At 65.9% G+C, this 115,343-nt stretch carries 66 protein-coding genes, 19 pseudogenes and 3 riboswitches (2 of these 88 running past the window's edge); of the genes and pseudogenes, 54 read left to right on the forward strand and 31 right to left on the reverse strand.

The annotated features are described in order from the left end of the window. The 8 genes and pseudogenes from eccA5 to SHTP_RS11410 form a co-directional block, all read left to right on the forward strand. Window positions 1-1,619, forward strand: partial view of a type VII secretion system ESX-5 AAA family ATPase EccA5 gene (gene eccA5, locus SHTP_RS11365; RefSeq protein ID WP_012394394.1) — the 3' portion only. It extends 214 nt beyond the left edge of the window; 1,619 of the gene's 1,833 nt are visible here — the last part of the coding sequence; the start codon falls outside the window, past its left edge; the stop codon is at window positions 1,617-1,619. 899 nt (window positions 1,620-2,518) lie between these two features. Then, entirely contained in the window at window positions 2,519-3,871 is a 1,353-nt protein-coding gene (locus tag SHTP_RS30010) for a PPE family protein (protein ID WP_477497729.1), read from the forward strand. A 10-nt stretch (window positions 3,872-3,881) separates the two neighbouring features. Next, a pseudogene (locus tag SHTP_RS11375) lies at window positions 3,882-5,110 on the forward strand (PPE family protein). A 184-nt stretch (window positions 5,111-5,294) separates the two neighbouring features. Beyond that, window positions 5,295-5,470: riboswitch (M-box (ykoK) riboswitch) on the forward strand. 480 nt (window positions 5,471-5,950) lie between these two features. Then, window positions 5,951-7,111 (forward strand): PPE family protein, encoded by a 1,161-nt coding sequence (locus tag SHTP_RS11385; protein WP_157756313.1) that lies wholly within the window; start codon window positions 5,951-5,953, stop codon window positions 7,109-7,111. Window positions 7,112-8,196: 1,085 nt separating this feature from the next. Further along, window positions 8,197-9,477 (forward strand): PPE family protein, encoded by a 1,281-nt coding sequence (locus SHTP_RS11395; protein WP_096370646.1) that lies wholly within the window; start codon window positions 8,197-8,199, stop codon window positions 9,475-9,477. An 86-nt stretch (window positions 9,478-9,563) separates the two neighbouring features. Next, window positions 9,564-10,970: a PPE family protein gene (locus tag SHTP_RS11400; protein WP_012394399.1), complete on the forward strand. Its 1,407-nt coding sequence runs from the start codon at window positions 9,564-9,566 to the stop codon at window positions 10,968-10,970. Window positions 10,971-11,270: 300 nt separating this feature from the next. Further along, window positions 11,271-11,591: a DUF732 domain-containing protein gene (locus SHTP_RS11405; protein WP_012394400.1), complete on the forward strand. Its 321-nt coding sequence runs from the start codon at window positions 11,271-11,273 to the stop codon at window positions 11,589-11,591. A 207-nt stretch (window positions 11,592-11,798) separates the two neighbouring features. Further along, entirely contained in the window at window positions 11,799-12,527 is a 729-nt protein-coding gene (locus SHTP_RS11410) for an MgtC/SapB family protein (RefSeq protein ID WP_096370647.1), read from the forward strand. A 1-nt stretch (window position 12,528) separates the two neighbouring features. Here SHTP_RS11410 and SHTP_RS11415 read toward each other — a convergent pair whose 3' ends face one another. After that, window positions 12,529-13,728, reverse strand: a complete 1,200-nt coding sequence (locus SHTP_RS11415) for an NAD(P)/FAD-dependent oxidoreductase (protein ID WP_096370648.1) — start codon at window positions 13,726-13,728, stop codon at window positions 12,529-12,531. Continuing rightward, window positions 13,725-14,255: an alpha/beta hydrolase gene (locus SHTP_RS11420; protein WP_231991396.1), complete on the reverse strand. Its 531-nt coding sequence runs from the start codon at window positions 14,253-14,255 to the stop codon at window positions 13,725-13,727. Before SHTP_RS11420 ends, SHTP_RS11415 begins: the two co-directional genes overlap by 4 nt. A 263-nt stretch (window positions 14,256-14,518) precedes the next feature. On the opposite strand from SHTP_RS11420, the pseudogene SHTP_RS11425 reads away from it, so the two are divergent. From SHTP_RS11425 to SHTP_RS11435, 4 genes and pseudogenes are all read left to right on the forward strand, one after another. Continuing rightward, a pseudogene (locus SHTP_RS11425) lies at window positions 14,519-15,469 on the forward strand (sterol desaturase family protein). 120 nt (window positions 15,470-15,589) lie between these two features. Continuing rightward, a complete protein-coding gene (locus tag SHTP_RS11430; protein WP_096370650.1) occupies window positions 15,590-16,258 on the forward strand; it encodes an Rv1815 family serine proteinase in 669 nt (222 codons plus the stop codon). A gap of 191 nt (window positions 16,259-16,449) precedes the next feature. Then, window positions 16,450-16,839: pseudogene (locus tag SHTP_RS28850) on the forward strand (VOC family protein); the annotation flags it as partial. Between the two features lie 105 nt (window positions 16,840-16,944). After that, on the forward strand, window positions 16,945-18,348 hold the full coding sequence (locus SHTP_RS11435; RefSeq protein WP_231991602.1) for an FAD-binding protein: 1,404 nt from the start codon (window positions 16,945-16,947) through the stop codon (window positions 18,346-18,348). Window positions 18,349-18,471: 123 nt separating this feature from the next. On the opposite strand, the pseudogene SHTP_RS11440 reads toward SHTP_RS11435, so the two are convergent. From SHTP_RS11440 to SHTP_RS11460, 4 genes and pseudogenes are all read right to left on the reverse strand, one after another. Beyond that, a pseudogene (locus SHTP_RS11440) lies at window positions 18,472-19,607 on the reverse strand (PE family protein). A 496-nt stretch (window positions 19,608-20,103) separates the two neighbouring features. After that, window positions 20,104-21,306, reverse strand: coding sequence for an ISAs1-like element IS2404/ISMul1 family transposase (locus tag SHTP_RS11445; protein ID WP_420872994.1), 1,203 nt, complete (start codon window positions 21,304-21,306; stop codon window positions 20,104-20,106). Between the two features lie 243 nt (window positions 21,307-21,549). Next, a complete protein-coding gene (locus SHTP_RS11455; RefSeq protein ID WP_096370654.1) occupies window positions 21,550-23,469 on the reverse strand; it encodes a vitamin B12 ABC transporter pemease/ATP-binding protein BacA in 1,920 nt (639 codons plus the stop codon). Between the two features lie 88 nt (window positions 23,470-23,557). Further along, a complete protein-coding gene (locus tag SHTP_RS11460; RefSeq protein ID WP_420872995.1) occupies window positions 23,558-24,760 on the reverse strand; it encodes an ISAs1-like element IS2404/ISMul1 family transposase in 1,203 nt (400 codons plus the stop codon). A 188-nt stretch (window positions 24,761-24,948) separates the two neighbouring features. Here SHTP_RS11460 and SHTP_RS11465 point away from each other — a divergent pair, with 188 nt between their 5' ends. The 12 genes from SHTP_RS11465 to gcvP all read left to right on the forward strand — a co-directional run bounded on the left by SHTP_RS11465 (window position 24,949) and on the right by gcvP (window position 38,707). Continuing rightward, window positions 24,949-26,601 (forward strand): acetolactate synthase, encoded by a 1,653-nt coding sequence (locus SHTP_RS11465; RefSeq protein ID WP_096370656.1) that lies wholly within the window; start codon window positions 24,949-24,951, stop codon window positions 26,599-26,601. A gap of 114 nt (window positions 26,602-26,715) precedes the next feature. Further along, window positions 26,716-29,052, forward strand: coding sequence for an accessory Sec system translocase SecA2 (gene secA2 / locus SHTP_RS11470; RefSeq protein WP_096370657.1), 2,337 nt, complete (start codon window positions 26,716-26,718; stop codon window positions 29,050-29,052). A gap of 121 nt (window positions 29,053-29,173) precedes the next feature. Then, entirely contained in the window at window positions 29,174-29,803 is a 630-nt protein-coding gene (locus SHTP_RS11475; RefSeq protein ID WP_015355490.1) for a CDP-alcohol phosphatidyltransferase family protein, read from the forward strand. Continuing rightward, entirely contained in the window at window positions 29,796-30,716 is a 921-nt protein-coding gene (locus tag SHTP_RS11480; protein ID WP_096372431.1) for a DUF881 domain-containing protein, read from the forward strand. The genes SHTP_RS11475 and SHTP_RS11480 overlap by 8 nt, the downstream gene beginning before the upstream one ends. Before the next feature lie 61 nt (window positions 30,717-30,777). Continuing rightward, the gene (locus SHTP_RS11485) at window positions 30,778-31,110 is read left to right on the forward strand and encodes a small basic family protein (protein WP_012394415.1); all 333 of its coding nucleotides are present in this window, start codon (window positions 30,778-30,780) and stop codon (window positions 31,108-31,110) included. A gap of 24 nt (window positions 31,111-31,134) precedes the next feature. Further along, window positions 31,135-32,025 (forward strand): DUF881 domain-containing protein, encoded by an 891-nt coding sequence (locus SHTP_RS11490; RefSeq protein WP_020725256.1) that lies wholly within the window; start codon window positions 31,135-31,137, stop codon window positions 32,023-32,025. A gap of 34 nt (window positions 32,026-32,059) precedes the next feature. Further along, window positions 32,060-32,464: a glycine cleavage system protein GcvH gene (gcvH, locus tag SHTP_RS11495; RefSeq protein WP_011740907.1), complete on the forward strand. Its 405-nt coding sequence runs from the start codon at window positions 32,060-32,062 to the stop codon at window positions 32,462-32,464. A gap of 266 nt (window positions 32,465-32,730) precedes the next feature. Further along, entirely contained in the window at window positions 32,731-33,210 is a 480-nt protein-coding gene (gene garA, locus SHTP_RS11500) for a glycogen accumulation regulator GarA (protein WP_373122703.1), read from the forward strand. After that, window positions 33,207-33,962, forward strand: a complete 756-nt coding sequence (gene ftsR, locus SHTP_RS11505) for a transcriptional regulator FtsR (protein ID WP_012394419.1) — start codon at window positions 33,207-33,209, stop codon at window positions 33,960-33,962. The genes garA and ftsR overlap by 4 nt, the downstream gene beginning before the upstream one ends. Window positions 33,963-34,102: 140 nt before the next feature. Then, on the forward strand, window positions 34,103-34,597 hold the full coding sequence (locus SHTP_RS11510) for a bifunctional nuclease family protein (RefSeq protein WP_011740910.1): 495 nt from the start codon (window positions 34,103-34,105) through the stop codon (window positions 34,595-34,597). Window positions 34,598-34,874: 277 nt separating this feature from the next. Continuing rightward, window positions 34,875-35,507, forward strand: a complete 633-nt coding sequence (locus SHTP_RS11515; protein WP_172900540.1) for a MerR family transcriptional regulator — start codon at window positions 34,875-34,877, stop codon at window positions 35,505-35,507. A 72-nt stretch (window positions 35,508-35,579) separates the two neighbouring features. After that, window positions 35,580-35,677: riboswitch (glycine riboswitch) on the forward strand. Next, window positions 35,678-35,803, forward strand: a riboswitch (glycine riboswitch). A 66-nt stretch (window positions 35,804-35,869) separates the two neighbouring features. Next, on the forward strand, window positions 35,870-38,707 hold the full coding sequence (gene gcvP / locus SHTP_RS11520; RefSeq protein WP_096370659.1) for an aminomethyl-transferring glycine dehydrogenase: 2,838 nt from the start codon (window positions 35,870-35,872) through the stop codon (window positions 38,705-38,707). Window positions 38,708-38,736: 29 nt separating this feature from the next. On the opposite strand, the gene SHTP_RS11525 is transcribed toward gcvP, so the two are convergent. Next, the gene (locus tag SHTP_RS11525; RefSeq protein ID WP_096372432.1) at window positions 38,737-40,089 is read right to left on the reverse strand and encodes a PE family protein; all 1,353 of its coding nucleotides are present in this window, start codon (window positions 40,087-40,089) and stop codon (window positions 38,737-38,739) included. Window positions 40,090-40,183: 94 nt separating this feature from the next. Between SHTP_RS11525 and SHTP_RS11530 the strand changes: the two are divergent. From SHTP_RS11530 to SHTP_RS11555, 6 genes and pseudogenes are all read left to right on the forward strand, one after another. Beyond that, window positions 40,184-40,735: pseudogene (locus SHTP_RS11530) on the forward strand (ISAs1-like element IS2404/ISMul1 family transposase); the annotation flags it as partial. 143 nt (window positions 40,736-40,878) lie between these two features. Further along, window positions 40,879-42,081 (forward strand): ISAs1-like element IS2404/ISMul1 family transposase, encoded by a 1,203-nt coding sequence (locus SHTP_RS11535; protein WP_420872996.1) that lies wholly within the window; start codon window positions 40,879-40,881, stop codon window positions 42,079-42,081. Between the two features lie 15 nt (window positions 42,082-42,096). Then, a pseudogene (locus tag SHTP_RS11540) lies at window positions 42,097-42,762 on the forward strand (ISAs1-like element IS2404/ISMul1 family transposase); the annotation flags it as partial. 269 nt (window positions 42,763-43,031) lie between these two features. Then, window positions 43,032-44,477, forward strand: coding sequence for a DUF3375 domain-containing protein (locus SHTP_RS11545; protein WP_096370661.1), 1,446 nt, complete (start codon window positions 43,032-43,034; stop codon window positions 44,475-44,477). After that, a pseudogene (locus SHTP_RS11550) lies at window positions 44,474-45,167 on the forward strand (DUF4194 domain-containing protein). The gene SHTP_RS11545 and the pseudogene SHTP_RS11550 overlap by 4 nt, the downstream one beginning before the upstream one ends. After that, on the forward strand, window positions 45,160-48,522 hold the full coding sequence (locus tag SHTP_RS11555; protein WP_096370662.1) for an ATP-binding protein: 3,363 nt from the start codon (window positions 45,160-45,162) through the stop codon (window positions 48,520-48,522). Before SHTP_RS11550 ends, SHTP_RS11555 begins: the two are co-directional and overlap by 8 nt. 768 nt (window positions 48,523-49,290) lie before the next feature. Here SHTP_RS11555 and SHTP_RS30390 read toward each other — a convergent pair. From SHTP_RS30390 to SHTP_RS28855, 4 genes and pseudogenes are all read right to left on the reverse strand, one after another. Then, a pseudogene (locus SHTP_RS30390) lies at window positions 49,291-49,395 on the reverse strand (hypothetical protein); the annotation flags it as partial. A gap of 176 nt (window positions 49,396-49,571) precedes the next feature. Next, window positions 49,572-51,707 carry a DUF5631 domain-containing protein gene (locus SHTP_RS28015; protein ID WP_231991603.1) on the reverse strand — a complete coding sequence of 712 codons (2,136 nt, stop codon included), beginning with the start codon at window positions 51,705-51,707 and terminating at the stop codon, window positions 49,572-49,574. Window positions 51,708-51,735: 28 nt separating this feature from the next. After that, complete coding sequence (locus SHTP_RS30115; protein ID WP_338101606.1) at window positions 51,736-52,026, reverse strand: hypothetical protein; 291 nt, start codon at window positions 52,024-52,026, stop codon at window positions 51,736-51,738. A gap of 536 nt (window positions 52,027-52,562) precedes the next feature. Then, window positions 52,563-52,842, reverse strand: a pseudogene (locus SHTP_RS28855) (integrase core domain-containing protein); the annotation flags it as partial. A gap of 569 nt (window positions 52,843-53,411) precedes the next feature. On the opposite strand from SHTP_RS28855, the pseudogene SHTP_RS11590 reads away from it, so the two are divergent. The 3 genes and pseudogenes from SHTP_RS11590 (at window position 53,412) to SHTP_RS11600 (ending at window position 58,410) form a co-directional block, all read left to right on the forward strand. After that, window positions 53,412-55,754 (forward strand): annotated as a pseudogene (locus tag SHTP_RS11590) (putative alpha/beta hydrolase). After that, on the forward strand, window positions 55,754-56,596 hold the full coding sequence (locus SHTP_RS11595; RefSeq protein ID WP_231991400.1) for a hypothetical protein: 843 nt from the start codon (window positions 55,754-55,756) through the stop codon (window positions 56,594-56,596). Before SHTP_RS11590 ends, SHTP_RS11595 begins: the two are co-directional and overlap by 1 nt. 350 nt (window positions 56,597-56,946) lie before the next feature. After that, window positions 56,947-58,410 (forward strand): annotated as a pseudogene (locus SHTP_RS11600) (phosphoinositide-specific phospholipase C-related protein). A 23-nt stretch (window positions 58,411-58,433) separates the two neighbouring features. Here the strand turns inward: SHTP_RS11600 and SHTP_RS28870 are convergent. From SHTP_RS28870 to SHTP_RS11610, 3 genes and pseudogenes are all read right to left on the reverse strand, one after another. Beyond that, window positions 58,434-58,592 (reverse strand): hypothetical protein, encoded by a 159-nt coding sequence (locus SHTP_RS28870; RefSeq protein WP_231991632.1) that lies wholly within the window; start codon window positions 58,590-58,592, stop codon window positions 58,434-58,436. Beyond that, window positions 58,580-58,759 (reverse strand): annotated as a pseudogene (locus SHTP_RS30120) (PPE domain-containing protein); the annotation flags it as partial. The gene SHTP_RS28870 and the pseudogene SHTP_RS30120, both read right to left, overlap by 13 nt. A gap of 189 nt (window positions 58,760-58,948) precedes the next feature. Further along, window positions 58,949-59,359, reverse strand: coding sequence for a F420-dependent biliverdin reductase (locus SHTP_RS11610; RefSeq protein ID WP_096370667.1), 411 nt, complete (start codon window positions 59,357-59,359; stop codon window positions 58,949-58,951). Between the two features lie 35 nt (window positions 59,360-59,394). Here SHTP_RS11610 and SHTP_RS11615 point away from each other — a divergent pair. The 4 genes and pseudogenes from SHTP_RS11615 (at window position 59,395) to SHTP_RS11630 (ending at window position 62,783) form a co-directional block, all read left to right on the forward strand. After that, window positions 59,395-60,143, forward strand: a pseudogene (locus tag SHTP_RS11615) (SDR family NAD(P)-dependent oxidoreductase). After that, window positions 60,140-61,312 (forward strand): precorrin-6y C5,15-methyltransferase (decarboxylating) subunit CbiE, encoded by a 1,173-nt coding sequence (gene cbiE / locus SHTP_RS11620; RefSeq protein ID WP_096372434.1) that lies wholly within the window; start codon window positions 60,140-60,142, stop codon window positions 61,310-61,312. The pseudogene SHTP_RS11615 and the gene cbiE overlap by 4 nt, the downstream one beginning before the upstream one ends. Beyond that, on the forward strand, window positions 61,309-62,058 hold the full coding sequence (cobM, locus tag SHTP_RS11625; protein WP_096372433.1) for a precorrin-4 C(11)-methyltransferase: 750 nt from the start codon (window positions 61,309-61,311) through the stop codon (window positions 62,056-62,058). The genes cbiE and cobM overlap by 4 nt, the downstream gene beginning before the upstream one ends. Continuing rightward, entirely contained in the window at window positions 62,055-62,783 is a 729-nt protein-coding gene (locus SHTP_RS11630) for a cobalt-precorrin-6A reductase (protein ID WP_036426527.1), read from the forward strand. Before cobM ends, SHTP_RS11630 begins: the two co-directional genes overlap by 4 nt. Before the next feature lie 5 nt (window positions 62,784-62,788). Here SHTP_RS11630 and sigC read toward each other — a convergent pair whose 3' ends face one another. Continuing rightward, the gene (gene sigC, locus SHTP_RS11635; protein ID WP_012394740.1) at window positions 62,789-63,343 is read right to left on the reverse strand and encodes an RNA polymerase sigma factor SigC; all 555 of its coding nucleotides are present in this window, start codon (window positions 63,341-63,343) and stop codon (window positions 62,789-62,791) included. A 135-nt stretch (window positions 63,344-63,478) separates the two neighbouring features. Here sigC and bla point away from each other — a divergent pair, with 135 nt between their 5' ends. From bla to SHTP_RS11655, 4 genes and pseudogenes are all read left to right on the forward strand, one after another. Beyond that, window positions 63,479-64,414, forward strand: a complete 936-nt coding sequence (gene bla / locus SHTP_RS11640) for a class A beta-lactamase (RefSeq protein WP_011740287.1) — start codon at window positions 63,479-63,481, stop codon at window positions 64,412-64,414. Window positions 64,415-64,765: 351 nt separating this feature from the next. After that, the gene (locus SHTP_RS11645; protein WP_096370668.1) at window positions 64,766-65,197 is read left to right on the forward strand and encodes an MmpS family transport accessory protein; all 432 of its coding nucleotides are present in this window, start codon (window positions 64,766-64,768) and stop codon (window positions 65,195-65,197) included. After that, window positions 65,194-68,188, forward strand: a pseudogene (locus tag SHTP_RS11650) (MMPL/RND family transporter). Before SHTP_RS11645 ends, SHTP_RS11650 begins: the two are co-directional and overlap by 4 nt. Before the next feature lie 32 nt (window positions 68,189-68,220). Beyond that, window positions 68,221-69,448, forward strand: a pseudogene (locus SHTP_RS11655) (class I SAM-dependent methyltransferase). Here the strand turns inward: SHTP_RS11655 and SHTP_RS11660 are convergent. From SHTP_RS11660 to SHTP_RS11675, 5 genes are all read right to left on the reverse strand, one after another. Next, window positions 69,445-70,914: a precorrin-2 C(20)-methyltransferase gene (locus SHTP_RS11660; protein ID WP_096370669.1), complete on the reverse strand. Its 1,470-nt coding sequence runs from the start codon at window positions 70,912-70,914 to the stop codon at window positions 69,445-69,447. The pseudogene SHTP_RS11655 and the gene SHTP_RS11660 sit on opposite strands and share 4 nt — an antisense overlap. Continuing rightward, window positions 70,911-71,537, reverse strand: a complete 627-nt coding sequence (locus SHTP_RS11665; RefSeq protein ID WP_012394735.1) for a precorrin-8X methylmutase — start codon at window positions 71,535-71,537, stop codon at window positions 70,911-70,913. Before SHTP_RS11665 ends, SHTP_RS11660 begins: the two co-directional genes overlap by 4 nt. 17 nt (window positions 71,538-71,554) lie before the next feature. Next, a complete protein-coding gene (cobG, locus tag SHTP_RS11670; RefSeq protein ID WP_011740282.1) occupies window positions 71,555-72,664 on the reverse strand; it encodes a precorrin-3B synthase in 1,110 nt (369 codons plus the stop codon). 4 nt (window positions 72,665-72,668) lie between these two features. Beyond that, window positions 72,669-73,262 (reverse strand): hypothetical protein, encoded by a 594-nt coding sequence (locus tag SHTP_RS28880; protein WP_231991404.1) that lies wholly within the window; start codon window positions 73,260-73,262, stop codon window positions 72,669-72,671. A 72-nt stretch (window positions 73,263-73,334) separates the two neighbouring features. Continuing rightward, the gene (locus SHTP_RS11675; RefSeq protein WP_231991407.1) at window positions 73,335-75,959 is read right to left on the reverse strand and encodes an AAA family ATPase; all 2,625 of its coding nucleotides are present in this window, start codon (window positions 75,957-75,959) and stop codon (window positions 73,335-73,337) included. 126 nt (window positions 75,960-76,085) lie between these two features. On the opposite strand from SHTP_RS11675, the gene SHTP_RS11680 reads away from it, so the two are divergent. Then, window positions 76,086-76,832, forward strand: coding sequence for an adenylate/guanylate cyclase domain-containing protein (locus tag SHTP_RS11680; protein WP_096370670.1), 747 nt, complete (start codon window positions 76,086-76,088; stop codon window positions 76,830-76,832). A gap of 85 nt (window positions 76,833-76,917) precedes the next feature. On the opposite strand, the gene SHTP_RS11685 is transcribed toward SHTP_RS11680, so the two are convergent. Next, on the reverse strand, window positions 76,918-77,814 hold the full coding sequence (locus SHTP_RS11685; RefSeq protein ID WP_096370671.1) for an oxygenase MpaB family protein: 897 nt from the start codon (window positions 77,812-77,814) through the stop codon (window positions 76,918-76,920). After that, a pseudogene (locus SHTP_RS11690) lies at window positions 77,811-78,637 on the reverse strand (SDR family oxidoreductase). Before SHTP_RS11690 ends, SHTP_RS11685 begins: the two are co-directional and overlap by 4 nt. 162 nt (window positions 78,638-78,799) lie before the next feature. Between SHTP_RS11690 and SHTP_RS11695 the strand changes: the two are divergent. Beyond that, a complete protein-coding gene (locus SHTP_RS11695; RefSeq protein ID WP_096370672.1) occupies window positions 78,800-80,341 on the forward strand; it encodes a molybdopterin-dependent oxidoreductase in 1,542 nt (513 codons plus the stop codon). A 24-nt stretch (window positions 80,342-80,365) separates the two neighbouring features. Here the strand turns inward: SHTP_RS11695 and SHTP_RS11700 are convergent, their stop codons facing one another. Continuing rightward, entirely contained in the window at window positions 80,366-80,545 is a 180-nt protein-coding gene (locus tag SHTP_RS11700; RefSeq protein ID WP_096370673.1) for a hypothetical protein, read from the reverse strand. Between the two features lie 56 nt (window positions 80,546-80,601). On the opposite strand from SHTP_RS11700, the gene cobN reads away from it, so the two are divergent. From cobN to SHTP_RS11720, 4 genes are all read left to right on the forward strand, one after another. Further along, on the forward strand, window positions 80,602-84,174 hold the full coding sequence (gene cobN / locus SHTP_RS11705; RefSeq protein ID WP_096370674.1) for a cobaltochelatase subunit CobN: 3,573 nt from the start codon (window positions 80,602-80,604) through the stop codon (window positions 84,172-84,174). A gap of 106 nt (window positions 84,175-84,280) precedes the next feature. Then, a complete protein-coding gene (locus SHTP_RS11710) occupies window positions 84,281-84,670 on the forward strand; it encodes a PPOX class F420-dependent oxidoreductase (protein ID WP_096370675.1) in 390 nt (129 codons plus the stop codon). Window positions 84,671-84,680: 10 nt separating this feature from the next. Beyond that, a complete protein-coding gene (locus SHTP_RS11715; protein WP_096370676.1) occupies window positions 84,681-85,559 on the forward strand; it encodes a type 1 glutamine amidotransferase domain-containing protein in 879 nt (292 codons plus the stop codon). Between the two features lie 40 nt (window positions 85,560-85,599). Continuing rightward, a complete protein-coding gene (locus SHTP_RS11720) occupies window positions 85,600-87,291 on the forward strand; it encodes a threonine/serine exporter family protein (RefSeq protein ID WP_096370677.1) in 1,692 nt (563 codons plus the stop codon). Window positions 87,292-87,313: 22 nt separating this feature from the next. Here SHTP_RS11720 and SHTP_RS28885 read toward each other — a convergent pair whose 3' ends face one another. The 4 genes and pseudogenes from SHTP_RS28885 to SHTP_RS11730 all read right to left on the reverse strand — a co-directional run bounded on the left by SHTP_RS28885 (window position 87,314) and on the right by SHTP_RS11730 (window position 89,876). Then, window positions 87,314-88,297 (reverse strand): hypothetical protein, encoded by a 984-nt coding sequence (locus tag SHTP_RS28885; protein WP_231991633.1) that lies wholly within the window; start codon window positions 88,295-88,297, stop codon window positions 87,314-87,316. Between the two features lie 97 nt (window positions 88,298-88,394). Continuing rightward, window positions 88,395-88,715, reverse strand: a pseudogene (locus tag SHTP_RS28890) (DUF389 domain-containing protein); the annotation flags it as partial. Beyond that, window positions 88,658-88,948: a hypothetical protein gene (locus SHTP_RS28895; RefSeq protein WP_231991409.1), complete on the reverse strand. Its 291-nt coding sequence runs from the start codon at window positions 88,946-88,948 to the stop codon at window positions 88,658-88,660. The gene SHTP_RS28895 and the pseudogene SHTP_RS28890, both read right to left, overlap by 58 nt. A gap of 217 nt (window positions 88,949-89,165) precedes the next feature. Then, window positions 89,166-89,876, reverse strand: coding sequence for a dienelactone hydrolase family protein (locus SHTP_RS11730; RefSeq protein ID WP_096370678.1), 711 nt, complete (start codon window positions 89,874-89,876; stop codon window positions 89,166-89,168). Window positions 89,877-89,948: 72 nt separating this feature from the next. Between SHTP_RS11730 and SHTP_RS11735 the strand changes: the two are divergent. The 3 genes and pseudogenes from SHTP_RS11735 to lnt all read left to right on the forward strand — a co-directional run. Next, window positions 89,949-90,437, forward strand: a pseudogene (locus SHTP_RS11735) (FxsA family protein); the annotation flags it as partial. Window positions 90,438-90,611: 174 nt separating this feature from the next. Continuing rightward, window positions 90,612-92,216, forward strand: coding sequence for an amidohydrolase (locus SHTP_RS11740; protein ID WP_096370680.1), 1,605 nt, complete (start codon window positions 90,612-90,614; stop codon window positions 92,214-92,216). Window positions 92,217-92,505: 289 nt separating this feature from the next. Beyond that, a pseudogene (lnt, locus tag SHTP_RS11745) lies at window positions 92,506-95,193 on the forward strand (apolipoprotein N-acyltransferase); the annotation flags it as partial. On the opposite strand, the gene rbpA reads toward lnt, so the two are convergent. Then, a complete protein-coding gene (gene rbpA / locus SHTP_RS11755) occupies window positions 95,176-95,511 on the reverse strand; it encodes an RNA polymerase-binding protein RbpA (RefSeq protein ID WP_011740265.1) in 336 nt (111 codons plus the stop codon). The pseudogene lnt and the gene rbpA overlap by 18 nt on opposite strands. Before the next feature lie 156 nt (window positions 95,512-95,667). Between rbpA and SHTP_RS11760 the strand changes: the two genes are divergently transcribed. The 3 genes from SHTP_RS11760 (at window position 95,668) to SHTP_RS11770 (ending at window position 111,654) form a co-directional block, all read left to right on the forward strand. After that, window positions 95,668-96,027, forward strand: coding sequence for a hypothetical protein (locus tag SHTP_RS11760; RefSeq protein ID WP_096370682.1), 360 nt, complete (start codon window positions 95,668-95,670; stop codon window positions 96,025-96,027). Window positions 96,028-96,357: 330 nt separating this feature from the next. Further along, a complete protein-coding gene (locus SHTP_RS11765) occupies window positions 96,358-108,921 on the forward strand; it encodes a type I polyketide synthase (RefSeq protein WP_096370683.1) in 12,564 nt (4,187 codons plus the stop codon). A gap of 72 nt (window positions 108,922-108,993) precedes the next feature. After that, a complete protein-coding gene (locus tag SHTP_RS11770; protein ID WP_096370684.1) occupies window positions 108,994-111,654 on the forward strand; it encodes a sugar epimerase family protein in 2,661 nt (886 codons plus the stop codon). A 138-nt stretch (window positions 111,655-111,792) separates the two neighbouring features. Here SHTP_RS11770 and SHTP_RS11775 read toward each other — a convergent pair whose 3' ends face one another. The 3 genes from SHTP_RS11775 to SHTP_RS11785 form a co-directional block, all read right to left on the reverse strand. Continuing rightward, the gene (locus tag SHTP_RS11775) at window positions 111,793-112,656 is read right to left on the reverse strand and encodes a bestrophin family protein (RefSeq protein ID WP_096370685.1); all 864 of its coding nucleotides are present in this window, start codon (window positions 112,654-112,656) and stop codon (window positions 111,793-111,795) included. Between the two features lie 3 nt (window positions 112,657-112,659). Then, entirely contained in the window at window positions 112,660-112,947 is a 288-nt protein-coding gene (locus SHTP_RS11780; RefSeq protein ID WP_231991766.1) for a peptidase, read from the reverse strand. Between the two features lie 359 nt (window positions 112,948-113,306). Next, entirely contained in the window at window positions 113,307-113,987 is a 681-nt protein-coding gene (locus SHTP_RS11785) for a hypothetical protein (RefSeq protein WP_172900541.1), read from the reverse strand. A gap of 78 nt (window positions 113,988-114,065) precedes the next feature. Between SHTP_RS11785 and SHTP_RS11795 the strand changes: the two genes are divergently transcribed. Further along, window positions 114,066-115,343: the 5' portion of a carboxylesterase/lipase family protein gene (locus SHTP_RS11795; protein WP_096370689.1), read on the forward strand. The gene runs 228 nt beyond the window's last position; the window shows 1,278 of its 1,506 coding nt (coding positions 1-1,278); it begins with the start codon at window positions 114,066-114,068; the stop codon falls past the right edge of the window.

The raw sequence follows: 115,343 nt of genomic DNA on the forward strand, positions 1-115,343 counted from the left end.
GCGCATGGGCGGCGGTAAGAACCTTCGGTTGGGAAACCCGCCGTCTCGGCGTTACCGACTTGCAGTTCCGCCCCGAGGTGTCCGACGGGCTGTTCCTGCGGCTGGCTGTTACCAGTGTCGATTCGTTGGCCTGCGCCTACGCTGCCGTTCTGGCCGAGAACAAGCGTTACCAGGAGGCCTCGGACCTGCTCGACACCACCGACCCCAAGCATCCCTTCGATGCCGAGTTGGTGAGCTATGTGCGAGGTGTCTTGTACTTTCGCACCAAGCGCTGGCCCGACGTGCTGGCCCAGTTCCCCGAGGCAACGCCCTGGCGGCACCCGGAGCTGAAGGCGGCCGGTGCGGCGATGGCGACAACGGCCTTGGCATCACTGGGGGTCTTCGAGGAGGCCTTCCGGCGTGCGCAGGAGGCCATCGAAGGGGACCGGGTTCCCGGCGCGGCCAATATCGCCCTCTACACCCAGGGCATGTGCCTGCGCCACGTGGGGCGCGAGGAGGAAGCCGTCGAGCTGTTGCGTCGCGTGTATTCGCGCGACGCAAAGTTCAGCCCAGCCCGCGAAGCCTTGGATAACCCCAACTACCGACTGGTATTGACCGACCCCGAAACGATTGAGGCGCGCAAGGATCCATGGGATCCGGACAGTGCGCCTACCCGTGCCCAAACCGAAGCCGCCCGGCATGCGGAGATGGCTGCCAAGTATCTCGCCGAGGGGGACGCCGAGCTCAATGCGATGCTCGGCATGGAGCAGGCCAAGAAAGAAATCAAGCTCATCAAGTCGACCACCAAGGTGAATCTGGCGCGCGCCAAGATGGGGCTTCCCGTTCCGGTGACCTCACGCCACACCCTGTTACTCGGTCCTCCTGGTACTGGAAAGACCTCGGTGGCAAGGGCATTCACCAAACAGCTGTGCGGGTTGACGGTGCTGCGCAAGCCGCTGGTGGTAGAGACCAGCCGCACCAAGCTGTTGGGTCGCTACATGGCCGACGCGGAGAAGAACACCGAGGAGATGCTCGAGGGTTCACTGGGCGGCGCAGTCTTCTTCGACGAGATGCATACCCTTCATGAGAAGGGCTACTCCCAGGGCGACCCCTACGGCAACGCGATCATCAACACCCTGCTGCTGTACATGGAGAACCACCGCGACGAGTTGGTCGTATTCGGTGCGGGCTATGCCAAGGCCATGGAAAAGATGCTCGAGGTGAACCAGGGTCTGCGACGGCGCTTTTCGACCGTGATCGAGTTTTTCAGCTACACGCCCGAAGAGCTGATTGCGCTCACCAAACTGATGGGCCAGGAGAACGAAGACGTCATCACTGAGGAAGAAGCTCAGGTGTTGTTGCCGTCGTACACCAGGTTCTACAACGACCAGAACTACTCCGAGGACGGCGACCTGATTCGCGGCATCGACATGCTCGGCAACGCCGGCTTCGTGCGCAATGTCGTGGAGAAGGCCCGTGACCACCGCAGTTTCCGCCTCGACGATGAAGATCTCGATGCGGTGCTCAACAGTGATCTGACGGAATTCAGCGAGCTGCAGATGCGTAGGTTCAGAGAGCTGACCAAAGAAGACCTGGCCGAAGGTCTCAGTGCCGCGGTGGCAGAGAAGAAGACGAACTAGGCCTCGGCGCGGCAAGCACCAAGCCCAGCTAACCCGCAGTCGCCCGGGAGGACGAACCTACACGGGCCCAGACGCGGGGCGCCGTATTCGCCCGGCGCAACCACCGCGAGTCGCGTTGACGCTGGGTTGACCCCGGTGACACCATGACGCTGGTTCTGCCTCACCAGCCGAAGTCTTTGCACGAAAACGGGGCCTCGAAATCGGAATTGGCATCAGTGGTCGGGGGATGCTCCGGGGCGCGCTGGTTCGCCCCGTGGATGGATTGAGATCAACTCGGCTCATCGCGCACCGTTGGGCGGATACGCTATGTCATGCCAAAGCTTGCGCAACACCGGCCGCCCGGTCCAGCAAACACTGTTGGCGGCTTGAACCCGAGTTGCGCAACCACCGCGCACTCCCGTGGGCGCCGGATTGCGACGGGAGGTGGGCGGGACTGAACCAGTTGACAGTGGTTGTGCGAAGTTGGTGACCGTTTCCATCCGATCCGGTCCGGGCAGAAATTCCGCCGTCTGAATCGACTGGCGCCGAGTGCCCGAAGGCACGCGCGAACTGATTGTGCACGTGCCATCGGCAACATCCCGACACCACCACAGCGGCCGAGCCAATAGCCGGGTCGGGCTATCCCAAAGAGGAGAAAGTCCGATGTCTCTTGTCATGACGAGACCGCCAGCCCCGGCACTGCCGGCCGGCAGGCTAGCCAACCAAGGCCCTGCCCCTGTCCGGGGCGAATTGTTTTGGCTGCAATAGAAGTAGCTCTTCCCGCCCCGGGTTTTGGAAGCGCGCGGCGGCAGCCTGAACCTGATCATCGACGGCGTACCGACACCCTCTCGGCGCGCGGGCTTGGATCGCTTGCGCCCATGATGGCCGCGTCGAGTGCGGCCGGGTAGGGGGCGTTGGAGATGGATTTCGCAGCACTGCCACCAGAGATCAATTCGATACGCATGTATTCGGGGCCGGGCTCAGCTCCGATGCTCGCTGCGGTAACAGCCTGGGATGGGCTCGCTGCCGAGTTGCGCTCGACGGCCGCCGCATACGAGACGGTGATCGCCGTGCTAACCGGTGACGGCTGGCTGGGGCCGGCCTCGGAATCGATGGAAGCCGCCGTGTTTCCGTACCTGGCGTGGATGAACATCACCGGAATGCAGGCTGAGCAAACCGCCCGCCAAGCGGCAGCGGCGGCGGGCGCGTTTGAGGCCGCGTTCGCGATGACGGTGCCCCCGGCGCAGGTGGCCGCCAACCGCACTCAGTTGCAGACGCTGGTTGCCACCAATCTTCTGGGGCAGAACACGCCCGCCATCGCCGCTACCGAAGCCGCGTACGGCGAGATGTGGGCTCAGGACGCGGCGGCGATGTATGGCTACGCGGTCGGCTCTGCAGCCGCATCGACGCTGACACAGTTCACCCAGCCGGCGCAGACCACCGATCCAAGCGGGCTGGCCAGTCAGTCGGCGGCGGTCACTCAGGCAGTAGGCAGCACAGTCGGCAACCTCACTCAGACGGAGCTGCCACAACTGATGTCCGCGGTGCCGGCGAGCCTGCAGGGGCTGGCCTCACCAGCGGCCGCATCGCCGATAGACGCCATTCCCGGATCCGGGCTGCTTGCCGCACTGCTGAGTTTCCTGGATGGCAACGACGGGAACCCGTACGGGGTCTTTTTGAACTCGTCATTGGTGAACGGGTTCGTCTCAGCCGGATACGTCAGCCCTGCCGTCGTCGGACCCGCAATCTGGGCCGCAATGGCCGATATCAATGCAGTGGCACTGGGTGCCCAGGAATCGGCCGCGGTACCGCCCATGGGGTCCGGCGAAGGAAATCCGTCGTGGATACCCGCGGCATCACCGGCAAGCCCGGAAAGTTTGCCGGTTCTGGGTGAGGAGACGGCAGCCACGCTGGGGACTGGAGGAATCTCGGCGGGTATGAACCAGGCTGAGCTGGTCGGGCGAATGTCTGTTCCCCAAAGCTGGGCGTGGCAACAGCGGTGGCCAATCACGCCGGTGCGGCAGCCCCGGGCGGCGGCTGGACCAGTACGGCCGTTGTCCCCGAAGCGGCAGTCAGGATGCCCGGCATTCCAGGTATGCCCGCGGGCATTTACGGGCACAGCCTCGGCAATGCCCCCCGGTACGGATTCCGCCCAACGATCATGGGGCGCCCGCCAGCTGCTGGATGACGAGACGGAAGTCACCGTGACATCGACGATCGGTTCCGGGACTGCCGCGGCTACCGAATCTGCCAGCATGACTCCCTCGCGTTGAGGCTCGGGTAATGGTCTTGCCGGCAATGGATTTCGGGGCCCTGCCACCGGAAGTCAACTCCCTGCGCATGTATTCGGGCCGAGGGTCAGCGCCCATGCTCGCCGCTATGGCGACGTGGGATGACGTTTCCGCGGAAATGCTTTTGACGGCAGCGGCATACGAGTCGGTGCTCTCGGCTTTGCTCAGCGACGGCTGGCTGGGGCCAGCTTCGGCGGCTATGGCGGCAGCGGGGGCCCGTATGTGACGTGGCTGAGCGCCACCGGGCTACAGGCCGCGCAGACGGCCGGTCAGGCGGCGGCGGCCGCGGCGGCGTTCGAGGCCGCGTTCGCCATGACGGTGCCGCCGAGTGTGGTTGCGGCGAACCGGGTGCAGTTGCTGACGCTGGTGGCTACCAATTTTCCGGGCATCAACACACCGGCGATCGCGGCTACGGAGGCCGAATACGCCGAGATGTGGGCGCAGGATGCGACAGCCATGTACGGGTATGCGGCCGGTTCCGCGGTGGCATCCACGTTGGAACCATTTTCGGAACCAGCACACACCGCCAGCCGCTCCGGGCTGGCGGGTCAGACCGCGGCGGTTGCCCAGGCGGCGAGTACCGCTATGGGCGGCCTCACGCAGACCGAACTGCCCCAACTCATGTCCGCGGTACCGGCAAGTCTGCAAGGACTCGCCGCACCGGCGGCGGCACCGCTGGACACCATTGCAGGGTCGGGTCTGCTTGCTGACATCCTGAACTTTCTGGACGGCAACGATGGAAACGCCTTCGGGACCTTCTTGAACTCCTCATTGGCAAATGGAGTCATCTCGGCCGGATACACGGCTCCGGGGATCGTCGTGCCCGCCGTGACATCGGCAATGGCCGACGTCAATGCGTTGGCCCTAGACGGCTTACCAGGGATTGCGTTGCCAATTACGGGATCCGATTCCGGCGATGCCGTTTGGACAAGAATGACAGTTCCGCAATCGGGCCTGGGGGGAGTCGCCGCGGGAACCAACCAGGCGACCATGGTGGGTCGACTGTCGGTCCCGCCGAGCTGGGCGGGGACCACCGAAGTGACAGATCATGTCGCCACCGCGCTCCCGGGCGCTGGCACCGCTACCGCCCCGGAGGCGAGTGCGGCGATGCCTGGCGTACCCGGGGTACCTGCTCCGGGCGCCTACGCGCGCAGCTACGGCACCGGACCCCGGTACGGATTCCGGCTGACGATAATGCCGCGCCCGCTCTCGGGCGGCTGAACAACGCGCTTGCACCGAAGCCGGCGGAGTTGCGCCGCTCCGCGTGTGTGACCTGAAGACAGCGAAAAGCGCTGCGATGAAACAAAACCCGGCACACGATGGCGCATCGCCTTACCGGCATGATCGGGCAGCCACGGGCGCGTTGGGTTGACGGTCATCGCTTCGAGTGAAACTATGACCTTTGCAAGCACTTCGCTAGGTGAGGCGTCTGCACGGATACAGGCCACTGACCTCGAACGTCGAAAGACGCCCCGGGTCAGGACAGCTCTTCCCGGCTTAAGGGTTGAGCCCAAGTGGCTTCCGGCTTGAAAGCGTCGGATACGCCGTGTGGTGCCAAAGCTCTGACGAGAGGGGTGCCGCGCTCAGTCGTCGTGCTGGACACTCGCCTCTATGTGCTGTGTGACTGGCACCCCCGCGTGCCCCGGCCCCGAGGAGGTGAGTGCGAAGTGAGTCCCGGTGATAGACCGTATTCTAGACCAACGGCCATTTCGTTTCGATCCGATCCCGGCGCCCTTTTCGTTATCTGACACGGTTTCATCCACGTTTGTTTGATCGGCACGCCTTAGCCTGTGCTGCGGACGTGTAGCTGAAGCGCGCGAAGTTGCGGTATCGGCGCTGTGTCGTCGTGCGTCAGGAGAAGCCCGATGCCATGTGGCCCCTGGACCGATATAAAGCTGGGCCACAACATAATTCGGTGGATAGCGCCCATGTATAGGGCACCGAGCGTGCACCGGAGCGCAATCGGGCGCTAGGGCTACGCAACCCGATGCCCGCCCCGCGTCCCACTCGGCCGTAACGGCCGCCAATGCCATCACAGCCAGGTAGAGAAAGAAGCCAGCGATGACCGCCAGTCTGGATTTCGCCACACTGCCACCCGAAATCAATTCCGCACGTATGTATTCGGGGCCAGGCTCCGCCCCGATGCTTGCCGCAGCCTCAGCCTGGAAGGGCCTGGCTGCGGAGCTTCGCGTCACCGTGTTGTCCTACGACTCAGTGCTCAGGGCGTTGACCGGCGAGGAATGGTACGGCCCGGCGTCGGCCTCGATGGCGGCTGCGGCAGCGCCGTACGTGGCATGGATGAGCACCACCGCCGCGCAGGCTGAGGAGAGTGCGGTACAGGCGGCAGCCGCTGCGGCAGCCTACGAAGCTGCCTTCTCGGCCACCGTGGCGCCCACGGTGATTACAGCTAATCGGGCTCAATTGATGGTGCTGGTCGCGACCAATGTGCTGGGGCAGAATACTCCGGCAATCGCAGCCGTAGAGGCCCAATACTGCGAGATGTGGGCCCAGGACGCCATGGCCATGTACGGCTATGCCGGCTCGTCGGCCGCCGCCACGCGGCTAAGCGAGTTCCTCGAGCCGCAGCACAACACCAATCCGGCTGGGCTGCTGGCACAGCAGTCAACGCTGGCCCAGCTGATGTCGGCAGTTCCCAACGTGTTGCAGGGACTGGCGTCTTCCAACACTTCGGCATCCGCGCCGTCCGGGCTGCTGAGCACGTTGCTGTCCGGCAATGGCCAGTCCTGGCTAGCCACGCTGTGGTCGGAGTTCGGGCCCAACGCCAATATCTGGAACACCATCGCCTCGACCGGCTTTCTGCTGCCGAGCAATATGGTCACCCCCTTTCTCGGCATGCTGGGCACCGCAGCGGTGGCGGATGCGGCCGAGGACGCGCTCGGAACTACGGGTTCTGGCGCGCTCGGCGGTGCGCTTTCCGCGCCGCTCGGGTCCGTCGGTGGCCAGGCCGGGCTGGCGGCCGCGGGCAACGCCGCCATCGTTGGCAAGTTGTCGGTGCCGCCGAGTTGGACGGGGGCAGCTCCACTGGCCAGCCCGCTGGGTTCAGCCCTGGGCGGCACACCGATGGTCGCGCCTCCGCCGACGGCGGCGGCCGGCATGCCCGGCATGCCGGCCGGGAATATGACTGGGCAGCCGTTTGGGCGGGCTTTGCCCCAATACGGCTTCCGCCCCACCTTTGTCGCCCGCCCTCCCGCGGCGGGATAGCTGCGGGGAAATCTGCGGCCGAGGCGAAGTCGGATCACGCAAAGGACATCGTCGACCACGTCCGGTAGTCATGTTGCTCCGTGGGCTGCGGTATTTGCAGCGCACAAGCTTCACGCCCGGCCGCGGGACCGTCCTGGCACGCCGGGCGATGGCCTGCCAGCAAACCTGCAGCAACCAGCCAGTCGAGTAACAGCCGATTGTGAACCTGGTTGCCCGTGAGGTGCGTAACCTTCCTCCGACGCAAGGAGAACGCCCCATGACGAGCAGCCGTCAGTTCGGTGAAGTCGATGCTTACCCGGTCGTCTGGAGCCCCGGCTCCGGCTGATCCGGTACTGCGCCGGTAACTGCCTGCGCCACGGGAGTGGACATCGTTCCCCCTGGCCGTTGGCGCCGTTCGCACCCACGTGTTCAGCAATCAAACTCCTCGCCATCACGCATCAAATCCGGGAGGCCATGCGGCAGCCTTATCCGTTGGTAGCGTCGCACCGTCGGTCATTACGGTGGGTAGCGTGAAATTACTACATGAATTCATATTAGTGAAACTGTAATGCTGGTCTTAGTGGGACATTTCCGCTCGTTCGAGAATGGCGCCGTGCGATTTCTCCTGCAAAATGCAAATATGGACTTGTGTGTCAATAATCGCCCATCGATCGTGTTTGTCCTCTGCGTTGATGGTGAACGCGGCTCCGCCTGGGCGGTGGTTTTCCTTGAGTTGGATTATAACTGTGTCTAGGTGCATAGATAGTGGCGGCAATGCATCGCTGAGCGGAAGCTTCACACGCGCCGCTGGGGTGGTGAGATCGATTTTTAACATCGAGATCACGCGGCGGGAACGCGGTGCAAATATGCCTCATCCAAGATCAACGTCGTATGCGGCCATGGGAGCGCGAATAGTGGCTAGCAAAAGCACGATTTGGGATTTTTTTTCCGCGGGGATATGAGATAGTTTTTGTTGTGGCTCGGTGGATCAATCATTGGAGAGTTCAGGAAGTGGTTAATGAGTTCGATAAGAGCCGAGGCCAGCATCGTGCGGGACTACAGCTTCGTGATTACCCTGGCGTTCAGCTAAGAACCGGAGGTAGCAGATGATTGACTTTGGGGCGCTTCCGCCGGAGGTCAACTCGGGGCGGATGTATGTGGGGCCAGGCGCGGCGCCGCTGATAGCTGCGGCCGCGGCGTGGGACGAGCTGGCCGCCGAGCTGCAATCCATGGCAGCTTCGTATGGCTCAACGGTCCAAGGCTTGACCGTGGCACCGTGGACCGGTGCGTCGTCGATCACGATGGCGGCAGCGGCCGCACCCTACGTGACCTGGATCAATACCACGGGCGTTCAAGCCGAGCAGGCCGCCACCCAGGCGAAGCTGGCCGCCGGCGCGTATGAGACGGCATTTGCGGCCACGGTGCCACCGCCGGTGATCGCGGCCAATCGCGCGTTACTGATGGCGCTGATCGCGACCAACATCTTCGGACAAAACACTCCCGCTATCGCGGCCGCCGAAGCCCAATACCTGGAGATGTGGGCCCAAGACGCGGCGGCAATGTACGCCTATGCCGGCACTGCGGCCGCGGCCTCGGCGCTGACGCCATTTACCGAGCCGCCGCAAACCACGAATCCGGTGGCGGGGGCCGCTCAATCCGCCGCCGTGGCCCAGGCCAGCAGTACCGCCGCCAGCTCAGACGTAGTGTCCCAGCTGGCCGGACTGATCACCTCGGTACCGAATGCGCTGCAAACCCTCGCGACAACGAGCGCCGCACCGACCGCGGCGTCCATCCTGCCCGAGGTGTCCCTGCCTCCATGGCTCGCCACCAAGCTGGCGAACTGGAATACCATCATGGCAACCTTGACCGGGCCATTCTCACTGCAGGGGATCAGTTCGATACCGGGTGGCCCGTTCCTGTCTTTCGGGCAGGTCTACGCCTACGTGCAAAACGCTCAGGGGCTCAACGCCTTCTACAGTCCGAAAGCGATCACCGGGACGCTGGCGCCGCTGGTTCCGGAGATCAGTCCCGGCGGCGTCGGATTGACTTCGGCGTCGGTATCGAACTCGGTATCGGGGACGATGGGGCGCGCCGCCCTGGTGGGCAGCATGTCGGTGCCGCAAGGCTGGACTCAGGCCGCACCCGCGATGCGACTGGTCTCATCGGTGCTATCCACCAACCTGGCGGCCGCGCCGACCGCTGGGCTACCGGGCGAGGCGGGGGTCTTCGGCCAGATGGCGCTGTCCAGCCTCGCCGGACGTGCCATGGGGGCCAGCACGTTTGGTTCGTCCAGTGGGGGTGCCGTGGCGAACTCGCTCGGCGGGGTTGTTGCCGAGGCCGACCCAGCCGCCGCCACCATCATCGTGATCCCGGCGCTCGACGAATAGGACGCCGACTGCCATGAATCACGAGAACTCCTACAGCAGCCCGGCCCGGGCGATCCAGGCACAGAAGTCCAGGTAAGGGGTACCGCATGTTCTATGCAGCGTTTCCGCCGGAGATCAACTCGGGCCGGATGTACACCGGTCCTGGATCGGGGCCGTTGCTGGCCGCCGCGGCAGCCTGGGACGCGGTTGCCGCGGAATTGCAGTCCACGGCCGCCGCGTTTTCCTCGGTGATCGCAAGCCTGACCAGCGGGCCATGGATAGGTCCGTCCTCGCTGGCGATGGCGGCCGCGGTCGCACCCTACGTGACGTGGATGGGCGCCACCGCCGCACAAGCCGCGCAGGCGGCGACACAGGCCACCGCCGCGGCGACCGCCTATGAGACCGCGTTTGCCGCACACGTGCCACCGGTCGAGATCGCGGCCAATCGCGCGCAATTGGCAATGCTGGTGGCCACCAACCTATTCGGCCAGAACACTGCGGCCATCGCCGCGGCCGAGTCGCAATACGCTGAAATGTGGGCACAAGACGCCACCGCGATGGACGGCTACGCCAGCTCGTCGGCGGCCGCCAGCGAAGTCACGCCATTTGCCGAACCACCGCAAGTCGTCAATGCTGCCGGGTTGGCCAGTCAAGCCGCAGTGGTGGGCCAAGCTGCCGCTGCCTCCCCGGCCGCCACCGTGCAGGACCTGCTGGCAACTGGCCCCATCTCCTGGTTACTGCAGTTGGGTGCCGACCTCAGCACCGGCTATACCGCAGCGGTCACCGCGCTGCTGAACGGCCTTTTCGGGCCATCCGGCGCGACGACCTATTTAACGCTGTACAACGCCATCAAGACTCCGCTGAACTTCACCACCGGGTTTAACGACATCGGCCTGCTGATCAACTTCCCCGCCTCGCAGTTCCTCAAGTTCGCCCCGCACCCCGGGCTCGGCCCGCTTCCCAAGGACGCGTTGGGAGGCGGCCTCGGGCTGGCTCCGCACTGGAACCAGGGCACGCTGTTTAGCGCGATACAGCCGGAGGCGATGACGCCGCACTGGGGGCGCGGCACCCTGGTCGGAAAATTGACGGTTCCACCGAGCTGGGCCGCGGCCACGCCGACCATCAGGACCGTAGCCGCCGCGCTGTCGGCCGCCGGACCCGAGGCCGTCCCGGCAGCGGCACTCGGCGAGGGAGGGCTGCTCAGCTCCATGGCAGTGGCGGGCATGCTCGGAAGTGCCTTTGGTGCCGGGGCCCCGGACGCGTACAAACGCGCCGGCGTCCGCAGTCGCCTCACTCCGCTCAAAGACCTCAAAGACGCCACTTCACCGGAAAAGTTGAAACGTCTGGTCGCGCAAATATCGGAGAAGCCCGAAAGTGTCCAGCACCATACTGTCGATCAGGAAGGTCTTGACAGTCTCTTGGAGCAGCTGGCGAAGAAACCCGGTATCCATGCTGTGCACCTGTCCAAAGGCGACAAAGCCAAAGTCGTGCCCACCGATGCGCAGCCAGGCTAGTGGGGAAGTGCAGTTCGACGTTGGAGCTGCCCAATGATGGGCCCCGATGCCGGGATCTCGAAGCGTCTTACCCGCGCTGCGCTGCCACAATCGCGTCACTAGAGCGCCAAATAGCCGGCGCGCCAAGAAGATTGGAACAGCATTCGGGGAATTTCGACCCGCAACGGTGGGCATCATCGATGCCAGTGCCGCATTCCGCTGCGGCAGTGGCTAGACCACACACATTTAACAGCTATGCCCCAGCTCGAGCTGGAATAATTGGCAATAGGCAACTGCTGTGGGATCGGAGAATGGCTAACAATGAAAACGCTATTTGCTCTCCTTGGGCTGTCTGCCATGATTTGGCTGGCCGCGCCCGCGCACGCACACCCTGACGAAGGCGGGGGGGACGACGTCGGCTTTCTTGCCGCACTGCAAAATGCCGGTATCACTTATTCCAACCCGGACCAAGCCATCGGATCGGCCAAGGCGGTGTGCTGGTGTCTGGACGGCGGCGAATCCGGCCTGGAACTGGTTCATGATGTGAAGACCCACAATCCCGGATTCAATATGGAGGCGGCATCGCAGTTCGCTGTGCTGGCGGCGACCTACTACTGTCCGCATCACCTCAGCCACGCCTGATCTAGCAGGTCGCGGCTTTCGGCTCAACCATGCGGCCGAAAACGAAATTGCCCAAATCGCACCGAATGGATCGCCCCTGAGCCGCCGGTAGGTCGTCGCTGAGTACCACTACGATGCGGCCGGTTCGCCTTGACTCCACCTGCCGTTAACCCAGGCGTGCTTAGCTGCCGTCGCCATCGTGCCGGTCAGGAAGGGAGTGCGACGCCAGTGCAGGACCTGAGCGTTGCTGAGTTCACACTTCGACTGGCGGTCGGACTCGGCTGTGGCGCCCTCATCGGCATCGAGCGGCAATGGCGCGCGCGCATGGCCGGGTTGCGCACCAATGCCCTGGTGGCCACCGGAGCCACGCTATTCGTCTTGTACGCCGTCGCGACCGAGGACAGCAGCCCCACCAGGGTCGCGTCCTACGTCGTGTCCGGTATCGGGTTTCTCGGCGGTGGAGTAATCCTGCGGGAGGGATTCAACGTCCGCGGCCTCAACACCGCCGCCACCCTGTGGTGCTCGGCAGCGGTGGGCGTGCTGGCGGCCTCCGGACACTTGATCTTTGCGCTGATCGCTACCGGCACCATCGTCAGCGTTCACTTGCTGGGACGCCCACTGGGCCGACTGATCGACCACGACAACGGGGTCGAAGAGGATGAAGGCCTGCAGCCCTATCGCCTACAGGTTCTCTGCCGCCCCAAGACGGCGAAGTACGCGCGCGCCCAGATCGTCCAACACATCGCCAGAAACGACATCATTCTCCGTGGCATTCACACTGGCCAGGCCAACGACGACAACATCGCGTTGACCGCCCACATCCTTTTGGACGGTCACACGCCCGCCAAGCTAGAGCGGCTGGTGGCCGAGCTGTCCCTACAACCAGGCATCTACGCAGTGCATTGGTACGCAGGTGAGCAGTCCAATCCCGTGCTGCCCGGCACCGAGCCGGACTGACCTACGGCCGGTCCTGTAGGTCCGGAGCGGTGGCTGCCAACAGGTCCGCGCGATCTCGGGTCAGCGGCGGGTGGATCCGCTCAGTGTTGATGGTCTGCTTGGTGGCCTTGGCCTTCGCGCCACGCGACACCACCATCCGGTCCCACCCCTCGGTGTAGACCGCGCCGGCCGGTCCCAGATCGAGAACCGTTACATACCAGGGAATCCGCAGGTTCAGCAGTGGCTCGCCGAACAGGTCGCTGATCACGTTGTAGCCCGCATACCGTCCCATCGGCCGCCCGTGCTGACACGACATCACCGACACGTGGTCGTCGTCCATCTGGGCGGCGGCCACATCGCCCGCGGCGAATATCTCGGGAACCCCAACCACCCGCAGGTAGTCGTCCACCTCGACACGCCCCAGCCGATCACGGTGTACCAGCAGTTGTTCGGCCAGCGAATTTGCGCGCATGCCGGCGCACCACACCACGGTGGCCGCCTCGAGCAGCTCACCCGATGACAGCGCCACGCCAGCCTCGGTGACCGCGGTAACACCGACCGCGGTCCTGGTCTCAACACCGACCTCGGACAACGCTTCCTCGATCACCGGCCGCGCTGACGCACCCATATCCGAGCCGACCACGGGGTTGTGGTCCACCAGTACCACTCGGGGGACGACGGCACTGTGGGCGAACAACTTTGCGAGCCGAGCGGGCAGCTCGCAAGCGGTTTCGATCCCGGTCAACCCGGCTCCCACCACCACGACCGTGGCCGCGGCGGCCGCTGGCGGCCGATCGGCCAGTTGTTGCAGGTGACATTGCAGCCGGACGGCACCCTCATAGGTGTCCACATCGAATCCGAACTCCTGCAGGCCAGGAAGGTCGGGCTTGGCCACCTGACTACCCGAGGCGAGCACCAAGCGGTCGTATTCGTACGTTTGGCCGTCGGCGGTGCGCACTCGGCGTGCCGCGGCGTCGATCCCAACCACCACCGCGGGAATATGTGAGACCCCGGCTGGATCGAGGAGGTCGGCGAGCGGGATCCGACAGGTACTCAGATCGGTTTCGTAGTTGCGAACCCGGATATCGTGAAACGGTTTGGCGCTCAACACCGTAATGTCGACGGACCCGGGCGGTACGGCGAGCTCCTCGACTCGCCGCGCGGCGCCCAGGGCCGCCCACAGTCCCGCGAAACCAGAACCAATCACCAGTACCCGGCTCAACCGCTCAGCCCCTCGCTCATCCGGGCCAGCGCCGCGGCCGCATCGTGGCCCGGCATCAGCATCCACACGTGTAAACCTCTGTCGCGTTCATACCATCCGATGTCGAGCCCCTCGTCAGCGGCGCGCTCCCGCAACGCGCGCGCATCGGGATTGAGCACGTCATGAGTCCCAGTGAATATCGTCAGCCGGGGCAAGCAGATCAGCGGGCCGACGCTCGGGCTCAGCAGGGGAGTGCCCAGCGGATCTCCGCCCGCGTACCGCAGTCCCGCGTACCGCAGTCCCGCGTCGCGCAGCGCATGGCACAGCGCGAACGCCATCCCGCCCCCGGCCGGATCACCTCTGAACGCAACCGAATTCGGGTCACTGGTCTGCAAAATCCGGTGATAGAGCCGCAAGAGGAACGGGAACACCTTGCGGTAGGTGAGTTCGGGGGCGATGGGGTAGATCGGCACCGTCATGGTGCGGCGCAGGGTGTTGGCGAATCTTGCAATCGCGGGCCAGTGGAAATGAGGCAACAGATCCGGCACGTACCCGCCGCCGTGCAGACATAGCAGGTGAGGTTCGATCCCGCTTCCCCGGACAGTCGCGGGCTGACCTCATAGACCGTGGGTGGGCGGCCCAGCGGTCCAGCCCGGCAACGGGAAACAGTCGGCAGCGCCGACCGGAGGCGCGTAACAGAGCCGGTAGGGCATGCTGGGCTTGCGCGGCGGGCCGTCCATGGCGCTACCTCCACGATTGCCGGGCCTTTTGGCCCTGGGACGGCAAACCGGATATCAGTAGTCTGTCTAACGTGAGTGCTCTACCAGGCTTCCTCGCCGTCTTGCCCGGCGAAATGCGCGATCCGGTGTTGTTCGCCATCCCATTTTTTCTGTTCCTGTTGACGGTCGAATGGGCGGCCGCTCGCAAGCTGGAAAAACTCGAGGCAGGCGCCACCGAAACACCGCGGCCGGTATCGGGCTCCTACCACACCCGCGATTCCGTCGCGAGCATCTCGATGGGCCTGGTATCACTGGTCACCATCGCTTTCTGGAAGACGCTGGCCTTGCTGGGTTACGCGGCCATCTACACCTATGTCGCCCCGTGGCATCTTTCGCCGGGGCGCTGGTACACCTGGGTCATTGCGATCGTGGGCGTCGACCTGCTGTATTACACCTATCACCGCATCGCTCACCGAGTCCGGTTGATCTGGGCCACTCACCAGGCACATCACTCCAGCGAATATTTCAACATTGCCACCGCGTTGCGGCAGAAATGGAACAACAGCGGCGAGGTGCTCATGTGGGTTCCGTTGCCGCTGTTGGGGTTACCGCCCTGGATGGTGTTCTTCGGGTTTTCGGTGAGCTTGATCTAGCAGTTCTGGGTGCACACCGAGCGAATCAACAAGCTGCCACGCTGGTTCGAGTTCATTTTCAACACTCCGTCGCATCACCGGGTGCACCATGGGATGGACCAGATGTACCTGGACAAGAACTACGGGGGCATCCTGATCATCTGGGACCGGCTGTTCCGCAGCTTCCAGGCGGAGACCGCTCGGCCGCACTACGGACTGACCAAACCGGTCGACACGTTCAACATCTGGAAGCTGCAGACGCGTGAGTATGTGGCGATTGCTCGCGATTGGCGATCGGCGACAAGGCTGCGTGACCGGCTAGGCTACGCGTTTGGGCCGCCGGGGTGGCAACCGTCGACGACGGCAACACCTCGGGCCGAGGATGCAGCCACTGTGACCACGTCTGGCTAGCGTCCGACTTAGCCGATGTAACGGCCGGGGGGCCGTTTACGAAAAGTTATTCGTCAAGTCGAGATACGCCGTAACGTCTAACTGTGGTCGGCATTGCGCCGGCCCCGAAGGGTAGATTCCATGGCTCGCCGCCTGGCATTGCGTGCTTTCGCCGTATCAGCCACGACCGCGGCCCTCGCGTTCGCGTGGGCGCCGGCCGCACGTGCCGAACCGCCGCTGGTGTTCCCCGGCATGGAGATCCACCAGGACAACCACGTCTGCACCCTGGCCTGGGTCGATCCCGCGATGCACATGGCCTTTACCGCGGGGCACTGCCGAGGCGACGGACCAGTCACCGACCGGGGCAACGCCATCATCGGGCAGCTGCGGGCCTTCCGCGACAACACACCCAGCGGTACCACGGTGGCCACCGATCAGACGATCGAAGACTACGAAGCGATCATGCTGGTTGATGGGGTGCGGATCAGCAACATCATGCCGGGGGGACGCCCCTTGACCTCAAACCCGGGTCTCGCGCTGCAACCTGGCCAAGCGGTCTGCCATTTCGGCATCACCACCGGGGAAACGTGCGGGACCGTCGAGAGCGTCAACAATGGGTGGTTCACCATGACCGGTGGCGTCGAAAGTCAGCGGGGTGACTCCGGCGGACCCGTCTACCTTGCCGGCGCAGGGCCAGGGCAGCTGGTGGGGATCTTTAACAGCATCTGGGGCGATTTTCCCGCCGCGGTCTCCTGGCAGCGCACCTCTGACGAGATGCGCCAGGATCTCGGAGTGCCGTTTGCCGGCTAAAACGCCCGCGGTCGCGCTTCGGCCGGAATCCCGGAGTCGCTGACACCGCTGCGTCCGACCGACCACCTACCCGCGCCGCTCGCCGAATTAGAACGTGTTCACCTGGGCCCGGCGTTACCGCCACTAGTGACGATGGCAAAGTTACTCTGCGCTCTTTCTGGGCTCAGCGGGCTGAGCTATCCTGCGAGACGATGAACCTTTCTGTCCGGTCGCCGACACAGATTGCGTGGGTCACCCCGGATCTGGATGCTACAGAAGCAGCGCTCACAGGCTTATTGGGCGCTCGCAAGTGGGTGCGGATACCCGATGTGCACTTTGCTCCGGACAGCTGCAGCTATCGCGGCAAGCCCGCCGACTTTGTCGCGAGTATCTCCCTGAGCTATCTCGGCGACATGCAGCTGGAGCTGATCTCTCCGGTCCGCGGAGAGAATATCTATAGTGACTTTCTGCGCGATTGCGGGCCGGGCCTGCATCACATCTGTCTGGAGGTCGAGGGCCCCGAGCAGCTTGAGATCGCACTGGCCGAGGCCGCTGACCACGGCGCCAGCGTGGTCCAGCGCGGCTCGATGCCGGGGGGAATTCAGTTCGCCTACGTCGCGGCACCACAGGCGGGGGTGCCGTTTGTGGAAATTGCGTACTTCTCGCCGGAAATCAAGGCGTTTTATGACTACATCAAAAGAGCAGCGTTGAACACCGAGATACCAGCGACGGTTAGCTCAGACACGGTGACCTCATGGACGGATGACGTCGATGTGGTGGTAATCGGCTTCGGTATCGCCGGGGGATGCGCAGCAGTCGCGGCGGCCGCCGCCGGCGCCCGGGTGCTGGTGCTCGAACGTGCCGCCGCGGCGGGCGGAACCACATCGCTGGCCGGAGGGCATTTCTATCTGGGCGGCGGAACGGCGGTCCAGCAGGCGACCGGTCACTCGGACACACCCGATGAGATGTACAAGTACTTGGCTGCGGTGTCGCGCCAGCCCGATCACGCCAAGATTCGCGCTTACTGCGACGGTAGCGTCGAGCACTTCAACTGGCTCGAAGACCTCGGCTTTCAGTTCGAGCGTAGTTACTTTCCCGGGAAGGCGGTGATCCAGCCCAACACCGAGGGATTGATGTTCACCGGCAATGAGAAGGTTTGGCCCTTCTTCGAAAAGGCGGTGCCGGCGCCACGCGGCCACAAGGTGCCGGTTCCGGGTGACACCGGCGGCGCGTCGATGGTGATCGACCTGCTGCTCAAACGAGCCGCGAGCCTGGGGGTGCAGATCCGCTACGAGACGGGCGCCACCGAACTCATCGTGGCCGGCTCGGGAACGGCGGCCCGGGTAGCCGGAGTGATGTGGAAGCGGTTCACCGAAACCGGCGCGATCAAGGCGAAGTCGGTGATTATTGCTGCCGGGGGATTTGTGATGAACCCTGAGATGGTCGCCAAGTACACCCCGAAACTGGCCGAGAAGCCGTTCGTGCTCGGCAACACCTACGACGACGGGCTGGGCATTCGGATGGGGGTGTCGGCTTGCGGCGCCACCGAACACATGGATCAGATCTTCGTTACCGCTCCGCCGTACCCGCCATCGATCCTGCTGACCGGCGTCATCGTCAACAAGCTCGGACGGCGTTTCGTCGCCGAGGACTCATATCATTCCCGCACGGCGGGGTTCATCATGGATCAACCCGACAGCGCGGCCTATCTGATCGTCGACGAGGCACACCTGCAGCATCCCAAGATGCCGCTGGTTCCGTTGATCGACGGGTGGGAGAGCGTCGCCGAAATGGAAGCCGCACTTGGCATTCCGGACTGCAATTTGGTTGCGGCGCTGGATCGCTACAACACCTATGCCGCGCGCGGCGAGGATCCCGACTTTCACAAACAGCCGGAATTCCTTGCCCCCCAGGACAAGGGGCCATGGGGAGCATTCGACATGTCGCTGGGCAAGGCGATGTATGCCGGCTTCACCCTCGGTGGACTGGCCACATCGGTCGACGGCGAGGTGCCGCGAAGCGACGGGTCGGTGGTGGCGGGCCTATATGCGGCCGGCGCGTGCGCCTCCAACATCGCCCAGGATGGCAAGGGCTACGCGAGCGGTACGTAGCTGGGGGAGGGATCATTCTTCGGGCGCCGTGCCGGAGCCCATGCCGCGGCGCACGCGGGCGCCCGCGTGGCCCCCTAAGTCATCACGGCACATCGTGTCGAGCGCCGCAGCCGTCCGGCACCGCTAGCTAGCCGCCGCCGGGAAATCCCCGCCGAGCAACACGATGTGCGTATTCGGAGGGGCGGCTTCGCCGTTGATGCCGTCTTCGCCGAGCAGCAATCCACGGCTGCCCCCGTCGCCGCCGATACCCGCGAGCACTCCGGAAGCGCCGTTGCCGCCATTGCCGCCGGTGCCGATCAACACGGCGTCGCCGCCCTGGCAGCCGTCTCCGCCGCTGCCGCCGGCCGCAAGAAGGTCGCCTTGCCCGCCGGCGCCGCCCGCGCCGCCATCACCGACTATTTGTCCGCCGGAGCCACCGGTTCCGCCGGCGCCACCATCGCCGTTGGAACCGCCGCCGGCGCCACCGGACCCGCCCGACCCGAGCCACCCGGCATTCCCACCGGTGCCGCCGGTTCCGCCGCCGGTGCCGCCGAACCCGCCGACCCCGGCGTCGGAGAACAGCAAACCGGCATTGCCGCCGCGTCCGCCGGCACCGCCCGCGCCTCCGTCGACGTTGAATCCCAGTTTCGCAATCCCGTCGCCGCCGCTGCCGCCCGATCCGCCCGGGCCGCCCAGCAGGCCGGCATTCCCGCCGGCCCCGCCGACTCCGCCGGCACCATCAATGCCGCCGGTGAATCCACCGGCCCCGCCGTCACCCCAATCAGCCCGGCCGCCCCGCCGTCGCCGCCGGCCTGGCCGGCCGCACCCGAGCCGCCCGCACCACCGTTGCCGAGTAACCAGCCGCCGGCCGCCCCGTTTGCGCCGGTCCCGGGCACACCGTTGGCGCCGTTGCCAACCAACGGCCGCCCGGTCAAGTCCTGCACTGGTGTGTTGATGGCGTTGAGCGCAGTTTGCAGCGGGTCTTGCAGGAACGATGCGTTGGCCGCTTCGGCGCCGGAATAGGCTTGCGCACCGGCGGCGAAGACCCGCTCGAACTGGGCGTGAAACTCCGCGACTCGAGCGCTGATCTGTTGATACGCCTGACCGTGGCCGGAAAACAACGCCGCGATCGCCGCCGAAACCTCATCCTCAGCGGCAGCCACGATCCCCGTCGTCGACCCGGCCGCGGCCGTATTCGCGGCATCGATCACCGACCCGACACCAGCCAGATCGGCCGCAACCTCCGCCACCATGTCCGGCACCGCCAGCACAAACGCCATCACGTTCTCCTCCCAGAACCAAATACCAATGAATCTCGCTGGATCGGCCAGAAAAACCTGCCGCTAACGAGGTTGGGTCGGGACATTACGCGACGGCATGCCAAAAATGTCCTAATTGGAAACCATTTTAATTCCGGGTTCGATGAATTGTTGAGACACGAATGACTTTCAGCGATATAGCGCAATAGGCGGATCGATCGAGGCAAGTTGATGCCCGAATATTCATCACACTCGGAATATCGCCCGGGTCAGTGTCGGGGCGCCATGCGCCCGGCCGCGGGTGGTCTAGTCAGGCTGCGGGAGAGGGGGTTCCAGTAGTATCGCGGCGGCCTGCCATGGTGGGCGATGACGAGAAGATAAACAATTCATGACCGGTTGAATTAGCACCCCGAAGATGCCGATTGATTCACCGGATGGTGAGCCGTAGATTTATTGCCGGATGGTATCCGCAATTGACGCCGAGGTCGGTGGCGGGCCAGGGCTCCGGCGTTGTTGATTAGCAGGCTTGTGAGCTGGGGAATTGTGGATTGAGGAGGTCTAGGCGGCGGTTGGCGGTCAAAGCGGTGATCCGGCAGGCTTCGGCGATGTTGTCGGCGCCGTTGAGGCGGTGCAGATTGATCGCAGTGTTGCGTAGCGTTGCTAGGACCTGTGCGCCGTTTCCGGTATGTGCCCTTTGACGGTCTTCGTCGAAGGTGACGTCGCGTATCCAGTGCAGGCTGTTCTCGATTCCCCAGTGTTGACGCATCCAGGTCATGATCGCGGTAGGGTGGGCGTGCTCGAACGGCAGGCTGCAGATGGCATAGACCACCTTCACGCTGCGCTGGTCGGTGGCGGTGATCAAGCGTTCACGAGTGATCCGGATGATTTGTTTTGCGTAGGGGAAGCCGATTCCTCGTGCAGCGGTGATGATTTGCAGGGTGCGGGTCTCGACACGGCCGTGGCCGCGGGAGTCGTCGGTAGCGGCTGCGGGCACCTCGGCCCAGGGCAGCGCGGTGATACGCGCAAGTATTTTGGCTTGGTTGGACTTGACGATCATCAGGTAGTGCGACTTCAAGGTGGCGCAGATCAACTTCGCGGTGACGACCTGGGTATGCATCGCATCCACGGTGACCAGCCACCGCAAGCTACCCGGCAGCAGCGTGAGCAGGGCACGTACGCAGGGAATTTCATTGCTTTTCTCGGCGACAGCGAGTTGACCGAGCACCAATCGGGCACGGTGGGCGAACACCGACACGAGATGCGTGGCTGTCGCTTTGGCGCGTAAAGCACCACGCAGCATCTTGCCGTCCAACGCGATCGGCACCAATCCACTGGGGTCGCTGCTGGCCACGTGTGCAGTGAAGTAACTGCCCATCCTGGCGTTGAGGTCGGCGGGGTCTAGCCGAGACAAAACAGCGCGGAAGGTCTTCTCACTGGGCCGCCGGAACCGGACCCCTAATTGGGCCAACACATCATCGGGAGCGGTGGCCGCCCATGTGGCAAAACCAGCATAGCCGCGCATCCCCGCGGCAGTGGCCAGAACCGCGATCGCCAACAAAGCCATCAGCGAATACCTCCGACCGCGTGGGTCCCTCGGGTCTGGCACCGAGGCCAACACATCGAGAAACTCCGATCCGATGAGCTCGCTGCGCTCACCAGGACTCCAGCGGTCGAACACCTCTGGAACCGACGACACAGGCAATACTGAAACGGTAGGCACGGGCAACTCCAGACCAACGACGAACAGTAACCAACTCGATCGTTCTCCAGATAGCCCGTGCCTACACTCCGGCCCCAATAGCGCGGCACCAAAGATCATCAACCCAGCTCACAAGCCTGCTAATCAACAACGCCGGAGCCCTGGGTGGCGGGCCATGAATTCGCCATGCAATAGCTCTGATGAATGGGGCCGCTCGTCGGCACTGGCGAAAAGGCTGCCGCTTCCGCCGGGAGCGGGGCGTCGTTAGGCCGGTGCCGGCTCCTGGTTCACCGGACCCAGCCGCCAAGGGCCGCCGCCGAGCAGTTCGAGCTGCTGGTTATGCAGTCGCTCCAGCGCGGGTCGATGGCTGACGCTGACCACAATGCAGTCCGGTAGCTCGTTGCGCAGTAACTCGTAGAGCGCGAACTCGAGACCGGTGTCCAGCGCCGACGTGCTTTCGTCAAGGAAGACGGCTTTGGGTTTGGTCAGCAGAATCCGGGCAAACGCCGCCCGCTGTTGCTCACCGGGAGAGAGGACTTTCGCCCAGTCGCGTTCTTCGTCGAGGCGGTCGCACAGCGGAGCCAGGGCGACCTTGGTCAGCGTGTCGCGCACCGCCTCGTCCGGGATGTCGTAAGGGGAATTCGGGTAGCACACCACGACTCGCAGCGAGCCCAACGGCACATAGGGCAGCTGCGACAAGAACATCGTGTCGTTGGCACCGTCTGGACGGCTCAGAGTTCCCGAGGCGAACGGCCACAGCTCGGCCAGGCTGCGCAGCAACGTCGTTTTGCCAGAGCCCGACCGGCCGGTGATCACCAGTGAGTCGCCGCGGTCGAGCCGGACATCCAACGGGTCGATCAATCGATCTCCAGCGGGGGTGCGAACCTCAACATCGGTGAGTTCGACGGACTCGTCGCTGCTTGGCTTGGTCAATACCGCAGGCAGTGCGCGCCCCTTCTCGTTGGCATCGACCAAGCCGTGCAGACGGATGATCGCCGCCCGGAAAGAGGCAAATGCGTCATAGTTGTTACGGAAGAACGACAGCGAGTCGTGAATGTTGCCGAAGGCCGTGGCCGTCTGGCCGACGTCGCCGAAGTCGATCTGCCCCGCAAACAATCGCGGCGCCTGGATCACCCAGGGCAACGGCACGATGGTCTGGCTCACGGACAAGTTCCAGCCGTTGAACGCGATGCTGCGGCGGACATATCGGCGATAGTTGCGGATGACCGGTAGAAAGCGGCGCTCCAACTGTGCGCCTTCCACCGGCTCGCCGCGGTAGAAGCCCACGGCCTCGGCCGCATCCCGCAATCGCACCAGCGCGTAACGGAAAGCGGCATTGAGCTTTTCGTTACGGAAGCTGAGCCAGATCAGCGGCCGCCCGATGACGAACGAGATGATCGTTGCCACCAAGACGTAAATCAGCACGGTCCAGAACATCGCCCGCGGGAATGACAAGCCGAAGATATTCAGCGTGCCGGACAGGTTCCACAGAATCGCGGTAAAGGAAATCACCGAGATGATCGACTGCACGGCCCCGAACAGCAGCGTGCTGGCGGTCCCATTGGACGGCTGATTAGGTGTTCCCCCGGCGCCCGCGGTGAAGACGTCAATGTCTTGCTGAATACGCTGGTCGGGGTTGTCGATCGTTTCGTCGATGAACAGATCCCGGTAGTAAGCCCGACCTTTGAGCCAGTCCTTGGTGAGATGGTCGGTGAGCCACACCCGCCACGCGATGATGAAGCGCTGGGTCAGGTATATGTCGGCCATGACGCGGGCCACGTGTATTACTGCCATGACGCTGAAGACCCCGATGGACATCCAGAATCCTCGTACGCCTGAGCGTTTCACCGCTTCGTCACTGGCGGCGGTGCCCTGGAAGGCCTTCTGCAATGCGGTGTACATGTCATTGCCCTGGTAGCTGAACAGCACATTCAGTCGCACCGCCAGCACTACCGAAAACAACAGCACACCGAGCATCAACCACACGCGAATGCTTTTGGGGCCGATGAAGTACTCGGAGGTGATTCGCCAGAACTGCCGGCCCCACGGCGTGAAGAACTTGAAGAGGGCCAACGCGGCGATCACGCAGACGGCGCTGATCGCCCACGCTTTAGCCACCCAAAACACCGAATCTACGAATGCACTGGACCAGTCGATGGAGGGCGTAAACGGCTTCGGGCCCAAGATCGGTACTCCTCACGGTCGAGGTGTTGAGGTGATTGCTCAATACAAATCCTTCGGCGAAGGTACCCCAGGGCTCTGGCGTTGTTGATTAGCAGGCTTGTGAGCTGGGGAATTGTGGATTGAGGAGGTCTAGGCGGCGGTTGGCGGTCAAAGCGGTGATCCGGCAGGCTTCGGCGATGTTGTCGGCGCCGTTGAGGCGGTGCAGATTGATCGCGGTGTTGCGTAGCGTTGCTAGGACCTGTGCGCCGTTTCCGGTATGTGCCCTTTGACGGTCTTCGTCGAAGGTGACGTCGCGTATCCAGTGCAGGCTGTTCTCGATTCCCCAGTGTTGACGCATCCAGGTCATGATCGCGGTAGGGCGGGCGTGCTCGAACGGCAGGCTGCAGATGGCATAGACCACCTTCACGCTGCGCTGGTCGGTGGCGGTGATCAAGCGTTCACGAGTGATCCGGATGATTTGTTTTGCGTAGGGGAAGCCGATTCCTCGTGCAGCGGTGATGATTTGCAGGGTGCGGGTCTCGACACGGCCGTGGCCGCGGGAGTCGTCGGTAGCGGCTGCGGGCACCTCGGCCCAGGGCAGCGCGGTGATACGCGCAAGTATTTTGGCTTGGTTGGACTTGACGATCATCAGGTAGTGCGACTTCAAGGTGGCGCAGATCAACTTCGCGGTGACGACCTGGGTATGCATCGCATCCACGGTGACCAGCCACCGCAAGCTACCCGGCAGCAGCGTGAGCAGGGCACGTACGCAGGGAATTTCATTGCTTTTCTCGGCGACAGCGAGTTGACCGAGCACCAATCGGGCACGGTGGGCGAACACCGACACGAGATGCGTGGCTGTCGCTTTGGCGCGTAAAGCACCACGCAGCATCTTGCCGTCCAACGCGATCGGCACCAATCCACTGGGGTCGCTGCTGGCCACGTGTGCAGTGAAGTAACTGCCCATCCTGGCGTTGAGGTCGGCGGGGTCTAGCCGAGACAAAACAGCACGGAAGGTCTTCGCACTGGGCCGCCGGAACCGGACCCCTAATTGGGCCAACACATCATCGGGAGCGGTGGCCGCCCATGTGGCAAAACCAGCATAGCCGCGCATCCCCGCGGCAGTGGCCAGAACCGCGATCGCCAACAAAGCCATCAGCGAATACCTCCGACCGCGTGGGTCCCTCGGGTCTGGCACCGAGGCCAACACATCGAGAAACTCCGATCCGATGAGCTCGCTGCGCTCACCAGGACTCCAGCGGTCGAACACCTCTGGAACCGACGACACAGGCAATACTGAAACGGTAGGCACGGGCAACTCCAGACCAACGACGAACAGTAACCAACTCGATCGTTCTCCAGATAGCCCGTGCCTACACTCCGGCCCCAATAGCGCGGCACCAAAGATCATCAACCCAGCTCACAAGCCTGCTAATCAACAACGCCGGAGCCCTGGAAGGTACCCGAAGGAGGTGGCTAGGCTTCCCAAATATGACGGACATGAGCACCGACGCCGCCCCAGTCCAAACCGTTCATGCCGGCCGGCTTGTCGCCCGCAGGCTGCGCGCCAGCGGTGTCGACACCGTGTTCACCCTATCGGGCGGCCATCTGTTTTCGCTCTATGACGGCTGCCGCGACGAGGGCGTCCGGTTGGTCGATACCCGCCACGAACAGACCGCGGCGTTCGCCGCCGAAGGCTGGTCGAAGGTCACCAGGGTGCCGGGCGTGGCGGCGCTGACGGCCGGCCCCGGGGTCACCAATGGCATGAGCGCAATGGCCGCCGCCCAACAGAACCAGTCGCCACTGGTGGTCCTGGGGGGCCGGGCACCGGCAGGGCGATGGGGGATGGGCTCGCTGCAGGAAATCGACCACGTGCCGTTTGTGGCGCCGTTGACCCGCTTTGCCGCCACCGCCCAGTCCGCCGAGGATGCCGGTCTCCTGGCCGACCAAGCGCTGCGGGCCGCGGTGGGCTCCCACTCCGGGGTCGCCTTCGTCGATTTCCCGATGGACCACGTGTTTTCCATGGCACAAGATGACGGTCGGCCGGGCGTTCTGACCGAGCAACCGGCAGCCGCACAACACCCGGCCCCGAACGGCCGGGAAATCGATCGGGCCGCCGAGTTGCTCTCGCGGGCCCAGCGCCCGGTCATCATGGCCGGAACGAATGTCTGGTGGGGCCACGGGGAGCGCGCGCTGCTGCGCCTTGCCGAAGAACGGCAGATTCCGGTGCTGATGAACGGGATGGCGCGTGGCGTCGTGCCCGCCGACCATCCACTTGCCTTTTCGCGGGCCCGATCAAAGGCGCTGGGCGAGGCCGACGTCGCGCTGATTGTCGGCGTGCCGATGGACTTTCGTCTGGGCTTCGGCGGAGTCTTCGGGCCGCAGACCCAGCTCATCGTGGTGGACCGCGCCGAGCCCGAACGCCAGCATCCACGACCCATTGCCGCCGGCCTCTACGGGGACTTGAGTCAGATCCTGGCGGCGCTGACCGGACCTGATGCTAGTGACCATCAGAGCTGGATCCGCGAACTGCGCGACACCGAGACCGAGGCACGCGAACGGGAGAAGACCGAACTCGCTGAAGATCGGATCCCGCTGCACCCCATGCGGGTGTACGCGGAATTGGCGCCGCTGCTGGATCGCGATGCGATCGTGGTCATCGACGCGGGCGATTTCGGGTCCTATGCCGGGCGTGTCATCGACAGCTACCAGCCGGGCTGCTGGCTCGACAGCGGCCCGTTCGGCTGCCTGGGATCGGGGCCCGGCTACGCCCTGGCCGCCAAGCTGGCCCGGCCGGAGCGTCAGGTGGTGCTGCTGCAAGGCGACGGCGCATTCGGGTTCAGCGGAATGGAATGGGACACGTTGGTCCGCCACAACGTGCCGGTCGTGTCGGTGGTCGGCAACAACGGCATCTGGGGTCTGGAGAAGCACCCGATGGAAGCGCTCTATGGCTATTCGGTGGTGGCCGAGCTGCGCCCGGGAACCCGCTACGACGAAGTGGTACGCGCCCTGGGCGGCCACGGAGAGCTGGTGGCCGCGCCCGCTGAACTTCGTCCCGCGCTGGAACGCGCCTTCGCCAGCGGGCTTCCGGCCGTCGTCAACGTTCTCACCGACCCGAGCGTCGCCTACCCGCGCCGATCAAACCTGGCCTAGGCGGCTCGCCGCGCGACGCGGGCAGCGAGCGTGCGCAGTTGTACAGCGGCGCCCGGCGTGTCGCGCACAAACACGCACGCTCGCCGCGGTTTGGGCGTCGCGTACCGTTGGGCTGTGTCCAAGACCACGCGCGCCCAGTCGGGCCGCCTGAGCAGCCGATTCTGGCGGTTGCTCGGCGCCACAACGGAAAAGAATCAAAACCGGTCGCTCGCCCAGGTGACCGCTTCAGCTGAGTTCGACAAAGAAGCCGCCGACCTCAACGACGAAAAGCTGCGCAAGGCGGCCGGGCTGCTCAATCTGGAAGACCTCGCCGACTCCGCCGACATTCCCCAGTTCCTCGCGATCGCGCGGGAAGCGGGCGAGCGGGCGACCGGGCTGCGACCGTTCGACGTGCAGTTGCTTGGCGCCCTGCGCATGCTCGCCGGCGACGTGATTGAGATGGCTACCGGTGAGGGCAAGACTTTGGCTGGCGCGATCGCGGCCGCTGGCTACGCGTTGGGCGGTCGCCATGTCCACGTCGTGACCATCAACGACTACCTGGCCCGCCGCGACGCGGAGTGGATGGCGCCACTGCTGGAAGCGATGGACCTGACGGTCGGCTGGATCACCGCCGAATCAACCGAAGCAGACCGCAGAGCCGCATACGAATGCGACGTGACATATGCCTCGGTCAACGAGATCGGCTTCGATGTGTTGCGCGACCAGTTGGTGACCGATGTCGCCGACCTGGTCTCACCCAATCCGGATGTTGCGCTCATTGACGAGGCCGACTCGGTGCTGGTCGACGAGGCACTGGTCCCGCTGGTGCTGGCCGGGACGACTCACCGCGAGACACCGCGGCTGGAGATCATCAAGCTGGTGGCCCAACTCGTCAAAGACAAGAACGCCGACGAGTACTTCGCCACCGACGCCGACAGCCGCAACGTCCACCTGACCGAGGCCGGAGCGCGCAAGGTCGAAAAGGCGCTGGGCGGCATCGATCTGTACTCCGAAGAGCATGTCGGGACCACGCTGACCGAAGTCAATGTGGCCCTGCACGCCCATGTGCTGCTGCAGCGCGACGTGCACTACATCGTGCGAGACGACGCGGTTCACCTGATCAACGCGTCGCGCGGTCGCATCGCACAACTGCAGCGCTGGCCCGACGGGCTGCAGGCGGCGGTGGAGGCGAAGGAAGGTATCGAAACCACCGAGACCGGAGAGGTGCTCGACACCATCACGGTGCAGGCACTGATCAATCGGTACGTGACCGTGTGCGGCATGACCGGAACCGCGTTGGCGGCCGGTGAGCAGCTGCGCCAGTTCTACAAGTTGGGCGTGTCGCCGATACCGCCGAACACCCCCAACATTCGTGAGGACGAATCCGACCGGGTGTACATCACCGCTGCGGCCAAGAACGACGCGATCGTTGAACACATCGCCGAGGTACATGACACGGGACAGCCGGTCCTGGTCGGCACCCGCGACGTTGCCGAGTCCGAAGATCTGCACGAGCGGCTGTTGCGCCGCGACATTCCCGCGGTGGTGCTCAACGCCAAAAACGATGCCGAAGAGGCTGCGGTCATCGCCGAGGCCGGCACTCTGAGCAGGGTCACCGTCTCGACCCAGATGGCCGGGCGTGGCACCGATATCCGGTTGGGCGGATCCGATGAAGCCGACCACGACCAGGTCGCCGAACTGGGCGGGCTGCACGTGGTGGGCACCGGCCGCCACCACACCCAACGGCTGGACAACCAGCTGCGCGGCCGCGCCGGGCGCCAGGGCGATCCCGGATCATCGGTGTTCTTCTCGAGCTGGGAAGACGACGTTGTCGCGGCCAACCTGGACGGCAACAAGCTTCCGATGGAAACCGACGAAGACGGCCAGATCGTCAGCGCCAAAGCGGCCGGGCTGCTCGACCACGCCCAGCGAGTTGCCGAGGGCCGCATGCTCGACGTGCACGCAAACACCTGGCGCTACAACCAACTGATCGCCCAGCAGCGCGCCATCATCGTCGACCGGCGCAACACGTTGCTGCGCACCGCAACCGCACACGAGGAACTCGCGGACTTGGCGCCCAAGCGGTACAAGGAGCTATCCGAGACAGTGTCCGAGGACCGCCTCGAGAAGATCTGTCGGATGATCATGCTCTATCACCTCGACCGGGGCTGGGCAGATCACCTGGCATACCTGGCCGACATCCGGGAAAGCATTCACCTGCGGGCGCTCGGTCGGCAGAATCCGCTTGACGAGTTTCACCGGATGGCGGTGGACGCGTTTGCCTCGCTGGCCGCGGACGCGATCGAGGCGGCACAGCAGACCTTCGAAACCGCCAACGTTCTCGAAGACGAGCCCGGGCTGGATCTGTCCAAATTGGCCAGGCCCACGTCGACATGGACCTACATGGTCAACGACAACCCACTGTCCGACGACACTCTCTCTACGCTGAGCCTGCCCGGCGTTTTCCGGTGAGCCGGGGCGGCAACCGTGCAGCCGGATTCATGTTCGTGCCCTACCGTGGGGCCAGGTTCCCGTTCGGGCGTTCGGCGCCCGTGATGCGGGCTCCCTCGTCACCCAGCTAAGGTCACCGCTCATGAAGCCAGTGCTCGCACAGAATCGGGTGCTGACGGTACCGAACTTGCTGAGCGCCATCCGCCTGGCCCTGATCCCAGTGTTCGTCTACGTAATGCTGATCGCGCCCGCCCATGGCTGGGCGGTGGCGATTCTGATGTTCAGCGGGGCCTCGGATTGGGCCGACGGCAAGATCGCCCGGCTCCTCAACCAATCGTCCCGGCTGGGCGTGCTGCTGGACCCCGCCGTTGATCGGCTCTACATGATCACGGTGCCCATCGTGCTGGGGCTGAGCGGGATCGTGCCGTGGTGGTTCATCGCGGCACTGCTGGCCCGCGACGCGGCGCTGGCCCTGACTCTGCCGGCGCTGTGGGGCCGGGGGGTGTCGGCGCTGCCGGTCACCTACGTCGGCAAGGCCGCCACGTTTGCTTTGATGGCCGGGTTTCCGGTGCTGTTGCTGGGCCAGTGGGATGCGTTGTGGAGCCGAGCGCTCAAGGCATGCGGCTGGGCGTTTCTGATCTGGGGTCTGTATGCATACCTCTGGGCATTTGTGCTCTACATCGTGCAGATGACGATGGTGGTGCGCCGGATTCCCAAGATCAAGCACCGGACTTTCCAGCCGGTCGGCCGAAATGCGGGCGGGGATGGCTGAGGCGGGCCGGCTGCTCGGTGGCTATGACCCCAACGCCGGCTACAGTGCCCACGCCGCGCGGCCTAAACGGAACCCGGTGCCGTCGCTGCTTCGTGCCCTGCTGTCCGACCACCTCGATCCCGGTTACGCCGCGGCAGCCGCCAAACGCGAGAGTTCCGGCGCCCAGCGAACTGTTCGAGCCCGCGCTTTCGGCTGGCTGTGGCAGGTCCTGGCGGCCACGTTGGTCGCCGCGGTTTTCGCTGCCGCGGTCGCGCAAGCGCGCCTGGTTGCCCCCGGCGTGCACGCGGCACAGCAGCTGCTGGTGACCAGTGTGCGTTCCACTCAGGCCGCTGCCGCCGAACTGGCCCAGCGGCGCAGCGCACTCTCGGCGAAGGTCGACGACGTGCAGCGGCTGGCGTTGGCCGACGACGTCGAAGGACAACGGCTGCTGACCCAGCTCGACGCCCTCAATCTGGCGGCTGCCAGCACACCGGTCATCGGCCCTGGCTTGACGGTGACGGTGACCGACCCCGGTGTCGGGCCCAATCTTTCCGACGCATCCAAGCAGCGCGTCAGCGGCAGCCAGCAAATCATCTTGGACCGCGATCTGCAGCTCGTGCTCAACTCGCTGTGGGCAAGTGGGGCCGAGGCTGTCTCGGTCGACGGTGTCCGGATCGGACCGAATGTCACCATCCGCCAGGCCGGTGGAGCGATTCTGGTCGACAACAATCCCACCAGTAGCCCGTACACCATCCTCGCTGTCGGACCGCCTCACGCGATGCGAGACGCCTTCGACCGAAGTCCCGGCATGCGCCGTCTTAAGCTGCTGGAGATCTCCTACGGTGTCGGCGTTAGCGTCAACGTCGGCGACGGTCTGGCACTGCCCGCCGGATCCATTCGAGATGTCAAGTTCGCCAAGCAGATTGGGCCCTAGTGAGAGAAGCTCTGGTATTAGTGGTGTGCGGGGGAGAGAAGCCGACGGGAAATCAGCCAGCATGATCGGAATTGCGGCACTTGCCGTGGGCATCGTGCTGGGCCTGGTTTTCCACCCCAGCGTGCCCGAGGCCATCCAGCCGTATCTGCCGATCGCGGTGGTGGCCGCGCTCGACGCGGTGTTCGGCGGACTTCGCGCCTATCTCGAGCGAATCTTCGACCCAAAGGTCTTCGTGGTGTCGTTCGTGTTTAACGTCTTGGTAGCCGCCCTGATCGTCTATGTGGGCGACCAATTGGGCGTTGGGACGCAGTTGTCCACCGCGATCATCGTCGTGCTGGGAATTCGCATCTTCGGCAACGCGGCGGCGCTGCGGCGCCGGCTGTTCGGAGCATGACGGAGATACGGAGATGAGGTCACTGTGAGTCAGGATCGTTGCGCCGCCGGCGGCGACGAAAGCCGTGACGAAAACCGTGGCACGGCAACCCAACACGGTCACTCCAAGACGACCCCGAAAAGTCACGCAACCGCCAAGCACGGTCGTCACGAGATGCCTGCCGACCGTTCCCGGCCCGACCGTGGACCGCGCGAGACTCAAGACTCCACCGGCGCGCGCCGCGGCCGTTCCCGGTTGTTGTTTGGGGCGCTGGCGATCCTGTTGTGCCTGGTTTTGGGGGTGGCCATCGTGACCCAGGTGCGCCAGACGGAGTCCGGCGACTCGCTGGAAACGGCCCGGCCCGCGGACCTGTTGGTGTTGCTGGACTCGCTGCGGCAACGCGAGGGAACGCTCAATGCCGAAGTGACCGACCTGCAGAACACTCTCAACGCGCTGGAGGCTTCCGGCAACAACGACCAGACCGCGATCGAGAGCGCTCAGGCCAGGCTGGCCGCGTTGTCCATCCTGGTCGGTGCGGTGGGCGCCACCGGGCCCGGGGTCACGGTGCGAATCGACGATCCGGGGCCGGGGGTGGCGCCGGAAGCGATGCTCGATGTGATCAACGAATTGCGTGCCGCCGGAGCCGAGGCGATCCAAGTCAGTGACGCTCAGCAGTCGGTTCGGGTCGGTGTGGATACCTGGGTCGTTGGTGCTCCCGGTGCGTTGACAATCGACAACAAGAACCTCTCACCGCCGTATTCGATTCTGGCGATTGGTGATCCACCTACACTGGCCGCGGCGATGAACATTCCGGGTGGCGCAGAGGACAGCATCAAACGTGTCGGCGGGCGGATGTCGGTACAGCAGTCCGACCGCGTAGACGTGACCGCCTTGCGGCAACCAAAACCTCACCAATACGCTCAGCCCGTCAAATGAACTAACACCGAAAACCGACCAGAACAGGATTACCGTGAGCGATATCCCCGCCGACCTGCACTACACCGCCGAGCACGAGTGGATTCGCCGGACCGCGGAGGACACCGTGCGGGTCGGGATCACCGACTTCGCGCAGTCTGCGCTCGGTGATGTGGTCTTCGTGCAGCTGCCCGACGTGGGTGCCGAAGTGACCGCCGGGGAGACCTTCGGCGAGGTCGAATCGACCAAGTCGGTGTCTGATCTGTTTGCCCCGATCTCGGGCAAGGTGGCCGCGGTGAACGCTGATCTGGAAGCGACGCCACAGCTGGTGAACACCGATCCGTATGGCGCCGGCTGGTTGCTGGACGTCCAGGTCGAGGGTTCCGACGTCGCCGCGCTGGAATCGGCGTTGGCGGCTTTGCTTGACGTCCAGACCTACCGCGACACGGTGACCGAATGATCGGTTGCTAAGGTCCCTGCCAGCGTTGGGGGTGCGTTGGACCCGTGACTGACCTATGAGGAACCAGCCTTTCGGGCATACGATCCGCAGTAGCGGGCACGTCGCCGCCGCGGGGCGGACCCTCGCGCGGTACGGTCGATAGATCAGCGTTGGAAGCGTTTGAAGGCAGTAAAAGGTAGTTCAAGCGGTATATCCGAGGGAGAAGCCGGTGGACCGGCTCGGCGGTCAAGGCGATAGCGGCCAGTGAGGAGCAGCGGGTGACGGACATGGACGCAGCAAGAGATAGGGACCAGACTTCTGACGAAGTTACCGTGGAGACGACATCGGTCTTCCGCGCTGACTTCCTCAACGAACTGGACGCCCCCACCCAGTCGGGCACCGAAAGCTCAGTTTCAGGGGTAGAGGGACTGCCGGCCGGCTCGGCGTTGCTGGTCGTGAAGCGGGGGCCCAACGCCGGGTCGCGCTTCCTGCTCGATCAACCCATCACCTCGGCTGGTCGGCATCCCGACAGCGACATCTTCCTCGATGACGTAACGGTGAGCCGTCGTCACGCCGAATTCCGCTTGGAAGGCAACGAGTTCAGCGTCGTGGACGTCGGGAGCCTCAACGGCACCTACGTCAACCGGGAGCCGGTTGATTCGGCCGTGTTGGCAAACGGCGACGAGGTTCAAATCGGCAAGTTCCGCCTGGTCTTCCTGACCGGCCCCAAGCAAGGTGACGACGACGGGGGCACCGGAGGCCAGTGAGCGCGCCCGATAGCCCCGCGCTCGCCGGGATGTCCATCGGGGCGGTGTTGGAACTGCTCCGGCCGGACTTCCCAGATGTCACCATCTCCAAGATCCGTTTCCTGGAGGCCGAAGGGCTGGTGACGCCGCAGCGCGCGGCATCGGGGTATCGGAGGTTCACCGCGTACGACTGTGCGCGGCTGCGCTTCATACTCACCGCTCAGCGTGATCATTACCTACCGCTCAAAGTAATCAGGTCGGAGCTGGACGCCCAGCCCGACGGCCAGTTGCCGGCGATTGGATCCCCTTACGGGGTACCGAAATTGGTGTCGGTGGCGGGTAACAGTGCCGGCACCGCCGGACCTGATGGGGGATCTGACACCGGGGCGGTCGCGCCGGCGCGAGTTCGGCTCAGTCGCGAAGACCTGATCGAGCGCTCGGGCGTCGACGACGAACTGCTCAGTGCGGTGTTGAAGGCTGGCGTGATCACAACCGGGCCGGGTGGGTTTTTCGACGAACACGCCGTGGTAATCCTGCAGTGCGCCCGCGCGCTGTCGGAATACGGCGTGGAGCCACGGCACCTGCGCGCTTTCCGCTCGGCGGCCGACCGGCAGTCGGACCTGATCGCACAGATCGCCGGGCCGTTGGTCAAGGCCGACAAGGCCGGCGCGCGCGACCGTGCCGACGATTTGGCGCGTGAGGTGGCCGCACTGGCGATCACCTTGCACACCTCGTTAATCAAATCCGCTGTACGCGACGTTCTGCACCGCTGAGGATTAGACTTTCCTCGACAGCTCGGTGTTCGGCGACAAAGGCCCGACAATGGCAGACAGTGGCAATGGGATGGGTGTTCACCGCGTCGTCACGCTGAGCAATGGTCGGTCACGGCGGGATGTGTGGAGGGCAGACACAGATGGGTGAAGTTCGTGTTGTCGGCATTCGCGTCGAGCAACCGCAGAACCAGCCGGTGCTGTTGCTGCGCGAAGCCGACGGTGACCGGTACCTACCGATTTGGATCGGCCAGTCCGAGGCCGCTGCCATCGCGCTTGAGCAACAAGGCGTGGAGCCGCCCCGGCCGTTGACGCACGACTTGATCAGGGATCTCATTGCCGCGCTCGGGCATTCCCTCAAGAAAGTGCGCATCGTCGATCTGCAAGAGGGCACGTTCTATGCGGATTTGATCTTCGACCGCAACATCACGGTCTCGGCTCGCCCCTCCGACTCGGTGGCGATTGCGCTGCGCGTCGGTGTTCCGATTTATGTCGAGGAGGCGGTGCTGGCCCAGGCCGGCCTGTTGATACCCGACGAGGGTGACGAGGAGGCCGGAAGCGCCGTTCGAGAGGACGAGGTCGAGAAATTCAAAGAGTTTCTTGACAGCGTTTCGCCCGACGACTTCAAGGCCACCTGACCCAACAAAGGTGCAGGAAAAAAGCAATCGTGAGGGAGGATCAACAACGTCACCGATCCGTCTCATCGCGCAACATGCCATCTCGACACGCCTAGGGGATGGCGCTCACGGGCCCGCGCAGCGTCCATACTTTGAAGGCGACTTGATGATCAACCCGCGGACCGCAACGGTCCAACAGCGTATGCTCTTCAGCACTCGGCCCTGAGCAAACGTGGTTGCTGAGGCAGCCAGTGACGCAGCTAGTGACACAACAGCGCGATCGGCGAGAGGAAACACCGTGAGCGACCAGCCACGTCAAGAACAGCTGGATCTTGCAGCCAACCCAACCGCTGGGACCAACGGTTCTTACGATGGCTCTGCAGCAGGCGAACCCGTGCAGCAGGGACTGTTCCCCGACGATTCGGTACCCGACGAGCTGGTCGGCTACCGCGGACCAAGCGCTTGTCAGATTGCGGGTATCACCTACCGCCAACTCGACTACTGGGCACGCACCTCGTTGGTTGTGCCCTCGATCCGCGGCGCGGCAGGATCGGGCAGTCAGCGCCTGTACTCCTTCAAAGACATTCTGGTGCTCAAGATCGTCAAGCGATTGCTCGACACCGGCATCTCGCTGCACAACATCCGGGTTGCGGTCGATCACCTGCGTCAGCGCGGGATCCAGGATCTGGCCAACATCACCCTGTTCTCCGACGGGACAACCGTCTATGAGTGCACGTCGGCCGAGGAGGTCGTAGACCTGCTGCAAGGCGGCCAGGGTGTGTTCGGCATCGCGGTTTCGGGCGCGATGCGGGAGCTGACCGGAGTCATCGCCGACTTCCACGGCGAGCGGGCCGACGGCGGAGAATCCATTGCCGCCCCTGAAGACGAGTTGGCGTCGCGCCGCAAGCATCGAGACCGCAAGATCGGCTGACCGCCTTCGGCACCACGCATCGGCGTGCAGCGCGCCGTCGCTGCGGCTGGCCGAGTAAACTGGGCGACGCATCGTTCTCGTGCGGGAGAGTTCTGTGGCCGCCAGCTACGGACGCCGAAGGAGCAACACCTCTCCGTCAATCTCTCAGGCCCCCGGACCGCGCTGGATGACGATGCCTCTGGAAAGCGGTGGTGACCCGTAGCGGTCCTCGCCCGCCGATGGGGAAAGGCGCCCGCTTGGGCTGGGCGCTGAATCTCTCAGGCGCCTGGTGCACGGGTGAAGACAGAGGGAGAGGGCCCGCTAGTCCTCTGCCCGCACGTGGCCTTGGGTAAGGCCCGTCCGCTGCCCAGTCAGGAGTCACCGTGTCCGACCACTCCATGTTCGAGTCGACCTTCGCAGACCGCCACATCGGGCTGGACAACCAGGCCATCGCGACCATGCTTGCGGTGATCGGCGTCGACTCGCTCGACGACTTGGCCGCCAAGGCGGTGCCGACGCGGATTTTCGATACGCCCACCGACAGCAGCCTCGCGCCGGGCCTAGATCAGCTGCTGCCGGCCGCCAGCGAGGCCGAGGCCCTGGCCGAGCTACGTGCGCTGGCTGACACCAACACCACGGCCGTGTCGATGATCGGACAGGGCTACTACGACACGTTCACGCCGCAGGTTCTGTTACGCAACATCATGGAGAACCCGGCCTGGTACACCGCCTACACCCCGTACCAGCCCGAGATCAGCCAGGGGCGGCTCGAGGCGTTGCTCAACTTTCAGACGATGGTCACCGATCTCACCGGCCTCGAGATCGCGAATGCTTCGATGCTCGACGAGGGCACCGCGGCGGCGGAAGCCATGACGCTCATGCACCGTGCAACGCGCAGTTCCACCAAGCATCTCGCGGTGGACGCCGACCTGTTCACCCAAACCGCCGCAGTGCTGGCCACGCGCGCCAAGCCGTTGGGTATCGAGATCGTCACCACCGACCTGCGCGACGGGTTGCCTGACGGCGAATTCTTCGGGGTGATCGCCCAGCTGCCCGGGGCGAGTGGGCGCATCACCGACTGGACCGCCCTGATCCAGCAGGCCCATGACCGCGGCGCGCTGGTGTCCATCGGCGCCGATCTGTTGGCGCTGACACTTCTCACGCCGCCCGGCGAGATCGGTGCTGACATCGCGTTCGGCACCACCCAACGTTTCGGGGTTCCAATGGGATTCGGCGGCCCGCACGCCGGATATCTGTCGGTGCACGCCAAGCACGCCCGGCAGTTGCCCGGCCGGTTGGTCGGCGTATCGGTCGACAGTGACGGCAACCCGGCCTATCGTCTCGCGCTGCAGACCCGCGAGCAGCACATTCGCCGCGACAAGGCGACCAGCAATATCTGTACCGCTCAGGTGCTGCTGGCGGTGATGGCCGCAATGTATGCGAGCTATCACGGCGCCGATGGGCTGACCGGCATCGCCCGGCGGGTGCACGGGCATGCCGAGACCATCGCCGGTGCGCTGGGCGACGCGCTGGTGCACGACACGTTCTTCGACACCGTGCTGGCGCGGGTACCCGATCGTGCCGATGAGGTGGTGGCCGCGGCCAAGGCGAGCGGAGTCAACCTATGGCGCGTCGACGCTGACCACGTGTCGGTGGCCTGCGACGAAGTAACCACCGCCGCGCACGTGACCGCGGTCCTGGACGCGTTCGGGGTGTCGGCCGCCAAGGCAGCACGCGCCGAGATCGCGACGCGCACCTCAGAGTTCTTGACCCATCCCGCATTCACCAATTACCGCACCGAGACTTCGATGATGCGCTACCTGCGCGAACTCGCGGACAAAGATATTGCGCTGGACCGCAGCATGATTCCGCTCGGCTCATGCACGATGAAGCTCAATGCCGCAACCGAGATGGAGTCGATTACCTGGCCTGAGCTCGGACGTCAGCATCCGTTTGCCCCGGCCTCGGATACCCCGGGCCTGCGTCGGCTCATCACTGAGCTGCAGGGCTGGTTGGCGGCCATCACCGGCTACGACGAGGTCTCGTTGCAGCCCAACGCGGGCTCACAGGGGGAGTACTCCGGCCTATTGGCCATCCACGAATACCACGCCAGCCGGGGGGAGCCGCACCGCGATATCTGCCTGATCCCGTCCAGCGCACACGGCACCAATGCGGCTTCGGCCGCCCTGGCCGGGATGCGGGTTGTCGTGGTGGGTTGCCACGACAACGGCGATGTCGACCTCGACGATCTGCGTGCCAAGGTCGGCGAGCACGCCGACCGGTTGGCGGCGCTGATGATCACCTACCCCTCCACGCACGGCGTTTACGAGCACGACATTGCCGACATCTGTGCGGCGGTGCACGACGCCGGCGGCCAGGTGTACGTCGACGGCGCCAACCTCAACGCGCTGGTGGGCCTGGCCCGACCGGGCAAATTCGGCGGGGATGTCAGCCACCTGAACCTGCACAAGACCTTCTGCATCCCGCACGGGGGCGGTGGTCCGGGAGTGGGTCCGGTGGCGGTGCGGTCGCATCTGGCTCCGTTTCTGCCGGGCCATCCGTTCGCGCCGGGACTACCCCAAGGGGATCCGGTGTCGGCGGCGCCCTACGGGTCTGCCTCGATCCTGCCCATCACCTGGGCCTACATCCGCATGATGGGCGCCGACGGTCTGCGCGCGGCGTCGCTGACCGCGATCGCCTCGGCCAACTACATCGCGCGGCGTCTGGACGAGTATTTCCCGGTGCTCTACACCGGCGAGAACGGCATGGTCGCCCACGAGTGCATCCTGGACCTGCGCGGCATCACCAAGGCAACCGGAGTGACTGTCGACGATGTCGCAAAGCGGTTGGCAGACTATGGATTTCACGCACCTACCATGAGCTTCCCGGTGGCCGGCACGCTGATGGTGGAGCCGACCGAAAGCGAGAGCCTGGCCGAGGTCGACGCGTTCTGCGACGCGATGATCAGCATCCGCGCCGAGATCGACCGGGTCGGGTCCGGACAGTGGCCCGTTGACGACAATCCGCTACGGGGCGCGCCACACACGGCGCAGTGTTTGCTGGTGGGCGAGTGGGACCACCCGTACACCCGCGAGGAAGCGGCCTACCCGCTCGGCACCGCGTTTCGGCCGAAAGTCTGGCCGGCGGCGCGCCGTATCGACGGCGCCTATGGCGACCGCAACCTGGTCTGCTCCTGCCCGCCGGTGGAGGCTTTCGCCTAGGGCCGACCCGGTCGGCCGCGGGTTTCCGGCTAGGGCCCGTCGGTCCCGTTTGCCCCGGCCACCGTCCCGCCGTTGCCGCCGGTGCCCCCGGTTCCATTGACACCGCCGCGCCCGCCGTTGCCGCCGTTGCCGATCAACTGTGCATCGCCGCCGTTGCCGCCGTCCCCGAAGTTGCGACTGCTCCCGGACGTGCCCGCGTCACCACCAGCACCACCGTTGCCGATGAGCGCGGCCTCGCCGCCGTTTCCACCGTTGCCGCCGTTGCCGAGTCCGCCCCCGGCCGCTCCGCCGGCCCCGCCGCTGCCGATCAGGCCGACCGCATCACCGCCGTCCCCGGCGTCTGACATCGTCGCGCCGCCGCCCGCACCGCCGTTACCGATCAGCGTCCCGCCGGTGCCCCCGTCGCCGCCGTGGGCGAGACCGAGAGCGGTGCCGCCGTCGCCACCGTTGCCGACCATTCCGGCATTGCCCCCGGCACCGCCGGCCCCGCCGCCGTGCTGACCGAACGCACCGAGCCCGCCGGCCCCGCCGTCGCCCCACAGTTGTCCGCCATTACCGCCGGCACCACCGGCCCCGCCCAACCCGCCCAGGGCCGCCGTGGGCACCACAGGGCCGCCGGCGCCGCCCGCCCCGCCATCGCCGAACCACCCGACAGCGGCGCCGCCGGCGCCGCCGGCGCCGCCGTTGAGTCGTTCGGCGCCCCCGCCGGCCCCGCCGATGCCCCCGTTTCCGAACAGCCCGACGGCCGCCCCGCCGGCACCCCCGGACCCGCCGTTACCGACGGCCGCCGAGCCGATCCCACCGACGCCGCCATTGCCGCCGTTGCCGATCAGCCACCCACCGGCGCCGCCGCTGCCGCCGGCCAATCCGTTCGACCCCGCACCGCCGGCGCCGCCATTGCCGCCGTTACCGATCAGGCCGGCGGCCCCACCGACCCCACCCGCCTGGCCGGCCAGCCCGCTGCCGCCGTTGCCGCCGTTGCCGAACAACAAGCCACCGTCCGCACCGGCCTGGCCCGGTGCCCCGTCGGCTCCATTGCCGATCAGCGGGCGCCCCAACATCGCCATCGTCTCCCCGTTGGCCGCGTCAAGCAGCGATTGCAGCGGCGAGACGTTGGCGGCTTCGGCGCCCGAGTAGGCCCCCGCGGCCGAGGTCATCGCCGCAACGAACTGGTCATGAAATTGAGCCGCCTGAGCGCTCAAGGTTTGGTAGGCCTGGCCGTGCGCGGCGAACAAGGCGGCGATGACCGCGGACACCTCATCCGCACCGGCCGCTAACACCGCAGTGGTGGGCGCGGTTGCCGCCACATTCGCCATGTTGATCGTCGAGCCGACAGGGCTCCGGCGTTGTTGATTAGCAGGCTTGTGAGCTGGGTTGATGATCTTTGGTGCCGCGCTATTGGGGCCGGAGTGTAGGCACGGGCTATCTGGAGAACGATCGAGTTGGTTACTGTTCGTCGTTGGTCTGGAGTTGCCCGTGCCTACCGTTTCAGTATTGCCTGTGTCGTCGGTTCCAGAGGTGTTCGACCGCTGGAGTCCTGGTGAGCGCAGCGAGCTCATCGGATCGGAGTTTCTCGATGTGTTGGCCTCGGTGCCAGACCCGAGGGACCCACGCGGTCGGAGGTATTCGCTGATGGCTTTGTTGGCGATCGCGGTTCTGGCCACTGCCGCGGGGATGCGCGGCTATGCTGGTTTTGCCACATGGGCGGCCACCGCTCCCGATGATGTGTTGGCCCAATTAGGGGTCCGGTTCCGGCGGCCCAGTGAGAAGACCTTCCGCGCTGTTTTGTCTCGGCTAGACCCCGCCGACCTCAACGCCAGGATGGGCAGTTACTTCACTGCACACGTGGCCAGCAGCGACCCCAGTGGATTGGTGCCGATTGCGTTGGACGGCAAGATGCTGCGTGGTGCTTTACGCGCCAAAGCGACAGCCACGCATCTCGTGTCGGTGTTCGCCCACCGTGCCCGATTGGTGCTCGGTCAACTCGCTGTCGCCGAGAAAAGCAATGAAATTCCCTGCGTACGTGCCCAGGGCTCCGGCGTTGTTGATTAGCAGGCTTGTGAGCTGGGTTGATGATCTTTGGTGCCGCGCTATTGGGGCCGGAGTGTAGGCACGGGCTATCTGGAGAACGATCGAGTTGGTTACTGTTCGTCGTTGGTCTGGAGTTGCCCGTGCCTATCGTTTCAGTATTGCCTGTGTCGTCGGTTCCAGAGGTGTTCGACCGCTGGAGTCCTGGTGGGCGCAGCGAGCTCATCGGATCGGAGTTTTTCGATGTGTTGGCCTCGGTGCCAGACCCGAGGGGCCCACGCGGTCGGAGGTATTCGCTGATGGCTTTGTTGGCGATCGCGGTTCTGGCCACTGCCGCGGGGATGCGCGGCTATGCTGGTTTTGCCACATGGGCGGCCACCGCTCCCGATGATGTGTTGGCCCAATTAGGGGTCCGGTTCCGGCGGCCCAGTGAGAAGACCTTCCGCGCTGTTTTGTCTCGGCTAGACCCCGCCGACCTCAACGCCAGGATGGGCAGTTACTTCACTGCACACGTGGCCAGCAGCGACCCCAGTGGATTGGTGCCGATCGCGTTGGACGGCAAGATGCTGCGTGGTGCTTTACGCGCCAAAGCGACAGCCACGCATCTCGTGTCGGTGTTCGCCCACCGTGCCCGATTGGTGCTCGGTCAACTCGCTGTCGCCGAGAAAAGCAATGAAATTCCCTGCGTACGTGCCCTGCTCACGCTGCTGCCGGGTAGCTTGCGGTGGCTGGTCACCGTGGATGCGATGCATACCCAGGTCGTCACCGCGAAGTTGATCTGCGCCACCTTGAAGTCGCACTACCTGATGATCGTCAAGTCCAACCAAGCCAAAATACTTGCGCGTATCACCGCGCTGCCCTGGGCCGAGGTGCCCGCAGCCGCTACCGACGACTCCCGCGGCCACGGCCGTGTCGAGACCCGCACCCTGCAAATCATCACCGCTGCACGAGGAATCGGCTTCCCCTACGCAAAACAAATCATCCGGATCACTCGTGAACGCTTGATCACCACCACCGACCAGCGCAGCGTGGAGGTGGTCTATGCCATCTGCAGCCTGCCGTTCGAGCACGCCCGCCCTACCGCGATCATGACCTGGATGCGTCAACACTGGGGAATCGAGAACAGCCTGCACTGGATACGCGACGTCACCTTCGACGAAGACCGTCAAAGGGCACATACCGGAAACGGCGCACAGGTCCTAGCAACGCTACGCAACACCGCGATCAATCTGCACCGCCTCAACGGCGCCGACAACATCGCCGAAACCTGCCGGATCATCGCTTTGACCGCCAACCGCCGCCTAGACCTCCTCAATCCACAATTCCCCAGCTCACAAGCCTGCTAATCAACAACGCCGGAGCCCTGCGTACGTGCCCTGCTCACGCTGCTGCCGGGTAGCTTGCGGTGGCTGGTCACCGTGGATGCGATGCATACCCAGGTCGTCACCGCGAAGTTGATCTGCGCCACCTTGAAGTCGCACTACCTGATGATCGTCAAGTCCAACCAAGCCAAAATACTTGCGCGTATCACCGCGCTGCCCTGGGCCGAGGTGCCCGCAGCCGCTACCGACGACTCCCGCGGCCACGGCCGTGTCGAGACCCGCACCCTGCAAATCATCACCGCTGCACGAGGAATCGGCTTCCCCTACGCAAAACAAATCATCCGGATCACTCGTGAACGCTTGATCACCGCCACCGACCAGCGCAGCGTGGAGGTGGTCTATGCCATCTGCAGCCTGCCGTTCGAGCACGCCCGCCCTACCGCGATCATGACCTGGATGCGTCAACACTGGGGAATCGAGAACAGCCTGCACTGGATACGCGACGTCACCTTCGACGAAGACCGTCAAAGGGCACATACCGGAAACGGCGCACAGGTCCTAGCAACGCTACGCAACACCGCGATCAATCTGCACCGCCTCAACGGCGCCGACAACATCGCCGAAGCCTGCCGGATCACCGCTTTGACCGCCAACCGCCGCCTAGACCTCCTCAATCCACAATTCCCCAGCTCACAAGCCTGCTAATCAACAACGCCGGAGCCCTGCGGCGCCACCTAACCCGCCGTCCAACAACACGGGTCCATCTCTGTTGCCATCGATCAACGCGCGCCGCCGGGCATACCGGGAGGTTCGTCACGGTGACGCTTAGCTGGTGTGCCGACGAACGCCGGGCTTGGTGTGCGCTGGCGTGCACACCCCAAAAATCCCGCCCGACACGGACTGGGCCGACACCAGAGATGTCGCCGTCTTGCCCTATGTTGAGGCGTCCGACCAACTACAGATCGAGGACGCAGATGCACGACGACAACGCGGGACTGTCGGCGACCGAGCTGCTCGATCTCAATCGCGACTTGCAGGGCTCTCGCGCCATTCGCCTGCTCGCCACCACCAACCTCAGCCTTTACGCGACGCTCATGGAGCGCCACCTCAGCGACGGGGCGCTGCCTGAGACCGAGCTCGTCGTACAGCTCGAGCGCGACCTCGAAGACGTCAACGATCCGCAGCCCGGGCTCGCCCTGATCAAGTCCTGGGCCGCGCAGGGCTGGCTGCACCGCATCGTCGACGAGCGCCACGGCCAGAATGTCTGCTATCTGACCCAGGACGCTCGCCGGGCGCTGGACTTTCTCCGCGGCTTGCGTTGCCAGGACACCATCGCCACCGGCGGCTCGATTACGGGCATCGCCGCGCGCCTCAAGCAAGTGGCCGTCAAAGTGGATAACGACCCCGCCCGGATCCGCAAACACATCGAAGCCGAAATCGCCGCGCTCCACGAGGAGCTTGACCAGCTCGATGCTGGCCAGCGTCCCCAAACCGATGTCACCGACTGCTACGACGAGGCCCGCGCGATCGCCCTGCAGATGGAACACCTGATCACCGATATCGGCCAGTACGGCACGATGATCGAGCGGGCTACCTCCGCCCTCGATGAACCCATCGATTCCAACGCCGAGTACCGCGACCGCCAACGCCAGATGTACAGCGACTACCAGGCCGCATGGGACTCCCAGGGCCGCGACTCCCACCGCGCCTTCCTGCGCATGATCAACGACCCCGACCAACGCGCCGAGTTCGAGGCCGACGTCGCCGCCGTCGCCGAAGCCCTGCGCAGCCTCGACCCGGCCCTGCGCAAGGTCATGGCCGGCTTCTTCGAGCTCGTGGGCCATCAGATCGACGAAGTCGAGCGCATCCAGCAGCGCTGCGCCCAGCGCGTCAAACGCTTCACCGCGTTCGGCACCATGGAACAGAGCCGCGGTGTCGCCCGCCAACTCAACGAAGCCATCGCCGCAGCCCGCGCCCTGCTCAAGTCGTCGTTCACCGACTCACGGCTGGACATCGAGGTCCCGCTGGCGCGGCACGCGATCAGTTCCGTCGGTGCCCTCGGCTTCCGGATCGGCGACCTGTCCAACCCCAAGCCCGCCAAACCCGGCGACACCGAGGTCGACCTCACCAGCTTCGCCGCCTTCACCACCCAGGTCGACGCGCCCGCGATGTCCGACATGCTCAACCACGCGATCACCGCGGGGCCTGTCGCGCTACCCGACGCCGTCGCCATGCTCGACACCGCCTACCTGGGCCACGTCATCGTGCTGTGGTCCTGGGCCCTCAAACAGCCCAACCCCGACACCGCCGAGTCGACCGCCGTCCGCTTCCGCTCCCTGGACGGCCGTGACCTCGAAATCGCGGTACCTCGTTTGACATTTACCGAGCCCATCAACACCATCGCCGGAGTCAGCACGTGACCCTCCAAGACGATGAAGTCGACATCGACTTCTCCTCACTCCCTCAGGTCGACCAGAATGCCCGCCCACCGGTTCAGCGCCGGCCGCGCTTCGACGGCGACATCTCCGAACTGCCCGACCGGGCCTGTTGGGCCCTGCAGCACCTGCTACCCGCCGCTACATCAGCGCCGAAGCCGACGCCGACGTCTACAGTTGGGTGCTAGAATACCGCAAGGACCTGGCCGTCCGGCTCTCCGAACTCGACTTGCTGCTGCGCATCGTCGACGCCGTCGATGTCGCTTTTGTCGAACAGGCCCGCTACGAGTCTGCGAGGGGAATCAAGCTTTTACGCCGCGAGCCGCTCGGCACCTACGACTCGATCCTTGCCCTGCACCTGGCCCAGATGATGCGTGCCTCCGGTGGGCAGACCGTCCTGATCAGCCGTGAGGAGATGCACGGCCTATTCTCCGGGGTGCTCAACGACACCGACCGCGACGCGGTCTCGTTCGCCGGCCGCATCGACGGCGCATCGCCCGGCTGACCGGCCTAGAGATCCTGCGCAAGACCCGCGACGACGAGGACAGCTACACGATCAGCCCCGTCATCACCGCCGTGATGACTGCCTCGGTGATCACCGAGCTGCAGCAGGAGTTCGAGCAGCTGCTCAACGGCGGTGCGCCAGCAGAGGAAGAAGAACCCGAAGGTGACTGAACAGTTCCACCTGTCTCGGCTGCAGGTCATCAACTGGGGCGTGTTCGACGGCTACCACTCGATCCCGTTCAGCGTAGGCGGCGCACTCATCGCCGGAGCCTCCGGCAGCGGCAAATCGTCACTGCTGGATGCGATTTCGCTGGGATTCCTGCCGTTCAATCGCCGCAACTTCAACGCGTCCGGAGACAACACCGCCGCCGGGTCCAGCGCCGGGCGCCGCACTGTCGACAAGTACGTCCGCGGCGCCTGGGGCCAGCGCAGCGACGGCGGCACCAGCCGGGTGATGTATCTGCGCGGCGACGGCACCGCCTGGTCGGCCGTGGCCGTCACCTACGCCAGTGATTCTGGCCGCACCGTCACCGGCCTGGTGCTCAAATGGCTGACAGGCGAGTCCCGCAACGACTCGTCGAGCCGCTTCGTACTCGGTGACGGTGACCTCGACATCGAGGAAGTCTGCAACCGCAGGGCCTCCGGCCGTTTCGACGCAGGAGTCTTCAAAGAAGACGGGCGGTTTTCCACCAAGGTCGAATCGCAGTACCTCGCCCAGCTCTACGCGGCGATCGGCATTCGCGCGTCCGACGCCGCCCAGCAGCTGCTCGGTAAGGCCAAGTCGTTGAAAAGAGTTGGTGGGCTAGAGCAATTCGTCCGCGAATTCATGCTCGACGAACCCGACAGCCTGGCCCGGCTGCCCGAGGCGCTCAAGCAGATCGACCCCCTGGTCGAGGCTCGCGAACTGCTGGCCGTTGCGCAGAAGAAACGCAAGATCCTGGGCGACATCGAACAGATCCAGCAGCGCTACGCCTCGGAGTCCTCCGACCTCGGCATCATCGACCTCGTCGACGCGCCGATGGTGCGCGCCTACACCGACCACGCCCGGCTTGCGCAATGTCCCGCCCAGATCGCCACGCTCGACGGCACCGTCGACCAGCTCGAAAACGAATACGAGGACGTTACCCGCAGCCTCAATCTGGCCAAGGCCGAGGCGGATTCGCTCAACGCGCAGATCAGCGGTTCCAGCGCGAACATCGCTCCGCTGCAATCGCAGGTCACCGCCGCCGAGACCCAGGCCGAGCAGGTGGAGCGCCGCCGAACGATCTACGAGGACATGCTGGCCGCCCAGGGTATCGAAATACCCGACACCGCAGACGAGTTCTGGAACCTTCGCGAGGAACTGCTCGCGCAGGCCACCGAACTGCTCGCCAAGGTCGAACGAAACCGAGAGGCATCCACCGACGCCGAGTACGCGCAGAAGGCTGCCCGCATCGCCCGCGACGATGTCGCCAAGGAGCTCAAGCGCGTCGAACACGTCGGTTCGGCGCTGCCGGAGTTCGCGCTCGCGATGCGCGACCACATCTGCGCTGCAATCAAAGTCGACGCCGCCGAGCTGCCCTACATCGCCGAACTGCTGGATCTCAGTCCCGGCCAGACCCGCTGGCGCCTCGCTGTCGAGAAGGTGCTGCGCGGGGTGGGCCTGCGGCTACTGGTGCCCGACCAGCATTGGGAGAAGGTGCTGCGGTTCGTCAACGAGACCGACATGCGGGGCCGACTGCAGCTGCACCACGTGCGGGCGAAGTTCCGCGGCGCCGAACCTGCTGAGCCCGAGCCGAACACGTTGGCGGGCAAGCTTTTCCCCGTCGATCCGAAGCATCTTTGTGCCGCCGAAGCTGTCGACGTCATCACCGGAGCCGGCGACCATGTGTGCGTCGATACTCCCGACGTATTCTCGCGGTTCCGCCGCGCGGTCACCGACACGGGGCTGTACAAGGACTCCGACCGGCTGGCCGTCAAGGATGACCGGCGACCGGTCAAGCTGTCCGAGTACCTCTACCAGGGCGACGTCACCGCGAAGATCAACGCGCTGACCGTCGAGCTGACGGCCGCCGAGGAGGCCTATCAGAAGGCCCGCCGCACCGCCGACGACATCGCCGCCCAGCGCCAGCAGTGGCGCGACCGGGCGGCGGCGTGCAAGGCGATCTGCGAGCAATACCCGCAGTGGAGTCAGATCGACACCGAGACCGCCGACGGGCATGCCGCGCGGCTGCGCGAGCAGTACGAACTGCTGATGGCCGACAAACCCGACATCGAGGCGCTCAACGCCCGCGCCGACGAATGCTGGTCGCAGATTCAGAAACTGATGACGCGCCGCGGCGCGATCCAGACGCGCCGCGACAGCCTCGACGAGCGGCGCACCCGGCTGCTGGAGCTCCAGGAGCGGCTGTCCCCGGCGTTCGTGTCCGAGCCGTTGACAGAGCTGCTGCAGCGCTACGCCGCGCAGCTGCCCGTCGCGCTAGAGCTGCTTGACCCGGAACCTCACCGCGATGCGCTGTTCGCCGCGATCAAGAAGGAACGTGAACAACTGCGTGAAAGCCGCCGTCGTTCCTATGACGAATTGGCCCGCATCCTGAACACGTTCGACACGTCGTTTCCCGATGCGATTCCGAATGACTCCGACGATTTTGACGAGCGTGTGCACGATTACGTCGCGCTGTGCCGCCACATTGACGAACGCGAACTTCCCGAAGCCTACGAGCGGATGATGCGGCTGGTCACCGAGCAGGCGCCCGATGCGATCCTCACGCTGCACCGTGTCGCCGAGCAGGAGGCGCGACGGATCAGCGGCCAGATCGAGCGCGTCAACACGGGTTTGGCGGCGGTGGAGTTCAACCGTGGCACCAGGCTGACGTTGCGGGCGACCCCGCGGCACCTGGTAGCGGTGGATGAGCTGACCCAGATCGTGCGGTCCATCTCGCGGCGCATCGCCGAGGTCGGGCTGGGCGACAAGCAGGCGATCCTCGACCAGTACGCCGAGATCCTCCGACTACGCAACCGGCTGGCCTCCACGGCGCCGGAGGACAAGGCGTGGACGCGCGACGCGCTCGACGTGCGCAACCGGTTCACGTTCGACTGCGCCGAATGGGACGTCGACACCGAGGAACTGATCCGCACGCACAGCAACGCCGGCGACAACTCCGGTGGCGAGCAGGAGAAGTTGATGGCGTTCTGCCTCGCCGGCGCGCTGAGCTTCAACCTGGCCAGCCCCGAAAGTGACAACAACAAGCCGGTTTTCGCGCAGCTGATGCTCGACGAGGCGTTCTCGAAGTCCGACCCCCAATTCGCGCAGCAGGCGCTGCACGCATTCCGCAAGTTCGGCTTCCAGCTGGTGATCGTCGCGACGGTGCAGAACGCCACCACCATCGAGCCCTACATCGACAGCGTGGTGATGGTGTCCAAAACCGAACCCACCGGCGGCAACGCGCGACCGGTGGCGTCGGTGGCGACCAGGACGATCTCGGAGTTCACGTCGCTGCGACAAGAGATGCGCAAGACGGCGGAACGAGTACCAGCCGGGGTGTGAGGAACACCGGACTGGTTCGGTGGCTGGTTGTGGCGCTCCGCGGATCTTCACGCATCGGTCTGCACGCAAACCGGGTCGAACGCTGACGCCGCGTCGTTACTCGTTGCCGTCCGTCTTCTCATCGGAGATATTGCGCCCGATTTCGTTGCGATCAGGGAGCAGGATTGGCCGTGTCGATCGGGTGACCACGGGTGGTTTGCCGTCGACGGATTTGACCGGGACGCTCGGCGGAACCGTCAAGCGGCCTTTGACCGGCTGGCCATTGGGCACGCCCGGGGCGGTCACCCGCTTTTCGGCCGGCTTTTCCTTGCTGCCCCCGGTGCCGCCGGCACCCATTGCACCCGGCGGCATCATGGGCATGCCGGTCGCCCCCATCGGTGTGGAGCTCGACGGTGTGCCACTCGTGGACATCATTGATGCGGGCTTGGTCGGCGCCCCGGCAGGAGTAGTGGGCGGCGATGACGTCGGCACGGGCGGCGGGCCCAGATAGCCCGTCGGGATGGTGCCACCGCCACCGCCTCCGCCGCCTGTGCCGAGCTCACCAGCTCCGCCGCCGCCAAGACCGGGTTCGCTTTCAAGACTGTCGACCAGCCTGGCCCCGTCCGCGGCCTCCAAGCCCTCAACGCCGGCGGATTGCTGAAGCGCGCCCATCAGCGGCTGCAGCGCGCCCTGCCCGGCCTGCAGCGCCTGCTGGGGTATTTGCGTCAGCGGGCCGAGCACACCGCCGAGCGCACCGCCGATACCCGATGCCATCTGCGGGATCATTTGGGCCATTCCGTCGGCGCCCACGCCTTGGAACTGTTGGGCGGCATCGGCCTCATTCGCCGGGAACTTCGCCGCGGCATCGGCCGCGTGGGCTCGGCGATCGGCATCATCGGCGGCGATCTCGCCGTTTACGGGTCCCAGATCGGCGTTGGTGGCCATGCCAAATCCCGCCATCGCAGCATCAACCGGTGACGTTCCGCCAGGGTGGACAGGTCCGGGTGCCAGCGGTATCGGCGCCGGCATGCCTGTCGCGTGGCCATAGCTTTCCGGAACGGAGTTGATGGTCATGTGGGTCTCCTCATTGACATCGCCGCCATTGCCCAGGCTAGGTGATAGTTCGCTGCCGTGCGGTTGCCGTCGATCAGGGCGTCAATGGCTGCCAGCAGCATCCAATCGGTGGCCTCGGCCAAATCATGGTGCGGGTATGCCGCAAGAACCGAACGGTGAATGTCGCTGGCCCTGTCGCGCAGCAACTCCGCCTCGTTGTCCGGCACCCCGTAATTGCGTGCGGCGGCCACCGCCACCACCTGCGCAACCCGGGGCAAGCCGTCGCGGCGACGCACGTGCTCGGCCAGCGTTGGCCCGAGTTCGTCGATCTCGGGAGCAATCCGCGCCGCGCGGTCCCCGGCCAGTTTCGGCGCGTCTCTTCCCGGCTCGCCAATGTAGCCGTGCGGTTGGTGCACTGCCGAGATGGTGACCGCACCCAGCAAGTCGGCCGCGCCGATATCACTGCGCCGCGTGGCCGGTTCCAGCAGGGTCACGTGCGAGGGCAGCCGAACATGGGGTGGAATCCAGCCGCCAGCAAGGTCGGTGACCAGCAGCGTGGTTCGTCCGTCGTCGCGTAGTCCGGCGGCCCACGATAGTCCCGGTTCTTGACGGGCCACCGCATCGACGATGCGACGCAAGCGTTGCTGCTCGGCAGATCGTTTCGCTGAGTCGCCAGTCACCGCCCCGGTGGTGGCAGCGGCTGTCGCGCCGGCCATCGACGTCGGCCCGCTCGTAGTTTGAGCCTGGGCGGCATCGTGGGCGGCGGATTTTGCGACCGGTGACACCATCGACCCACCGGCGGACGGTGACGATGAGGGTGAGGCCACCGGCGCGCCTGACACTGGGCCGGTCGGTGCTGAAGGGACGGCTGGCGGCGCAACGGTCGGTGGACGCAGATCAGAGCCGTAGGCGGGCAGCGGCCCCGCGGGCGCCCCGACCGCCGGTGCTACCGATCCAGTGACAGGGCCGCCGGCCATCATCGGGGCTACGGCCGTCACGCCGCCGGTCATGTCGCTGGTCGGTGGTGCCACAGGCGGAGGGCTTGTGGGGGCCGCACCAAGGCCTGCGTCTGGAACATGGGTGAAACCCGCACCAGTGGCTGGGACGGTCGAGGGGGGTATGAGCGGCGCCGCCGAAGGAGCGGTCGTCGGGGGCGGGGGCTCAGTGGCCGCGGTCATTGCGCCGGCAGATATGGAGTTCGCACCGGCTGCCGCCGGGGCGCCCGTCGACATTCCATTCGTAAAAGACTGAGCCAGGGACTGTGGCGATAAGGGGGGAGCAGACGTTGCAGGTGTCGAGACGCCGGGGATTGATGGGCCTCCGACGCCGACTGCGGGGGCACCGGGCTGGAGGGGCGAGGGGGCGGGGGGGAAGCCAGTCGGCGACGCTGGTGCGCCTGGCAGTCCCCGAATAGCTCCACCAAACGTTGTGTCTCCTGGTGAAGGCGTAGGCGCTACTACAGCAGAAGTCGAAGAACCGTGGGACGCAAGGGCTCCGCCGACAGTTGACGATGGCGGTGGCTCTGGCGCAATCTCGTTAGGGGCCGATGCGTCCTGCAGAGCCAAACCTAACGTTGATGATTCGGGCGGGGTGTGCGGTGGGGAATCCAGGTCGTTTTGGGTGATTGGGAGTGTCGGTGGTGGGCCGTCGATGTCCGCGCCAAGCTGACTCAGCCAGGTTCGCGCATTGCCGCCGATGGTTGCATCGAGTACCCGCTGCGTCGCGTCTATGATGTTGGACATCGTCGTTGCTGCCGCGTTGGCGGCTTCGCTGTTTCTCTCAGCGATAACGGCGTTCACCGCAGCAACTTTTGCTTCCGTTGGCCCTTTGCCGGACAGAATTCGGTCAGTCTCATCATTGCCCGAATGAGCGATGTCGCGCAGCCGATCACGCAGGTTGTTGACTGCATCGACTACACGGCCGCTCTGGACACTCTTAGTATCGCACTGGTCGCCGATAGCGGTGAGACGTTGTTCGCCCCGCCAGTAACGGTCCATTAGGTCGTCGGCGGTGCGGCCCTGATTTACTGCTAATTGCGATCGTTCGTTCTGGAGATCGCGCGCCTCGTTATGCTTGATTGCCCCCGCCCCGCGCCAGTAAGTAGCACCGGTCGCGGGTGCGTCTGGCAATGCGGGCCACCAAGCGCCGACCAGCCATGCAGACTACTTGCCGGGTGGTAGGTCAGCCCCCACCACAGGTCGCCCTCATTTCCGCATCCTTGGCGATGACGTCGTCGGCCGCTGCCCGCCATGCAGGATCGCCACGTCCAGTCGAAAAGCTCGCTACGGCATTTGCATTGGTGTAGGCCTCGGCCAGTGCAAAGGCGGCGTCGCGCTCGTCGGGAGCCAGCGCTGGGGCCGTACGCAGTGCTTGCTCCAACATCACCGCGCCATTCACACCAGTTACGCCGGCGAGCGCTGGATCGCCGCCATTGGTGTCGATCTGCACAGAACGCGCAGCCAGCTTGTACACCTCACACAACTTCTGATGCGCTGCGGCGATCTCCTCAGCTGTATATGTCGGCGAGGCTGTCGTTGTTGGGGCCGCGGCGGATCCTGCGTTCCCTGGGCGCGTGAGTGCCACAACTAGTGCTGCGGCCCCGAGCACAACACCCACTATGGCGATGATGGCCAGGGCGACGAGTGGCCACGTGCGCGGGCTTGCTACCGGCTGGGGAGGATAGTTCGGTACCCATTGCGCGGCGGGTGGGGGGTTAGTAGTCACGCCACAAGGCTATTCGTTGCCGTAAATGTGTTGCCGTGAGTGGAGCATGGGTCATCGTTGATGACCTTCGCGAGGATGCGTCGGCGGTGGTGGTAGCCAGAATCGAGCTGATATGTCGTCAGCCATGATATGAGCCTCCCGTCGCTGGCGCTGACCTTGCGGTCCAATCGTGGATTGGATAGGCGCATCGGGCAACTCACCTGCCCGTGTGGAGATATCGGCGGGTGGGTCTGCCGCACTGATAGGCGACAGTTTCGGCTACGCGGCCTGGATGGCGCGACTGATCATGATTGCTTCGAATCTGACGGGGGCAACCGGCCAAGAGCGACTTGCCGACGGCGGCGGTCGTAGGTGCGTTTCGGTCCAGGTAGCGATCGCGATGCGCAGGTGCTCGCGGGTTTCCCAGCGGCGGCGACCGAGCACGTTCTTTCGCAGGAGGCTGAAAAACGACGCCATAGCGGCGTTGTCGCCGGCGGCCTGGACGCGACCCATGGCGCCGACCGTGCCGACCATGTCGTGGCGGGCCAGAGCGTGGACGAATGTATTGCTGCGATGGTGGCTACCCCCGTGGATCGGTTGATTGTGCTGGCAACGCGGCCGTGGCGCCCCTTTTGTCGCCGTTTGAGACCGGGGGGAATACCGGTTCTAGCGCCGCACGTGAGAATTCCGCGCGTTGCTCCGCTGACGGTGAATCCAGAGGGACGCCGAGTAAGACGGCAACGGCCGACAGGGCACCTTCCGGCCATGTCTCGGAGCGAGGTGGGGCCTGCCGTTCGGGTAGCGGGTGGTCGTCGTGGCCTGGGTGAGGCCATTCCTGTCGCGGCCGATTCCCACTCTCGTGGCTGTTGGGCTGGCGACGATGTCGAGGACAGATGTGGTTGCCACACCTCCAGGAGTGCGCGAGGGGGCCGATGCTTCCGCAGTCCCTTCTCCGGAGTGCAGGAGCATCGAGTGAATGGCGACAACTCATGCCGTAAGGCAGAATTCGCGCGTGGCTCCTTTGGCGTCGACTCCGTAGGATGTCCACCGCGGGTGGCCCGGGTGGCTGCCGAAGAGTCGTCATCAGCGGCGCTACGAGGCAGGAGCCGGTACGTTTTCGCCGATATGGATGACCCAAAACCCCGGAGGGTGCAGTGCAGCTTCGCTACATAAGTATCCCTCTGCTGATCGCCGAAGCCGGTGGTGATCCGTGGGCGATAGATCAAAGCCTCCAAGCGGGTCGCCCGGCGCAGATTTCGGACCTGGGGGGGGCGTTTCATGCTGCCGGCCGGTGCACCGCGGAGGCGGACGCCGCGTTTGATCAGGCCCGGCGCCGCTTCGAGGAAGCCTGGAATCGGCAGAACGGCGAGCACCCGATCAACGACTCCGCTGAGGTGCAGCGAGTTGCTCAGTCGCTGGGCGCCCAGTCCCTGGAATTACCCAAGATCGGGGTGGATCTGGAAAACATCGCCGCCGCTTTGGCCGAGGTGCAGCGATCCTCGAGTGGGAAGATCGCTGGACTCGAGGGTCAGCTGCGGCAACTCGATGATGAGATCGGCCAGGCAGTGATGCTTGAGAGAAACCACCAGCTCACCGCTGAGGACAAGGCAGCACTGGATGCTTTCATGCACGCGTGCGAAGACGACGCGATTCGCGACACCCAGGCTGCCCTGGCTGAGCTGAATTCGATCCGCGACGGGTATTCAAATTTCCTGAGAACCGCGGAGAAAAGTCTGGCTGTCGACGGGTTCGACCCCGCTCGGATTTGGGGCGCCGACAATCACGAGCCGGAGTCGGCTGAACAAGCTGAACAAGACGTCCATGATGCACTCGCTGGTGACCAGGGTGCGGCTGGACGAGTCAATGCTGTACTGGGTTCTATCACCCCCGATCAGTTGGCGGGCAAGATTCCGTTGACCGCCGAGCAGGCCTCGGTGTTGAGCCAGTTGCAAGCTCAAGAACACGGCATGTCCGTTGAGGCGCTCGCGGCCGCAGAGCAGCGCCTGGGCGCACAAAGGGGCATGATCGCCGATTTTTGGCAGCTGATGAGCAACCCGAATATGAGCTTCCCCAAGACTCCGCTGACCGTCGGGGCCAAGCAGGGTTCCGACACGGTAAAAGGTGGTGTTACGCAATTGCCTGAAAGCGTCCAGCAGGCGTTGAATTCGCCGGGAGCACTCTTCACACATCAAATGAACGACATCGCCGGTATCGTCAAGGACGGGGACAAGGGCTTTCAGACGAATACCGAGTTGGATCGCGCAATGATTCACAAGGCATCGGTCATGATGGACACGCCGATCTGGCATGCCGACCCTGCCAGCCAAGGCCAAGACGTCGAACGCGATCCCGTTCTAGAGCCGGCGGTCTCCAATGTCCTCTCGGCGGTCTCGCCGGATCACCAGGTGGTGCATGACACCGTCACCGGAGCCGACCACGACAAGTTCCTGGAAAACATCACCCACCATTACTGGAAGGACAACGGCCAAGGTGTTGGGTCGCTGTTTTCCTGGACGGGAGACCCGGCGGTGGTGCAAGGTCCGCAGGAAGGGATCGCCGCCGACACCGCCCACGCCTACAGTTCATACATCGGCAACAACCAGCAGGAGTTGCTGCACCTTCCGGGGAACCACACCCTTGGCCAGGTGAACCCGAACCTGGTCCGCGATATGGCCCACGGGCTGGGGCCCTACGTCAACAACATCGCCGAGACATCTGGGGGATTACCGGGATTCGGTGATCCGCTGGACGGCAAAACCCTGTCTGGTGCGCTGCCGGTGGCCAAGGGTGTCTTCTCGGTGCTGAGCAGCGACAACGAGGCGGCCCAGTACTTTAACGGCCAGGCATACGTGCAGGCCGTGCTTCACGAGGGCGCCTTTGCCGCTGATCCCACGCATTCGGGTTACAACCAGCATCTGTACGACGCCGCGACGTTGCGGGCGCTGGTCGACGTCGGGGCCCACAACGGGTTTCAAGCCAACGAGGACAATGGCTATCACCAGGATGTCTCGGAATAACAGTCCAAGAAATCGGCATATGAAACGGGCTTACAAGGTCTCACCGCAGCTGGTGGCTTTGTCCCCGGGGTCGGCCGCATCGCTGGTCCTACCATCGGCGTCCTGGGCCAGAACCTGGAAAATGGCATCCTCGGGCCAGCACCGACCGCGCCGACCGAAAATCCGATACAGCCCATGTCTTTGGGCATGGCCGACCAGGAGATCCTCAACGCCATGCCCGGAACGGGACATACCGTCACCGGGTTGCCGCCCGGTTACATCGTCTACGACGACGACCACCCCAACGGGCGCATCGCGACGCTGGAAGAACTTGAGCCGCAGGGCGTTACCCCCGGTCAATACAGCAACGTCATTGGCCCCGCTTTGTCGCAGTCGCTCGAACCCAGGCCGCCCAGCGAGAGCTTGTCCCCGGATGCGGCGTTGGTCAGCCGCTACGACGATATCGTTGGTGTCCCGCACCCCGATCAGGGCAGGAAGTGATGCGAATCCGACCCGAGTTGCGAACCATCGCAGCGTTTTTGGCGGTTGCTGTGCTGTTGGTCGGCGGATGCGGTTCGGGTGGGCGCTCGGGTGAGGGTCCGGCCAGTACGTCTGCGGTGGCGCCGGCGGGCTGGCCTGCGGCGCTGGACGATTTCACTATGGTGTGGACGGCCGAACCCGGTATCGACGTTACCGCGTGGCCCGCGGTGGTGGTGCGTGCCTACACCGAGTCGTTCCTGCTGGCCTCCATCACCCGTGATGACAAGTATCTTTATCCGGGTTTTGCGCAGTCGGTTGATCCCAACAAATCCATCCACGATCCGATCAGCACACAGTTTCTGTGGCCCAAGACCGACGACCCGCGGGAGCCTCGGTGGGTGGGCACCCAGCGCGATCACATTCTGTCGGTGACGACATCCGGCCGCGACGTGACGGTAATAGTCTGCGAATACACGTTCGGCGTCGCCAGTGAAAGCTATTTGCGTGGAGGATGGTGGTGCGCGCATGTTGTAGGGCCAGAACCGTATTCGGGTATCGATAAGATGCGGATCACCATGACCGCTCCTGTCAAGCCTGTTGCGCCGCCGCCCGCCCAGCAGGGACCGGCGCGCGCGCCGTCGATCGATGTTTTCGCCGGTTGGAGGATCACCAGCCGCCAGGGTGGGTGGTTCGTCGCAGCTGGAGTGGGGTCGGACTGGCCGGGTGCTGCCGAAGACAGAGACACCTGTCTCGCGAAGGCGCCCCCGCACCCCGACTTTGTGCCCGGCGAGGAATATGACCGGTCGTTGTTTCCGACCCTGCCGGCGTCTCCCGGCTGGCCGTCAACGAGCGCGAATGCATGAGAAGGTCAAGCCTCGCAGCGTTTTTGGGGTGAAGGTTCGACGAGTACGCCTGCGGCGCCGCCGCGGGTTGGCCTGCGGCGCTGGACGATTTCACCCTGGTGTGGACGGCTGAACCCGGTATCGACGTGACCGCTTGGCCCGCTGTGGTGGCGTGCGTGTGCATCGATGAGTCCGGTTCGGTTGAGGTAGGGCCACTGAGCTGAGACGACGGGACGGTGGCGCCCAAGGCGGAGAAGACAGTTCCGGGACTACCGAGGTCGGCTCAGAACTCCGCTTACACCTTCCAACCGTCCTTGCAACACTTCGACAACATCTCTCGATGTCGGCGCGCTGGCGTGTCAAGGTAGCGCATGCCCGGCAGCCGATGGATGAAGGGCGCCGTCGTCATCGGCGTGTTCGGGGTGGTGTTGACGACCATCCCGCCGGTGGCCGCCGACACCTCCGGGGTGGTGGCTCCGCCCTCGCCAACCGCGCCGTGCGACGCCATCAGCCCCATCGCGGTCCCGTGTGTTGCGCTCGGCAAGGCCACCGATGCGTTCGGCGCCGAATGCCGCCGGGTCGGCATAGCCGACGCGCACTGTGTTCTGCCATTGGCGCACAAGGTAACTCAGGCTGCGAGGGACGCCTACCTGCACTCTTGGGTCCACCGCGTGGCGTAGTTCCAGTACGCGCTGCAGGACGAGTTGCCGCTACGGCAGGCCCAGTGGCTGGGCACCCACAACTCGTTCAACAGCCTCAGCGAGTCTTTCACGCCCTCGCATGCCGACTCGAACCAACAGCTTTCGCTGGCCCAGCAGCTCGATATCGACGTCCGTGCGCTGGAGTTGGACCTGCACTACATCCGGCGGCTCGATCTCGTCGGCGGACGTGGGGTGACGGTGTGTCACGGGCTCGGACCGGACAAGGCCAACCTGGGCTGCACCACCGAACCGGCCTTTGGCAACGTGCTACCCGAAATCGCCAACTGGCTCGGCACGCCGGCACATTCCGATCAGGTCATCCTGCGCTACCTCGAAGACGAGTTGAAGGACGCGCGCGCGTACGCCTCGGCGGTTGGCACCCTTGACGGTGTCTTGCGTCGTCCGGACGGCAGCAGCCTCATCTACCGACCCAACCCGGCCCAGCGCGCCGCAGACGGCTGCGTGCGGCTGCCGCTTAACCTGTCGCGCAATGACGTTCGCGGATCTGGTGCACAGGTTGTGGTGGTCGGCTCGTGTGCATCCGGGTGGGCGTCGGATGTTTTCAACTGGGACGGTGTCGAGGTGGAGAAGGGCTCCACCTCCGGCTACCGGGCCTACCCGGCTTGCGACGCCACCTACGGCGCGGGCACCTACGCCTCCAGACTGGTCCGCTACTACGAGGACTCCACTTTGGTCTCCGCCCTGGTCAAACCGACCCGGCCGCCGACGGATGCACTCGCACCGGCGAAAGCCAAAGCCATGATCGACTGCGGCGTCAATCTGTTTGGCTTCGACCAGCTGCTGCCAGAGGACGGACGGATCCAGGCGTCGCTGTGGAGTTGGGCACCAGATGAACCTCGCGCCGGCGCCGGCGAGTGCACCTTGCAGGACCGGGACGGACGTTGGGTGTCGGCGCCGTGTACCGACGCGCACCCCGCGGCCTGCGTGACCGCGGCGGGAACATGGGCGGTGACCTCGACGGCCGTCACGTTCGCGGGTGCTCCGTTGGCCTGCACCGCCGCTGGGGCCGATTTTGCACTGCCCCGATCCGGTGATCAGAACGCCCGGTTGCACGCCGTGTCCAGCTTGGCCGGGGGTGCGTGGGTGCGATACACCCTCTCGCCGGGAATCTGACGCGCGCAGGGTGGTCAGCGGCCCTAACGGCCAAAGAATCCCGATTGCTCCGTGCGGGTGTTGATGGCGCCGGAATCGTACTTGCCGGCGTACATGAAACCGGAGTTGTAGCCACCGCTACCCGAGTTGAAGAAGCCGACGTTGGAACCGCTGCCGCCAGCGCCCACGCCGGACCCCGCCACGCCGCCGACGCCAGGTTCGCGATCGATGAGCGGAAAGACTGCGCCGCCGCGCCCAATTCATCGGACAACCCAGCCCAGGCCGCCGACGCCTGCCACATCGGTCCCGAACCCGCGCCAGAATAGATCAACAATGAATTGATTTCAGGCGCCCGCATAACGTAATTCATTCCCAGTGAAGCCTTCCCCCGTGCACACCGATGCGAGTCGCCAATTCGGCGATCACGAAAGCCCATTTGCCGCAGGGGCAGAAACTTGGTTTCCGAAATCCGGGCTGATCCGCTCACGAACTGCGTCTGACAGCCGCCGGTGGTTTCTGAGTGACCCCCGCGTCATGACGACGTCGCCGGGGGAGCGGGCTAGTCGCCGCGGTCAAGTAGCGACGAGGACCCCAGCACCCGCTGGATCTCGACTTCGATGACCACCCGTCGCGGGTTGGGCCGGGGGGTGCGATAGCGCTGTGCGTAACGCAATTCCGCGTCACGCACGGCGTCGAGGTCGTTGTTCACCAGGGCATTGCCTTCCAGGGACAGCCACCGCGCACCATCCACTTGGCTGAGCACCGCGATCCCGCCCCGGTCGGCGTTGACCGCCTTCTGGGAACCGCTGGTGGTGATGACGCGTGCGATGTGGGTGTGGGGATCGAAGGTGAACCCCACCGCCACCACGTGAGGTGAGTTGTCGGCCCGTAGCGTGGTCAACATGGCCAAATGGCGCTCGGAGAGAAACGCCAGCGCGTCATTGGTAAGCCGGGTAGTCGTCTTGGCCATCGCTACCCACGCTAGCGCAGGCGATAATCGCAGCCGTGGACGACACGAGCGCAGGTCCGGTGGTAATTTTCGGCGGTCGCAGCGAGATCGGCAGTGAACTCGCGCGCCGGCTGGCTCCGGGGGGACGGTGATACTGGCGGCGCGGGGCGCCGACCAGCTTGACGTGCAGGTCGCCGCCCTGAAGACCGCCGGCGCGGCGGCGGTGCACACCCGCGAGTTCGACGCCGACGACGTGGCCGGCCACGGCCCGTTGGTTGCCTCGATCGTCGCCGATCACGGGCCGATCGGTACCGCGGTGCTGGCTTTCGGGATCCTGGGCGACCAGGCCCGTGCGGAGCGCGACGCCGAGCATGTCATCGCCATTGTGCACACCGACTACGTCGCTCAGATCAGTCTGCTCACCCACCTGGCGGCGGCGATGCGCACCGCCGGCCGCGGGGCGCTGGTGGTGTTCTCCTCGGTGGCCGGGGCGCGGGTACGTCGCGCCAACTATGTCTACGGATCGGCCAAGGCCGGCCTGGACGGCTTCGCCAGCGGATTGGCCGACGCGCTGCACGGCACCGGGGTGCGGTTGCTGATCGTGCGGCCCGGTTTCGTCATCGGGCGGATGACCGAGGGCATGGCCCCCGCACCCCTATCGAGCACCCCGGACCAGGTGGCCGCCGCCACCACGCGGGCACTGGCCAAAGGCCGGCGCACCGTCTGGATTCCGTGGGCACTGCGGCCGATGTTCTTCGTGCTGCGGCTACTGCCGCAATTCGTGTGGCGAAAGATGCCGCGATGATTGTCGTGGTCGGTATCGGCGCCGACGGCATACCCGGGCTATCCGATGCGTCGCGCTGCGAACTGCAAAGAGCCACAATAATTTACGGCTCCAAACGGCAGCTTGACCTGCTCGATGAGACGGTCACCGCCAGTCGTCCTGAGTGGCCGTCGCCGATGCTGCCGGCGCTGCAACAACTGCCCGCCGATGGACCCGACATCCACGTTGTCGCCAGCGGCGATCCACTGATGCACGGCATCGGCGGCACCCTCATCCGGCTGTTCGGCCCCGAACACGTCAGGGTCGTGCCGCACGTTTCCGCGGTGACGCTCGCGTGCGCCCGAATGGGCTGGAACGTGCATGACACCGAGGTGATCAGCCTGGTCACCGCGCCGCCGCACACCGCGCTACGCCGCGGCGGGCAGGCGATCATCTTGTCCAACAGCAAGGCCACGCCCTCGCAGCTGGCGGCGCTCCTGCATGCGCACGGCAGCGGTGACTCCGAATTCAGCGTGCTCGAACAGCTCGGCGGTCCGGTCGAGCGCCACCGCCACGGCACCGCCAGAAAGTGGGCCGCCGAGGCCCCCGTCGACGTCGACGACCTCAACGTCATCGCCATCCGCTATCTGCCCGAGGCGCGGGTACTGGCGCCGCCCGACGACGCCTTCGCTCACGACGGCCAGATCACCAAACACGGCATCCGCGCGCTGACCGTGGCGGCCCTGGCGCCGCGGCCGGGTGAGCGACTATGGGACGTCGGCTCGGGCTCGGGCAGCATCGCCGTCCAGTGGTGCCGCAGCTGGCCGGGCTGCACCGCGGTGGCTTTCGAGCGTGACGAGCGGCGCCGGGCCAACATCGAATCCAACGCGGTGTCCTTCGGGGTAAGCGTCGATGCGCGCGGCGAAGCGCCGCTGGCGTTCGAGGGCACCGCCGAACCATCGGCGATCTTCCTCGGCGGTGGCCTGACCCAGCCCGGTTTGCTCGACAGCTGCCTGGGCCACCTGCCCACGGGCGGGCGTCTGGTCGCCAACGTGGTCACCGCGGAGTCGGAAGCCGCGTTGGTGCACGCGCACTCGCGCCTCGGCGGCCAGCTGCGACGATTCCAGCACTATCAGGGCGAGCCGCTGGGGGGCTTCACCGGCTGGCGCCCGCAGATGCCGGTCACCCAATGGGCGGTGACCAAGCGATGACGGTCTATTTCATCGGCGCCGGGCCGGGGGCAGCGGATCTGATCACGCTGCGCGGTCAACGGCTGCTCCAAAGCTGCCCGGTGTGCCTGTACGCAGGCTCGATCATGCCCGATGACCTACTCGCTTACTGTCCGGTTGAGGCGAAAGTCGTCGACACCGGTCCGCTCACCCTCGAACAGATCATCACCGAACTCGCCGCCGCTCACGCCGCCGGCCACGACGTGGCCCGGCTGCACTCGGGTGACCCGTCGCTGTACAGCGCGCTGGCCGAGCAGTGCCGCCGACTCGACGCGCTGGGCATCGGCTACGAAATCGTTCCGGGCGTACCGGCGTTCGCCGCTGCCGCGGCCGCACTCAAGCGCGAGTTCACCGTGCCCGGGGTGTCGCAGACCGTCACGTTGACCAGGATTTCCACCCTGTCCACGCCGATGCCGCCGGGGGAGGACCTGGCTGCCCTGGCCAAGCCCGGCGCCACGCTGGTGCTACACCTGGCCGCCGCGCAGATCGATGCCATCATCCCGCAACTGCTGGCCGGAGGCTACCGACCCGAAACACCCGCCGCGGTAGTCGCTTTCGCCAGTTGGCCGCAACAGGCCGTGCTGCGCGGCACGCTGTCCGACATCGCCGCACAGATGCACAACGCCAACATCACCAAGGCCGCGGTCATCGTCGTGGGCGACGTGCTGGCGGCCGACGGCTTCACCGACAGCTACCTGTACTCGGTGGCCCGCCGGGGGGCGCATTGACGCGGCTATTGCTGCTCGGCGGCACCAGCGAGGGGCGCGCCCTGGCCGCCCGGCTACATCCGCAGGTCGACCTGGTCAGCTCGCTGGCCGGGCGGGTGCCCGACCCCGCGCTGCCGGTTGGTCCGGTGCGCATCGGCGGGTTCGGCGGTGTCGACGGGCTGCGACGCTGGCTCGTTGACGAGCGCATCGACGCCGTGGTGGACGCCACCCATCCGTTCGCGGCGACCATGACCGCCCACGCCGCCCAAGTCTGTGCCGAACTGGCCTTACCCCACATCGTCTTGGCTCGCCCACCATGGGATCCGGGGGCGGCCCTGGTGGTGAGATCCGACATCGAAGCGGCGGAATCGGTAGCACAACAACGGTTCTCGCGGATATTTCTGACCACCGGCCGATCCGGCACGGCGGCCTTCATCGACAGCGACGCATGGTTTCTGATTCGCGCGGTCACCGCGCCTGACGGCGCCTCGTTGCCGCGTCGTCACCAGCTGGTGCTCTCCCGGGGGCCATACCACTACGACGACGAGGTGAGGCTGCTGCGCGAACACCGGATCGACGCACTGGTCACCAAGAACAGCGGCGGCGCCATGACACGCGCCAAACTGGATGCCGCTGGCGCACTCGATGTCCCGGTGGTGATGGTGGCGCGACCGCGGCTACCGGCGGGCGTAAGCAGTGTCGGCACGGTCGAGGAGGCCGCCGCTTGGGTCGCGCGCCTGCGCTAGCTACGTCAGCCGGTTAGATCGTCGCGCTCGTTGTCGGCGAGCAGCGCGTCGCGCGCCCGGGCGACACGGGACCGGATGGTCCCCACCGGGCAGCCGCACACGGCGGCGGCGTCGGTGTAGGACAGGCCCAGCAGCTGGGTCAACAGCAGCGCCTCCCGCTGATCGGAGGTCAGCTGGGCGATCATCGTGGTCACTTCCACCAGGTCTTCGAAGCCGCGAGCGCGCCGTCCACGGTCAAGGAGCAGCTCGGGGTCCACCCCGTGTGCGGCGCGCGGCCGTGCTTGCAGGTGGCGGATGTGATCGGCCACCACCCGCCGTGCGATCGCCAGTAGCCAGGTTCGAGCACTGGACCGCCCGCCGAACCGCCGGATGGCGCCGATGGCGCGCAGGAAGGTCTCCTGGGTCAGATCGTCGGCGCTGCCCGCGTCCGACAGGTAGGCCACAAAACGCCACACGTCTTGCTGGGTGGCTTTGATGAACGCTTCGAATGCCCGCGCGTCACCATCCGCGGCCGCCAGAGCCAATGCTGTGACGGCCTCGTCGTCCGGTGACGTGGTCATGGGCAAATACCTTAACCGGGCAGGTGCGGCGCCCTACGACCGGCCGTCGTAGAGCGCCGCGGCGGGGCCGCCCCACGCCGCAGCGCCGGGGAAGCGACACGCTGAAACCGGGATCGTGGGACACTCGTTCGCGATATGCGTCCCTCAAACCCGCGGTCGGCGGTAAACCGGCGTCAGTTGCTAGCGGCGATGGCTGCGTTGGTCCCGCTTTCGGCATGCGCCAAAGCGGCCAGTGATCAACACTTGGCCTCGACGATGGCGGTGCCCAGCCCGGACCTCGAAAGCCGCTTTGCTGAACTCGAGCAGAAGTACGAGGCACGACTGGGGGTGTACGTGCCGGGAACCGACGCGACGGCGGCGGTCGAGCATCGCGGCGATGAACGATTCGCCTTCTGCTCCACGTTCAAGGGGTTGCTCGGTGCCGCGGTCCTGCACCGGTATTCGATTGCCCATCTCGGCACGGTGATCACCTACAACAGTGCCGATATCCGGTCGACGTCGCCGATCATCGAGCAGCATCTGGCGACCGGGATGAGCATCGGCGGGCTGTGCGATGCGACGATTCGCTACAGCGACGGCACCGCGGCCAATCTGTTGCTCCAGGACATCGGCGGTATCGCGGCCTTCAACGAGTACCTGCGGAGCCTGGGTGACTCGGTAAGCCGGCTTGATCAGATGGAACCAGAGCTGAACCGCAATCCGCCCGGAGACGTGCGCGACACCACCACCCCCCATGCCATCGCTATGGACTATCAACAGGTGGTTCTCGGTGACGCGTTGCTCCCCGAGAAGCGCGACAAGCTAATCGACTGGTTGGGGCGCAGCACCACCGGTGCCAAGCGAATCAGGGCCGGATTCCCGGCTGACTGGCGGGTGATCGACAAGACCGGCTCGGGCGAATACGGACGGGCCAATGACGTTGCGGTGGTGTGGTCACCGGGTGGCACGCCCTACGTGGTGGCGATCATGACCGATCGAGTCGGCGGCGGCCCCGAGGCCCCCTGGTGTGATCCGCTGGTAGCCGACGCGGCCAAGTGCGTGGCCGACGTTCTCGCACAGTGGTCTGCCTGAGCCTGCATTTGCCTGAATTGGCCGGCGGCGTGCGCTAGCCACATGTATCGGCATCGTCTTGGTTCGCTCCGCCGGCCTTCCTATATACCCTACGGGGTATGGTATAAATGGTCGTCGGGCGGATGTTGTGAACGAAGGAGGGGACGGGTGAGTTGGCGCATGTCAGCAACTGGTCGTCCCGTGTCGTGCCGGCATGCGTGGGGCGGTGAAAGTGGTGTTGACGTGGTCAGGGCGGGGCGTTCTTTGGGCCTGATGACCAACGCTCGCAGGGGCAAATGGCCCTATTCCACGCGACAGCGGGCGAGCCAGACTAATTCGGTGGCTAGGGGCCATGAGCGAAAGGAAACGTAAGTGTTCACCTTTCTGAAGCGGGCGTGGGTGCCGATCGTTGTTGTTATCGCGGTCGCCATCGGGGGCACAGCGGTCGATCGTCTTCGGGGTGTGTTCGGCTCCGACGAGATCTTCTCGTCGACCGGCAGCAGCGTGGAGACCATCGTGCCGTTCAACCCAAAACAAGCGACCTACGAGTTTTTTGGGCCAAGTGGTACGGCCGGCAGCGTGAGTTATCTGAACAAGAACGCCGAGCCCGAGGAAGCGGATTTCAGCACCCTGCCCTGGACCCGCGCGATCACGACGACAATCCCGGCGATCATCGCCAACATCGTGGCGCAGGGCAACAGCGACAGCATTGGTTGTCGCATCACCGTCAACGGTGACGTCAAGGACGAGCAATCCGCGCAGGGACACCACGCCCAGACCTTCTGCTTGGTGAAAGCAGCATGAGCGGCAAGAGCGGCAACGACCGCCCCCGATTCATGCGGATGGTGCGCGCGTTCGCGATACCGATCATCCTGATCTGGCTGTTGCTGACCATCGCGGTCAATGTCTTCGTGCCGCAAATCGAGTTTGTCGCAAGGGATAACGCGGTGACGATGTCGCCGCAAGATGCGCCCGCGATGATCGCCGCCAAGCGCATCGGCAAGACGTTCCACGAGTCCGACTCGGACAGCATCGTGATGATCGTTCTCGAGAGCGACAAGGAACTCGGCGACGCCGCACACCGCTACTACGACGGCCTGGTGCAAAAGCTGGAGGCCGACACCGAACACGTCCAGCACGTCCACAACCTGTGGGCGGACCGAATCACGGCCGCGGGTGTTCAAAGTGGCGGCGACAAAGCCGCCTACGTGCAACTGAACATCGCGGGAAACCAAGGCGGCACCCTGGGTAACGAGTCTGTCGACGCGGTGCGCGCCATCGTGGACCGGTCACCGCCACCTGACGGAATGCGGGTCTACATCACCGGTCCGGCGGCTTTGACCACCGACATGAACGAGGCCGCCGACAAGAGCATGTTCAAGATGATGGGCGTGACCGGCGTGGTCATCATGATCATGCTGTTCATCGTCTATCGCTCGGTCAGCACGGTGCTGCTGGTGTTGGCGATGGTCGGTTTCGAGATGGGCACCGCCAGGGGAGTCATCGCCCTGCTCGGGCACCACCATTTGCTGGGGTTCTCGACGTTCGTCGTGGCCATGTTGTCATCGCTGGCAATCGCGGCGGGCACCGACTACGCGATATTTCTCATCGGCCGTTACCAAGAGGCACGCCAGGCCGGTGAAGATCGCGATACGGCCTACTATTCGATGTTCCGCGGCACCTATCACGTCATCTTGGGCTCGGGGCTGACGATCGCCGGCGCAACGTTCTGTCTGCACTTGGCTCGGCTGTCCTACTTCAAGGCACTGGGCATCCCCTCTGCGTTGGGGTTGTTGGTTGTCATTGCCGGTGCGCTGACGGCGGCGCCGGCCATCGTCGCGGTGGCCACCCGGTTCGGCCTGCTCGATCCGCGACGGATGATCAAGGTCCGCGGCTGGCGGCGCATCGGTACCGCGACCGTCCGCTGGCCTGGGCCGGTGTTCGTGGCGTCACTGCTGATTGCCCTGGTCGGGATGATGGTCGTGCCGGGCATGAAGATCAGCTACAACGATCGCTACTACATCCCGCGTAACTTGCCGTCCAACGTTGGGTACGTCGCCGCGGAGCAGCATTTCAGTGCGGCGAGACTGAACCCCGACATCCTCATGATCGAGGGCGATCATGACATGCGTAATTCCTCGGACATGATTCTGCTGGACCGGATCGCCAAGGAAGTTCCGGGCACCGGGTATCGCGCGGGTGCAAAGCATCACCAGGCCCCTGGGCAGCCCCATCGAGCACTCGTCGATTCCGTTCCTGGTCAGCATGCAAGCGCTGCCGATACAACAGAATCTGAAGTTCATGAAAGATCGCACGGCCGACATGCTCAAGATGAGCGACGACCTGGGCGCCATGATCGCCTCGATGGAGCGCATGCAGGGTCTGCTGGGTCAGATGAGCGGCACGACGCACCGGATGGTCGGCGACATGGGCGAAATGCGGGTCACGCTCAACGAAATGCGGGATCATCTGGCCGATTTCGATGATTTCGCGCGACCGTTCCGCGGCTACCTGTACTGGGAACAGCACTGCTTCAACATCCCGGTCTGTTGGGCGTCGCGATCGGTCTTTGACGCCATCGACGGCGTCGACAAGTTCAGCGAGAACATGGACGCGCTGATCGGCGACATGAACGACGTCGACTCGATACTGCCCCGGATGCAGGCCGAGTTCCCGTCGATGATCGCGGTGGCAACCTCCATGCGAGGCACGCTGCTCATCCTGCACAGCAGCTTCTCGGGGCTTGTCACACAGATGTCGCGGATGACCGACACCGCTAGCGCGATGGGCCAGGCGTTTGACGCTTCCAAGGCCGACGACTACTTCTATCTGCCGCCGGAAGCGTTCGACAACCCTGACTTCCAGCGGGGTCTGAAACTGTTCTTGTCATCGGACGGTAAGGCCGTGCGCTTCATCATCACCCACGACTCCGACCCGGCAACTCCGAAAGGTATCGCGGCGGTCAAGCCGGAACTCAATGCCGCGCGCCAAGCGGTGAAGGGGACGCCGCTGGCCGACGCCAAGTTCTATCTCACCGGGACAGCGGCGATCTACAACGACATCCAAACCGGTTCCAAGTACGACATCCTGATCGTGGGAATCGCGGCGCTGACGTTGATCTTCGTGGTCATGGTGATCATCACCCGGGCCTTGGTGGCTTCACTGGTGATCGTCGGAACGGTGTTGCTGTCGTTGGGCGCCGCATTCGGGCTGTCCGTGTTGGTCTGGCAGCACATCCTGGGCCTGGACTTGAACTGGATCGCGCCGGTGTTCGGGGTGATCATTCTGTTGGCGGTCGGATCCGACTACAACCTGCTGCTCGTTTCGCGCTTCCAGGAAGAGATCGGCGCAGGACTGAAGACCGGCATCATTCGCTCGATGGGTGAAACGGGCGGTGTGGTGACCGCGGCCGGACTGGTGTTCGCCTTCACCATGTTGTCCATGGTTGCCAGCGACCTGCGCTCGATTGGCCAGGCCGGCAGCACGATTGGTCTCGGCCTGTTGTTCGACACCCTGATCGTGCGCTCGCTGATGACGCCATCGGTGGCCGCGCTGCTCGGACGCTGGTTCTGGTGGCCGCTGCGAGTGCGGCCGCGCCCGGCCAGCTACATGCTGGGCCCCTTCGGGCCGCGCCGGCTGGTTCGTTCCCTGCTGCTGGGCGAGCCCACAGATGTGGCGACTTCCCAGCCGGCTGGATACGGTGGTTCGCCTGAACGTTCTAACGGCGATCCGGCCACTGTCCCAGCAGCTGCTCCGGCGCCGGAGACGGGCGGTGCTGACGGGAGCGCTCGTTAGCTGGCCCGACAACCGAAGGAGCCAGCGCCGAAGTGAACGACGATCCGCGTGCCGACATCGTCTCTCGTCAGTACCAGCGGTGGGTCTACCCGCATCCCATCGAGGATTTGCCGGCATGGACCTCAGCCAACTGGGAGTGGTTCGATCCGGTGTACTCCCACCGGATTCTGTGGCCGGACCGGGCATACCAGCCCGATCTCGATATCTTGATCGCCGGCTGCGGAACCAACCAGGCAGCGATTTTCGCGTTCACGAATCGATCGGCGAAGGTCGTCGCCGTCGATGTCAGTCAGACTTCACTGGATCATCAGCAGTATCTGAAAGACAAGTACGGGCTGACCAACCTCGAGTTGCATTTGCTGCCAATCGAAGACCTGCACACGCTGGGGCGTGACTTCGATCTCGTGGTATCCAGCGGCGTCCTGCACCACATGGCAGATCCGCTGACCGGAATGAAGGCGCTGGCCGGTTGCCTGCGCCCCGATGGCGTGGTCGCGGCGATGCTGTACGGCAAGTACGGCCGCATCGGCGTCGATCTGCTGGATTCGGTTTTCCGCGACCTGGGTCTGGGCCAGGACGACGTTTCGGTGACGATGGTCAAGGAAGCCATCGCTCTGATGCCGCCCTACCATCCGGTTCAGAACTATCTGAAAAAGGCTCGGGACCTGACCTCCGATGCTGCCTTGGTCGATACCTTTCTGCACGGCCGCCAACGCAGCTACACCGTGGAGGAGTGCGTCGACCTCGTCGCGGACGCCGGATTGGTATTCCAGGGCTGGTTTCAGAAGACACCGTACTATCCGCACGATTTCTTCGTGCCCAACAGCAAGTTCTATGCGGCGGTGAACGCGTTGCCGGAGCCGAAACTGTGGTCGGTGATGGAGCGCGTGGAAACATTGAACGGCGTCCATCTGTTCATGGCCTGTCACCCGGATCGGCCCAAAGAGTCTTACACGATTGACTTTTCGGCCGCAGACGCGTTGGACTACGTTCCGGTGCTGCGGACGCGCTGTGCGGTGTCGGGCAACGAAATGATCTGGCCCGGTTTCCAGATGACGCCCAAGCCAGAGCAGCTGGCCTTCTTACGCAAGGTCGACGGCCGTCGCACCATTGGAGAAATCGCGGCCGGTGTCGCGCAAAGTGGCGAGGGCCCCGGGGGGCGGCATCGCCGAACTCGAGGAGTTCGGCCGCCACCTCTTCAAGTCGCTGTGGCGGCTGGATTTCATTGCGGTGGCGCTCAATACCGGCCCAGCCGGCTAGGGGTAGTGGCGGGGCGTGAACACCCGGTCGGTCGAATCAACGGCATACCACTGGGTTTGGGACGAGCCGATGATCAGCAGGCAGCGCATGTCGACGTCGGCTGGGTTCAGGTCGGCCAGGCGCACCACGCGGACATCCTCATCGGGTCCGGACACATTGCGGCCGATCACCACCGGAGTGCCTGGGTCCCGGTGTTGCAGCAGCAGCTCTCGCATCGCGCCGACCTGCCACGTCCGAGTCTTCGACGCCGGGTTGTAGATCGCCAGCACCAGGTCCGCCGCGGCGGCAGCGCCAAGGCGTGCCGCGATCACCTCCCACGGCTTGAGCCGGTCCGACAGCGAGATCACCGCGTAGTCATGTCCCAGCGGGGCGCCGACCCGACTGGCCACGGCCTGGGCCGCCGTCATCGCGGGAATGACCCGAACCGGCACCCCGGGCCACTGTTTGGCCTCCTCGAGCACGGCAGTGGCCATTGCGAACACGCCCGGGTCGCCAGAAGACACCACCGCCACCGCGCGCCCCTGCTCGGCCAGCGAGCAGGCCAGCCGGGCTCGGGCGGGTTCGTCGGTGTTGTCGCTGGGATGACGCCGCTGGCCGTCACGGACCGAAATCCGGTCCAGGTAGGGGCCATAGCCGATCAGGTCGGTCGCCCGTGCCAGATCCCGGCGGCTCTGTGGCGTCATCCAGTCCGTGTCGCCGGGGCCCAATCCGACCACGGCAACGGTGCCGGCGACCACCGTGCTCCGACGGCCGCCAGGCAGCATGGCCAGCGAAAAATAGGGCACGCTGGCTTCGTCGACGTCGGCGACTGGCAACACGCGCTGCCCCGGCGTGCTGGCTCGCTCCACGTAGAACGTGTCATCGAGCTGGCCGGAAGTCGAAAGTGCTTCGCGGACATTGTGATACGAACGTCCCAGCTTGAGCACCACGGCCGCGTCGACGTCGGCGAGGCGACGGGTCAGCTCGGCAACCGGCAGGGTGCCGGGCAGCACCGACAGCACCTCGTCGCCGGCCACCAGCGGGGTGGCGATGGCCGCGGAGGCGGCGCTCACCGAGGTCACCCCCGGCACGATGACGGCGTCGAACCGCTGGGTCAACCGGGTGTGCAGGTGCATGTATGAGCTGTAGAACAGCGGGTCTCCCTCGGCGAGCAGCGCCACGTTGCGCCCGGCATCGAGGTGCGCGGCAATGCGCTCGGTGGCCTGCTCATAGAAGTCCTCGAGCGCGCCGGCGTAACCGCCGGGATGATCGGTGGTTTCGGTGGTCACCGGATAGATCAGATGCTCCTCGATCTGGCCGGGCCGCAGATACCGTTCCGCGATGCCGCGGGCAATGCTGCGGCCGTGCCGGGCGCTGTGGTAAGCCACCACATCCGCCTCGCCGATCACCCGGGCGGCCTTGACCGTCACCAGCTCTGGATCACCGGGCCCCAGCCCGACACCCCACAGTGTGCCCCTATCGGTCATTCGCTGTCGTTCGCAATCGCGTTGACGGCGGCCGCGGCCATGGCGCTACCGCCGCGGCGGCCACCTACCACCAGATAGGACATGCCGCGCGGTCTGTCGATGAGTTCCTGCTTGGACTGGGCCGAGCCGACGAAGCCCACCGGACCGCCCAGCACCGCGGCCGGTGCTGGCGCCCCCTCGTCGATCAACTCGAGTAGCCGGAAGAGGGCGGTGGGTGCGTTGCCGATCGCCAGCACCGCGCCGGCCAGCCGATCCGCCCACAGCTCCACCCCGGCCGCCGAGCGGGTCGTCTCGCGTCGCGCGGCCAGCCCGGCCGCCCTGGGATCGGCGACCAGCGACACCACCTGATTGTCGGCGGGCAGCCGTGCGACGGTTATCCCGGCCGCCACCATCGAGGAATCACACAACACCGGGGCACCATCGCGTAGCGCGGTCCCGGCCCGGGTGACCACATCAGCGGTGTAGGCCACGTGCTCGGCGACATCGACCTGTCCGCAGGTATGGATCAGCCGTACCACCACCCGTGCGATATCGGCGGGAAACCGACTCAGATCGGCCTCGGCGCGGATGGTCGCGAACGACTGTCGATAGATCTCCGCGGCGTCACGGATGTAGTCGAGCACTCGCTCACCCTAAGACGTCAGGCTTTTCGCAGCAGCCGGTAGCCCTGCGCGGTGGCTACCAATACCTCACCCGCCAGCGGGCTCCCACACGCCCGCTCACAGCCGACGAAGTGCCGGTGCACCCCGGAAGCTGCGGCTTCGGTACGCACCGACAGCGCCGCATCCGCCCGAACATCGGCGGCCGAGCTGGCGCAGCCGGGGCTGCCGGTGCACGCGCTGACGTTGAGCCAGGGAGAGTTCTCGTCGAACACCAACCCCAGCGGTGCGAGCACCCGCAGTGCGGTGTCGGCGATGGCTTCATCGAGATCAAATACCAGCACCGATCGCCACGGGGTGATCGCTATCGGAGCCTCGATCGCGGCGAGGAACTCCGCGACGCGGGCGGGCAGAATCCCCAGCGGCACCGCAGCGCCCAGCGTGACGCGGCCGTCCCGTTGCGGTATCCAGCCCACCGGAGCCTTGGTGACGGCCGGAAATCGCGAGCCCGGCGCGGCGCCGGGAACCAGGACGCTCGGATCGATCAATTCGTTTACCCGCCAGAAGTTTCCGCGCATCTGGGTGAATCTCACGGCCAGCTCCGTGAGGGTTGGCACCACGTCGTCGGGGGCCAGCCGGACACCGGTGTCACGCCCGTCCAGCAGCACCGCGCATCCGTCTGCCAACACGTGCACACCCACATCGGCACCCAGCCCGGACACATCGGCGCGCCCGTCGTCGATGCTGAACCAGAACCGGCCGCCCAATTGCGCCAGCAGGGGTTCGGCGCAAATCGCGGCATCCAGCTCGCCGACCCACGACTGCAGGTCGGCCAGCCCGCCGACGCGGCCAGACAGTGGCGAGGCCACGATATTGCGGACCCGCTCATGGGTGGGTGACGGCAACAGCCCGGCATTGGCAATGGCGTCGGCCACCGCCATCACGTCGGTGATCGCGCGCAGTTGCAGGTTGCCGCGGGCGGTCAGCTCCAGCGTTGCCGATGCCAACTCGTTGGAGGCGCGGGCAAGCGCCGCCAACTGGTCGGCGGTGAGCCGGCCGCCGGGCAACCGAACCCGCACCAGAGCGCCGTCGGCGGCCTGATGCACTTGCAGCGCACCCGGACAGGCGTCGGCATCACGCGCACGGGTCACCTGCTCACGGTACGGGACGCAGCAAGCGCGCCGTATCAACCGACTCCGGGTGCGGGCCCCGAAAGTGGGGTGACCCACGCAGCGGCTCAGGCCAGCATGCGGCGAGCACGCGCCAGTTCGGGCAGCGGGCTATCGGTGGGCATCCGGTTGAAAGCTTCCACGAGCGCCTGGCGGGCGGGCCCCCGCGTAGTTCGAAATCATCAAGTGCGGCGCGCAATTCGTAGAGCGGGGTGCCCTGTCGGCGGGCAAGGTCCAGGGCGGCGGCCAGCTCCGAACTACGGGTGGCGGGGTCGTCCTGGGTATGTGCGCGCAGCCGCAACAATTCGGCTTCGTAGAAGCACATTTCGGTGCTACGGCCCAACGCGATCGCCTCTTCCAAGCGGGCGCGGGCCTGCTCGCGATGCCCAGCGGCGGCCAGCGCCTGCCCGAGGGCACCCTCGAACAGGGTGACGTACACCGTTAAACCGGCCGCGCGAACGGTCTGCACCAGTTCGGTTGCGCGCGCGATGCTCGCGCCGATCACGGCCGGGTCATCCGACCCAATCGATGCCAGCGCGTCGACCGTGGCCCGCAGCGCCGTACCCCACAGTGCCCACACCTCGAACCCGTGCCGCTGGGCGTGGTCGATCAGGCCGGAGGCCGCCGCCGCGGCGTGGTCGAACCGGTGGGCTTAGACGTCCACCCAAATCTCGAAGAACCGCGCAAAGCCGACGCTGAAGGGACCGTGCGGGAAGCTGAGTCCGTCGGCCCGCCGGGCGGCCTGAGCAACGTGGGCCTGTGCCGCGTGCAGATCGCCGTGGGCGATCCGATCGAGAGCCAGCACACCGTGTGCCATGGTCAGCGGATCTGTCGGCGCGAACCACATGGCCTCGATTGTGTGCTGGTCTGCGGCCAGCAACTCCTCGACGGCGCACTGTATCTGCGGGCCCGCGGTGGCAAACGCACCGCGCAGCCACGCTGCGATGCCGAGACAGATCTTGATCAACAACCCGAAGAACTCCCGCCCGTCGGTGAGGCCAGCGCGTAACGCCTCGAATACTCCGGTAGAGCGGGCCAGGTCGCCCACCGCGAAGTAATACCCGGCCAGGGCGAGCAACGTCTCGAAGACCTCGTCATCACGGACCTCGGCCCCGCCCAACCGCAGGCAGCACTCGAAGTCGGTCGCGGTGGCGCGATTGAGCGGGCCCTCGGCAACGCTGGCGAGAAACCCCCGTTCCAGCCGCACCGCCATCTCCCGCAGATCGCGGGCGCGCTCGGCCCCCTGTCGATCGATCTGCGTGAGTGCGTTTGTCAGGTAGCCGCGGGCCTCGCCGACGGCGCCGCGGCGTCTGGCGGCGGTGGATGCCCGCTGGTACGCCGATACGGCCTCGCCGTGGTTCTCGGCCCGCTCGTAGTGTGCGGCCACCAGCTGCCAGTCGGGTTCGCCGCGCGCCCCGCCGATCAAGGCGTTGGCCACCTTGGAATGCAGTTCGCGGCGGACGCTGGGCGGTGCCAATTCCGCGGCTACCTCGCGAAGCAACTCGTGGCGGAATCGCCAGCCGTTGGTACCCCACGGCTCGAACACCTGCGCATCCTCGAGTTCGCCCAGGACATCGTCGAGCGCGTCGTCACTCAGGTCGACCACCGAGGTCAACAAGCTACGATCCAGGTGGCGGCCGATGAGCGCGGCGGCCTCCACGACCGGGACGACGTTGGCGCTCGCGCGCAGCCGGGCCAGCAGGGGCTCGTAGAGGCCCTCCGGAACTCCGCTGGTGCGCAGGCCGGTGACGACCTGCTCGATGTAGAACGGCACGCCGTCGCAACGGCCAGCTATCGCCGCGCGATCGTCCGAGGACAGGCCGGGATCCAGAGCGTCGATCAGGGTATCGGTCTGTTCCTGGGTCAACGGCTTCAACTCGATCACTTCGACCGGCCACTGCCGCGGAAGCCAGTCGCCGGGGCGTCCGGTGATTACCAGCAGTAGTCGACCGGTTCCGTTGGCCAGCAATGAGCCGAGCATCTCGATGGTCGACGGGTCGAACCAGTGCGCGTCTTCGGCAATCACCAGTCCGGCGCGATCACCCACACTGGCCAGCACATAGTCCTGCACCGCTTGCTTGATCAGTTCGTAGAGCCGGCGGCCTTCGGCCGGCGCCGGCTGATATCCATACTCGGCTGCGATGCTCAGTACCGGCGCCAACAGCGGCACCGTGGTCAGCGGATCCAGACCACGAGCGCTGACCTCGGCTTCCAGCAGCCGTAGCCGCTCGTCCTGCGGGGTGAGCCGGCTGATGCCGCTGCGATGTTCCAGCAAGGTGCGGATGGGGTGCAGACCGGCGTCGGCGTGCAGCGACGATCCAGCCAACTCCAGCACCACCGCCCCCGAGTTCTCGGCGATCCCGGCGGCCGCGGCCGCCAACCGGGACTTCCCGATCCCCGGCTCGCCCCACAACACCAGCCCGGCAGTGGCGCGAGTGCCGGCCTGAACATCTGCCCAGTTGTCTTGCAGCCGCGCGACCTCGCGGTCGCGCCCCACCAGGGGCCCCCGCGCGGATCTGGCGGCAGTCTCCCGCTCGCCCAGTACCCGGTGATGCACGATCGGCTCCACGACTCCCTTGACCGCCGCAGCCGGGCACTCCTGCAGCTCGAAGGCGCCCTGAAGCAACGGCGCAACGACGTCGGAGACCACGACCGCTCCGGGTGGGGCCAGGCCCGCCACGCGCGCGGCCAGGTTGGCACCGAGTCCGTAGACGTCGTCTTGGCCGGTGTCCAGATAGACGAGCCCGCGATGAATCCCCACCCGGGCCGCAAGCTGACTCCCGACGCGGCGGCGCAGCTGTTCACCGAGGCGGGCCACCTGGTGGCTGATTTCCAAACCCGCCCACACGGCGCGGCGCGCATCATCCTCATGGGCTTGGGGGTAGCCGAATACCGCCAGCAGCCCCTCGCCCTTCGGCGAGCCGATGTGGCCGCCAAACCGGTTCGCGATCTCCAGCACCAGGTCTCGATAGCGGCCCACCAACAGCCCGTAGCTACCGGGCTCCAGTCGGGTCGAAAGAATGGTGGCGTCGACCAGGTCGGCGAACAGGATGGTCAAGCGGCGGATCTCACCGCCGGTGCTGCGCAGCGTCAGCAGATCCTCGGCATCGGCGTTGCCCAAGTCGACGGCAAGCACCTGCCCGGCCAGCTCACTGGCGGCACCTCGATCACCACGGTTGATCGCCGCTACCGCCTGATCCAGCAATTCATCGATCGACGTCCCAGCTGGATGGTCAACGTCGTCGTTCGCCGCACCGCGCGGCCTGGAGTCGGGCATCGCCAACAATCGTGTCACCGTCGGCGGGTGATCGGGGAAGGAAAATGCCCCGGGCCGCGCTGCTCCGACGCCGGGTGCCCGATCGCGCCACTTCACGCCGATGCGGGTAGGTGACACGATATTGACGTGAGCGAGGGTCAGCCGCGCCCCGAGCAACCCAACCGCGCCGCTGGGTCGCTCGACGAGCTGCTGGACCGCGCCGTGCTGGCCCTCAACCGGGGCGACCGTGGTGTGGCTGATGCTCTCGCGCAGCAGGTGCTGGCGGTCGAACAGGGAAACATCGAGGCCCGGGGCGTGCTGGCGGCGGCCCCGGGCGACGGGGGCAAGATCCGGCGCTTGACGATCGTGTTCGCCGACCTGGTCGACTCCACGGTGCTGTCGACCCGGCTGGATCCCGAACCGTATCGGCTACTGGTGGGCGGCTACCGCGATCTAGTCCAGCGAATCGTGGGCCGCCATGACGGGCGCATCGCCTCGACCAAGGGGGATGGGCTGCTGGTGGTTTTCGGGCATCGGGCGGGGCAGCACAACGACGCGCACCGTGCCGTGCGGGCGAGCTTGGAGATCACCCGAGAGGTCGGCAAGCTCAGCGACTACGCGCAACGCCGATTCGGCGTGGGGATCGCCGTGCGAGCCGGGGTGCATCGCGGGCTGGTGTACTCCGACATCACTCGAGACGACGTTTACGGGCTGGCCGCCAACGTTGCTACCCGGGTGTCCGGCCAGGCGCCGCCGGGCGCCGCGGTGGTCTCGCACACCGTTGCGGCCCTGGTACGTGACCATTTCGACTTGGAGGGGTGCGCAGCTGTGGCCATGGCAGAAATCGATGCGCCGATCACCCACTTTCGAGTGCTGGGGGAGCGGACCGGGTAAATCGGAACTACCGAGCCCAGATCGGCAACTAGCGGTTGTCGCGGGCGGTTAGTCCCCGCGAAGCACGGTGCTGTGCTGCCCCCGGCTAGAACCGGCGTGGAATGCGGCCCAGCACACGAAGCCAGCTCCGGCGCGCGGTGTCGTGCCACTTCAGCGACGCGGGCACGGTGCGCCAACCCTGTTTGATGGTGGTCCGCAACGCGCGATAGCTTGCCTCGTCGACGCCGGACCACCCAATCCCGAAGCGCTCCCGCACAACCGGAGGCAGACCGCCAAAGATGACCAGGCGCATCGGCGTTGCCAGCGCGGTGCGAACCGGCATCGTGGGCAGCAGGGCGTCCATGATCGGGCGCAGCAGCGGAGTGCTCGGATAATCCGGCGAGGTGCTCATGTCGGGGATCGCCGTGCGCTGGATGAACTCGATCAGAAAATCCGAAGCAGCGTTGGGCTGCAGCACTTCGGTGCAGTAGCGCTCGTATTCACGGTTGAAATCAGCCAACGTCGGGGGCAGCACCGAGTCGGTCATGCCGTATCGCCGGTACCATTCGCAGCCCTCGAGGTAAAGGCGTTCGCGTTCGCGATCGGTCGACCGGTGGACATCCCAGTGCTCGGCGAGCCGGTGCACCATCATCTGGAAGGTGGCGTGTGCCCACCAGTACGTCTCGGGTTTGAGTGCGTGGTAGCGCTGCCCGTCGGGCAGTTGGCCCTTGATGTCGCGGTGGAAGTCGCGCACCCTGATCCCGGTCGCGTCCGCATCGGGTCCGTCGTAGATGGTGCCGAGAATGCCGGGCAGTGAACGGAATACCCGGTCTACCGGATCGTCGAAAAAGTTCGAGTGGTCGATGAGCCCTTGGCCGATCGCGGGATGCATCGTCTGCATCAGACCCGCCGTACCGCCCTCGAAAGCGATTCGCATGTCGCCCGCCCAGCGCCAGAGCAGCGACTCGGGCCCCAGGTCGACGCGAGTGTACACCGGGGTCACGAAATGCCGGTCCGCCGGGTGTAGACGTCGTGCTGGTCGCGTCGCAGATCGGTGGTGAAAACGCGCCCGGACCCCAGCGCGCGGCCAAGCGCCTCCGCCAGGCCCAACGGCATCAGACGCTGCGCCCACAGCGTCACACCCAGCGAACGAGGCACGGCCACATGGGGTTCCGGCTTCGCAATCACGCCGACGACCGCCCGCGCGACGTCTTCCGGCTCGGCATTCTTGAAGCCCTTCGCATGTCCGACACCGGCGACCATTTCGGTATTGGTCAGCGTCGGCATGATCACCGAAAAATGGACTCCCTTGCCGCGGGTTTCCATTCGGACCGCGTCGGTGTAGCCGACCACGGCATGCTTGGTGGCGCAGTAGGTTGCGATGCCTTCGGTGGGCAGCATGCTGCCCACCGAGCCGATGTTGATGACGTGCCCGCGGCGTCGGGGCAGCATCCGCTGCGTGGCCAATTTGGTGCCGAGGATGACGCCGTGGACGTTCACGTCGAACAGGCGGTGAGTGGCATCGTCAGGCTCATCGACCGCGCTGCCCACCGAGATCAAACCGGCGTTGTTCACCAGGACATCCAGTGGCCCAACTTGTCCTCGACGGTGTCGAGGAAAGCGGTGAACGACTGCCGGTTTGTCACATCCAATCCGCAGGCCAGCGGCAGCCCGAGCCGGTCGCCGGATGATTTGGCCGTGGACTCATCGATGTCGCCGATCGCGACTTTGGTGCCCAAGCCGTGTAGCGCCGTGGCGATAGCCAGACCGATTCCGCGAGCCCCACCGGTGATGGCGACGACTTTTCCGGCAACCGAAGATGTCATCGCTACACGGTACGACTTGGCGACTGTCCCCAGGAACCCACACCAACGGAGGGATCCGCACCGGCGCCGCCAGTGGCCGACGCAACCGTGCCGAATGCGCTGGTTTGCTTGTGCGGCGGAACTTTTGCGCTGGCAGAGAGCGGCGCGAGTAGAGTCGCTGGGATGGCGGGGCCCTCGGCGAACGAGCGGATGCTTGCCGGGGTTGCCGCTACGTCCGTCGCGCTCGGTGTCGCCCAGGTGGTCAGCATCCCGTTTGGGACGCGCGCCGACGAACGCACGGCGGTCGGCTCTGCGGTCATCGATATCACCCCGGGGCCGATCAAAGAGTGGGCGATCCAGGCCCTCGGTCCACTGGACAAACCCTTCCTAGCCATCGTGGTGCTCGTAGTGATCGCGACATTGGCGGCGCTGGCCGGGACCCTCGAGACCCAGCGCCGCCCGCTCGGCAGCGCCGTGATCGCCGCGGCGGGTGTTCTCGGCTGCGCCGCCGTGCTGTCGCGCCAGGGTGGGACCCTCCTGGACACGATTCCCACCATCGCGGGCGCCGCCTGCGGTGTGCTGCTGCTGCGCGTGCTGATGCGCCGGTTCTGGCCCGACGCAGAGGATCCGAACGGCAGCGGCGACCAGTCGGACGCCGGCCGGCGCAGGTTGATCATGTTGGGCTTGCTGGGATTCGGAGTCGTAACCGGGGTAACGGGTGCGGTCCTCGTGCGCCTGGCGCATTCGGTGGCGGCCGACCGCAAGGCATTCACCCTTCCCCAGCCAGGAACAACGGCGCCGCCAATACCGGCCGATGTGCAACCGAAAGGTGTTGCGCTCCCGGACTTCATCACACCTAGCGCCGACTTCTACCGGATCGACACCGCACTTGTTGTGCCGCAACTCAGCCGCGGTGACTGGCGGCTGCGCATTCACGGCATGGTGGACCGCGAAATCAGCTACACGTTCGACGACCTCACCCAATTCGACGTGGTCGAAACGGTGGCCACACTGACCTGCGTATCCAATCCGGTTGGTGGAAACCTCATTTCAACGGGCATCTGGACGGGATACCGGGTCGCGGATCTGCTGTCGGCCGCCGATGTGCACAAAGACGCCGATATGGTGCTCTCGACTTCAATCGACGGGTTCACCGCCGGTACTCCGGTGCAGGCCCTCACCGACGGCCGTGAAGCGCTGCTAGCGCTGGGCCTCAACGGCCAGCCCCTGCCGGTCGAGCATGGCTACCCCGCCCGCCTGGTGGTGCCCGGACTTTACGGCTACGTGTCGGCAACCAAATGGGTGGTCGAGCTGGAGCTGACCCGGTTCGACAGGGCCAAGGCGTACTGGACGCGGCAGGGCTGGGCCGCGCGGGCGCCGATCAAGACCGAGTCGCGGATCGATGTGCCGAAAAGAGGTCAGAAGGTGCCGGTGGGGCCCGTGGTGTTCGGCGGTGTCGCATGGGCGCAGAATCGTGGCGTGCGGGCCGTGGAGGTCCGTATCGGGGACGGCGGGTGGCAGCGCGCTGAACTGGGCGCGAGTTATTCCAATGCGACGTGGCGGTTGTGGAGTTTGCCTTGGCAGGCCAAAAGCCCCGGGACTCACACCATTACTGTGCGGGCCATCGACAACACCGGGGCGGTGCAAACCGAAGATCGGGCCGATCCGGTTCCCGATGGCGCTACCGGCTGGCACACGGTGACCTTCACCGTGGTGGACAAGTGAGGTCTATTTAGACGACATCCTGCGTCAACTGATCACCGCGATCACTATGCCGACCAGCGCAGTGATCGGCCCGATGACAGACCAGGTGGTGGTGTTGCTCATCGGGCTGCCGCCGAGCACTCCGAATCCCTGCAGTGCCCAGATCGACCCGAATAGCGCGATGATCAGCCCGACCGCGAAGGTAACGACGAAACCCCTGCTCATATGGGAACCCTACGTGCCGATTCGTCGCCATGAGGGCGCTGCGGTACGAATGACTGGTGGCTGAGCCGACCATCCTGCTGTTGTCGACGTCGGATACCGACCTGATCTGTGCCCGATCCAGCGGCAGGGCCTATCGGTGGGCCAACCCGGCGCGGCTGTCCGATCTGGAGCTGGCGGACCTGCTAACCGACGCCGCGATCGTGGTGGTGCGGATTCTCGGCGGCTACCGGGCCTGGGAGGACGGCATCGAGGCCGTGTTGGCCGCCGGCGTCCCCGCGGTCATGGTCAGTGGAGAGCAGGCCGCTGACGCGGAGTTGATGGACCGTTCCTCGGTCCCGGCGGGTATCGCGCTGCAGGCTCACATCTACCTGGCGCAGGGGGGCGTGGACAACTTGCGCCAGTTGCACTCGTTCCTTTGCGACACCGTGCTGATGACGGGCGTTGGTTTCGGTCCGCCGGTTGCCATCCCGTCCTGGGGGGTGCTGCGGCGACCGGATGCCGGCAGCGCCGGTCCCACCATTGCCGTGCTGTACTACCGCGCGCAACACTTGGCCGGCAACACCGCCTATGTGGAGGCGTTGTGCGCGGCGATCGAAGCCGCGGGCGGACGTGCGCTTCCGGCGTACTGCGCCTCGTTGCGCACCGCCGAGCCGGAGCTGCTGACAACGCTGGGTAGTGCCGATGCCATGGTGGTCACCGTGCTGGCCGCCGGTGGGGTCAAGCCGGCAACCGCATCCGCCGGCGGTGATGACGACAGCTGGAACGTGGAACACCTCGCGGCCCTGGATATTCCGATTCTTCAGGGGCTGTGCCTGACCAGCCCGCGGGCGCAATGGTGCGCCAACGACGACGGACTGTCCCCGCTCGACGTCGCGACTCAGGTCGCGGTACCGGAGTTCGACGGCCGCATCATCACAGTTCCGTTCTCGTTCAAGGAGATCGACGACGACGGCCTGATCGCCTATGTCGCCGATCCGGAGCGCTGCGACCGGGTCGCGGGCCTGGCGCTGCGGCACGCGCGACTGCGCGGCGTTGACCCCGCCGACAAACGGGTGGCGTTGGTGTTCTCGGCTTACCCGACCAAGCATGCGCGCATCGGCAACGCGGTCGGCTTGGACACCCCCGCCAGTGCGGTGGCGCTGCTGCGGGCCATGGGCGAACGTGGGTACCAGGTGGGCGAGCTGCCCGGTGTCGAAGCGGCCGATGGCGACGCGCTGATCCACGCGCTGATCGAGCGCGGCGGCCAGGATCCGGACTGGCTCACCGAAGGTCAGCTTTCCGGTAACCCGATCCGGGTATCCGCCAAGGACTATCGGCGCTGGTTTGCCACGCTCCCATCCGAGCTGACCGATGCGGTGACCCAGCATTGGGGTCCGCCGCCGGGGGAGCTGTTCGTCGACCGCAGCAATGATCCGGATGGTGAAATCGTCATCGCCGCGATGCAGTCGGGCAACCTGGTGTTGATGGTGCAGCCGCCACGCGGCTTCGGGGAAAACCCGGTGGCGATCTACCACGACCCGGACCTGCCGCCGAGTCATCACTATCTGGCCGCCTACCACTGGCTGGATGCGGGCTTCGGGGCTCATGCGGTGGTGCACCTGGGCAAGCACGGCAATCTGGAATGGTTGCCGGGCAAGACGCTGGGCATGTCGGCGGCGTGTGGATCCGATGCCGCGCTGGGCAATCTGCCGTTGATCTATCCGTTCCTGGTCAACGACCCCGGTGAGGGGATCCAGGCAAAACGGCGGGCACACGCGGTTCTGGTCGATCACCTCATCCCGCCGATGGCCCGCGCCGAAACCTACGGTGACATCGCCCGGCTGGAGCAGTTGCTCGATGAGCACGCCAACGTCGCGGCGCTGGACCCGGCCAAGCTGCCGGCCATCCGTCAGCAGATCTGGACGCTGATCCGGGCCGCCAAGATGGACCACGACCTAGGGCTGACCGAGCGCCCGGAAGAGGACTGCTTCGATGACATGCTGCTGCATGTCGATGGTTGGCTCTGCGAGATCAAGGATGTCCAGATCCGCGACGGCCTGCACATCCTCGGGCAAAAGCCAACGGGGGAGACCGAACTCGATCTAGTGCTGGCCATTCTGCGGGCCCGCCAGCTGTTCGCCGGTGCGCAGGCGCTACCCGGTTTGCGCCAGGCACTCGGCCTGGCCGAGGACGGCACGGACGACCGTGCGGCAGTGGACCGGCTCGAGGCGGCCGCCCGTGGTCTGGTGTCCGCGCTGCGGGCCGCGGACTGGGATTGCGCTGCCGTCGAACAGATCACCGACAATCCCGAGGCGGCGGCGGTGCTGCGGTTCGCCGCTACCGAAGTGGTGCCGCGGCTGGCCGGGACGGAAGCCGAGATCGACCAGGTGCTACGTGCCCTGGACGGACACTTCATTGCCGCGGGTCCGTCGGGGTCGCCGTTGCGCGGTCTGGTCAACGTCTTGCCGACCGGACGTAACTTCTACTCGGTGGACCCCAAGGCCGTACCATCCCGGCTAGCCTGGGAAGCCGGTGCGGCGCTAGCGGATTCACTGTTGACTCGATACCGCAATGACCACGGGCGGTGGCCGCAGTCGGTGGGGCTGTCGGTGTGGGGCACTTCGGCGATGCGCACCGCCGGTGACGACATCGCCGAAGTGCTCGCGCTGCTGGGCGTTCGGCCGGTGTGGGATGAGGCGTCCCGGCGCGTGGTGGACCTGACTCCCATTGCACTGGCCAAGCTGGGCCGGCCGCGCATCGACGTGACGGTCCGGATCTCCGGGTTCTTCCGCGACGCGTTCCCGCACGTGGTGACGATGCTCGACGATGCCGTGCGGCTGGTGGCCGAACTCGATGAGCCGGCCGAAGACAATTACGTACGCGCGCACGCCCAGGCCGACCTGGCTCAGCACGGCGACCAACGGCGATCCACCACAAGGATTTTCGGCTCCAAACCGGGAACCTACGGCGCCGGGCTGTTGCAGCTGATCGACAGCCGCAACTGGCGCGACGACGCCGACTTGGCGCAGGTGTACACCGCCTGGGGCGGATTCGCGTACGGACGCGACCTGGAGGGCCGCGAAGCGGTCGACGACATGAACCGCCAATACCGGCGCATCGCCGTGGCCGCCAAGAACACCGACACCCGAGAACATGACATCGCCGATTCCGACGAGTACTTCCAGTATCACGGCGGCATGGTGGCCACCGTGCGTGCCCTGACCGGCCAAGCGCCGGCCGCCTACATCGGCGACAACACTCGCCCCGACGCGATCCGCACCCGAACACTGTCGGAGGAGACCACCCGGGTGTTCCGGGCGCGGGTGGTCAATCCCCGCTGGATGGCCGCCATGCGCCGGCATGGCTACAAGGGCGCCTTCGAGATGGCGGCGACGATCGATTACCTGTTCGGCTACGACGCGACCGCCGGGGTGATGACCGACTGGATGTATGAGCAGCTCACCGAGCGCTATGTGCTGGACCCGGAGAACCGCAAGTTCATGACGGAGTCCAACCCCTGGGCGCTGCACGACATGGCCGAGCGACTGCTGGAGGCGGCCGAGCGCGGGATGTGGGCTCAGCCGCAGGCCGAGACGCTCGACGGTCTGCGCCAGGCGCTGCTGGAAACCGAGGGTGATCTGGAGGGGTAGCCCCCCCCGGCGCGAGCAGACACAGAATCGCACTCGGATAGCCCTCCGAGTGCGATTCTGTGTCTGCTCGCGAGCTAGGGGAACCGGCCCGCGGTAGGTTGACAGCGTGACACCCACGTTCGCTGACCTGGCCAAGGCGCAATACATCCTGCTCACCACCTTCACCAAGGACGGCCGGCCCAAGCCGGTGCCGGTCTGGGCCGCTTTGGACGGTGACCACGGTGACCGCCTGCTGGTGATCACCGAGGGAAAGTCGTGGAAGGTCAAGCGGATCCGCAACACACCGCGTGTCACGCTGGCCATCTGCGACATGCGCGGTCGTCCGAAGAGCGAGGCCGTCGAAGGCACCGCCGCCATCCTGGACAAGTCGCAAACGGCGGCCGTGTACGACGCGATCGGCAAGCGCTACGGCATCGTGGGCAAGGTCTTCAACCTATTCAGCAAACTACGCGGCGGCATGGACAAGAACGTCGGACTCGAGCTCTGGGTGGCCTAGGGCCGACCGCATGGGCACCGTCCTGATTCCGATCCCGGACCGTGATTTCGACCCCACCGAGGTTGCGGTCAGCTGGCGCGTGCTGACCCAAGACGGCCATCGGGTCATTTTTGCCACCGAAAGCGGTGCTACGGGGATCGCCGACGACATCATGGTGAGCGGCCGAGGTTTGGACATCTGGTCGGCGCTTCCCGTCTTGGGTTCCGTCTCGCTCATCGGTCGGATGCTTCGAGCCAACAAAGACGGTCGCCGCTGCTATGCACTGATGCGGCAGTCGGTCGAGTTCCAGCACCCCCTCAGCTGGGCACAAGCCACTCTGGCCGGGGTCGACGCACTGCTGCTTCCGGGCGGGCACCGGGCCCGCGGAATGCGCAGCTACATCGACAGCCAGACACTGCAGGGGCTGGTGGTAGAGGCCTTTGCGGGTGGGCTGATCGTGGCCGCGATCTGTCATGGCGTCTTGCTCGCCGCTCGTAGCATCGATCCGGCTACCGGCAGATCGGTGCTCGACGGGCGCCGGACGACCGCACTGACCTGGGCGTTGGAGCGGCGGGCGTGGCAGCTCACCCGCCGCACCCGCCGCTGGGATCCCGATTACTACCGCACCTATACCGAGGAGCCGGGCCAGGCCCGCGGATACATGTCGGTGCAGGCGGAAGTCACCCGAGCGCTTGAAGATCCCACCGACTTCTGTGATGGGCCTCGCACTGCCCCGCACCGATGGCTCAAGACTTCCGGCATGGTGCGTGACACCGCGACCGACTCGCGGCCGGCGTTTGTGGTCGACGACGGCGGCTACGTGTCAGCGCGCTGGCCAGGTGATACGCACACGTTTGCGCAGGTGTTGTCGTGGAAATTGAGCTCGCGGCATCCCGATGCGGGGTCTTGACCTGCGCTAGCGCGGCGGACTCGAGCTATCGACGGCCACCATGGGCGGGCTGGCTCCGCTGACGGTCGTGGCGGTTGTGCTCGCGGTCCGAGGTTCACCCTCAAAAATCAGTATCCTGCCTGGGGTGCAGGATCGATTGGATGGCGTGGCCGGCTCGCGGCGCGGGCTGCGGATCGCGCTGCGCGGACGGCGCGACCCAGTGCCTGTCGCCGGACAGCGCAGCCGGACCTCGAGCGGTATGGGTGATCAGCACGTCCGCAAGGTTTTGGACCTCACCATTCGACTAGCCGAGGTGATGTTGTCCTCCGGCTCGGGTACCGCCGACGTCGTCGCCACCGCCAACGACGTGGCTCAGGCTTATCAGATCACCGACTGCGTCGTCGACATCACGGTCACCACGATCATCGTGTCGGCCCTGCCGACCGCGGAGAGTGCGCCGGTCACCATCGTGCGCTCGGTGCGGACCCGCTCCACCAACTTCACCCGGCTGGCCGACCTGGACCGGCTGGTCCAGGAGATCACCGCCGGTGGGGTCACCGTCGATGAGGCACACGAAGCCATGGACGAGTTGACCCAACGGCCGCATCCATACCCGCGCTGGCTGGCGACCGTCTGCTGGGCGGGCTTTTCCCTCGGCATCGCCATGATGCTGGGAGCCAACTGGCGGACCTGCGCCATCGCCGCGCTGACCGCCGCGACGATCGATCGACTGGGCCGGGTGCTGAACCGGATCGGGACCCCGTACTTCTTCCAGCGGGTGACCGGAGCGGCCGTCGCGACCTTGGTCGCGGTGGCGGCCTATCTGTTCACCGGTGAGGGGCTGGCGGCCCTGGTGGCCACCGGGATCGTGATGCTGCTATCCGGATTGACGCTGGTCGGTGCGATGCAGGACGCGATAACCGGCTATATGGTCACCGCGGTTGCCCGGATCGGCGAGGCATTGTTCCTGACGTCGGGAATCGTCGTCGGCATCCTTGCCGGCCTGCAGATCGCCAAGACCGCGGGCGTCGAGATCGAGCTGCGTGTCCATGGGAGTGGCGGGTTCGTTGTTCCGCAGGGGCCGCTGCCGATCCTGCTCACGGTGCTCGGAGCCATGCTGGCCGGGGCATGCCTGACCGTGGCGAGTTACGCGCCGCTGCGGTCGGCCGTCACCGCCGGGTTCGCGGCCGGACTCGCCGACCTGGTCTTGATCGGTCTTGGCACCGCCGGTTTCGGTCAGGTGATCGCCACCGGGATCGCTGCGGGCGGGGTCGGTTTTCTGGCGACCCTGATCTCCATTCGCCGCCAAGCCCTCGCGCTGGTGACCGCCACAGCGGGCATCGTGCCGATGCTGCCCGGTCTGGCGGTTTTCCGCGCTGTCTTCTACTTCGCTGCCGACTCGCATTTCGATGAGGCGCAAAGCCGGTTGTTGTCGGCGGCGGCGACCGCGCTCGCCTTGGGCAGTGGGGTGGTGCTGGGTGAGTTCGTCGGCTCACCACTGCGGTATCGCGCCGGACGGATCGGTCATTTGTTGCGGATCGAGGGTCCGCCCGGACTACGTCGGGCCGTCGGCCGAGTGGTGCGCCTGGAACCGACCAAGAACGCGCAGTCGACCAACACCCGAGGCCAACAATCGCGAAGTGTCGCGCTCGAGCCGGCGTCGACCGACCACTCCGACGCCGCCGAGGACAACGACCGAACCGGGGGGCACGGCGGTCACGGCGGTCACGGTGGTCACCGGGACGAGTCCTAGCCGTCCTCGCCGGCCGTCTCGGTCAGCGCGTCGAGGTGGACACCTTTGCGGGCGTCGGTTCGGGCTCTGGTGCCGGAGCCGGCGTGGGTTCGGGGGTGGGCGTGGCGACGACCAGCACGCCGCCGGAAATCCATTGGATGGTGATGGTGGACTGCGGCAGGGCGGTCTGCAGGTCGGCTTCCAGCGAGTCGACTTCCGGTTGGGTTTGGCCGATCAGGGTGATGGTGATGGCGCTGGCGGTGCCATTGGCGCTCAACACCGCGACGTCCGGTCTCTTGGCGGCCCAGGCGGTCGCGGTTGTGCGCGCGGTATCCAGCGCGGCCTGAGTGCCATCGGACTTGGCTGGGCCTGAGGTGCGAGTCCAGGCCAGGCTGACCGGGATGCGGTAGTTGAACCGCGAGTCGATCAGCGACGTCAGCTCCTCGGCCCGTTTCGGTGGAAATGGCCCGGCGGTGGAGACCACCAGCGTCCCCGACTCGTAGCTGAGCCCTTGCAGGGTCAACGACTGAGCACCCAGCCAGCTTCGGATCACCGGGCCCAGTTCGTTCAGCGGTGGCTGGGGTGTGTCCGGGCGACTGTGCTCGGGATCGCGTACCGGAATCCAGCTCAACTCCACGGTGACCGGGTGCCCCAGGGCCCGGCTGAGACTGGCGGCCACGGTCTGCACCGGTGGGGGCGAGGTGGGGCTGGTGATGTCGGCTCGGACCGTGCTGCCCGTGGCGGTGATGTGGCTGAGCACGCTGCCCGGACTGAGCATGTCGGTCAGCGTTTGGGTGGCGATCTCGAGATCACGGGCATGGCCGGTAAGCGCGATGAACCGCGGGGTGAGGATCATGGCAACCGCCACGGCGCTGACCGCCGCCAAACCCAGCGACGCGACGATCTGGCGGCGGTGGGTGCGGAACTTGCGGAGCGGGACCAGTCCGCTCAGCAGGAAGACCACCGCCGCCATCACCACGATGCCGACGAGGTTCGTCGAAAACAGGATGACGGCACCGCGGGCCAACTGTGGCTGTCCGCGCCCGAGCAGGACGCCGGCCGCGCCCAGCCGGGGGAACGACCGCGACGGCGACCGCGACGCCCGGCAGGGCCGCAGAGATCTTCTTGTGCACCGTGGCCAGTGCTCCGACCGCGCCGGCACCCATCGCGACCAGAAGGTCGCGGATGTCCGGGCTGGAGCGGGCGACAACCTCGCTGGGCAGACCGGTGCCGGTCGCGGGCGGCAACGTGGCGGTGATCCATCCGACCCCGACGGCAACCATGGCCGATACCGCTACCAGCGCCAGTCCACGCAGCAGCCGGTGTCCCCATCCCATGATCAGGCAGGCGGCTATCCCCATGATCGGGGCCATCAAGGGGGCGATCATCATCGCACCGATGACGACGGCCGCGGAATTCTGTAGCAGGCCGATCGAGGCGACCATGCTGGACAGACCATCAGGGCCGCGAAGCGCCACAGCGCCCCGCCGGACAGCGTCACCATCAGCGTGTCCATGATCGAGCGACGGTCCTCGACCGGCAATAACTTTGGTCGCCAGGGAACCGCCCTGCCCTTGGGGTCGGTTGGGTCGGTTGTGGCCCGGTCATCGGACTCGCCCACGGCGCTGCGGCCGGGAATTTCGGTCAGCATCGGTTTGGGGGGCAGCTCCACCGTCATCAGTCGGGTCGCCTATCGCGGTCGGGGTGCGGATCTCACTCTGCACCAGCCACTTTGCTGGCGGTGATCGTCTGTTGAGGGACGAAACATACCGGCAGTGTGACAATTTGCCGGCTTTTCGGGCAGCGACACGCCGCGGCGTTTGCCGTAATGCAACCTCGCGCTGGCGATTTCGCACCGACGTCCGCGGGCCGAACGCCAACCGCTCTGGCGGTGCTCAGCTACCCGAAGTCCCGGCGGCCAGGTGCTCGCCGAAGAACGCGAAGACCCGGCCCCACGCGTCTTCGGTCGCGGCTTGGTTGTAGCCGAAGCCGGTGATGCGCAGCAGCGGTTGTCGGGGAAGCTTGTTGGCGAAGCTGTGCCCGGCACCCGGATAGCCCTTGATGTCGGCGGGGATCTGTTTGGCCTGGGTCACTTCGCGTAACCGGCTGGGTGCGCCCAGGCCCAGCGGGTCGCGGTTGCCAAAGCTCGCCACGATCGGACACGCGCCGTCGAGCGTCTCGCTGAGGTGGCGCGGCAGCGGGGTGCCATAAAACGGTGCCGATGCGCCAAAGCCTCTGGGTGACAGGATCAAGGCGAATTGACCGCCCATACAGAAGCCCGCGATGCCGACCTGGCCGGAGCATTCGGCCATGGCCAATAGGTGGTCGCGGGCCGCCAAGATGTCATCGAGCGCGCGGCCCCGCTTGGTCAAGAGCTCGCGGAAGACGCGGGTAATGCAACGAGCGCGGCCGCCGCGCGCATACATGTTGGGAGTCAGCGCGAGGTAGCCTGCCGCGGCGATGCGCTCGGAAATCGCCTCGTTGTCGGGGGCATAACCGATCGCGTCGTGGACCACGACCACCCCCGGCCACGGACCTTCTCCGGTGGGAACGCCCAGCAGTGCGTCGATTGGTCCGGCGGGGGTGTCGATATCAATCGTCGTCATAGCGTCATCTAACTGCAGCCGTGTTGCGACCGTACGCGGAACTCGGGCGCAGTTCCCATACGTTGGCGTCACATGGTAGGTCGGCTAATTCTCATCTACGCCGTTGTCGAGCTCATGGCACTGATTGGGCTTACGGCAGCGATCGGGTTCGCCTGGGCAGTTCTGGTGCTGTTGGCCAGCTTCGTCCTGGGGTTGGTGCTCTGGGCCCCAATGGGCGGCTGGCAGCTGAGCCGTCAGCTCGGGCAGTTGCGCTCCGGCCTGCAGGAACCGCGAAGCGTGCTCAGCGACGGCGCGCTGGTTGCTGTGGCCACCGGGCTCGTGCTGGTTCCCGGCCTGGTCACCACCGTGTTCGGGTTGTTGCTGCTGGCCCCACCGATCCGGGCCGCAGCCCGTCCCGGCCTGACCGCTATCGCGGTGCGAGGTTTGCTGCGACGGGTGTCGCTGACCGGCGCCGCGGCGGCGAGCATGGCTGATGCGTTCAACCGCCGCAACGCCCGTGAGCAGCGCGACTTCATCGACGGCGAGGTTATCGACGTCATCGATGGTGAGCCGCCGACCTTGCCGCAGGCGGTGGTCGAGGTCGACGAATTGGACGAATTCGATGATTTCGATGGTTTCGATCGATTCAACGGCTCTACTCGCTTCGACAGTTTCGGAAACGTGCGTACCTCGACGCGCCACCGCTCGGCGCCGGGTGCCAGGTAGCTGGCCGGCCCGCCCACGTAGTTTTGCGGTGTGACGCGGATTTCCACCAAGCTGCTGGTCAACGGCCGGGTTTACAGCCCGACGCATCCTGACGCCACCGCCATGGCGGTGCGCGGCGATACCGTTGCCTGGCTGGGCAGCGACGACGTCGGCCGCAACCAGTTCCCCGATGCGCAGGTAGAGGATCTCGACGGCGGATTGGTTGCGCCGGGGTTCGTGGACAGCCACATCCACCTGACCGCGACCGGTCTGACGATCAGTGGGCTGGACCTGCGGCCCGCGAGCTCACTGGGGGGGTGCCTGCAGTTGGCTGCCGACCACGCCGCGGCGCACCCGGGCCAGCCGCTGTGGGGCCATGGCTGGGATGAGTCGGCATGGCCGCAGCACATCGCCCCCAGCACCGCTCAACTCGACGCGGTGCTCGGTGAACGGCCCGCATACCTGGCTCGAGTCGACGTCCATTCCGCGCTGGCCTCCTCGGGCCTGCGCCGGCTGGTCCCGCACCTGTCGGAGGCCGCCGGGTTCACCGAGCAGGGGCCCCTGACCGGCGAAGCCCACCACCTGGTCCGCGCCCGCGCCCGCGATCTGCTGACTCAACCACAGCTCGCCGAGGCGCGGACCGCGGCGCTGGGGTCGCTGGCGGCCGCCGGCATCGTCGCGGTGCATGAGTGCGGCGGCCCCGAAATCGGTGGCCTCGACGACTGGCTGCAGCTCTCCGCCCTGCCGCACGGTGTCGAGGTGATCGGCTACTGGGGTGAGGCGGTTACCACTGCCGCCCAGGCGCGCACGCTGATGGCCGAAACGGGCGCGCGCGGCCTGGCCGGTGATCTCTTCGTGGACGGGGCGCTCGGGTCGCGTACCGCCTGGCTGCATGAGCCCTATGCCGATCAGCCCGGCTGCGTCGGAACCTGCCACCTGGACGGGCCATCGGTGGAAGCACACGCGCGAGCCTGCACCGAGGCGGAAGTCACCGCGGGATTTCACGTCATCGGTGATGCCGCCGTCGCGACAGTGGTCGACGCGTTCGAGCGGGTCGTGGCCGACCTCGGGGTGGTCGCCGTGGCTCGTTGCGGCCACCGCCTGGAACACGCCGAGATGGTCACCGCTGAACAGGCGGCGAAGCTGGGCGCGTGGGGCATCATCGCCAGCGTGCAGCCAAACTTTGACGCGCTGTGGGGAGGCGCTGAGGGCATGTACGCCCGGCGCCTTGGTCCGAAGCGAGTGCGCCTGCTCAATCCGCTTGCGCTGTTAGCATCCCAAGGCGTGCCCCTCGCGTTTGGTTCCGACGCACCCGTCACCGGGTTTGACCCCTGGGCGAGCGTGCGTGCGGCGGTCAACCACCACACCGCGGGCAGCGCGGTGTCAGCGCGGGCGGCGTTCGCGGCAGCAACGCGCGGCGGCTGGCGGGCCGCGGGCGTGCGGGACGGAAAGACCGGAACCCTGGTTCCCGGGGCGCCCGCTTCGTATGCCGTGTGGGACGCCGGCGCTCTGACCGTCAGCGCACCCCGCGATGCCGTCCAGCGTTGGTCTACCGACCCGCGGTCGCGCGTGCCCGCGCTGCCGCGGCTGGATCCGGCGGATCCGCTGCCGCGGTGTCGTCAAACCGTGCATCGAGGTGCGGTCATTTATGGCTAGGGACTGGCTCGGTCGCGAAAGGCTGCCTGTGGATGCTCAAGAGGACAATCCGGAGGTTGTGCAACCTGAGCCCGGCGTTGACCAAACAGGTCCGCTTGGCGATGAACGAGAGCCCGACGCGGATACCGCTGACCCGGGCGATGACGCCGCGATCGCCGATGATCTCGCCGACGAGCAGGACGAGGCGCAGGACGAGGCGCAGGATTCCGAGACCGAGGCCGAGACCACGCAGGTGAGCGCCGGGCCGAGCGCTGCCGTTCGGCTCGGAACTGCCGCGCGCCAGGGGCTGGTGGCATTTGGCGCCGGAGCGGCGGCTCGACTGCCCGGCCTGTGGGCCGCAACTCGCCCGCGGCTGGTGCGGTTGGTGGTGTCGCTTGTCGCCGGATTCCTGATGTATGCCAGCTTCCCGCCCACCAACTGGTGGTGGGCTGCCATCGTCTCGGTGGCGCTGCTGACCTGGGTGCTGATGCACCCAGCCAGCACCCCTGTGGGCGGGCTGGGCTATGGATTCGTGTTCGGGTTGGCCTGTTTCGTGCCGCTGTTGCCGTGGATCGGGACGTTGGTGGGGCCGGTGCCCTGGCTGGTGCTGGCCACCACCTCGGCGCTGTTCCCGGGTTTGTTCGGCCTGTCGGCGGTCGTGGTGCGCCGATTGCCGGGCTGGCCGATCTGGTTCGCGGTGCTGTGGGGCGCACAAGAATGGCTGAAGTCGATCGTTCCGTTCGGCGGTTTCCCCTGGGGATCGGTGGCGTTCGGCCAGGTTGACGGGCCGCTGCTGCCGTTGGCGCAGCTCGGCGGTGTGCCGCTGTTGTCCACCGGGGTAGTGCTGGTGGGCTCCAGCTTTGCCGCTATCGCCCTGGAGATCGAGAAGTGGTGGCGCACCGGCAGCCCGGCCGCTCCGCAGGCCGACCCCGAGGCGGCCCAGCCGGTTGAGCCGGCCAAGCCCCCCGCGGTCCTGCTGCCGGGTATCACCGTCTGTCTGGTGTTGTTCGCCGCGGTCATTGTGTGGCCGCAGGTGCGCCACGCCGGTGCGGGATCCGGCGGAGAACCCACTATCACCGTCGCGGTGGTGCAGGGCAACGTGCCCCGGCTGGGTCTGGACTTCAATGCGCAGCGTCGCGCGGTCCTGGACAACCACGTCCGCGAGACACTCGAGCTGGCCGAGGACGTCCGAGCCGGCCTAGCTCCGCAGCCGCAGTTCGTCATCTGGCCGGAGGACTCTTCGGACATCGATCCACTGATCAACCCCGACGCTGCGCAGCAGATCTCGAAGGCCGCCGTGGCGATCGGAGCGCCGATCCTGGTCGGTACGGTGCTCGACGCTCCGGGCAGCAGCCAGAAGAACCTGGAGAACGCGGAGTACACCAACACCGTGCTGGTCTGGAATCCCACCACCGGACCGGGCGACCGCCACGACAAGGAAATCGTGCAGCCATTCGGCGAATATCTGCCCATGCCGTGGCTGTTCCGGCATCTTTCCGGGTATGCCGACCGGGCCGGGCACTTCGTACCCCGGCCGGGTTCGGGTGTGGTGAACATCGCAGGCGTACCGGTGGGCGTGTCGACCTGTTGGGAAGTGATCTTTGACAGGGCTCCGCGAAAGGCCGTCCGAAACGGGGCCCAACTGCTGGCCGTGCCCAGCAACAACGCCACGTTCAACAAGACGATGAGCGAGCAGCAGTTGGCCTTTGCGAAGGTGAGGGCCGTCGAACACGACCGATATGTGGTGGTCGCCGGCACCACCGGAATCAGCGCGGTGATAGCGCCAGACGGCCGCGAGCTGGTTCGGACCGATTTCTTCGAGCCCGCGTATCTGGACATACAGGTCCGTCTCAAGACCAGACTCACCCCGGCAACACGCTGGGCTCCGATCCTGCAATGGCTGATGGTGGGGGCGGCTGGCGTGCTGATTCTGGTCGCGATGCGGCACAATGGGTGGTTCCCGCGTCCGACGCGTCGGCGGTCCGGGGCCGCGGGCGAAGCTGATCAGTCCGATGCGCCCCAGGACGAAGCTGACGACTCGGGCGCGGCGTCCCGGAACGAATCCGAGGACGACCTGCAGACAGCAACCGGCACCCCGCCTGAGGCGGGCGGCCACCACTCAACCTGATTTCGGGCGACATATAAGGAGCTACATGACCACCGGCCAACCTGCGCCCCAGAGCCCGGGACCTCGTCCCAGCGAGCGCACCCTGGTGATCATTCCCACCTACAACGAGCGGGAGAACCTGCCCCTGATCCATCGGCGGGTGGTCGACGCGTGCCCGCACGTACACGTGCTGATCGTCGATGACAACAGCCCCGACGGCACCGGGCGGCTTGCCGACGAGCTGGTCGCCGCCGATCCCGATCGCATTCATGTCCTGCATCGCACGGCCAAGAACGGCCTGGGTGCTGCCTACCTGGAAGGGTTCGCCTGGGGCTTGAGCCGGGGGTACTCGGTGCTGGTCGAGATGGACGCCGACGGCAGCCACGCGCCCGAACAGCTACACCGCCTGCTGGACGCCGTCGACGCCGGTGCGGACCTGTCCATCGGTTCGCGCTATGTCCCCGGGGGCACGGTACGAAACTGGCCGTGGCGGCGCCTGGCCTTGTCCAAGACGGCCAACACCTATTCGCGGCTCGCGCTCGGTATTGGGGTGCACGACATCACCGCCGGCTACCGGGCTTACCGCCGTGAGGTGCTGGAGAAGATCGACCTCGCCAGCGTCGACTCCAAGGGCTACTGCTTCCAGATCGAGATGACCTGGCGCAGCGTGAACAGCGGCTTCGTCGTCGTCGAGGTTCCCATTACCTTCACCGAACGCGAGATCGGCGTATCGAAGATGAGCGGGTCCAACATCCGCGAGGCGCTGTTCAAAGTCACCCGGTGGGGCGTCAAGGGCAGGTTCGCGGGCTCTGAGGGTGGGGGCGACCGCGCCCACACCCACGACCACAGCTAGCCGGCGGTCCGGCCGCGGCATCAGCCGCGGCGACGCGACCGGATCAGGTCAAGACGTTCCTTGAGCAGCTCTTCGAGTTCTTCGACCGAGCGACGCTCGAGCAGCATGTCCCAGTGCGTGCGCGGCGGCTTGACCTTCTTCGGCTCCGGCAGATCACCCTCGATCAGGGTGCCTTCCATGCCGTTCTTGCACAGCCAGGTGCCGGGAATCTCGGCATCGTCGGCGAACGGCACCTGGAACTCTTCGCCGTTCTCGGTGCGGTACCGAGCAATCTGACGCGGGGCGAGGTCGTGGTTGCGGTCGGTTTCGTAACTTACGGCCCCCAATCGACTGCCTCTAAGGACACGATCAGCCATCGCCGCTACTCCTCCGGATCATCGAGCTGGTGGGCTCCGTACTGGTGATTCTTTCCGATTGCCAAACGTCGCGACCGGCTACATAGTTCCCGGGCGCACGACGCGACCATTAATGATACCGAGTGCGTCGAGCGAGGCCGACTAAAGTCGGCAGGCGTGAGTCGTCGTCCTCGCCCTCAACCATGCCGCTGGTGCGGCCGTGACGTCACCGACGCGGGTATGGGCCGTCGTCGTCAGTACTGCCGGCAGTCATGCCGGCAGCGGGCCTACGAGCAACGGGCCATGATGACCCGGGGCGATGCGGGGCCCGCATTGGCGCTGCCGGCCGATGCCGTGGTGTTGTCGGCGGACGAGGCGGCCGACCTGTCGGATCGCGTTTACCAGGTGCGATGCGCAGCCGAGGACGTCGCCACCGCGCTTGACGAGGGAGCCGGCGTCGACGAGCTGCGTGAGTTGTGCGACGAGCTGCTGCGGGCCGCCAGGGCCGCCGACGGCTGGCGCCGAGTGGGTGTCTGACCGTTTGGCCTCGGCGCGCCGGGTAAAGTCGCGCCATGGACGGCGGGCCTGGTGTACGCAGGGGTATACGGGACCACAGTGCAACGGAAATCCAGCCCACGGGTTATCCGGCCGCATTGGCGCCCGCCCGTTTCGCAAATAGCTGGGAGTATTGGACGTTTTGAAATCTTGCCGGAGTTGGCGATACTCACCAGCGACATTCTTCGGTCGGAACGCAGCACGACGGTGGTCGAAAATGCAGCGACATCGCTTCGTGCAGCAACTTCCGTGATCCGGCGAGGGCCGGCGGTCGACGACCAATTGCTAGATGAGGGTTAGGCGAGGTCAGTAATGGTTGATCAACTTCAGCATGCGACCGAAGCGTTGCGCAAAGCGCTGGTCCAGGTTGAGCGCCTCAAGCGCACCAATCGTGCGCTGCTGGAGCGGTCGAGTGAGCCGATCGCGATCGTGGGAATGTCATGCCGTTTCCCGGGCGGGGTGGATTCCCCCGAAGGCCTGTGGCAGATGGTGGCCGAGGGCCGCGACGTGATGTCGGACTTTCCCACCGACCGCGGGTGGGATCTGGCCGACCTATTCGACCCGGATCCGGACACGCCGCACAAGTCCTACGCGAGCACCGGCGGCTTCGTCGACGGCGTGGCCGACTTCGATCCCGGCTTTTTCGGTATCGCCCCCAGCGAGGCGCTGGCGATGGACCCGCAGCACCGGATGCTGCTGGAGCTGTCCTGGGAGGCACTGGAGCGCTCCGGCATCGATCCGACCGGCTTGCGCGGCAGCGCCACCGGTGTGTTCGCCGGACTGATCGTCCAGGGCTACGGCATGTTCGCCGAGGAGATCGAGGGCTACCGCCTGACGGGCATGACCTCCAGCGTGGCTTCGGGTCGGGTGGCTTATGTGCTGGGGTTGGAAGGCCCGGCGGTGTCGGTGGATACGGCGTGTTCGTCGTCGTTGGTGGCGTTGCATATGGCGGTGCAGTCGCTGCGGTCCGGTGAGTGTGATCTGGCGCTGGCCGGCGGTGCCACCGTCAATGCCACCCCGACCGTCTTCGTGGAGTTCAGCCGGCATCGTGGGCTGGCGCCGGACGGGCGCAGCAAAGCCTATGCGGGCGCGGCCGACGGGGTCGGCTGGTCCGAGGGCGGCGCCATGTTGGTGGTGGAGCGGCTTTCGGATGCGCAGCGGTTGGGGCATCCGGTGTTGGCGTTGGTGCGTGGTTCGGCGGTGAATCAGGATGGGGCCTCCAATGGGTTGACGGCTCCCAATGGTCCGTCGCAGCAGCGGGTGGTGCGTGCGGCGTTGGCCAATGCGGGGTTGAGTGCGGCTGAGGTTGATGTGGTCGAGGGTCATGGGACTGGGACCACGTTGGGTGATCCGATTGAGGCGCAGGCGTTGTTGGCGACCTATGGGCAGGATCGTGGGTCGGCTGGGGCGGCTGGAAAAGCGTTGTGGTTGGGGTCGATCAAATCGAATATGGGTCATACTCAGGCCGCGGCGGGGGTTGCGGGTGTGATCAAGATGGTGCAGGCGATGCGCCATGAGGTGTTGCCTGCGACGTTGCATGTGGATGTGCCGTCTCCGCATGTGGATTGGTCGGCGGGTGCGGTGGAATTGTTGACCGAGGCGCAGCCGTGGCCGGCTGAGTCGGCGGGGGATCGGGTTCGGCGTGCGGGGGTGTCGTCGTTTGGGATCAGTGGCACTAATGCGCATGTGATTGTGGAGGCTGCTCCTCGGGTTGAGGTTGGTGGGTCCTCTGGTGGTGCGGTGCCGGTGGTGCCGTGGGTGGTGTCGGCGAAGTCGGGTTCGGCGTTGGGGGCGCAGGCGGCGCGGTTGGCGGCGCATGTGCGGTCTCACGATGAGCTTGATGTTGCTGATGTGGGGTGGTCGTTGGCGGGTCGGTCGACCTTTGAGCATCGTGCGGTGGTGCTGGGGGCTGATCGGGATGGGTTGCTGGCCGGGCTGGATGAGTTGGCCGGTGACGAGTTCGGTGGGGCTTCGGTGATTCGGGGTGTGGCTGGTGCCGCGGGTAAGACGGTGTTCGTGTTCCCCGGCCAAGGCTCCCAGTGGATCGGCATGGGTATCGAATTGCTCGACACCGCACCGGTATTCGCGCGCCACATCGAGTCATGCGGTCAGGCCTTCGCGGAATTCGTCGACTGGTCGCTGCTCGACGTGCTCCGCGGCGCTGCGGGGGCACCCGGGCTTGACCGGGTCGACGTCGTGCAGCCGGTGCTGTTTGCGGTGATGGTGTCGCTGGCCGAACTGTGGAAGTCGGTCGGGGTGCGCCCGGATGCCGTCATCGGGCACTCTCAGGGCGAGATCGCTGCCGCATATGTGGCCGGTGCGCTGTCGTTGCGCGATGCCGCCAAGGTGGTCACCCTGCGCAGCAAGCTGCTTGTCGGACTGGCCGGACCGGGCGGCATGGTGTCGGTGGCCTGTGGCGAGCAACAGGCGCGGGAGTTGTTGGAGCCCTTTGGCGATCGGGTCAGCATCGCCGCCATCAACGGCCCTTCTGCCGTAGTGGTCTCCGGCGAGGTGGCAGCGCTCGAGGAGCTGATCGCGCAGTGCGCGGACCGGGAGCTGCGTACCCGTCGCATCGATGTGGACTATGCGTCGCACTCGGTCGAGGTGGAGGCGATCGAAGGCCAGCTGACCGAAGTTCTGGCTGGGATCGAGCCGCTTTCGTCGCGGACCGCGTTCTTCTCGTCGGTGACCGGAAGTCGTTTGGACACAGCAGAGTTGGATGCCGAGTACTGGTACCGCAACATCCGGCAGACGGTGCAGTTCGACCAGGCCGTGCGCAGCGCGTGTGGCCACGGATACCGCACCTTCATCGAATCCAGCCCGCACCCCGCGCTGATCGCCGGTATCGAGGACACCTATCGCAACTGCGCGGCCGATTCCGGTGCCGACCCCATCGTCGTGCCCACCTTGGGTCGGGAAGACGGTGGGCTGCAGCGATTCCTGGCGTCGGCCGCCGCGGCCTTCGTTGCCGGCGTGAATGTGGACTGGCGCGGCCCGCTCGACGGTGCCGGCCTGGTCGAGCTTCCCACGTATGCCTTTGAGAAGCGGCGCTTTTGGCTCTCCGGAGAGGGCGTCAGCGTCGACGCATCCGGACTGGGGTTGAGCGCCGGCGGGCATGCGCTGCTGGGCGCTGTCGTGGAGCTTCCGGAATCGGGCGGTGTCGTGTTGACCGGCCGCTTGGCGCTCGGCGCGCACGGCTGGCTGGCCGATCACGCGGTGTCGGGGGTAGTGGTGTTTCCCGGCACCGGGTTTGTCGAGCTGGCAATCCGGGCCGGCGACGAAGTCGGCTGCTCGGTGGTCAACGAACTCACACTGCGCACGCCGCTGGTACTCCCGGCATCGGGTTCGGTTGCGGTACAGGTGGTCGTCGGCGCCGCCGCCGATTCGGCGGAGCGCAGCGTGTCGATCTACTCCCGCACCGACACCGACGCCGGCTCGGTGTGGGTCTGCCACGCCGAGGGAACCCTGGGCGCCGACTCCGCCCAGCCCGCGGCCGACCTGTCGGCCTGGCCTCCCGCTGGAGCCATCGCGGTCGACGTGGCTGACGGGTACGAGCGGCTGGATGCACGTGGGTACGGGTATGGGCCCGCGTTCCGTGGACTGACTGCGATGTGGGCGCGTGGCGAGGAGCTGTTCGCCGAAGCCCGGTTGCCCGAGGCGGCCGGATCTACCAGCGGTTTCGGCGTGCACCCGGCGCTGCTGGATGCCGCGCTGCACACCGCGGTGATCGCCAATCCCGACGCGGACCTGGTGTTGCCGTTCTCCTGGCAGGGCGTGTCTCTGCACGCGGCGGGGGCCGCGTCGGTGCGGGTACGGATCGCGCCGGTTGGCCCCTCGTCGGTCTCGGTGGAACTCGCCGACGACCTTGGTCTGCCGGTGCTTTCGGTCAAGGCGATGGTGGCCCGCCCGATAAGCGAGCAGCAGATGCGCGCCGTGGTGTCCGCATCCGGTCCAGACCGGCTGTTCGAGGTGGTCTGGACGCCGACGACGGTTGCCGCCACCGATGCGGCACCCGCCTATGAACTCTTTGAATCCGTTGCGGCTGACGGCGATCCGCTCAGCGGGACCTATCAGCGCACCCATCAGGCGCTGGCGGCTGTGCAGTCGTGGCTGACCGAACATGATTCGGGCGTGCTGGTGGTGGCCACCCGGGGCGCCATGGCGCTGGCCGGCGAGGACGTCACCGATCTGGCCGGCGCGGCGGTATGGGGATTGGTGCGCTCGGCGCAGACCGAGAACCCAGGCCGGCTGGTCCTGGTTGATTCCGACGCTGCGGTCGACGCTGCGGCGGTAGCGACGGCCCTGGCGGTCGGTGAGCCACAAGTAGTGCTGCGCAACGGGCAGCCCTACACGGCGCGGGTGCACGCCAGCCGCGCCGCAGACGGCATCCTGGTGCCGCCTGTCGACGGGCCGTGGCGGTTGGGGCTGAGCAGCGCGGGCACCTTCGAGAATCTGCAGCTGGAGCCGGTTCCCAACGCCGGCGCGCCGCTGGGCCCGGGCCAGGTGCGGGTGGCCATGCGCGCCATCGCCGCCAACTTCCGCGACATCATGATCACGCTGGGCATGTTCACCCACGACGCCTTGATCGGCGGCGAAGGTGCCGGCGTTGTCGTCGAAATCGGCCCGGAGGTAACCGAATTCGCGGTCGGCGATGCGGTATACGGATTCTTCCCGGACGGCAGCGGCACGTTGGTGGCCGGCGACGTCAGGCTGTTGCTGCCCAAGCCCGCCGACTGGTCCTACGCCGAAGCGGCCGCAATCTCAGCCGTTTTCACCACCGCTTACTACGCGTTCGTGCACCTGGCCAATGTCCAGCGAGGCCAACGGGTACTGGTCCACGCCGCCACCGGCGGGGTGGGCATGGCGGCCGTGCAGTTGGCCCGACACCTGGGTCTGGAGGTGTACGCCACCGCCAGCAAGGGCAAATGGGATATCTTGCGGGCCATGGGCTTTGACGAAGACCACATCTCGGATTCGCGCAGCCTGGAATTCGAGGAGAAATTCCGCGAGGTCACCGGTGGCCGTGGCGTCGATGTGGTGCTGGACTCGCTGGCCGGCGAATTCGTGGATGCTTCGCTGCGCCTGCTGGGCCCTGGCGGGGTGTTCCTGGAGATGGGCAAGACCGACATCCGCGACCCCGGCGTCATCGCCCAGGAATATCCGGGTGTGCGCTATCGCGCATTCGACCTGTTCGAACCCGGTCGCCCGCGCATGCACCAGTACATGCTCGACCTGGCCGGGCTGTTTGACGCCGGCGTGCTGCGGCCACTGCCGGTCACGGCCTTCGACGTGCGGCGCGCGCCGGCGGCGTTGCGCTACCTGAGCCAGGCCCGCCATGTCGGCAAGGTCGTGATGACCATGCCTGCCGACGAAGGTGGTGCGCTGGGTGGCGGAACGGTATTGATCACCGGTGGAACCGGCATGGCGGGTTCGGCGCTCGCGCGGCACCTGGTGGCCCACCACGGCGTGGCCCATCTGGTGCTCATCAGCCGGCGGGGCCCCGCCGCACCGGGGGCTACCGAGCTGGTAGCCGAGTTGAGCGCTGCCGGAGCACAGGTCGAGGTGGTGGCTTGTGACGCGGCCGACCGTCCGGCGCTGGCCAAGGTGATCGCCGAAATTCCCGCGCAGCGGCCGCTGTCCGCCGTGGTCCACGCCGGTGGTGTGCTTGATGACGCGGTGATTTCCTCGCTGACCCCCGAACGTGTCGACACGGTGCTGCGGGCCAAAGTCGATGCCGCGTGGAACCTGCACGAGTTGACTCGTGATCTGGATCTTTCTGCGTTCGTGATGTTTTCGTCAATGGCCGGCGTGGTCGGATCCTCGGGCCAGGCCAACTATGCGGCGGCCAACACGTTCGTCGACGGCCTGGCCGCACACCGACGGGCGCACGGCTTGCCGGCCATTTCGCTGGGCTGGGGCCTGTGGGTTCAGGCCAGCGACATGACCGGTGGAATGGATGCCGCCGACCGGGCCCGGCTGGGTCGTGAGGGTGTCTTGGCGCTGTCCTCCGATGAGGCAATGGAACTGTTCGACACCGCCCTCATCGTCAACCAGGCGTTCCTGGCTCCGGCCCGGATAGATCTGGCCGCACTGCGCGCTCACGCGGTGGCGGTACCGCCGATGTTCAGTGATCTGGTCAGCGCTCCGACCCGGCGTCAGGTCGACGACGCATTGGCCGCGGCGAAATCGAAATCCGCTCTGGCACATCGCCTGCACGGACTGCCGGAGCCCGAGCAGCACGCCGTGATGCTGGACTTGGTGCGGTCGCACATCGCCACCGTGCTGGGCACCATCACGCCCGAGGCCATCGACCCGGACAAGGCGTTCCAGGAGCTGGGCTTTGACTCGCTGACCGCCGTCGAAATGCGTAACCGGATCAAAACGGTTACCGGACTTTCGCTTTCGCCAACGTTGATCTTCGACTACCCAACCCCCAACGGTTTGGCCAACTACATTCGTGCCGAACTCGCTGGTGCCCCGCAAGAGGTCAAGCACACCCCGGCCGTACGCGTCACCGGTGACGATCCGATCGCGATCGTCGGCATGTCATGCCGCTACCCCGGTGGCATCGAGTCGCCGGACGACCTGTGGGACATGCTGATGGCCCGTCGCGACGTGCTGTCTGACTTCCCGGCCGACCGAGGCTGGGATCTGGCCGGCCTGTTCAACCCGGATCCTGACGTGCCCGGCGCTTGCTACACCCGCACCGGCGGTTTCGTAGACCGAGTCGGTGATTTCGAACCCGCCTTCTTCGGTGTTGGGCCCAGTGAGGCGCTGGCGATGGACCCGCAACAGCGGATGTTCCTGGAGCTGTCTTGGGAAGCCTTGGAGCGCGCCGGGATTGAGCCGGGCGGTTTACGTGGCAGCGCCACCGGTGTGTTCGCCGGGGTGATGACGCAGGGCTACGGCATGTTCGCTGCCGAACCCGTCGAAGGCTTCCGTCTTACCGGGCAGCTCTCCAGCGTGGCTTCGGGTCGGGTGGCTTATGTGCTGGGGTTGGAGGGCCCGGCGGTGTCGGTGGATACGGCGTGTTCGTCGTCGTTGGTGGCGTTGCATATGGCGGTGCAGTCGCTGCGGTCCGGTGAGTGTGATCTGGCGCTGGCCGGCGGCGTCACCATCAATGCCACCCCAGACATCTTCGTTGAATTCAGTCGTTGGCGTGGATTGTCAGCGGATGGACGCTGCAAAGCCTTCGCGGGCGCAGCCGACGGCACCGGGTTCTCCGAGGGCGGCGGCATGTTGGTGGTGGAGCGGCTTTCGGATGCGCAGCGGTTGGGGCATCCGGTGTTGGCGTTGGTGCGTGGTTCGGCGGTGAATCAGGATGGGGCCTCCAATGGGTTGACGGCTCCCAATGGTCCGTCGCAGCAGCGGGTGGTGCGTGCGGCGTTGGCCAATGCGGGGTTGAGTGCGGCTGAGGTTGATGTGGTCGAGGGTCATGGGACTGGGACCACGTTGGGTGATCCGATTGAGGCGCAGGCGTTGTTGGCGACCTATGGGCAGGATCGTGGGTCGGCTGGGGCGGCTGGAAAAGCGTTGTGGTTGGGGTCGATCAAATCGAATATGGGTCATACTCAGGCCGCGGCGGGGGTTGCGGGTGTGATCAAGATGGTGCAGGCGATGCGCCATGAGGTGTTGCCTGCGACGTTGCATGTGGATGTGCCGTCTCCGCATGTGGATTGGTCGGCGGGTGCGGTGGAATTGTTGACCGAGGCGCAGCCGTGGCCGGCTGAGTCGGCGGGGGATCGGGTTCGGCGTGCGGGGGTGTCGTCGTTTGGGATCAGTGGCACTAATGCGCATGTGATTGTGGAGGCTGCTCCTCGGGTTGAGGTTGGTGGGTCCTCTGGTGGTGCGGTGCCGGTGGTGCCGTGGGTGGTGTCGGCGAAGTCGGGTTCGGCGTTGGGGGCGCAGGCGGCGCGGTTGGCGGCGCATGTGCGGTCTCACGATGAGCTTGATGTTGCTGATGTGGGGTGGTCGTTGGCGGGTCGGTCGACCTTTGAGCATCGTGCGGTGGTGCTGGGGGCTGATCGGGATGGGTTGCTGGCCGGGCTGGATGAGTTGGCCGGTGACGAGTTCGGTGGGGCTTCGGTGATTCGGGGTGTGGCTGGTGCCGCGGGTAAGACGGTGTTCGTCTTCCCCGGCCAAGGCTCCCAGCTGCTGGGAATGGGCATGGGACTGCACGCCGGATACCCGGTCTTCGCCGAGGCGTTCAACACCGTTGTCGGTGAGCTGGACCGCCATCTGTTGCGTCCACTGCGTGAGGTCATCTGGGGCCACGACGAAAATCTTCTCAACACAACGGAGTTCGCCCAGCCGGCGCTGTTCGCCGTGGAAGTCGCGTTGTACCGGCTGCTGGAGTCCTGGGGTGTGCGACCCGATTTCGTGATGGGGCACTCGGTCGGTGAATTGTCGGCCGCCCACGTCGCCGGTGTCTTGTCGCTGGAGAATGCGGCGGTGCTGGTAGCCGCGCGCGGCCGGCTCATGCAGGCGCTGCCCGACGGTGGCGCGATGATTGCCGTGCAGGCAACCGAACAGGAAGTGCTGCCCCTACTCGGTGCCCAGGTCAGCATCGCGGCCATCAACGGACCGGCGTCGGTGGTGATTTCGGGCGCCCAGGACGCGGTGAGCGCCGTGGCCGAGCAGCTTCGAGCCGACGGTCGCAGGGTGCACCGGCTAGCCGTTTCGCATGCCTTCCACTCGCCGCTGATGGATCCGATGATCGACGAATTCGCAACGGTGGCCGGTGAACTCACGGTCAATGCGCCCACCATCGGGATCATTTCCAACCAGACCGGGCAGCTGGCCGGAGAGGACTTCGGCTCGGCGGCCTACTGGAAGCGTCACGTCCGGGATGCGGTGCGATTCGCCGACAGCATCCGCTTCGCGCAGTCAGCCGGTGCCGCCCGATTCTTGGAAGTGGGCCCCAGCAGCGGTCTTACCGCATCGATCGAAGAGGTGCTCTCCGATGCTGCGGTGACCAACCCGGTGGCCACGGCCTCCGCGCTGCGCAAGGATCGACCGGAGCCGGTGAGCCTGGTGAGCGCCGTGGCAGGGGTATTTGTCGCCGGCACCGCCGTGGACTGGCGAGCCGTGGTGGGGCAGTCCCACTTTGTGGAGTTGCCGACCTATGCCTTCGAGCGGCGACGGTTCTGGCTCTCGGGGGATGCAGTTGCCGCCGACGCGGCCGGTTTGGGGCTGCAGGCCGGCGAACACGCACTGCTGGGCGCGGTGGTGGAGCTCCCCGCATCGGGCGGAGTGGTGCTCACCGGCCGCTTGTCGCTTGCGGCGCAGGGCTGGCTGGCCGACCACGCCGTCGGCGGTGTGGTGATCTTCCCGGGTGCCGGCTTCGTCGAGCTGGCCATTCGCGCCGGCGACGAGGTGGGCTGTCGAGTGGTCGACGAACTGACGCTGGCCGCACCGCTGGTACTGCCGTCCGGGGGCTCGGTCGCGGTACAGGTGGTAGTCGGTAGCCCCGATGACTCCGGTGCCCGCGCGGTGTCGGTGTACTCGCGTGGCGACGCCGGCTCGGACTGGGTACTGCACGCCGAGGGCTCGCTGGGTTCTGGTTCGCCGGAGCCGGCCACCGATCTGTCGACGTGGCCGCCGGTCGGCGCCGTCGAGGTGGAAAACGCCGACGGATACCAGCAGTTGGCCGAACGCGGGTACGGCTACGGCCCGGCGTTCCGTGGCCTGAATGCGATGTGGCGTCGCGGCGACGAAGTGTTCGCCGAAGTTGCCTTGCCCGCCGACGCCGGGGTATCGGTGTCCGGCTTCGGTATTCATCCGGTGATGCTGGACGCCGCGTTGCACGCCGTGATACTGGCTTCCGATGGCGCCGACGATTTCGGGGTCCCCAAGGGTTCGGTCCTGGTTCCGTTCGCCTGGCAGGGCGTGACGCTGCATGCCGCGGGAGCCTCGGCGGTTCGGGCGCGCATCGCGCCCGCGGGGCCATCCGCGGTCTCGATCGAATTGTCCGATGGGCTAGGACTACCGGTGCTCTCGGTTGCGTCGATGCTGGCAAGGCCAGTGACCGATCAGCAGCTGCGGGCTGCGGTATCAGGGGCCGGACCCGATCGCCTGTTCGGGGTGGATTGGACGGCGCAGCCCTCGGCCGAATTGCAGCCTGTGCCGGTACGTATCTGGGGCGCAGTGGAGTCCGAAGGCGATGACGACCCCGGGGCCTCGGTGGTGTTCGAGTCCGTGCCTCAGGCCGGTGAGGTGGTGGCGGGTGTGTATGCGGCCACCGCCGCCGTGCTCGAGGTGCTGCGATCCTGGCTGTCCCGTGATGGGGCAGGGAAATTGGTCATCACCACGCGCGGCGCGATGGCGCTGCCGGACGAGGATGTCACCGATCTGGCAGGCTCGGCGGTATGGGGATTGGTGCGCTCGGCACAGACCGAGCACCCCGGTCGAATCGTGTTGGTCGACACCGATGCGCAACTTGACGAACATGCTGTAGCGGCGGTGTTGGCCGCCGGCGAGCCGCAGGTGCTGTGGCGCAACGGCGAGGTGTACACCGCGCGGGTACACGGCAGCCGCGCGGTTGCCGGCCTGCTGGTGCCACCGGGTGATGGCCCGTGGCGCTTGGGTATGAGCACCGCGGGCACGTTCGAAAACTTGCGCCTGGAACCGATTCCCGATGCTGATGCCGCGCTGCAACCGGGGCACGTTCGGGTCGCCTTGTCGGCGATGGCCGCAAACTTCCGCGACGTCATGATCGCGCTGGGTCTCTACCCCGACCCGGACGCGGCGATGGGCGTGGAAGGCGCCGGCGTCGTCGTCGAAACCGCCTCGCCAGACGGGCGTTTCGCGGTGGGCGACCGGGTCGTGGGTCTGTTCCCGGAGGGCACCGGGACAATCGCCATTACCGACCACCGACTGCTGGTCAAGATCCCCGCGGGTTGGTCTGACACCGCGGCCGCCACCACCTCGGTCGTGTTCGCCACCGCCTTCTACGCGCTGCGGGACTTGGCCTCGGTGCAGCCCGGACAGCGGATCCTGGTGCACGCGGCCACCGGTGGCGTCGGCATGGCGGCCGTGCAGCTGGCCCGGCACTGGGGTCTCGAGGTATTCGCCACGGCCAGCAAGGGCAAGTGGGACACGTTGCGGGCCATGGGCTTTGACGAGGACCACATCGGTGACTCACGCAGCCTGGAATTCGAGGACAAGTTCCGGGCGGCCACCGGCGGGCGCGGCATGGACGTGGTGCTCGACTCGTTGGCGGGCGAATTCGTCGACGCGTCGCTACGGCTGGTTGCCCCCGGCGGTGTCTTCTTGGAGATGGGCAAGACCGACATCCGCGAGGCCGCGGTGGTCGCCCAGCAGCACACCGGTGTGCGATACCGGGCCTTCGACCTCTTCGAGGCGGGGCCGGATCACATCGCGCAGATCCTCGCCGAGCTCGCCGCGCTGTTCAGCGAGGATGTGCTGCGGCCTCTTCCGGTGACGACATTTGACGTGCGGCGCGCGCCGGCGGCCTTGCGCTACCTGAGCCAGGCCCGCCATGTCGGCAAGGTCGTGTTGACCATGCCCGACGCGTGGGCGGCAGGCACGGTACTCATCACCGGTGGCACCGGGATGGCCGGCTCGGCGCTGGCCCGCCATGTGGTGGCTCACCACGGGGTGCGTCAGTTGGTCCTGGTCAGTCGGCGTGGTCCGGACGCTCCGGGGGCCGCAGAGCTGGCCGAGGAGTTGAGCGCCTTTGGCGCCCAAGTCCAGGTGGTCGCCTGTGACGCCGCCGACCGGGCGGCGCTGGCCAAGCTGATTGCCGATATTCCGGTGCAGCACCCGCTGTCCGCCGTGATTCACACCGCTGGGGCGCTGGATGACGCGGTGGTCACCTCGCTGACGCCCGAGCGCATGGAAACGGTGCTGCGGGCAAAGGTGGATGCGGCGTGGAACCTGCATGAGCTCACCCGCGACATGGATTTGTCCGCGTTTGTGATGTTTTCGTCGATGGCCGGCCTGGTGGGTTCGTCGGGCCAGGGCAACTATGCGGCCGCCAACTCGTTCCTGGATGGGCTGGCCGTACACCGGCAAGCGCACGGCCTGCCGGCGATTTCGCTGGGGTGGGGCCTGTGGGATCAGGCCAGCAACATGACCGGCGGATTGGCAGCGGTCGACTTCAAGCGGTTCGCCCGAGACGGCATCGTGGCCATGTCCTCCGATGAAGCCCTCGGATTGCTCGACACCGCAATGGTCCTCGGCGAACCATTCATGTTGCCCGCCCACATCGACTTTGCCGCATTGCGGGTGAAGTTCGACGGCGGGACCCTGCCGCCGATGTTCGTTGATCTGATCAACGCGCCCACTCGACGTCAGGTCGATGATTCCCTGGCCGCGGCGAAGTCGAAATCGGCTCTGCTGCAACGCCTCGAAGGACTGCCCGAAGATGAGCACCACGCCATCTTGCTGAACTTGGTGCGCTCCCACATCGCGACAGTGCTGGGCAACTCCAGCCCGGACGCGATCGACCCGGACCGTGCCTTCCAGGAACTTGGCTTCGATTCGCTGACCGCGGTCGAGATGCGCAACCGACTCAAGTCGGCGACGGGGCTGGCGCTTTCGCCCACGCTCATCTTCGACTACCCCAACTCCGCCGCGTTGGCCGGTTACATGCACCGGGAACTGGTCGGCGCGTCGCCGCAAAGCGACACCACGGCCGAGGCACCCGGGGAAGCCGAACTGCAGCGGGTGGTCGCCTCGATTCCGGTCAAGCGCCTGCGCCAAGCCGGGGTGCTGGAACTGTTGCTCGCGTTGGCAAATGAGACCGGCGGCAATGGGCAGGCCGCGGTGACCGCGGAGACCAGCGAGGAAGATCTAGCGGACATGGACCTCGACGCCCTGGTCAACGCGGCGTTCATGAACGACGACGAGTAGACATGAGCCGCACCCGCAGGGGTGCAGAGTAAAGCAATGAGGAGGAGCGGTGCTCACTAGCGAGGAAACTCAGTGAGGGTCGCGGTCACCGGGGCCGGTGGGGTGCTGGGCCGTGGCCTGGCTTCCCGATTGCTCAGCCAGGGCCACGAAGTCGTCGGGATGTCGCGCCGGCGGCCCGACAGCTGGCCGAGTCAGGCCGACTTCGTTGCCGGCGATATCCGCGACGCGGCCACGGTCCGGCGCGCAATCACGGGCGCGGACGTGGTCGCCCACTGCGCATGGGCCCGGAACCCGGGTCCGGACGGCCGGATCAGCCAGCAGATCAACATCGACGGAACCCGCAACGTCTTGGATGCGATGGCAGCCTGCGGTACCGGCCGCATCGTGTTCCCCAGCTCCCCCCACGTCTACCGGCCGGGTCTGCCGATGCCGGCCACCGAACACGGTGCGGTGGCGCCAGCTTCGGCCGAGGGGCGGCACAAGGCGGGCGTCGAGCAGATGCTGCAGGAGTCCGGCGCGCAATGGGTTGCCGTGCGTTCGGCGCTCATCGTCGGGCGCAACATCGACAACTGGGTGCGCCGGTTGTTTGCTCTGCCGGCGTTCCCCGACGGTTCGGCAGATGACGTACTGCAGGTGGTGCACCTCGACGACGTACTTCGGCTGCTGACGCGCGCGGTATCGGGCGTCGGTGCGGGCACCGGTCCGGTCAATCTCGCCGCCCCGGGGCTACCCACGTTGCGCGAGATCGCCACGGCACTGCGACGCCCCATCCTGCCGGTCGGCGCGGCGCTTCGCCGTATTGGGTCGGTCGCCGAATTCCAATTGGTGCAAGGCGTTCCCGTGATGGACACCGCGCGGTTGCACGATGAATGGAAGTTCCAGCCGGCCTTCACCGCCGAGGAGTCCGTCGAGGACTTCGCGCTGGCCGTGCGTGGCCGAGTCTCGTTGGGCAGACGGGTGGTATCGCTGCCCTGGCGACTCGCCAACATCCAGGACCTGCCCGCCATTGACGCTCCCGCGCAAGACGGTGTGGTTCCCCGGCTGGCAGGCCCGGAAGGTGTCAACGGGGAGTTCGACACACCTATCGATCCGCGTTTCCCGACGTTTCTGGCCACCAATCTGTCCGAAGCGTTGCCCGGTCCGTTCTCGCCTTCATCGGCATCGGTCACCGTGCGTGGCCTGCGTGCGGGCGGCGTCGGTATTGCCGAACGGTTGCGGCCAGGTGGAGTGATTCAGCGCGAGATCGCAATGCGCACCGTCGCGGTGTTCGCCCATCGGCTTTACGGGGCCATCACATCGGCGCACTTCATGGCCGAGACAGTGCCATTCGCCAAGCCGGCGATGATCGTCAGCAACAGCGGGTTCTTCGGCCCGAGCATGGGCTCGCTGCCCATTTTCGGCGAGGAACGCCCACCGGCAGAATCCAGCTTCGTGCGCCGGCAACTGCGCACCGTCCGCAATATCGGCGTATTCGGCGTCAACCTGGTCGGCCTGAGCGCCGGTTCGGCCTTGGACACCAACGATTTCATCGCCGATGTCGACCGCCTGGAGCAGCTTTCCGGGGGCGATGTCACCACGCTTGACGATCGGCGCCTGCTGAGCCTGATTCTGCTGGCCCGCGACCACGTGGTGCACGGCTGGGTGCTGGCTTCGGGTTCCTTCATGCTCTGTGCCGCATTCAACGTGCTGTTGCGCGCCGTGAGCGGCCGCGACACCGCCCCGGCCGCGGGGCCCGAACTGGTCAGCGCCCGTTCGGTGGAAGCGGTACAGCGCCTGGTGGACGCGGCGCGCCACGACGAAGCCGTGATTCGGCTGCTGTCCGAACCCGGGGACCGCCTCGGCAAGCTGGCGGTGGCGGCGCCGCACTTCTACGATGCAGTGCGCCAAGAGCTTTCGCTGATTGGGCACCGTGGGCCGGCGGAAGTCGAGATGATGTCGACCAGCTACGCCGACAACCCGGAATTGTTGGTCGGCATGGTGGCCAAGACATTGAGCACCTCCTCGGTGCCGCAACCGCCGCAGCCGTCGATACCATTGCAGGCCAAGCCGATCGCGGTGCTGGCCGCACGCCAACTGCGTGACCGGGAAGCGCGCCGAGACAAGATGGTTCGCGCGATCTGGGTGCTGCGCGCCCTGCTGCGCGAGCATGGGCGCCGGCTGGCCGAAGCCGGCGTGCTGCACGCCTCCGACGATGTCTTCTACCTCTTGGTCGACGAACTCGACGCACTGCCCGCGGACGTGGCCGAGTTGGTGGCCCGGCGCCGCGCAGAACAACGCAGGCTGACCGCCGTCGTCCCACCCACGGTGTTCAGTGGGAAGTGGGAGCCGTCGACCGCCTCAGCGGCGGCGCTAACGGCCGAGGGCACCTTGCGCGGAGTCGGCGTCTGCGGCGGGCGGGTGCGTGGCCGGGTGCGGATCGTGCGTCCGGAGACCATCGATGAACTAGAGCCGGGCGAAATTCTGGTCGCCGAGGTCACCGACGTCGGCTACACGGCTGCCTTCTGCTACGCGGCGGCCGTCGTCACCGAACTGGGTGGCCCCATGTCGCATGCGGCTGTGGTGGCCCGCGAGTTCGGGTTCCCCTGTGTGGTGGACGCCCAGGGCGCCACCCGGTTCTTGCCGCCGGGCGCGCTCATCGAGGTCGACGGCACCACCGGGGAGATCCAAGTGCTCGAGCTGGCGGCCGAAGGCGATTCATCGGTTACGCAGAGCGATCCCGGTGATTTGGCCTAGTCGGCGAGTTAGTAGCCACAATCACCCGGGCGCTAACCCGTAGCCCCTCCTCGCGCCCGAGCTGGCGGATGCGCTCGTTGTTGACCTGCCAGCGGGCCCGGCGGGCCATGCGTTGAAGCCCCTCGGGCACGCGAGCTGCTAGATGCCCGCCTGGGCGTAGACGTTCTTGTGGATGGTTTCGCAGATGTCCTCGAGCGGGAGGTCGTTCGCGTCATTCGCGAAGGGGCTTTCGATCTCGACGGCGATTTCCTCGATGCCGAAGAATGTGTAGGCGATGATGAGGACGTCGACAATGGTCGTCCAGCCGAAGGTCTCGACCATGGCGAAGGGGAGGGTGAAGCAATAGAGTACAAGCGCCCGGCGCAGGTGCACGGCGTAGGCGAAGGGCATCGGCGTCTTGCGAATTCGTTCGCAGCCGCCGAGGTAGTCGACCAGGAGCTGAATGTTCTGGTCCATCGAGGTGAGCATGATGTCGGAGATCAGGCCGCGCTCGCGCGCCTCCCGGAGGCAATCGGACATGTTGCCGGCGACAGCGAGAGGCGGATGCTGGGCGTCGATCACCTCCTGCGCCTCGGCGGGCGGAAGTTCGGCGATTTGTGGCCCGAGGCCTTTGGTACCGCGCAGGCTGTGCATGGCCGCCCAGGGAAAGACGGCTGTCCATCGGGTAAGTCGGGCCACCAGCGCGGGATCTCCGGTGATGTATACGCTGGCGCTCCGGACGAGGTTGCGTGTTTCATTCACGATGCCTCCCCATAGCTTGCACCCCTCCCAGAAACGGTCGTAGCTGGAGTTGGTGCGGAAAACCAGAAGGAGACCGAGAGCGAGGCCCATCAGGGTGTGCAGCTGGAACGGCATGCCGACCGGCGCGACATAGTTGTGAAAGGCGACAACCGCCGCCGACCACGCGACGCATAGGGAGACGCGACCGCTGATCTCCCGGACCAGCGAGCCGCGGATGTCAAAAAAGTGGTCCAGCCATTTGTGCGAGTCGTATTCGATCATGATCTACTTCGCGTAGTTGGGATAGACGGGCTCTGCACGCGCGGGCGCTGGGTTCTTGGTGAGGGCTTCCATGGCAACGGTTGCGGCGCGCTCCAACTGCGGATCATGCCCCTGCCGCACCGCCGCCGGATGCTTCCAGATTTCGATGTCTGGCGCAACACTTTGCTTCCAGGTCAGCGGCGCCGGACGTGTTGCGCAAGGCGAGATTGGCAGCGGTGAGCGAACCGCCATCCTTAGCAGCGGAAATCCGAGGATGCCCACCAGCCTGCCCCGGGTGCGGGTGCCGACCAACGGCGCCAGCTTGTGGAATGTAACGCCCATGACGGGCGTGATGGTGTCATGGCCATGGCGGGTGCGTCAGTAGTTCATCCACCGGCGGCAGCCGAAGTCGAGTACCTGAGCGGCTGCCTGCCCGCCGCCGGTGAAGCATCCTCGATAATCACGCCCCGGCACCCGGACTGCGCAAAGTAGCTGACGACGTCAACCGTAGCTGGCCGATGCGGGCCAGACCGCGAGGTGAAATCTGTTGACATCTCTACAAACCCGCCACAGTCGGGCAAGTCATCGGCCCCACCGCGTGGCCCGCCAAAGGGGGGCTGCCTTCCCATTGCACTGGATATCACCGAGGCATAGCAGCCGACGGGCACGCCTCAGCAGCGGAACGCGGCGCCCACGCCGTCGGGCGGCGGTACCGACCGCAGGCAGCCGAACGGCTCGACGCCGGCGCTGCTGAGCCCAATGGCGGACTGATGGGCGTAGTTGACGCAAAAAACGCCGGCCTGATCGGCTCGGCAACGGTAGTCGCCGAACGACAGCGAGTCGCCGTTGGCCAACTCGGGCCCGTTGCCGTTGGTGAACGGTCCCGGGTCGCCTCGGGAGGCCCCGACCCGCAAGTTGGTGCCGTCAAAATCGACCCAGCCGCCCTTCCATTCGCCGTAGGCGGTGGGGGGTGGGGGAGACGGGTTGGTCAGGCTGACCAGGCAGGCCATCGCGTCACCGGTGTGCTTGGTGTCGGTCAGGCAGGACACTTTGCCGCCTTGGGCGCTGAATGCGATATCGTCGCCGAGCTCGGTGGTGACATCCTCTCGCGTCACACTGTGATAGCGCGCCGGATCAGCGGCGTGACCAGCCTCTATCCAGGCAATGACCTTGGAGATCGGCGCCCCGGCCGACGGCACCTTCGACGCTGTGGGAAGTTTGCTTGTCGAGGAAGAAACGCTACTGCTCGGCGTCGCCGGGGTGCTGGTCTGCGAACGACCCGAGTCGCTGTCGACGTCATGTGCGCACCCGGCAACCAGCAACGGTACTGCGACTAGCGCGGCGATTCGCATCCCGTCAGGCTAGCCGCCCTGAGGGGATTTCAAGTGGTACGCACGCCGTGTGCGTTTCGGGTCCGCTAACGTCGGGTTATGCATGAGCGCACCGTCCGCGCCCGCACGGCCACCGGCGTCGTTGAAGGCTTCACTCGCGACGGCGTGCACCGCTGGCGGTCCATCCCCTACGCGCGGGCTCCGATCGGCCCGCTCCGGTTCCGCGCGCCGCGGCCCCCGCAGCCCTGGTCGGGTGTCCGCCACTGTCATGGGTTCACTCACTGCTCGCCTCAGCAGCGCCGCTACACCATGCTCGGCCTGGGCAAATACCAGCCGATGAGCGAAGACTGCCTGACCCTCAACGTCGTCGCACCCGAAGCCCCCACGCATCGACCGCTGCCGGTCATGGTCTTCATCCACGGTGGGGGCTACATCCTGGGCAGCTCGGCGACTCCGATATATGACGGCGCGGCACTGGCGAGGCGAGGCTGCGTCTATGTTTCGGTCAACTATCGACTGGGCGCGCTCGGGTGTCTGGATCTGTCTTCGCTGTCGACACCGGACATCGCCATCGACGGCAACCTGTACCTGCGCGACCTGGTGATGGCATTGCAGTGGATCCAGGACAACATCGCGGAGTTCGGTGGTGATCCGGACAACGTCACCATCTTCGGGGAAAGCGCGGGCGCGCATATCACCGCCACGCTGCTGGCGGTTCCGGCGGCCAAAGGTCTTTTCGCCCGCGCGATCTCGGAGAGTCCGGCCGCCGGTATGGTGCGTCCGCGGGAAATCGCGGCCGAATTCGCGACACGCTTTGCCCGACTGCTCGGTGCGCGCAAGCACGACGCCGCCAGCGCGCTGATGCGGGCAACCGCGGCTCAACTGGTGCAAACCCAGCACCGGCTGATCGATCAGGGCATGCAGAAACGCTTGGGCGCCTTCCCAATCGGCCCAACCTTCGGTGATGACTGCCTGCCGCTGGACCCCGTCGAGGCCATGCGCGCCGGGCAATCACACAAAGTGCCGCTCATCGTCGGCACCAACGCCGACGAGGGCCGCCTGTTCACCCGGTTCCTCAAAATGCTGCCGACCAACAAGGCGATGATCGACGAGTTGCTCGCCGACACCGAACCGGCTACCCGTGAACGCATCACCGCGGCCTACCCGAACTATCCGGAGTCCGCTGCCTGCATACAGCTGGGCGGTGATTTCGCATTCAACGCCGCGGCCTGGCAGATCGCCGAAGCCCAAGGAGCGCACGCTCCCACGTACCTCTATCGCTATGACTACGCGCCACGGACATTGCGCTGGTCCGGGTTCGGGGCCACGCATGCGACCGAGTTGTTCGCCGTCTTCGACATCTATCGAACCAGGTTC

This window comes from Mycobacterium ulcerans subsp. shinshuense, assembly GCF_002355775.1.
GTDB classification, from domain to species: domain Bacteria; phylum Actinomycetota; class Actinomycetes; order Mycobacteriales; family Mycobacteriaceae; genus Mycobacterium; species Mycobacterium marinum.

Bases quoted from the DNA above. Each gene is read 5' to 3' on its own strand.
- SHTP_RS11475 (WP_015355490.1), top strand. From the start codon at position 29,174: ATGAAGCCAGTGCTCGCACAGAATCGGGTGCTGACGGTACCGAACTTG.
- SHTP_RS11700 (WP_096370673.1), bottom strand. From the start codon at position 80,545: ATGAGCAGGGGTTTCGTCGTTACCTTCGCGGTCGGGCTGATCATCGCG.
- SHTP_RS11720 (WP_096370677.1), top strand. From the start codon at position 85,600: ATGGGCGGGCTGGCTCCGCTGACGGTCGTGGCGGTTGTGCTCGCGGTC.
- SHTP_RS11385 (WP_157756313.1), top strand. From the start codon at position 5,951: ATGACCGCCAGTCTGGATTTCGCCACACTGCCACCCGAAATCAATTCC.
- sigC (WP_012394740.1), bottom strand. From the start codon at position 63,343: ATGACCACGTCACCGGACGACGAGGCCGTCACAGCATTGGCTCTGGCG.
- SHTP_RS11480 (WP_096372431.1), top strand. From the start codon at position 29,796: ATGGCTGAGGCGGGCCGGCTGCTCGGTGGCTATGACCCCAACGCCGGC.
- cbiE (WP_096372434.1), top strand. From the start codon at position 60,140: ATGATTGTCGTGGTCGGTATCGGCGCCGACGGCATACCCGGGCTATCC.
- SHTP_RS11660 (WP_096370669.1), bottom strand. From the start codon at position 70,914: ATGACCGATAGGGGCACACTGTGGGGTGTCGGGCTGGGGCCCGGTGAT.
- SHTP_RS11730 (WP_096370678.1), bottom strand. From the start codon at position 89,876: ATGACGACGATTGATATCGACACCCCCGCCGGACCAATCGACGCACTG.
- SHTP_RS11485 (WP_012394415.1), top strand. From the start codon at position 30,778: ATGATCGGAATTGCGGCACTTGCCGTGGGCATCGTGCTGGGCCTGGTT.
- SHTP_RS11430 (WP_096370650.1), top strand. From the start codon at position 15,590: ATGGCTCGCCGCCTGGCATTGCGTGCTTTCGCCGTATCAGCCACGACC.
- SHTP_RS11610 (WP_096370667.1), bottom strand. From the start codon at position 59,359: ATGGCCAAGACGACTACCCGGCTTACCAATGACGCGCTGGCGTTTCTC.
- SHTP_RS11510 (WP_011740910.1), top strand. From the start codon at position 34,103: ATGGGTGAAGTTCGTGTTGTCGGCATTCGCGTCGAGCAACCGCAGAAC.
- SHTP_RS30010 (WP_477497729.1), top strand. From the start codon at position 2,519: ATGGATTTCGCAGCACTGCCACCAGAGATCAATTCGATACGCATGTAT.
- SHTP_RS11405 (WP_012394400.1), top strand. From the start codon at position 11,271: ATGAAAACGCTATTTGCTCTCCTTGGGCTGTCTGCCATGATTTGGCTG.
- garA (WP_373122703.1), top strand. From the start codon at position 32,731: ATGGACGCAGCAAGAGATAGGGACCAGACTTCTGACGAAGTTACCGTG.
- SHTP_RS11400 (WP_012394399.1), top strand. From the start codon at position 9,564: ATGTTCTATGCAGCGTTTCCGCCGGAGATCAACTCGGGCCGGATGTAC.
- SHTP_RS28895 (WP_231991409.1), bottom strand. From the start codon at position 88,948: ATGACGGTGGAGCTGCCCCCCAAACCGATGCTGACCGAAATTCCCGGC.
- SHTP_RS11465 (WP_096370656.1), top strand. From the start codon at position 24,949: ATGAGCACCGACGCCGCCCCAGTCCAAACCGTTCATGCCGGCCGGCTT.
- SHTP_RS11695 (WP_096370672.1), top strand. From the start codon at position 78,800: ATGGCGGGGCCCTCGGCGAACGAGCGGATGCTTGCCGGGGTTGCCGCT.
- SHTP_RS11775 (WP_096370685.1), bottom strand. From the start codon at position 112,656: ATGATCGAATACGACTCGCACAAATGGCTGGACCACTTTTTTGACATC.
- bla (WP_011740287.1), top strand. From the start codon at position 63,479: ATGCGTCCCTCAAACCCGCGGTCGGCGGTAAACCGGCGTCAGTTGCTA.
- SHTP_RS11545 (WP_096370661.1), top strand. From the start codon at position 43,032: ATGCACGACGACAACGCGGGACTGTCGGCGACCGAGCTGCTCGATCTC.
- SHTP_RS11785 (WP_172900541.1), bottom strand. From the start codon at position 113,987: ATGCGAATCGCCGCGCTAGTCGCAGTACCGTTGCTGGTTGCCGGGTGC.
- SHTP_RS11675 (WP_231991407.1), bottom strand. From the start codon at position 75,959: ATGCCCGACTCCAGGCCGCGCGGTGCGGCGAACGACGACGTTGACCAT.
- SHTP_RS11395 (WP_096370646.1), top strand. From the start codon at position 8,197: ATGATTGACTTTGGGGCGCTTCCGCCGGAGGTCAACTCGGGGCGGATG.
- rbpA (WP_011740265.1), bottom strand. From the start codon at position 95,511: ATGGCTGATCGTGTCCTTAGAGGCAGTCGATTGGGGGCCGTAAGTTAC.
- cobM (WP_096372433.1), top strand. From the start codon at position 61,309: ATGACGGTCTATTTCATCGGCGCCGGGCCGGGGGCAGCGGATCTGATC.
- SHTP_RS11715 (WP_096370676.1), top strand. From the start codon at position 84,681: ATGGGCACCGTCCTGATTCCGATCCCGGACCGTGATTTCGACCCCACC.
- SHTP_RS11595 (WP_231991400.1), top strand. From the start codon at position 55,754: ATGCGAATCCGACCCGAGTTGCGAACCATCGCAGCGTTTTTGGCGGTT.
- SHTP_RS11765 (WP_096370683.1), top strand. From the start codon at position 96,358: ATGGTTGATCAACTTCAGCATGCGACCGAAGCGTTGCGCAAAGCGCTG.